General features: G+C 69.6%; 104 protein-coding genes and 3 pseudogenes (2 of these 107 cut by a window edge). 61 read left to right on the plus strand and 46 right to left on the minus strand.

Going from position 1 to position 113370, the window contains the following annotated elements; translation table 11 throughout:
• Positions 1-836, minus strand: the 5' portion of a protein-coding gene (locus ACTWQO_RS03070; protein ID WP_443235614.1) for a hypothetical protein. It extends 283 nt beyond the left edge of the window; only the first 836 of its 1119 coding nucleotides appear in the window; it begins with the start codon at positions 834-836; the stop codon falls past the left edge of the window.
• 107 nt (positions 837-943) lie between these two features.
• Here ACTWQO_RS03070 and ACTWQO_RS03075 point away from each other — a divergent pair, with 107 nt between their 5' ends.
• On the plus strand, positions 944-2101 hold the full coding sequence (locus ACTWQO_RS03075; protein ID WP_443235615.1) for a cystathionine gamma-synthase: 1158 nt from the start codon (positions 944-946) through the stop codon (positions 2099-2101).
• A gap of 6 nt (positions 2102-2107) precedes the next feature.
• Here the strand turns inward: ACTWQO_RS03075 and ACTWQO_RS03080 are convergent, their stop codons facing one another.
• From ACTWQO_RS03080 to ACTWQO_RS03090, 3 genes are all read right to left on the minus strand, one after another.
• Positions 2108-2356, minus strand: a complete 249-nt coding sequence (locus tag ACTWQO_RS03080) for a hypothetical protein (RefSeq protein ID WP_443235616.1) — start codon at positions 2354-2356, stop codon at positions 2108-2110.
• Complete coding sequence (locus tag ACTWQO_RS03085; RefSeq protein WP_443235617.1) at positions 2353-2856, minus strand: sigma factor-like helix-turn-helix DNA-binding protein; 504 nt, start codon at positions 2854-2856, stop codon at positions 2353-2355. Before ACTWQO_RS03085 ends, ACTWQO_RS03080 begins: the two co-directional genes overlap by 4 nt.
• Before the next feature lie 167 nt (positions 2857-3023).
• Positions 3024-3530 carry a MarR family winged helix-turn-helix transcriptional regulator gene (locus ACTWQO_RS03090; protein ID WP_443235618.1) on the minus strand — a complete coding sequence of 169 codons (507 nt, stop codon included), beginning with the start codon at positions 3528-3530 and terminating at the stop codon, positions 3024-3026.
• 163 nt (positions 3531-3693) lie between these two features.
• Here ACTWQO_RS03090 and ilvA point away from each other — a divergent pair, with 163 nt between their 5' ends.
• The 3 genes from ilvA (at position 3694) to ACTWQO_RS03105 (ending at position 6971) form a co-directional block, all read left to right on the plus strand.
• A complete protein-coding gene (ilvA, locus tag ACTWQO_RS03095; protein ID WP_443235619.1) occupies positions 3694-4923 on the plus strand; it encodes a threonine ammonia-lyase in 1230 nt (409 codons plus the stop codon).
• A gap of 195 nt (positions 4924-5118) precedes the next feature.
• A complete protein-coding gene (locus ACTWQO_RS03100; RefSeq protein WP_443235620.1) occupies positions 5119-6129 on the plus strand; it encodes an ATP-binding cassette domain-containing protein in 1011 nt (336 codons plus the stop codon).
• Positions 6126-6971, plus strand: a complete 846-nt coding sequence (locus ACTWQO_RS03105; RefSeq protein WP_443235621.1) for an ABC transporter permease — start codon at positions 6126-6128, stop codon at positions 6969-6971. Before ACTWQO_RS03100 ends, ACTWQO_RS03105 begins: the two co-directional genes overlap by 4 nt.
• A 97-nt stretch (positions 6972-7068) precedes the next feature.
• On the opposite strand, the gene greA is transcribed toward ACTWQO_RS03105, so the two are convergent.
• Positions 7069-7569 carry a transcription elongation factor GreA gene (gene greA / locus ACTWQO_RS03110; protein WP_443235622.1) on the minus strand — a complete coding sequence of 167 codons (501 nt, stop codon included), beginning with the start codon at positions 7567-7569 and terminating at the stop codon, positions 7069-7071.
• Between the two features lie 168 nt (positions 7570-7737).
• Complete coding sequence (locus ACTWQO_RS03115; RefSeq protein ID WP_443235623.1) at positions 7738-8136, minus strand: DUF4307 domain-containing protein; 399 nt, start codon at positions 8134-8136, stop codon at positions 7738-7740.
• A gap of 169 nt (positions 8137-8305) precedes the next feature.
• On the opposite strand from ACTWQO_RS03115, the gene mca reads away from it, so the two are divergent.
• Positions 8306-9166, plus strand: coding sequence for a mycothiol conjugate amidase Mca (gene mca, locus ACTWQO_RS03120; RefSeq protein ID WP_443235752.1), 861 nt, complete (start codon positions 8306-8308; stop codon positions 9164-9166).
• Entirely contained in the window at positions 9159-9407 is a 249-nt protein-coding gene (locus ACTWQO_RS03125) for a hypothetical protein (protein ID WP_443235624.1), read from the plus strand. The genes mca and ACTWQO_RS03125 overlap by 8 nt, the downstream gene beginning before the upstream one ends.
• A 12-nt stretch (positions 9408-9419) precedes the next feature.
• On the opposite strand, the gene ACTWQO_RS03130 is transcribed toward ACTWQO_RS03125, so the two are convergent.
• The gene (locus ACTWQO_RS03130) at positions 9420-12620 is read right to left on the minus strand and encodes a tetratricopeptide repeat protein (RefSeq protein ID WP_443235625.1); all 3201 of its coding nucleotides are present in this window, start codon (positions 12618-12620) and stop codon (positions 9420-9422) included.
• A 137-nt stretch (positions 12621-12757) separates the two neighbouring features.
• On the opposite strand from ACTWQO_RS03130, the gene ACTWQO_RS03135 reads away from it, so the two are divergent.
• From ACTWQO_RS03135 to ACTWQO_RS03155, 5 genes are all read left to right on the plus strand, one after another.
• On the plus strand, positions 12758-14788 hold the full coding sequence (locus ACTWQO_RS03135; protein WP_443235626.1) for a thioredoxin domain-containing protein: 2031 nt from the start codon (positions 12758-12760) through the stop codon (positions 14786-14788).
• A gap of 199 nt (positions 14789-14987) precedes the next feature.
• Positions 14988-16250, plus strand: a complete 1263-nt coding sequence (locus ACTWQO_RS03140) for a glycosyltransferase (RefSeq protein ID WP_443235627.1) — start codon at positions 14988-14990, stop codon at positions 16248-16250.
• Positions 16247-17893, plus strand: a complete 1647-nt coding sequence (locus tag ACTWQO_RS03145; RefSeq protein ID WP_443235628.1) for an ArnT family glycosyltransferase — start codon at positions 16247-16249, stop codon at positions 17891-17893. Before ACTWQO_RS03140 ends, ACTWQO_RS03145 begins: the two co-directional genes overlap by 4 nt.
• On the plus strand, positions 17890-19065 hold the full coding sequence (locus ACTWQO_RS03150) for a glycosyltransferase (RefSeq protein ID WP_443235629.1): 1176 nt from the start codon (positions 17890-17892) through the stop codon (positions 19063-19065). The genes ACTWQO_RS03145 and ACTWQO_RS03150 overlap by 4 nt, the downstream gene beginning before the upstream one ends.
• 11 nt (positions 19066-19076) lie before the next feature.
• Positions 19077-21479, plus strand: a complete 2403-nt coding sequence (locus ACTWQO_RS03155; protein WP_443235753.1) for a galactose oxidase-like domain-containing protein — start codon at positions 19077-19079, stop codon at positions 21477-21479.
• Positions 21480-21548: 69 nt separating this feature from the next.
• Here the strand turns inward: ACTWQO_RS03155 and ACTWQO_RS03160 are convergent, their stop codons facing one another.
• The 4 genes from ACTWQO_RS03160 to trhA form a co-directional block, all read right to left on the minus strand.
• The gene (locus ACTWQO_RS03160) at positions 21549-22280 is read right to left on the minus strand and encodes a Mut7-C RNAse domain-containing protein (protein ID WP_443235630.1); all 732 of its coding nucleotides are present in this window, start codon (positions 22278-22280) and stop codon (positions 21549-21551) included.
• A gap of 33 nt (positions 22281-22313) precedes the next feature.
• Positions 22314-22943 carry a TetR/AcrR family transcriptional regulator gene (locus ACTWQO_RS03165; RefSeq protein WP_443235631.1) on the minus strand — a complete coding sequence of 210 codons (630 nt, stop codon included), beginning with the start codon at positions 22941-22943 and terminating at the stop codon, positions 22314-22316.
• 5 nt (positions 22944-22948) lie between these two features.
• Positions 22949-24496, minus strand: coding sequence for an MFS transporter (locus tag ACTWQO_RS03170; protein ID WP_443235632.1), 1548 nt, complete (start codon positions 24494-24496; stop codon positions 22949-22951).
• Positions 24497-24620: 124 nt separating this feature from the next.
• The gene (gene trhA, locus ACTWQO_RS03175) at positions 24621-25334 is read right to left on the minus strand and encodes a PAQR family membrane homeostasis protein TrhA (protein ID WP_443235633.1); all 714 of its coding nucleotides are present in this window, start codon (positions 25332-25334) and stop codon (positions 24621-24623) included.
• Between the two features lie 337 nt (positions 25335-25671).
• Between trhA and ACTWQO_RS03180 the strand changes: the two genes are divergently transcribed.
• Entirely contained in the window at positions 25672-27495 is a 1824-nt protein-coding gene (locus ACTWQO_RS03180) for a phosphoenolpyruvate carboxykinase (GTP) (RefSeq protein ID WP_443235634.1), read from the plus strand.
• Positions 27496-27592: 97 nt separating this feature from the next.
• Here ACTWQO_RS03180 and ACTWQO_RS03185 read toward each other — a convergent pair whose 3' ends face one another.
• The 7 genes from ACTWQO_RS03185 to ACTWQO_RS03215 all read right to left on the minus strand — a co-directional run bounded on the left by ACTWQO_RS03185 (position 27593) and on the right by ACTWQO_RS03215 (position 34483).
• The gene (locus tag ACTWQO_RS03185) at positions 27593-28195 is read right to left on the minus strand and encodes a hypothetical protein (protein WP_443235635.1); all 603 of its coding nucleotides are present in this window, start codon (positions 28193-28195) and stop codon (positions 27593-27595) included.
• Positions 28182-29738 (minus strand): substrate-binding and vWA domain-containing protein, encoded by a 1557-nt coding sequence (locus ACTWQO_RS03190; protein ID WP_443235636.1) that lies wholly within the window; start codon positions 29736-29738, stop codon positions 28182-28184. Before ACTWQO_RS03190 ends, ACTWQO_RS03185 begins: the two co-directional genes overlap by 14 nt.
• A complete protein-coding gene (locus ACTWQO_RS03195) occupies positions 29735-30910 on the minus strand; it encodes a toxic anion resistance protein (protein WP_443235637.1) in 1176 nt (391 codons plus the stop codon). Before ACTWQO_RS03195 ends, ACTWQO_RS03190 begins: the two co-directional genes overlap by 4 nt.
• 15 nt (positions 30911-30925) lie before the next feature.
• Positions 30926-31990, minus strand: coding sequence for a substrate-binding domain-containing protein (locus ACTWQO_RS03200; RefSeq protein ID WP_443235638.1), 1065 nt, complete (start codon positions 31988-31990; stop codon positions 30926-30928).
• Between the two features lie 96 nt (positions 31991-32086).
• Complete coding sequence (locus ACTWQO_RS03205) at positions 32087-32671, minus strand: Uma2 family endonuclease (RefSeq protein ID WP_443235639.1); 585 nt, start codon at positions 32669-32671, stop codon at positions 32087-32089.
• 78 nt (positions 32672-32749) lie between these two features.
• Complete coding sequence (locus ACTWQO_RS03210; protein WP_443235640.1) at positions 32750-33169, minus strand: SCO4983 family protein; 420 nt, start codon at positions 33167-33169, stop codon at positions 32750-32752.
• A gap of 102 nt (positions 33170-33271) precedes the next feature.
• On the minus strand, positions 33272-34483 hold the full coding sequence (locus ACTWQO_RS03215; protein ID WP_210577058.1) for a pyridoxal phosphate-dependent aminotransferase: 1212 nt from the start codon (positions 34481-34483) through the stop codon (positions 33272-33274).
• Positions 34484-34609: 126 nt separating this feature from the next.
• Here ACTWQO_RS03215 and ACTWQO_RS03220 point away from each other — a divergent pair, with 126 nt between their 5' ends.
• From ACTWQO_RS03220 to ACTWQO_RS03230, 3 genes are all read left to right on the plus strand, one after another.
• A complete protein-coding gene (locus ACTWQO_RS03220) occupies positions 34610-35254 on the plus strand; it encodes a hypothetical protein (RefSeq protein WP_443235641.1) in 645 nt (214 codons plus the stop codon).
• A gap of 102 nt (positions 35255-35356) precedes the next feature.
• A complete protein-coding gene (locus ACTWQO_RS03225) occupies positions 35357-36559 on the plus strand; it encodes a sialidase family protein (protein ID WP_443235642.1) in 1203 nt (400 codons plus the stop codon).
• A gap of 223 nt (positions 36560-36782) precedes the next feature.
• Complete coding sequence (locus ACTWQO_RS03230) at positions 36783-37709, plus strand: S1 family peptidase (RefSeq protein ID WP_443235643.1); 927 nt, start codon at positions 36783-36785, stop codon at positions 37707-37709.
• Positions 37710-37724: 15 nt separating this feature from the next.
• Here ACTWQO_RS03230 and ACTWQO_RS03235 read toward each other — a convergent pair whose 3' ends face one another.
• Both ACTWQO_RS03235 and ACTWQO_RS03240 read right to left on the minus strand, forming a co-directional pair.
• On the minus strand, positions 37725-39344 hold the full coding sequence (locus ACTWQO_RS03235) for an N-acyl-D-amino-acid deacylase family protein (protein ID WP_443235644.1): 1620 nt from the start codon (positions 39342-39344) through the stop codon (positions 37725-37727).
• 11 nt (positions 39345-39355) lie between these two features.
• On the minus strand, positions 39356-40621 hold the full coding sequence (locus ACTWQO_RS03240; protein WP_443235645.1) for an amino acid deaminase: 1266 nt from the start codon (positions 40619-40621) through the stop codon (positions 39356-39358).
• A gap of 132 nt (positions 40622-40753) precedes the next feature.
• Between ACTWQO_RS03240 and ACTWQO_RS03245 the strand changes: the two genes are divergently transcribed.
• The 5 genes from ACTWQO_RS03245 (at position 40754) to ACTWQO_RS03265 (ending at position 45250) form a co-directional block, all read left to right on the plus strand.
• A complete protein-coding gene (locus ACTWQO_RS03245) occupies positions 40754-41893 on the plus strand; it encodes a sugar kinase (RefSeq protein ID WP_443235646.1) in 1140 nt (379 codons plus the stop codon).
• Complete coding sequence (locus tag ACTWQO_RS03250; RefSeq protein WP_443235647.1) at positions 41890-42651, plus strand: IclR family transcriptional regulator; 762 nt, start codon at positions 41890-41892, stop codon at positions 42649-42651. The genes ACTWQO_RS03245 and ACTWQO_RS03250 overlap by 4 nt, the downstream gene beginning before the upstream one ends.
• Positions 42648-43058, plus strand: coding sequence for a RidA family protein (locus ACTWQO_RS03255; protein ID WP_443235648.1), 411 nt, complete (start codon positions 42648-42650; stop codon positions 43056-43058). Before ACTWQO_RS03250 ends, ACTWQO_RS03255 begins: the two co-directional genes overlap by 4 nt.
• Positions 43059-43187: 129 nt before the next feature.
• Positions 43188-44666: a GntP family permease gene (locus ACTWQO_RS03260; protein ID WP_443235649.1), complete on the plus strand. Its 1479-nt coding sequence runs from the start codon at positions 43188-43190 to the stop codon at positions 44664-44666.
• A gap of 65 nt (positions 44667-44731) precedes the next feature.
• Positions 44732-45250 carry a hypothetical protein gene (locus ACTWQO_RS03265; protein WP_443235650.1) on the plus strand — a complete coding sequence of 173 codons (519 nt, stop codon included), beginning with the start codon at positions 44732-44734 and terminating at the stop codon, positions 45248-45250.
• Between the two features lie 20 nt (positions 45251-45270).
• Here the strand turns inward: ACTWQO_RS03265 and ACTWQO_RS03270 are convergent, their stop codons facing one another.
• Positions 45271-46626, minus strand: a complete 1356-nt coding sequence (locus ACTWQO_RS03270; RefSeq protein ID WP_443235651.1) for a M14 family metallopeptidase — start codon at positions 46624-46626, stop codon at positions 45271-45273.
• Between the two features lie 321 nt (positions 46627-46947).
• Between ACTWQO_RS03270 and ACTWQO_RS03275 the strand changes: the two genes are divergently transcribed.
• From ACTWQO_RS03275 to ACTWQO_RS03295, 5 genes are all read left to right on the plus strand, one after another.
• Positions 46948-49266 (plus strand): ATP-binding protein, encoded by a 2319-nt coding sequence (locus tag ACTWQO_RS03275; protein WP_443235652.1) that lies wholly within the window; start codon positions 46948-46950, stop codon positions 49264-49266.
• Between the two features lie 40 nt (positions 49267-49306).
• Positions 49307-50215: an anti-sigma factor RsbA family regulatory protein gene (locus ACTWQO_RS03280; RefSeq protein ID WP_443235653.1), complete on the plus strand. Its 909-nt coding sequence runs from the start codon at positions 49307-49309 to the stop codon at positions 50213-50215.
• A 75-nt stretch (positions 50216-50290) separates the two neighbouring features.
• Positions 50291-50767 (plus strand): ATP-binding protein, encoded by a 477-nt coding sequence (locus ACTWQO_RS03285; RefSeq protein ID WP_443235654.1) that lies wholly within the window; start codon positions 50291-50293, stop codon positions 50765-50767.
• 73 nt (positions 50768-50840) lie between these two features.
• On the plus strand, positions 50841-52151 hold the full coding sequence (locus ACTWQO_RS03290; protein ID WP_443235655.1) for an Nramp family divalent metal transporter: 1311 nt from the start codon (positions 50841-50843) through the stop codon (positions 52149-52151).
• A 27-nt stretch (positions 52152-52178) separates the two neighbouring features.
• Positions 52179-52574, plus strand: a complete 396-nt coding sequence (locus ACTWQO_RS03295) for a hypothetical protein (protein WP_443235656.1) — start codon at positions 52179-52181, stop codon at positions 52572-52574.
• Here the strand turns inward: ACTWQO_RS03295 and ACTWQO_RS03300 are convergent.
• The 3 genes from ACTWQO_RS03300 to ACTWQO_RS03310 form a co-directional block, all read right to left on the minus strand.
• Positions 52556-53797, minus strand: coding sequence for a hypothetical protein (locus tag ACTWQO_RS03300; protein ID WP_443235657.1), 1242 nt, complete (start codon positions 53795-53797; stop codon positions 52556-52558). The genes ACTWQO_RS03295 and ACTWQO_RS03300 overlap by 19 nt on opposite strands.
• 47 nt (positions 53798-53844) lie before the next feature.
• A complete protein-coding gene (locus ACTWQO_RS03305; RefSeq protein ID WP_443235658.1) occupies positions 53845-54363 on the minus strand; it encodes a SigE family RNA polymerase sigma factor in 519 nt (172 codons plus the stop codon).
• A 124-nt stretch (positions 54364-54487) separates the two neighbouring features.
• Positions 54488-56173 (minus strand): chitinase, encoded by a 1686-nt coding sequence (locus ACTWQO_RS03310; protein WP_443235659.1) that lies wholly within the window; start codon positions 56171-56173, stop codon positions 54488-54490.
• Between the two features lie 233 nt (positions 56174-56406).
• Between ACTWQO_RS03310 and ACTWQO_RS03315 the strand changes: the two genes are divergently transcribed.
• The 15 genes from ACTWQO_RS03315 to ACTWQO_RS03385 all read left to right on the plus strand — a co-directional run bounded on the left by ACTWQO_RS03315 (position 56407) and on the right by ACTWQO_RS03385 (position 68164).
• The gene (locus ACTWQO_RS03315; protein WP_443235660.1) at positions 56407-57309 is read left to right on the plus strand and encodes a hypothetical protein; all 903 of its coding nucleotides are present in this window, start codon (positions 56407-56409) and stop codon (positions 57307-57309) included.
• 55 nt (positions 57310-57364) lie between these two features.
• Positions 57365-58072 carry a Flp pilus assembly protein CpaB gene (cpaB, locus tag ACTWQO_RS03320; RefSeq protein WP_443235661.1) on the plus strand — a complete coding sequence of 236 codons (708 nt, stop codon included), beginning with the start codon at positions 57365-57367 and terminating at the stop codon, positions 58070-58072.
• Positions 58073-58081: 9 nt separating this feature from the next.
• A complete protein-coding gene (locus ACTWQO_RS03325; protein WP_443235662.1) occupies positions 58082-59335 on the plus strand; it encodes an AAA family ATPase in 1254 nt (417 codons plus the stop codon).
• 56 nt (positions 59336-59391) lie between these two features.
• Positions 59392-59709 carry a pilus assembly protein gene (locus ACTWQO_RS03330; protein WP_443235754.1) on the plus strand — a complete coding sequence of 106 codons (318 nt, stop codon included), beginning with the start codon at positions 59392-59394 and terminating at the stop codon, positions 59707-59709.
• A 1-nt stretch (position 59710) separates the two neighbouring features.
• Positions 59711-60079, plus strand: a complete 369-nt coding sequence (locus ACTWQO_RS03335) for a TadE/TadG family type IV pilus assembly protein (RefSeq protein ID WP_443235663.1) — start codon at positions 59711-59713, stop codon at positions 60077-60079.
• 12 nt (positions 60080-60091) lie between these two features.
• Positions 60092-61429 (plus strand): CpaF family protein, encoded by a 1338-nt coding sequence (locus ACTWQO_RS03340; RefSeq protein WP_443235664.1) that lies wholly within the window; start codon positions 60092-60094, stop codon positions 61427-61429.
• A 10-nt stretch (positions 61430-61439) separates the two neighbouring features.
• Positions 61440-62381, plus strand: coding sequence for a type II secretion system F family protein (locus tag ACTWQO_RS03345; RefSeq protein WP_443235665.1), 942 nt, complete (start codon positions 61440-61442; stop codon positions 62379-62381).
• Between the two features lie 16 nt (positions 62382-62397).
• On the plus strand, positions 62398-63285 hold the full coding sequence (locus ACTWQO_RS03350; RefSeq protein ID WP_443235666.1) for a DUF5936 domain-containing protein: 888 nt from the start codon (positions 62398-62400) through the stop codon (positions 63283-63285).
• 22 nt (positions 63286-63307) lie between these two features.
• Positions 63308-64663, plus strand: coding sequence for a sensor histidine kinase (locus tag ACTWQO_RS03355; protein ID WP_443235755.1), 1356 nt, complete (start codon positions 63308-63310; stop codon positions 64661-64663).
• Positions 64663-65442 (plus strand): response regulator, encoded by a 780-nt coding sequence (locus ACTWQO_RS03360; protein WP_443235667.1) that lies wholly within the window; start codon positions 64663-64665, stop codon positions 65440-65442. The genes ACTWQO_RS03355 and ACTWQO_RS03360 overlap by 1 nt, the downstream gene beginning before the upstream one ends.
• Positions 65443-65554: 112 nt before the next feature.
• Complete coding sequence (locus tag ACTWQO_RS03365; RefSeq protein ID WP_210577255.1) at positions 65555-65743, plus strand: Flp family type IVb pilin; 189 nt, start codon at positions 65555-65557, stop codon at positions 65741-65743.
• On the plus strand, positions 65740-66363 hold the full coding sequence (locus ACTWQO_RS03370; protein ID WP_443235756.1) for a pilus assembly protein TadG-related protein: 624 nt from the start codon (positions 65740-65742) through the stop codon (positions 66361-66363). Before ACTWQO_RS03365 ends, ACTWQO_RS03370 begins: the two co-directional genes overlap by 4 nt.
• 16 nt (positions 66364-66379) lie before the next feature.
• Positions 66380-66961, plus strand: a complete 582-nt coding sequence (locus ACTWQO_RS03375; protein ID WP_210577086.1) for a hypothetical protein — start codon at positions 66380-66382, stop codon at positions 66959-66961.
• An 8-nt stretch (positions 66962-66969) separates the two neighbouring features.
• On the plus strand, positions 66970-67617 hold the full coding sequence (locus tag ACTWQO_RS03380) for an OmpA family protein (RefSeq protein ID WP_443235668.1): 648 nt from the start codon (positions 66970-66972) through the stop codon (positions 67615-67617).
• 67 nt (positions 67618-67684) lie between these two features.
• Positions 67685-68164, plus strand: a complete 480-nt coding sequence (locus ACTWQO_RS03385; RefSeq protein ID WP_443235669.1) for a hypothetical protein — start codon at positions 67685-67687, stop codon at positions 68162-68164.
• 262 nt (positions 68165-68426) lie between these two features.
• Here the strand turns inward: ACTWQO_RS03385 and ACTWQO_RS03390 are convergent, their stop codons facing one another.
• On the minus strand, positions 68427-68849 hold the full coding sequence (locus tag ACTWQO_RS03390) for a winged helix-turn-helix transcriptional regulator (RefSeq protein ID WP_443235670.1): 423 nt from the start codon (positions 68847-68849) through the stop codon (positions 68427-68429).
• 88 nt (positions 68850-68937) lie between these two features.
• Between ACTWQO_RS03390 and ACTWQO_RS03395 the strand changes: the two genes are divergently transcribed.
• The 3 genes from ACTWQO_RS03395 (at position 68938) to ACTWQO_RS03405 (ending at position 72363) form a co-directional block, all read left to right on the plus strand.
• The gene (locus tag ACTWQO_RS03395) at positions 68938-69759 is read left to right on the plus strand and encodes an NAD(P)H-binding protein (RefSeq protein WP_443235671.1); all 822 of its coding nucleotides are present in this window, start codon (positions 68938-68940) and stop codon (positions 69757-69759) included.
• Between the two features lie 88 nt (positions 69760-69847).
• On the plus strand, positions 69848-70849 hold the full coding sequence (locus ACTWQO_RS03400; protein ID WP_443235672.1) for an alpha/beta hydrolase: 1002 nt from the start codon (positions 69848-69850) through the stop codon (positions 70847-70849).
• Between the two features lie 161 nt (positions 70850-71010).
• Positions 71011-72363, plus strand: a complete 1353-nt coding sequence (locus tag ACTWQO_RS03405) for a cytochrome P450 (protein WP_443235673.1) — start codon at positions 71011-71013, stop codon at positions 72361-72363.
• On the opposite strand, the gene ACTWQO_RS03410 is transcribed toward ACTWQO_RS03405, so the two are convergent.
• Positions 72364-72741, minus strand: coding sequence for a DUF192 domain-containing protein (locus ACTWQO_RS03410; RefSeq protein ID WP_443235674.1), 378 nt, complete (start codon positions 72739-72741; stop codon positions 72364-72366).
• A gap of 79 nt (positions 72742-72820) precedes the next feature.
• Between ACTWQO_RS03410 and ACTWQO_RS03415 the strand changes: the two genes are divergently transcribed.
• On the plus strand, positions 72821-73699 hold the full coding sequence (locus tag ACTWQO_RS03415) for an LLM class flavin-dependent oxidoreductase (protein WP_443235675.1): 879 nt from the start codon (positions 72821-72823) through the stop codon (positions 73697-73699).
• On the plus strand, positions 73696-74493 hold the full coding sequence (locus ACTWQO_RS03420; RefSeq protein WP_443235676.1) for a class I SAM-dependent methyltransferase: 798 nt from the start codon (positions 73696-73698) through the stop codon (positions 74491-74493). Before ACTWQO_RS03415 ends, ACTWQO_RS03420 begins: the two co-directional genes overlap by 4 nt.
• 4 nt (positions 74494-74497) lie before the next feature.
• On the opposite strand, the gene ACTWQO_RS03425 is transcribed toward ACTWQO_RS03420, so the two are convergent.
• Positions 74498-75655 (minus strand): winged helix DNA-binding domain-containing protein, encoded by a 1158-nt coding sequence (locus tag ACTWQO_RS03425; protein ID WP_443235677.1) that lies wholly within the window; start codon positions 75653-75655, stop codon positions 74498-74500.
• A gap of 684 nt (positions 75656-76339) precedes the next feature.
• Here ACTWQO_RS03425 and ACTWQO_RS03430 point away from each other — a divergent pair.
• The 4 genes from ACTWQO_RS03430 (at position 76340) to ACTWQO_RS03445 (ending at position 81370) form a co-directional block, all read left to right on the plus strand.
• A complete protein-coding gene (locus ACTWQO_RS03430) occupies positions 76340-77113 on the plus strand; it encodes an isoprenyl transferase (RefSeq protein WP_443235678.1) in 774 nt (257 codons plus the stop codon).
• 324 nt (positions 77114-77437) lie between these two features.
• Positions 77438-78763 (plus strand): PhoH family protein, encoded by a 1326-nt coding sequence (locus ACTWQO_RS03435; RefSeq protein ID WP_443235679.1) that lies wholly within the window; start codon positions 77438-77440, stop codon positions 78761-78763.
• Between the two features lie 429 nt (positions 78764-79192).
• Positions 79193-79888, plus strand: a complete 696-nt coding sequence (locus tag ACTWQO_RS03440; RefSeq protein ID WP_443235680.1) for a transglycosylase SLT domain-containing protein — start codon at positions 79193-79195, stop codon at positions 79886-79888.
• Between the two features lie 141 nt (positions 79889-80029).
• Entirely contained in the window at positions 80030-81370 is a 1341-nt protein-coding gene (locus ACTWQO_RS03445) for an AI-2E family transporter (RefSeq protein ID WP_443235681.1), read from the plus strand.
• A gap of 54 nt (positions 81371-81424) precedes the next feature.
• Here the strand turns inward: ACTWQO_RS03445 and ACTWQO_RS03450 are convergent, their stop codons facing one another.
• Both ACTWQO_RS03450 and ACTWQO_RS03455 read right to left on the minus strand, forming a co-directional pair.
• Positions 81425-81958, minus strand: coding sequence for an alkyl hydroperoxide reductase (locus ACTWQO_RS03450; RefSeq protein WP_443235682.1), 534 nt, complete (start codon positions 81956-81958; stop codon positions 81425-81427).
• A gap of 5 nt (positions 81959-81963) precedes the next feature.
• Positions 81964-82518 carry a peroxiredoxin gene (locus ACTWQO_RS03455; RefSeq protein ID WP_443235683.1) on the minus strand — a complete coding sequence of 185 codons (555 nt, stop codon included), beginning with the start codon at positions 82516-82518 and terminating at the stop codon, positions 81964-81966.
• Positions 82519-82606: 88 nt separating this feature from the next.
• Between ACTWQO_RS03455 and ACTWQO_RS03460 the strand changes: the two genes are divergently transcribed.
• Complete coding sequence (locus ACTWQO_RS03460) at positions 82607-83599, plus strand: LysR substrate-binding domain-containing protein (protein WP_443235684.1); 993 nt, start codon at positions 82607-82609, stop codon at positions 83597-83599.
• Positions 83600-83744: 145 nt separating this feature from the next.
• Here ACTWQO_RS03460 and ACTWQO_RS03465 read toward each other — a convergent pair whose 3' ends face one another.
• The 5 genes from ACTWQO_RS03465 to ACTWQO_RS03485 form a co-directional block, all read right to left on the minus strand.
• Positions 83745-86099, minus strand: coding sequence for an ABC transporter permease (locus ACTWQO_RS03465; RefSeq protein ID WP_443235685.1), 2355 nt, complete (start codon positions 86097-86099; stop codon positions 83745-83747).
• Positions 86096-86782, minus strand: coding sequence for an ABC transporter ATP-binding protein (locus tag ACTWQO_RS03470; protein ID WP_443235686.1), 687 nt, complete (start codon positions 86780-86782; stop codon positions 86096-86098). The genes ACTWQO_RS03465 and ACTWQO_RS03470 overlap by 4 nt, the downstream gene beginning before the upstream one ends.
• Positions 86779-87303 (minus strand): PadR family transcriptional regulator, encoded by a 525-nt coding sequence (locus ACTWQO_RS03475; RefSeq protein WP_443235687.1) that lies wholly within the window; start codon positions 87301-87303, stop codon positions 86779-86781. Before ACTWQO_RS03475 ends, ACTWQO_RS03470 begins: the two co-directional genes overlap by 4 nt.
• A gap of 105 nt (positions 87304-87408) precedes the next feature.
• A complete protein-coding gene (locus ACTWQO_RS03480; RefSeq protein ID WP_443235688.1) occupies positions 87409-87663 on the minus strand; it encodes a hypothetical protein in 255 nt (84 codons plus the stop codon).
• A complete protein-coding gene (locus ACTWQO_RS03485) occupies positions 87660-88589 on the minus strand; it encodes an SPFH domain-containing protein (protein WP_443235689.1) in 930 nt (309 codons plus the stop codon). Before ACTWQO_RS03485 ends, ACTWQO_RS03480 begins: the two co-directional genes overlap by 4 nt.
• Positions 88590-88841: 252 nt before the next feature.
• Between ACTWQO_RS03485 and ACTWQO_RS03490 the strand changes: the two genes are divergently transcribed.
• A complete protein-coding gene (locus ACTWQO_RS03490) occupies positions 88842-91154 on the plus strand; it encodes a transglycosylase domain-containing protein (protein ID WP_443235690.1) in 2313 nt (770 codons plus the stop codon).
• Between the two features lie 120 nt (positions 91155-91274).
• On the opposite strand, the gene ACTWQO_RS03495 is transcribed toward ACTWQO_RS03490, so the two are convergent.
• From ACTWQO_RS03495 to ACTWQO_RS03510, 4 genes are all read right to left on the minus strand, one after another.
• Complete coding sequence (locus ACTWQO_RS03495) at positions 91275-92738, minus strand: catalase (protein WP_443235691.1); 1464 nt, start codon at positions 92736-92738, stop codon at positions 91275-91277.
• A 100-nt stretch (positions 92739-92838) separates the two neighbouring features.
• Entirely contained in the window at positions 92839-94857 is a 2019-nt protein-coding gene (locus ACTWQO_RS03500; protein WP_443235692.1) for a SpoIIE family protein phosphatase, read from the minus strand.
• Positions 94858-95158: 301 nt separating this feature from the next.
• Entirely contained in the window at positions 95159-95851 is a 693-nt protein-coding gene (fomD, locus tag ACTWQO_RS03505; protein ID WP_443235693.1) for a cytidylyl-2-hydroxypropylphosphonate hydrolase, read from the minus strand.
• A gap of 72 nt (positions 95852-95923) precedes the next feature.
• Positions 95924-97309: a class II fumarate hydratase gene (locus ACTWQO_RS03510; RefSeq protein ID WP_443235694.1), complete on the minus strand. Its 1386-nt coding sequence runs from the start codon at positions 97307-97309 to the stop codon at positions 95924-95926.
• 140 nt (positions 97310-97449) lie between these two features.
• Here ACTWQO_RS03510 and ACTWQO_RS03515 point away from each other — a divergent pair, with 140 nt between their 5' ends.
• Positions 97450-97935, plus strand: coding sequence for an allene oxide cyclase barrel-like domain-containing protein (locus ACTWQO_RS03515; protein ID WP_443235695.1), 486 nt, complete (start codon positions 97450-97452; stop codon positions 97933-97935).
• A 182-nt stretch (positions 97936-98117) separates the two neighbouring features.
• Here the strand turns inward: ACTWQO_RS03515 and ACTWQO_RS03520 are convergent, their stop codons facing one another.
• A complete protein-coding gene (locus ACTWQO_RS03520; protein WP_443235696.1) occupies positions 98118-99785 on the minus strand; it encodes a fumarate hydratase in 1668 nt (555 codons plus the stop codon).
• A 145-nt stretch (positions 99786-99930) separates the two neighbouring features.
• Between ACTWQO_RS03520 and ACTWQO_RS03525 the strand changes: the two genes are divergently transcribed.
• Together ACTWQO_RS03525 and ACTWQO_RS03530 are read left to right on the plus strand one after the other, a co-directional pair.
• On the plus strand, positions 99931-100626 hold the full coding sequence (locus tag ACTWQO_RS03525) for a DUF1707 domain-containing protein (protein WP_443235697.1): 696 nt from the start codon (positions 99931-99933) through the stop codon (positions 100624-100626).
• 174 nt (positions 100627-100800) lie between these two features.
• Positions 100801-101181: a WhiB family transcriptional regulator gene (locus ACTWQO_RS03530; RefSeq protein WP_210577116.1), complete on the plus strand. Its 381-nt coding sequence runs from the start codon at positions 100801-100803 to the stop codon at positions 101179-101181.
• A 127-nt stretch (positions 101182-101308) separates the two neighbouring features.
• On the opposite strand, the gene glpX is transcribed toward ACTWQO_RS03530, so the two are convergent.
• Positions 101309-102346 carry a class II fructose-bisphosphatase gene (gene glpX / locus ACTWQO_RS03535; RefSeq protein WP_443235698.1) on the minus strand — a complete coding sequence of 346 codons (1038 nt, stop codon included), beginning with the start codon at positions 102344-102346 and terminating at the stop codon, positions 101309-101311.
• 128 nt (positions 102347-102474) lie between these two features.
• On the opposite strand from glpX, the gene ACTWQO_RS03540 reads away from it, so the two are divergent.
• A complete protein-coding gene (locus ACTWQO_RS03540; protein WP_443235699.1) occupies positions 102475-102996 on the plus strand; it encodes a DUF4245 domain-containing protein in 522 nt (173 codons plus the stop codon).
• Positions 102997-103099: 103 nt separating this feature from the next.
• On the opposite strand, the gene ACTWQO_RS03545 is transcribed toward ACTWQO_RS03540, so the two are convergent.
• From ACTWQO_RS03545 to ACTWQO_RS03560, 4 genes and pseudogenes are all read right to left on the minus strand, one after another.
• Complete coding sequence (locus ACTWQO_RS03545) at positions 103100-103690, minus strand: malonic semialdehyde reductase (RefSeq protein ID WP_362939315.1); 591 nt, start codon at positions 103688-103690, stop codon at positions 103100-103102.
• A gap of 139 nt (positions 103691-103829) precedes the next feature.
• On the minus strand, positions 103830-104063 hold the full coding sequence (locus tag ACTWQO_RS03550) for an exodeoxyribonuclease VII small subunit (RefSeq protein WP_443235700.1): 234 nt from the start codon (positions 104061-104063) through the stop codon (positions 103830-103832).
• 9 nt (positions 104064-104072) lie between these two features.
• The gene (gene xseA / locus ACTWQO_RS03555) at positions 104073-105293 is read right to left on the minus strand and encodes an exodeoxyribonuclease VII large subunit (protein ID WP_443235701.1); all 1221 of its coding nucleotides are present in this window, start codon (positions 105291-105293) and stop codon (positions 104073-104075) included.
• Positions 105294-105375: 82 nt separating this feature from the next.
• Positions 105376-105516, minus strand: a pseudogene (locus ACTWQO_RS03560) (amino acid permease); the annotation flags it as partial.
• Between the two features lie 94 nt (positions 105517-105610).
• Here ACTWQO_RS03560 and ACTWQO_RS03565 point away from each other — a divergent pair.
• Together ACTWQO_RS03565 and ppgK are read left to right on the plus strand one after the other, a co-directional pair.
• On the plus strand, positions 105611-106657 hold the full coding sequence (locus ACTWQO_RS03565; protein WP_443235702.1) for a 4-hydroxy-3-methylbut-2-enyl diphosphate reductase: 1047 nt from the start codon (positions 105611-105613) through the stop codon (positions 106655-106657).
• Between the two features lie 29 nt (positions 106658-106686).
• Positions 106687-107433: a polyphosphate--glucose phosphotransferase gene (gene ppgK / locus ACTWQO_RS03570; RefSeq protein ID WP_443235703.1), complete on the plus strand. Its 747-nt coding sequence runs from the start codon at positions 106687-106689 to the stop codon at positions 107431-107433.
• Positions 107434-107449: 16 nt separating this feature from the next.
• Here the strand turns inward: ppgK and ACTWQO_RS03575 are convergent, their stop codons facing one another.
• Positions 107450-107869 carry a DUF6542 domain-containing protein gene (locus ACTWQO_RS03575; RefSeq protein WP_443235704.1) on the minus strand — a complete coding sequence of 140 codons (420 nt, stop codon included), beginning with the start codon at positions 107867-107869 and terminating at the stop codon, positions 107450-107452.
• Positions 107870-108186: 317 nt separating this feature from the next.
• Between ACTWQO_RS03575 and ychF the strand changes: the two genes are divergently transcribed.
• The 3 genes and pseudogenes from ychF to ACTWQO_RS03590 all read left to right on the plus strand — a co-directional run.
• A complete protein-coding gene (gene ychF / locus ACTWQO_RS03580) occupies positions 108187-109275 on the plus strand; it encodes a redox-regulated ATPase YchF (protein ID WP_443235705.1) in 1089 nt (362 codons plus the stop codon).
• 165 nt (positions 109276-109440) lie between these two features.
• Positions 109441-109698: pseudogene (locus ACTWQO_RS03585) on the plus strand (hypothetical protein); the annotation flags it as partial.
• Positions 109699-109713: 15 nt separating this feature from the next.
• Positions 109714-109866, plus strand: a pseudogene (locus ACTWQO_RS03590) (DNA-binding protein); the annotation flags it as partial.
• A 191-nt stretch (positions 109867-110057) separates the two neighbouring features.
• On the opposite strand, the gene ACTWQO_RS03595 reads toward ACTWQO_RS03590, so the two are convergent.
• Positions 110058-110468 carry a CU044_2847 family protein gene (locus tag ACTWQO_RS03595; RefSeq protein WP_443235706.1) on the minus strand — a complete coding sequence of 137 codons (411 nt, stop codon included), beginning with the start codon at positions 110466-110468 and terminating at the stop codon, positions 110058-110060.
• A gap of 128 nt (positions 110469-110596) precedes the next feature.
• On the opposite strand from ACTWQO_RS03595, the gene ACTWQO_RS03600 reads away from it, so the two are divergent.
• A protein-coding gene (locus ACTWQO_RS03600) for a trypsin-like peptidase domain-containing protein (protein WP_443235707.1) crosses the window boundary here: on the plus strand, positions 110597-113370 show its 5' portion. Its footprint extends 793 nt past the window's final position; 2774 of the gene's 3567 nt are visible here — the first part of the coding sequence; the start codon lies at positions 110597-110599; its stop codon lies off the right edge, out of view.

Here is a 113370-nt window from a genome sequence, read left to right on the forward strand (position 1 = left end):
CTCTGGTAGAAGCCGCTGACCAGGTTCACCTCGGGCAGGTGCTCGAAGACCGCGAACAGCGGCATCGCGGCGAGGAGAGATCCCTGCGGCGCCCGGGCCGCTGCCGCCTCCGCGAAGGACATCGCCAGCTCGCGCGAGCCGTGCCACTTCTCGCACCAGTAGTGCAGGGCGGCGAGGTGCGCCCCCATGTGGGCCGGCGCGCGGTCCAGGATCTTCAGCCAGAGCTGCTCGAACTCCGCCCGGGGATAGGCCAGTCCACGGGCCACCGACAGCTCGACGATGTACGGGATCGGATCACCGGGAGCCAGCAGCGCGGCCTCGCCGCACGCCGCCTTCGCCTCCTCCATGATGATCCGGAACTCGTCCGTGCCGGGCGTCGACGTCCGCCACGCCTGCTGCACCAGGAACTCCGCGTGCACCGCCGCGCCGCCCGCGTCCTTCGGGGCCTCGGTCCGCCAGACCCGCAGCCACTGCCCGCCCGGCGTCTCGCTGACCCCGCCCGGCCGCTGGCTGAGCTCCAGCGACGCGGCGCCCGCGAAGGCCTGCACGCGCTGCCAGCGCCGCTCACCCTCCGCCTCCGTGCCCGCGAGGAGCTGCGCCGCCGCCCGGTAGTCCTGCGTGTGCTGCACCACGTCCAGGACGTCCAGCAGGTCCTGGTCGGGGCCGGGCATGCGGATGTCCAGCTCCTCCTGCAGGACGAACCCGTAGTTCGCGGGGTCCGCGGCGTCCGGGTGGCCCGGCGCGACCTGCTCGATCATGCCCCGCCTGCGCCGCAGGAAGGGCAGCAGCACGAAGCCGAGCAGGACCAGCGCCATCAGGACCCAGATAATCTCCATGCCTCCAGCGTTCCAGACGCCGCCGACAATTGGCCAACGTGGCCCCCGGCCTGTGGATAACCTCGCCATCCGTCGTCGGGCCCACAAGCGCACTACTCTCGGTGCCCATGAGCGACAGGCACATCAGTCAGCACTTCGAGACCCTCGCGATCCACGCGGGCAACACCGCCGATCCCCTCACCGGCGCGGTCGTCCCGCCGATCTACCAGGTCTCGACCTACAAGCAGGACGGCGTGGGCGGCCTGCGCGGTGGCTACGAGTACAGCCGCAGCGCCAACCCGACCAGGACCGCCCTGGAAGAGAACCTCGCCGCCCTGGAGGGCGGCCGCCGAGGCCTCGCGTTCGCGTCCGGACTGGCGGCCGAGGACTGCCTGTTGCGTACGCTGCTCAGCCCCGGCGATCACGTGGTCATCCCCAACGACGCGTACGGCGGCACATTCCGCCTCTTCGCGAAGGTCGTCTCCCGATGGGGCGTGGAGTGGTCGGTCGCCGACACCGGCGACCCGGCCGCCGTACGGGCCGCGATCACTCCGAAGACGAAGGCAGTGTGGGTGGAGACGCCCTCCAACCCGCTGCTCGGCATCACCGACATCGCCGCCGTCGCCCAGATCGCCCATGACGCGGGCGCCCGGCTCGTCGTGGACAACACCTTCGCCACGCCCTATCTGCAGCAGCCGCTGTCGCTCGGCGCCGACGTCGTCGTGCACTCGCTGACCAAGTACATGGGCGGTCACTCGGACGTCGTCGGGGGTGCGCTGATCGTCGGTGACACCGACCTGGGCGACGAGCTGGCGTTCCACCAGAACGCGATGGGCGCGGTCGCCGGGCCCTTCGACTCGTGGCTGGTGCTGCGCGGCGCGAAGACGCTCCCGGTGCGCATGGACCGGCACAGCGAGAACGCCACCAAGGTCGCCGAGATGCTGACCCGGCACGCGCGCGTGACGCGCGTCCTCTACCCGGGCCTGGAGGACCACCCCGGTCACGAGGTCGCCGCGAAGCAGATGCGGGCGTTCGGCGGCATGGTCTCCTTCCAGGTCGAGGGCGGCGAGGAGGCGGCCGTAGAGGTCTGCAACCGCGCCAAGGTCTTCACGCTCGGCGAGTCGCTGGGCGGCGTCGAGTCGCTGATCGAGCACCCGGGCCGCATGACGCACGCGTCCGCCGCCGGCTCGGCACTGGAGGTCCCCGCCGACCTCGTACGCCTCTCCGTGGGCATCGAGAACGTCGACGACCTCCTGGAGGACCTCCAGCAGGCGCTGGGCCGATAGGCCGGGTCACCAGCCCGTGAGCGGTGGAGTCGTCTCCGACGGCGGCTCCACCCACGGGCGGGCCGTCAGGGCCCAGACCAGGAAGGCCACCGACGCCGCGAACAGCAGCAGCCACAGGATCCGGCGGGCCGCTGTCCTGCGGCGCAGCATGCGGCCGCCGCGGCGCATCGCATCCGCATGGAGGTCGGGCGGCACGGGCGGCGGGGTCTGCTCCAGGAGCTGCCGTACGAGGGCTTCACGATCGGGCCGGTTCATGACGGCGCCACCCCCGCTTCGACCACGGCCGGTGCCGGTCCCCGGGGCGGATGCAGCAGTGTCGTCGTCGCGCGGTTGCAGATCGCGCGGACCCGCTCGACGGACAGGCCGAGCAGTGCCGCCGTCTGCTCCTCGGCGACCCCCTCGTACAGCCGCAGCACCAGGATCAGCCGCTCCTGCGGTGAGAGCCGGGCCAGCGGGCTGCCGGGGTGCGGGCGGGCGCGGCCGAGTCCGCCGTACTGGTGCCAGGCCGCGCGGGCGAAGCGGGTGGCGAGGTACTGGCGGGTGCGGTCGTACGGGTCCTCGCCGCGCAGCCGGTCCCAGGAGGCGTAGGTGTGGGCGAGGGCCAGGGTGAGCAGCCGTCGCGCGCGTGGGTTGTCGCCCGGGGTCTCCGCCGTGAGGAGTGTGGCGGCATGCAGCAGCCGCCCTGCCGCGCCCGCCACGAACGCCTCGAACTCCCGGGCCCGGCGGGCGCCCTGGGACGCCTGCCGACTGCGCACCACGCCTCCCGCCCCTGAGGAATGACGGGGTCCGGGCGGCGTACGGCGGACGAAGCCGGGTACGACGACTGGCCCCGGTCTCATATGAGGCCAGGGGTGGCCCCACGGTCAAGACTCAGGCGGCACGCGCGCGTGGACGTGATGCGGCGGGAGGTGCCGTACGCGGGTCAGGAGGCCGTCGGGGGCTCCGCGCCCGGCAGGCCCTGGGCGGCCATCCGCTCGGAGAGCGCGGTGTTGAAGCGGGTGAGGAGCGTGCAGAACGCCTCCCGCTCCTCCGGCGCCCAGTCTTCTGTCAGCTCGGCCATCAACTGACGCCGTGACGAGCGCACTTCCTCCAGCCGCGACAGCCCGCGCGGGGAGAGCTGGAGCACCACGGCCCGCCCGTCCTCCGGATGCGAGGTGCGCTTGACCAGCCCGGTGTCGACGAGCGGGGCCACCTGCCGGGTGACCGTGGACGAGTCGATCCCCATGCTCGCGGCGAGCGCCTTGACGCCCATCGGGCCTTCCTTGTCGAGGCGGTTGAGCAGCAGGTATGCGGCGCGGTCCATGGAGTTGCGCACCTGCCCGACGCCGCCGAGCCGGGTCTGTTCGGCACGGCGCGCGAACACCGCCACCTCGTGCTGCAGCGCGTCCAGGAGACCGCGGTCACCGACGGTCGTCATGTCCATCGACATTTCAGGTGTTGTGGGCATGGCCGGGGGCTCACTTCATGAAGGGGGTGCTGGGTTGGGGGACAGGGTACGCGGCCGGGAGGCAGGCCGTACCGGCGCTGCGCAAACCGGTCTCGGAGGTTGGTCACAGCGGTGTCCGACGGCTGTGAACTGCGATGCTTGAGTCATGAGCTACAGCACGGCTGACTCCTTGCGGCCCGTCACCCTCGACGACGTACGCGGCGCCCAGAAGATGCTCACGGGTGTGGCGCGGGTGACCGCGATGGAGGGCAGCAGGCATCTGACCCAGCTGGTCGGCGCTCCGGTGCACTTCAAGTGCGAGAACCTCCAGCGCACCGGGTCGTTCAAGCTGCGCGGCGCGTACGTCCGTATCGCCGGACTGCTGCCGGAGGAGCGGGCCGCCGGTGTCGTCGCCGCGAGCGCGGGCAACCACGCACAGGGGGTCGCCCTGGCGTCCGCGCTGCTCGGGGTGAGATCGACGGTGTTCATGCCGCAGGGCGCCCCGCTGCCGAAGATCAGCGCCACCCGGGAGTACGGTGCCGAGGTGCGGCTGCTCGGTCAGGTGGTCGACGAGACGCTGGCCGCCGCGCAGCGGCACGCGGCCGAGACGGGCGCGGTGTTCATCCATCCCTTCGACCACCCGGACATCATCGCGGGCCAGGGCACGGTCGGGCTGGAGATCCTGGAGCAGTGCCCCGAGGTGCGCACGATCGTCGTCGGTATCGGCGGCGGCGGGCTCGCGGCCGGTATCGCGGTCGCGGTGAAGGCGCTGCGTCCCGACGTGCGGATCGTCGGCGTGCAGGCGGCGGGTGCGGCGGCGTATCCGCCCTCGCTGGCGGCCGGGCGGCCGGTGGCGGTGGAGAACCCGGCGACGATGGCCGACGGCATCAAGGTCGGGCGGCCCGGCGACGTGCCGTTCGGGATCATCGGAAATCTGGTGGACGAAGTCCGCACGGTCACCGAGGATGAACTCGCCACCGCGCTGCTGCTCTGCCTGGAGCGGGCCAAGCTGGTCGTCGAGCCGGCCGGGGCCAGCCCGGTCGCGGCGCTGCTGAGCGATCCCGGAGCCTTCGAGGGCCCGGTGGTCGCGGTGCTGTCCGGGGGCAATGTGGACCCGCTGCTGCTGCAGCGCGTGCTGCGGCACGGCATGGCGGCGCAGGGCCGCTACCTGGCCGTACGGCTGCGGTTGACGGACCGGCCGGGGGCGCTGGCAACGCTACTGGGGGTGTTGTCAGTGGTGGACGCTAACGTCCTCGATGTGAGCCACGCACGGACCGACCCACGGCTCGGGCTCACGGAGGCGGAGGTCGAACTGCATCTGGAGACGAAGGGCACGGCGCACTGCGCCGAGGTCGGCCAAGCCCTGCGCGAGGCGGGCTACACGGTCATCGACTGAGGTCGGAGCGTTCGCTCACTCGTCCGAGCCAATCCTCTTGAGAGACGCGATACATCGCGTTATGGTGTGTCTCGGGTCACTCGCCGGGCGCCTGTCAGTCATCCAACAGGCGGAACAACAGGCGCAAACCCCGTCCTCCCGAAGAACGTGAACTGACGATTTCCTGACCTGTCCCCAACGACGTGGAGAACTCACATGCCAGGCGCCATCTATGCCGAAGGCCTGGTGAAGACCTTCGGTGACGTAAGGGCACTGGACGGCGTCGACCTCGATGTCCCCGAGGGCACGGTGCTGGGCCTGCTCGGGCCGAACGGCGCGGGCAAGACGACGACCGTCCGCTGTCTGACGACGCTGCTGCGCCCCGACAGCGGTTCGGCGGTCGTCGCGGGCATCGACGTGCTCAAGCACCCCGACGCCGTGCGCCGCTCGATCGGCCTGTCCGGCCAGTTCGCGGCGGTCGACGAATACCTGACCGGCCGCGAGAACCTGCAGATGGTCGGCCAGCTCTACCAGATGAAGGCCAAGGCCGCGAAGGTCCGGGCCGCCGAGCTGCTCGAGCAGTTCAATCTCGCGGACGCCGCCGACCGGACCGCGAAGACCTACTCCGGAGGCATGCGCCGCCGGCTCGACCTCGCGGCCGCCCTGGTCGTCTCGCCGCCCGTGATGTTCATGGACGAGCCGACGACCGGCCTCGACCCGCGCAACCGCCAGCAGTTGTGGGAGGTCATCAAACAGCTCGTCTCCGGCGGTACGACGCTGCTGCTGACCACCCAGTATCTGGAGGAGGCCGACCACCTCGCGCACGAGATCGCGGTGGTCGACCACGGCCGTGTCATCGCCCGCGGCACCTCCGACCAGCTCAAGGCCCGCACCGGCGGCGAGCGCGTCGAGGTCGTGGTGCACGAGCGCGACGACATCGCGACCGCCGTCGAGGTGCTCACCGGCTTCGGCAAGGGCGAGACCACCGTCGAGGAGCACACCCGCCAGCTCACCGTGCCCGTCACCGGCGGCGCCAAGCTCCTCGCCGAGATCATCCGCGAACTGGACGTCCGCGGTGTCGAGATCGACGACATCGGCCTGCGCCGGCCCACCCTCGACGACGTGTTCCTGTCCCTCACCGGCCATGTGGCAGAGGTCAAGGACGAAGAAGACGGCACGGCGGCCGGCCCCAAGGACCGCCGGCAGAAGAAGGAGACAGCCAAGTGAGCGCCGTCACCGACGCCGCGCCCGTCGCGGCGCCCACCCACCCCATCGGCCAGTCCATCCGGGACTCGCTGGTCGTCGGCAAACGCAATCTGATCCGGATGTCCCGGATCCCCGAGATGGTGATCTTCGGGCTCATTCAGCCGATCATGTTCGTGGTCATGTTCAGCTATGTGTTCGGCGGCTCCATGAACATCGGCGGCACCACGGACTCCGGTGTCTACCGCGAGTTCCTGATGGCCGGCATCTTCGCCCAGACCGTCACGTTCGCCACCGCGGGCGCGGGGGCGGGCATCGCCGACGACATGCACAAGGGGCTCATCGACCGCTTCCGCTCCCTGCCCATGGCGCGGGGCGCGGTGCTGACCGGGCGGACCTTCGCCGACCTGGTGCAGACGGCGCTCACGCTGCTCGTGCTCGCGATCGTCGCCCTGCTGGTCGGCTGGCGCACGCACACCAACATCGGCGAGGTGCTCGGGGCCTTCGGGCTGCTGCTCCTGCTCGGCTACGCGTTCACCTGGATCGGCGCCTTGATCGGCCTCTCCGTGAGCACGCCCGAGGCGGCCACCTCCGGCGGACTGATCTGGCTCTTCCCGGTCACGTTCATCTCGAACGCGTTCGTGGACTCCAGCAGGCTGACGCCCTGGCTGCAGCACGTGGCCGACTGGAACCCCTTCAGCGCCACGGTCCAGGCCTGCCGAGTGCTCTTCGGCAACCCCGGGGTCTCCACCTCGGACGCCTGGCCCATGCAGCACCCGGTGTGGGCGTCGCTGATCTACTCGGTCCTGATCATCGTCCTCTTCCGGACGCTGTCGGTGCGCAAGTACCGCTCGGCCACGGCCTGACGAGGAGGCCCACGGCTTCAAGACGAGGCCCCCGGCGCCGCAGGGCAGCCGGGGGCTCGTCGAAAATCCGGTCCTGAGGGGGGGCGATCCGGCCGGGTCAGCCGCTGTACGGCTCGGCCTTGAGGATCGTCACGGAGGCCTTCTTGCCGTTCGGCAGCTCGTACTCCGCGTCCTCGCCGACCTTGTGGCCGATCACGCCGGAACCCAGCGGGGACTGCGGGGAGTACGTCTCGATGTCGGAGCTGGCGTACTCGCGCGAGGCAAGCAGGAAGGTCATCGTGTCGTCTTGGTCGCCGTCGAAGGCGATCGTGACGACCATGCCGGGCGCCACCGCACCGTCCGCCGAGGTCGGTGCCTCGCCGACCTTGGCGTTCTCCAGGAGCTGGGTCAGCTGGCGCACACGGAGCTCCTGCTTGCCCTGCTCCTCCTTGGCCGCGTGGTACCCGCCGTTCTCACGCAGGTCGCCCTCCTCGCGCGCGGCGGCGATCTTGGCGGCGATCTCCGTGCGCGCAGGACCAGACAGGTACTCCAGCTCTGCCTTGAGCTGGTTGTACGCCTCCTGGGTCAGCCAGGTGACGTTCTCGCTGGTCTGGGTCACAGGTGCTCCTCGTCGGTACTGGGAATACAAAGCATCGCCCTACCCAGAAGAATGTTCCTTCACGGATGGGCGAAACCACGAGCCTAACAATTCAGCGGCGGAAGGGGGAGGACATAAGCCATCAGAATCACGTCAACGCAGGTCAGCCAGTACGTATTCCGGCTGATGTCAGTCGGCGTGGCAGCCCAGCAGCTCCGCCGTGGTGCCCGGCGAGGTGGTACGGAGCGTGACGACCTTGTCGATGCGTGTGGCGTCCCCGTCGAAGTGGAAGTCCGCCCGGCCGACCTCGGCGCCGTTCTCCGCCTGGGAGCGCACCGTGCAGTAGCCGCTGGCACCGGCGTCCTTACGGACCTCCAGATGCACCTGCACCGAGTTCTTCGACTGCTCGAACTCGATCACTTCAGCACTGATCTTGTTCTGGCCGACGTAGTAGTAGGCGAAATACCCGATCAGGGCGACCAGCGCCACCCCGAGCACGATGGCGGCGACCCTGAGCCTGCCGTCGGCACGCTCGTCCGAGGAGCGGCCGTAACGGCCCTCGGGCAGCCGCGTGCTCGCCGTACTCATGATCGTCCTCTCGGCAGGGGACGGGACAAAAGTCCCGCGAGGGGCTCCGGGACCGGAGCGCCGGAATTTTTCGCCCCCAACGTCGGTCACTATAGAAGCCGCCGATCGCGCCCTCCCACACCGGGCGCCGACTGACGAGGATTGAGTCTTGACTGACCAGCTGCGACTGATGGCCGTCCACGCCCACCCCGACGACGAGTCGAGCAAGGGTGCGGCCACGATGGCGAAGTACGTGTCCGAGGGGGTGGACGTGCTGGTGGTGACCTGCACGGGCGGGGAGCGCGGCTCCATCCTCAATCCGAAGCTCCAGGGGGACAAGTACATCGAGGAGCACATCCACGAGGTACGCAAGAAGGAGATGGACGAGGCCCGGGAGATTCTCGGCGTGAAGCAGGAGTGGCTCGGCTTCGTCGACTCCGGCCTGCCCGAGGGCGACCCGCTGCCGCCCCTTCCCGAGGGCTGCTTCGCCCTGGAGGACGTCGACAAGGCGGCCGGTGAGCTGGTGAAGCAGATCCGCTCGTTCCGTCCGCAGGTCATCACGACGTACGACGAGAACGGCGGCTACCCGCACCCCGACCACATCATGACCCACAAGATCTCGATGGTGGCGTTCGAGGGCGCGGGGGACGCCGAGAAGTACCCGGAGCAGGAGTTCGGCCCGGCGTACCAGCCGCAGAAGCTCTACTACAACCAGGGCTTCAACCGTCCCCGCACCGAGGCGCTGCACCAGGCCATGCTCGACCGCGGCATGGAGTCGCCCTACGGCGACTGGCTCAAGCGCTGGGACGAGCATGGCATGAAGCAGCGCACGCTCACCACGCACGTTCCGTGCGGTGACTTCTATGAGATCCGCGACAAGGCCCTGATCGCGCACGCCACGCAGATCGACCCCGACGGCGGCTGGTTCAAGGTGCCGCTGGAGCTCCAGAAGGAGGTCTGGCCGACGGAGGAGTACGAGCTCGCGAAGTCCCTCGTCGATACCTCCCTCCCCGAGGACGACCTCTTCGCGGGCATCCGCGACAATGCCTGACATGAGCGCAAGCGCAAGCCTGGCAATGACACAGCTCGCCACCCTCGCGAAGGAGGTGGACGAGGACAAGGTGACCCCCGGCGTCCTCGGGTTCATCGTCTTCGCGGTGATGGCTCTGGCCGTGTGGGGTCTGATGAAGTCGATGAACCGCCACATGGGCAGGGTCGACTTCAAGGAGGCCGAGGAGACGGAGACGCCGGAGACCTCCTCGGCCGACCCCAAGGCCAAGCAGCGGGGCTGACGTGGCGCGCCCCTATCGGGGCGTTGCCACAGCCACCCCCATCACCTCCCGCGCATGCCTCCCCGGCACCATCCCCAGCCGCCAGGCCTGCCAGCCGGCCTCGAGGTTCACGCCGCGCTCCAGTAGCAGCGCATACGCCTCGACGTAGTCGTCCAGCTTCTCGTCCCGGGCTGTGTGACCCGAGTGGGACAGCTGTGCCAGCTCCTCCTGAGCCACCGCCGTCCCGACCTCCACCCCGCCCGGGGCGGCGTACGGCAGGAGCGTGCAGCGCAGGAAGCGGGCCCAGTCCTCGCCGCGGCGGTCGCCGTACGAGGTGAACAGGCCGACCGCCTCGTCGCACAACGCCAGCGCCTGCTGGGTACGGGTGTTGCCCGCGTCCACCACCGCCAGCTCCAGGCAGGTCCACGCCTCCCCGTGTGCGACCCCGATGCGCTGGAAGTCGGCGCGGGCGTCCACCAGCAGCTGACGGGCGAACCCCGAGTTCCTGAGCGACCCCGTCTGCGCGGCCCGTTGATCCCGGGTGGCCCGCGCCGAGTGGTGCCGGGCGCAGGCGAGCCCGTACACGTCCCGCATCCGGGAGAACATGGTCCGGGAGCGCTCCAGTTCGCGGACCGCGAGGTCCAGGTTGCCGGTCTCCTCCAGGGCCTGGCCGAGGTAGTACACCGACCAGGCCTCGCCCCGGGCGTCCTCGTTGTCGCGGTGCCGGGCGGCCGCCTGGCGGAGGCGGTCCACCGCCTGTGACGGGTCGCCGGCGACGAGGCGGGCGCGGGCCAGCTGGGTCAGGGCCCAGGCCTCGCCGCGGGCGTCGCGGGTGCGGCCGTAGAGATCGAGGGCCGTGGAGAGTTCCGACTCCGCGCGCGGTACGTCGCCCATGCGCAGCGCCAGCTGGCCGAGCTGGAAGTGGGCCCACGCCTCGCCGTGCACCGACTCGCCGGCGCGGTGCAGGACGAGGGACTCGTTCAGCAGCTCCAGGGCCTGGGACAGATGGGCCCGGTCCCGTTCCACCGCCGCCAGCGCGTGCATCGTCCAGGCCCGGTCCGTCGCCAGCTCGGGAGACGCCTGGAGCTCCAGGGCCTCCTGGAGCTTCGCCGAGGCCTCGATCAGGTTGCCCTGGTGGTGAAGGGTGATGCCGAGGGAGCACAGGGCGCGGGCCGCGCCCGCGTCGTGATGCGCCTCCATGTACAGGTCGACCACCGAGGTGAGGGTGGTGCGCGCCTTGTCCAGTTCGCCCAGCTGACGGGCCGCGATGCCCGTACGCCACTGCACCGAGCGGACCAGCAGGCCCTGGTCGACGGCCTGCGCCAGCTCGCTGATCTCGCCCAGGCGGTAGAGGTCGCCGCGCAGCAGGCAGTAGTCGCAGAGCGCGCCCAGCAGATTGAGCACCGCCGCCTGGTTGACGCCTTCCGCGTGCCGAAGCGCCGCCGTGATGAAGCTCGACTCGTCGTCCAGCCAGCGCAGCGCGTCGTCGAGGGAGGTGAAACCGTGCGGGCTGAAGCGGTCCGAGCGGGTCGACATGTTGCCGTCGACCAGGCGCAGTACGGAGTCGGCGAGGTCGGCGTAGTTCACGATCAGCCGTTCCTGCGCCGCCGTACGCTCGGCGGGTTCCTCCTCGTCGAGGAGCCGGGCCTGGGCGAAGGCGCGGACCAGGTCGTGCAGGCGGTAGCGGTTGCCGCGTACATGGTCGATCAGGCCCGCGTCGGAGAGCGTGACCAGGTGCCGGGTCGCCTCCGCCTCGTCCGTGGCCAGCAGCGCCGCGGCCGCCGCCGCGCCCAGCGAGGCCCGGCCCGCCAGCGCGAGCCGGCGCAGCAGTCGGCGCGCCGCCTCGGGCTGGTCGGTGTAGCGCAGCCACAGCACGCGCTCGACCGGTTCCACCGGGCCGTACGCCCCCAGGTCCGCCGCCAGCCGGCGCGGTGAGCGCGGGCCGAGCGAGGAGCCCGCGATCCGCAGCGCGAGCGGCAGCCCGCCGCACAACTCCCGTACCTGGTCGGCGGATTCGGCGTCGTACGGACCCGAGGCGTCCTGCGCCGTCGCGCCCAGCAACTCCTCCGCGCCCGCCGCGCCCAGTGCCTCCACCGGCAGCTGATGCACCCAGGCCGGCAGGTCCGCGGGCAGGTCGAGGGATGTGCGGGCGGTGACCAGGACCAGGCTGTCGGAGCGCTCCGGGACCAGCGTGCGGACCTGCTCCGGGTCCGAGGCGTCATCGAGTACGACGGTGACGGGCAGGCCCGTCAGATGCTGGTGGTACAGCTCGGTCAGCCGCTTGAGGTGCTGGTCGGGGGAGGAGCGCTCGCGGAACAGCAACTGCTCGCGCGGAGCGCCGAGACGATTCAGCAGATGCAGCAGGGCGTCCCGGGTGGACAGCGGCGACTCCTCCGGGCTGTCGCCCCGCAGATCCACCACGCACGCCCCGCGGAACTGGTCCTTCAGGTCGTGCGCCGCGCGGATCGCGAGTGCGCTGCGGCCGCTGCCGGGCGCCCCGTGCAGCACGACCACGGTCGGCCGGGTCTGCGTACTCGCGCGGGCCGCCTGCACCCACTGCCGGATACGCGCCATCTCGGCCCGCCGGCCCGCGAACGGACCGTCCGGCTCCGGCAGTTGCCCGAAGGACTGCTCCAGCACACTCCGCCCACGTGCCGCCGCGCTCTTGTCCGTGCCGCGCAGCTGCGGCCCCTTCTTCTTCGGTCCCGTGGACGCGGTGATCACCCGCTGCTGATCGAGCCACGGACGGATACCGCGCACCTCCAGCGCCGTCAGCCACTGCAGCCGCAGCTGTTCGGGCCCGCCCGGCTGACCGGCCTCACCCGCGCGACGATGCGCGGCAGGCAGATGCGACCCGGCGACCTTCACGACGGTGGCCGCCGCGCCGACGACACCGACGGCCACACCCGCGCCCACCGCCGTCCCCGCGTCCGTGCCGAGCGCCAGGTCGGCCACCGCGGCGGCGACCGCGGCGACCCCGGCCACCATCAGTGGCGTACCGCCGCCCTCCCGCGCATACCGCTTCCCGAACCCGATCTGCCCGGCCTCGGCCTCGTCCAGCGCACGCGTGTAGGCCTCGTACTCCTCGGCGGCCTTCTGCGCCATGGCGTCCAGTTCCCCGCGCGCCCGCGACAACAGCACCTGACCGTCGGTACGGCCGCCCGAACGCCGTACCTCTTCCTCCACGGCCCGGGCCAACAGCCGCTCGGCATCCGCCCGGTGGCTGTCCCGCATGTCATGTCCCCCTCCGGCGGCAATGGTTCTTGGTCAAGTGTGCTGCGGACCGGGCTCCAAGGGGAGGGGGCCCGGGGGATCAAGCTCAGGTTGTGTGCTGTCCGGCGTTCCCCGGGTACTGCGGCAGGATGGACCCCATGCCGAACCGACTGGCCCAAGAGACGTCCCCCTATCTCCTCCAGCACGCCGAGAACCCCGTCGACTGGTGGCCCTGGTCGGCCGGGGCCTTCGACGAGGCCAGGAAGAGCGGCAAACCGGTCCTGTTGAGCGTCGGCTACAGCAGCTGTCACTGGTGCCATGTCATGGCGCACGAGTCCTTCGAGGACCAGGAAACCGCCGACTACCTCAACACCCACTTCGTCAACATCAAGGTCGACCGCGAGGAACGCCCCGACGTGGACGCGGTCTACATGGAGGCCGTCCAGGCGGCCACCGGTCAGGGCGGCTGGCCCATGACCGTGTTTCTCACGCCGGATGCCGAGCCCTTCTACTTCGGGACCTACTTCCCGCCGGCGCCGCGGCACGGGATGCCGTCGTTCCGGCAGGTGCTGGAGGGCGTGCGCAGCGCGTGGACGGACCGGCGGGAGGAAGTGGCCGAGGTCGCGGGGAAGATCGTGCGGGATCTCGCCGGGCGGGAGATCTCCTACGGCGGCCCTGAGGCGCCGGGTGAGGAAGAGCTCGCGCGGGCTCTCCTCGGACTCACCCGTGAGTACGACGCACAGCGCGGCGGGTTCGGCGGCGCTCCGAAGTTTCCGCCGTCCATGGTGATCGAGTTCCTGCTGCGGCATGCGGTCCGCACCGGGTCGGAGGGCGCGCTGCAGATGGCCGCCGACACGTGCGAGCGGATGGCGCGAGGCGGCATCTACGACCAGCTCGGCGGCGGGTTCGCCCGGTACTCCGTCGACCGCGAGTGGGTCGTGCCCCACTTCGAGAAGATGCTGTACGACAACGCCCTGCTCTGCCGCGTCTACGCCCACCTCTGGCGCACCACCGGCTCCGCGCTGGCCCGGCGCGTCGCCCTCGAAACCGCCGACTTCATGGTGCGCGAACTCCGTACCAATGAAGGCGGGTTCGCCTCCGCGCTCGACGCCGACAGCGACGACGGGAGCGGCAAGCATGTCGAGGGGGCCTACTACGTCTGGACGCCGGAGCAGCTGCGTGACGTCCTCGGTGACGACGCCGAACTCGCCGCCGACTACTTCGGTGTGACCGAGGAGGGCACCTTCGAGGAGGGCGCTTCGGTGCTTCAACTCCCGCAGCGCGAGGGCGTGTTCGACGCGGAGAAGGTGGAGTCCATCAAGCGGCGGCTCCTTGCCGCCCGTGCCGCCCGCCCCGCCCCCGGCCGCGACGACAAGGTGGTCGCCGCCTGGAACGGGCTCGCGATCGCCGCGCTCGCCGAGACCGGCGCCTACTTCGACCGCCCCGATCTGGTCGAGGCAGCGGTCGGCGCCGCCGATCTCCTCGTACGGCTGCATCTGGACGACCACGCGCAGATCGCCCGTACCAGCAAGGACGGGCAGGTCGGGGCGAACGCGGGGGTGCTGGAGGACTATGCGGACGTGGCCGAGGGGTTCCTCGCGCTCGCGTCCGTCACGGGGGAGGGGGTGTGGCTGGAGTTCGCCGGATTCCTGCTCGATCATGTCCTCGCCCGGTTCGTCGACGAGGAGTCCGGCGCGCTCTACGACACCGCCTCCGACGCCGAGCAGCTGATCCGCCGTCCGCAGGATCCGACCGACAACGCCGCTCCCTCCGGCTGGACCGCCGCCGCCGGTGCCCTGCTGAGCTATGCCGCGCAGACGGGTGCCGAGCCCCATCGCACGGCCGCCGAGCGGGCGTCGGGGGTCGTCAAGGCGCTGGGGCCGCGGGTGCCGCGGTTCATCGGGTGGGGGCTCGCCGTCGCCGAGGCGCTGCTCGACGGGCCGAAGGAGGTCGCGATCGTGGGGCCGTCCCTCGACGACAAAGCGACAAAAGCCCTGCATCGTACGGCACTTCTGGGCACCGCCCCGGGCGCGGTCGTCGCCGTGGGGACTCCGGAGAGCGATGAGCTTCCGCTGCTCGCCGGCCGGCCGCTCGTTCAAGGTGAACCGGCGGCGTACGTCTGCCGTAACTTCACGTGTGACGCCCCGACGACCGACGCGGAGCGGCTGCGCACCACGCTGAACGGCTGAAACGCAGCGGTGAGGCCGGAATTCGACGTGCCAAAATTGCGCATGTGTTGGGATGTGTCCGGCAAGTAGCGCCCCGTTCTGAAACAAAGTATTTAACGGAACTGCTCCCACGCTTCACACTTTCCCCCTAATCTCCCCACAGTGTCGCGACGGTGATGGGTCACCGTCGCGAGGGGGTTTGGGGATCTGGGGGGATCTGTTGCTGACGTCTGTCTTCATCGCTGCCGTTTCACTGGCCTTGTTCTGGATGGCGGCCTTCACCTTGTGGTGGCAAATGCACGCGTGGCGTACGCCCGAAGTGCTCGCCTCCACCCGATTCAGCAGTCCGGACGGTGGCGAGCACCGCTCGTTCTCGCTGCTGCTGCCGGCACGCCATGAACAGGCCGTGCTGGACCACACCATCCAGCGGCTGCTGGAGTCCACGCACACCGACTTCGAGATCATCGTCATCGTCGGGCACGACGACCCGGAGACCACCGAGGTGGCCCGGACGGCGGAGGCGCGCGATCCGCGGGTCCGCGTGGTCGTCGACACCCATGAGAAGAAGAACAAGCCGAAGGCCATGAACACGGCGCTGCCGCACTGCCGCGGCGACATCGTCGGGGTCTTCGACGCGGAGGACCAGGTCCATCCGGAGTTGCTCGCCCATGTGGACCACGCCTTCCGGACGACCGGGGCGGACGTCGTCCAGGGGGGCGTCCAGCTCATCAACTTCCACTCCAGCTGGTACAGCCTGCGCAACTGCCTGGAGTACTTCTTCTGGTTCCGCTCCCGGCTGCATCTGCATGCGCAGAAAGGTTTCATCCCGCTCGGCGGCAACACCGTCTTCGTACGGACGGAGGTCCTGCGGGAGGCCGACGGCTGGGATCCCGACTGCCTCGCCGAGGACTGCGACCTGGGCGTACGGCTGTCCAGCGTCGGCAAGAAGGTCGTCGTCGCCTACGACTCCGACATGGTGACCAAGGAGGAGACACCCGGCAGTCTCGTGTCGCTGCTGAAGCAGCGCACCCGCTGGAACCAGGGCTTCCTCCAGGTGTACCGGAAGAAGGACTGGAAGCAACTCCCGGGCTTCGGGCAGCGGTTGCTCGCCCGCTACACCCTGATGACGCCGTTCATGCAGGCCTTCACCGGCGTCATCATCCCGCTGAACGTGGCGATCGCGATCTTCCTCGATGTCCCGGTCGCCATCGCGTTCATCACCTTCCTGCCGGCCGTGACGGCGATCGTCACCTTCGTCTTCGAGGTCGTCGGACTGCACGACTTCGGCAAGCAGTACGGGCTACGCGTCCGCTTCGTCCACTACGTCAAGCTCGTCGTGGGCGGCCCCTTCTACCAGGTCCTCCTCGCCGGGGCCGCCGTCCGCGCCGTATGGCGTGAGCAGCGCGGCCGGAACGACTGGGAGCTGACGACTCATGTCGGCGCGCATCTCACCGAAGTGATCCGAGAGGACGTTCCTGCGTGACCTCCACTCTTCCCGCGGTGACCAGCGTTACGGTCCCCGCGCAGCGGCAGCCTGCGCCTGTAGCCGGTTCGACCGGTCGAACGACGCCGCCGAAGAGGCTGCGTTCCTCCCGCCCCGACCTCCTTCTGTGCGGTGTGCTCCTGGTGGCGATCCTCGTCGTCCAGGGCTGGAACATCGCCGCCTACCCGACGCTCAGCGACGACGAGGGCACCTATCTCGCCCAGGCCTGGGCGGTCCAGCAGGGCGAGGGCCTCGCCCACTACACGTACTGGTACGACCACCCGCCGCTCGGCTGGATCCAGATGGCCCTGCTCACCTGGATACCGGCCGCCCTCAGCCCCGAGTCGATGACGGTCGGCTCGATGCGCGTGATGATGCTGGTGATCAGCGGCATCAGCGCGGTCCTCGTGTACGTACTCGGCCGCCGCCTCTCCCTGCCGCGCTGGGCCGCCGGGCTCGGCATGGTCCTCTTCGGGCTCTCGCCGCTGTCCGTCGTCCTCCAGCGGGAGATCTTCCTCGACAACCTCGCGGTGATGTGGACGCTGCTGGCGTTCTGCCTCGCCGCCTCCCCGAGCCGTCACCTCTGGCACCACTTCGGCGCGGGCATCGCCGCCGCCACGGCCGTGCTCACCAAGGAGACGATGCTCGTCATCCTGCCCGCCCTGTTCGTGACGATGTGGCGGCACAGCCACCGCGACACCCGCAAGTTCGCCCTCACCGGAGCCATCACGGCCTGCGCCCTGATCGGCTTCGCGTATCCGCTCTTCGCGCTCCTCAAGGGCGAGCTGCTGCCGGGCAGCGGCCATGTCTCTCTCTGGGACGGCATCAAGTACCAGATGACCAGGCCGGGTTCGGGCTTCATCCTGGACCGGGGCACCGGATCGTACGGCGTCCTGCAGTCCTGGCTCTACTACGACCGCGTCCTGCCCCTCGGCGGCCTCGCGGGCGCCCTGCTCCTGCTGGCCACCTGGCGCTGGTCGGTCACCGCCCGCGCCCTCGCCGGACCGGCGCTCACCGTGGCGATCCTCGCCCTGCTCGCCCTGCGCCCCAACGGCTATCTGCCCGCGATGTACGTCATCCAGGCGCTGCCCTTCCTCGCCCTGGTCCTCGCCGGAGGCACCGCCTCCGTCGCCCACGCCGTCCTCCGCAGATGGCGACTGCCGGACGAACAGCGCTATCTGACCAGGGGCCGGTACACACTCGCCGTCGTCCTCGCGCTCGCCGCCGGCGCGTACGTCGTACCGCGCTGGTACGAGGGTGACCGCACCGCCGTCACCGCCGACGCCAACGCGCCCTACCGGGCCGCCTCGCAGTGGCTCAGCAGTGAGGTGGCGGACCCGGAGGACACCCGGGTACTCGTCGACGACGCGCTCTGGCTGGACCTGGTGCACTCCGGGTACGAGCCCGGGCTCGGCGTCATCTGGTTCTACAAGGCCGACCTCGACCCGGCGGTGACGAAGACGATGCCGCGCGGCTGGCGGGACCTCGACTACGTGGTCGCCTCGCCGACGGTGCGGCGTGACGCGGTCGACCTGCCCAACGTCAAGGCGGCCATCGAGCACTCGACTCCGGTCGCCGTCTTCGGCAAGGGCGAGGACCGCATCGAGATCCGGCAGATCCAGTCGGCGGGGGGCGTCCGATGAGCCAGGAATACACCACACCGGTGCCCGTGCCGGACCTGGAGGCCTCCGAGGTCCCTGAGCCCGGCGCCGTCACCATCGTCGTACCGACCTTCAACGAGTCCCAGAACATACGGGAGTTGCTGCACCTGATCACCGAGTCGGTGCCGTCCCGGCTGCCCTGCGAAGTCCTCTTCGTGGACGACTCCACCGACGACACCCCCCAGGTGATCAGGGAGGCCGCGCGGGACTGCCCGTTCCCGGTGGCCGTACTGCACCGCGACGAGCCAGTCGGCGGGCTCGGGGGCGCGGTCGTCGAGGGGATGAGGGCCGCCACGTCGGACTGGATCGTCGTGATGGACGGCGACTGCCAGCATCCGCCGTCCCTGGTACCGGACTTGGTGGCCACCGGCGAGCGGTCGAACGCCGGTCTCGTCGTCGCCTCCCGGTACATCAAGGGCGGCAGCAGAGCAGGACTGGCGGGCAGCTACCGCGTGGCAGTGTCGCGGGCGGCGACCTGGCTGACCAAGTCCCTCTTCCCGCGCAAGCTGCACGGCATCAGCGACCCGATGAGCGGCTTCTTCGCCATCCGCCGCAGCCACATCACCGACGGCACGCTGAAGCCGCTCGGCTACAAGATCCTGCTGGAGCTGGCGGTCCGGAGCCGTCCGCGCACGGTCACCGAGGTGCCGTTCGTGTTCCAGGAGCGCTTCGCCGGTCAGTCCAAGTCCACGGCAACGGAGGGGCGGCGCTTTCTGCGGCACCTCGCCGGGCTGCGTACGGCCGATCCGCTGGCCCGCATGGTCGTGTTCGGGCTGATCGGACTGACGGGCTTCGTGCCGAACCTGGTCGCGCTGTGGGCGTTGACCGGAGCGGGGATGCACTATCTGCCCGCGGAGATCGTCGCCAACCAGTTCGGCGTGGCCTGGAACTTCCTGCTCATCGAGAAGCTGCTGTTCCGCGACCGGCGCGGGCACCGCCACTGGGCCGACCGCACCGTACGGTTCGGGCTGCTCGCCAACGCCGACCTGGTGCTCCGCATCCCGCTGATCGCCCTGTTCGTGGGGCAGTTCGGACTGTCGGTGCTGCCCGCCACGGCGCTGGCCCTGGTCATCACCTTCGTCCTGCGCTTCGTCGGGACCGAAGCGCTGGTCTATCTGCCTCGCAGGAGCCGCACAGTAAGGAGTACCGCATGAGATACAGCCGCATGAGATCCCGACGGAGACCGGCTCTGTTGGCCGTCATGGGCCTCACCGCAGGCCTGTTGCTCAGCACACCCCAACCCGCCTCCGCCGCCAACCTCATCAAGAACCCCGGCTTCGAGACCGCCGGCACCGACGGCATGCCGTACTGCTGGGCGAAGTCGGGCTGGGGCGACAACGACTTCAGCTTCACCACGACGGCCGACGCCCACTCCGGCACCAAGGCCATGAAGGTCGAGCTGACCCGCCGGGTCTCCGGCGACCGCAAGGCCCTGGTCACCGAGTCGACGGCGTGCGCGCCGGTCGTGACGGTGGGCAAGCAGTACGACCTGGGGCTCTGGTACAAGTCGACCACCCCGGACACGTCCCTCACCCTCTTCCGGCACGACACCACGGCGGGCTGGCAGTACTGGACCGACCTCAAGACGCTGGAGCTGGCGGGCGCCTGGACCCAGGCGTCGGTCCGCACCCCCGCGGTCCCGGCCGGCACCGACCGCATCTCCTGGGGCGTCTCCGTCTACGGCACCGGCTCGGCCACCACCGACGACTACACGATGGACCAGGTCGCCGACCCGGTATCCCAGCCGGTGTGCACGGGCACGCCCGCGGAGTGCGCCAACGGCAGGTGGGACGTGCTGCCCACGAAGAACCCGGTGCGCTCCATGCACTCCGTCGTCCTCAACAACGGCAAGGTGCTGCTGATCGCGGGCTCCGGCAACAGCGAGGAGCAGTTCAAGGCGGGCACCTTCACGTCGGCGGTCTACAACCCGGCCACCGGCACCTACAAGGTCATCCCCACGCCGAAGGACATGTTCTGCGCCGGGCACGTGCAGCTCCAGGACGGGCGCGTGCTGGTGATGAGCGGCAACAAGGGCTATCCGACGGCGGACGGCACGATCGGCTACCAGGGCTACAAGGACTCGTACATCTTCGACCCGGTCAGCGAGACGTACAGCAAGACCAACGACATGAACGACGGCCACTGGTACCCGTCGGCGACCGCCCTCGGCAACGGTGACGTCATCTCCTTCGGCGGACTGAAAGAGGACTCGACCGGCTCGGTGACCGCCGAACTGTGGTCGGACGCCGAGCAGCAGTGGCTGCCGACGTGGAAGGTCAACCAGACCTGGTCGTACTGGGGTCTGTACCCGTCGATGATCCTGATGCAGGACGGCCGCCTCTTCTACTCGGGCAGCCACACCTTCGGCAACAACATCCCGGGCACCGGATCGGCGATCTACGACTACAACGCCAACACGATCACGCAGACGCCGGGCCTGCAGAAGAAGGACGAGCGCGACCAGTCGGCGAGCGTGCTGCTGCCCCCGGCGCAGGACCAGAAGGTCCTCACCCTCGGCGGCGGCAACATCGACTCCAACCCGGACGCCAACCGGCTGACCGACGTCATCGACCTCAAGACCGCCAACCCGGCCTACGTGGCAGGTCCGCCGATCCCGCAGGGCACGGTCGACCTCGGCAACGGCAAGGTGGCGCAGACCGGCAACCAGGGCAAGATGTACGTCTCCGCCGTACTCCTGCCCGACGGCAAGGTGCTGGAGACCGGCGGCGCGCTGCACAACCGGGCCGACCCGGTCTTCGAGTCGTCGATCTACGACCCGGCGTCGAACACCTTCGACCCGGTGGCCGCCGACCCGCAGGCGCGCGGCTACCACTCGTCCTCGTTCCTGCTGCCCGACGGCCGGGTGATGTCGACCGGCGACAACCCGGGCAACGGCACCTGGAACCACAACGTGTCGATCTACACCCCGCCCTATCTCCTCAAGGGCACGCGTCCGTCGATCACGTCGGTGATCGACACCGAGTGGAACTACGGCGACACACAGCGGATCACCGTCGACCGTCCCATCGCCAAGGCCGAGCTGATCCGCCCGGCCGCGGTGACCCACTCCTCCGACCCGAACCAGCGGTTCGTGGACCTGCCGCTGTCGGTGGACGGCAACAACATCGACCTGAACGTGACGAGCAACCCCAACATCGCCCCGCCCGGCTGGTACATGCTCTTCGCGGTCGACGCGGGCGGCGTGCCGTCCGTGGCCAAGTGGGTGCACCTCCAGGGCCCGCAGGCCCTGAGCGCCACCGACGCCTCGGCCCACGTCCACTCCTTCGCCGACTCCCTGGAGGGCACGGTCCAGGAGCCCGGCAAGAAGAAGACCTCACAGAAGGTCAGCCCCACCGTCTCCGGCTGCGACCGGCACTACGGCTCGATCAACGTGTGCGTGCCGACCGCGTTCCCGGACGAGGTGAAGAAGACGACGGCGGCCCGTTGTGCCTGGCTCAAGTCGAACGACTACGGCCGCCTGAAGGTCAACGGCAAGGACGACCCACTCCGGCTGGACCGGAACAAGGACGGGTGGGCCTGCGGCAAGAAGGATCTGACGAGGCGCTGAACGCCCCGTCAGGGGCGCGGGGAACTGCGACCAGCCACAAACGGCCCGCAGTTCCCCACAACCCGTCCATCAACGGCGCTCCGAGCGCAGCGTAAGCGCCCGCTCCACGATGGCCTCCAGCTGTTCGTGGTGCGCGCCCTTCCAGTAGGCGCGCCCGCACTCCTCGCACTGGGCGAACACGTCGTACGACCGATGCGTCCCGTGCTGCAACTGGTCCGCGACCTCGGCCTTGGTGGCCTTCTTCAGCAGGCCGTTGCACGCGGTGCACCGGGTCCAGGGCCGCAGCTCGGGGCGGAACCGGTCGAGGATGTCGGGGAGCTGGTCATCGGGGCGGGTGCTGTAGACATACGCGCCGGCCCACAGCTCCCGGCGCCGCAGCAGACCCCGGTCACGGCTCAGCATGACCCGCTTCTCGGCGGCCGAGCGCGCCGCCAGCGCCCCGTCGCCGATGTCCGTCGACTCGTACGCCGTGTCCACGCCGAGCAGGCGGAGCCGGCGGGCGAGGGTGCCGAGATGGACGTCGAGGAGGAAGCGCAGGGGAGCGCCGGGGACCTGCTGGGGGCGCTCGACGGGCAGGACCCGCACCGCGTCGCCGGCCTTCGGAACGTACGACACCGGCACCGCGCGGCCGTCCACGACGAGTGCGCCGACCTCGGTCAGCGGGACGCCGAGGGACTCGACGACATGGCCGAGGGTGGAGACGCCGTCGGTGGCCAGCGGGGTGGCACCACGGCGTCGGGCCTGCGGGACGAACAGGACCAGTCCGGGGTCGAATTCGACGTGGATCTCGGGACCGTTCACCTGGCCAGGATGGCACGTGGGAGGCGGGTGGCCTCAGGCGTTTTTCGGGGGGAGGCCGTGCGCGAAGACGTCCATCGCGCGGTCGACCAGGTCTTCGAGTTCGTCCTCGAAGTCGTTCTCCGCCCAGTACTGCGAGACCTGCGTCAGCCCGCCGATCAGGGACATCGCGTAGACGCGCACCTCCAGATCGTCGGCGGCGCGGCCGGTGCGCTCCGCGATGACCCGGCGCAGCAGCTCGGCGGTGATGGACATGCTCTCGATCATCCGGGAGCGCACGGCCGGCACCTGGACCAGCAGATGCGACCGCAGCCGGGTCACCTCGGGCTCCTCGGCCATGGCGAGGACGATGCCCGTCTTCAGCGCGTACCGCAGCGAGTCCAGCCAGGGCTCGTCCGCGGGCCGCCGCAGTAGCTCCTCCTCGATCAGCGGGTCGTACTCGTCCGTGAGGACGATGTCCTCCTTGGTCGGGAAGTAGCGGAAGACGGTCGACGGCGAGACCTCGGCGCGGTCGGCGATCTGCTCGATCGTGGTGGCGTCGTACCCCTGCTCCTGGATCAGCTCGTACGTCGCCGTGCGGATCGCCATCCGGGTCTTGATCTTCTTCCGCTCGCGGAGCCCCGGTCGGGGGCGGTCGGCGGAGGTGGAGGTACGTGCGGCCGTCATGGTGGTCATTGTCGGGCATCCTCCTGGGGAGCGGCCACGGGCGGGGCGGGCTCCTTCTCCGACTCGGGGGCGCCGGGCAGGAACGCGGCAGCGAGCAGTGCCGATACGAGCGCGGCGATCCCGCACACCAGCAGGACCAGGCCCATGCCGTGGACGTACGCGCTGTTCGCGGACGCGATGAGGTCGGCCGAGCCCGTCCGTTCGGCGACGACATGCGCCGCGACCACGGACTCCCCGGCGGTGTCGGCGGCCGGGGCGGGCAGGCCGGTGACGTCGAGCCGGTCGCGGAAGACGCCCGAGAGCAGGCTGCCGAGCAGGGCGATGCCGAGCGCGGCGCCGACCTGGCGCAGCGTCATCAGCAGCCCCGAGCCGCTGCCCGCACGGTCACGGGGGAGGGTGCCGAGGGCGCCGGACATGGCCGGGATCACGGAGAAGCCGAAGCCGACGCCGGTGATGGAGAGCCACAGCGCGGTGAAGCCGTAGCCGGAGTCCACCGTCGTACGACTGCCCAGCAGCGCGGCGAAGGCCAGCACCACCAGGCCCGCGCTCACCACCGCCCGCGCCCCGAACCGGGCGATCACCGGCTGGGCGGCCCGGGTGGCGACGAGGAGACCGCCCATCATCGGCAGCAGCCGCACGCCGGTGCCGAGGGCGTCGTGGCCAAGGACGGCCTGGAGATAGGGCGGCAGCACGAACAGCAGGCCGGAGAGGATGAACATCACCAGCGTGGCGGCCAGGGTGTTGAAGAGGAAGCCGCGGTGGCCGAGCAGCGCCATGTCGAGCATCGGGCGCTCCGCCCGCCGCTCGCGCACCACCAGACCCGCGATGAGCAGCAGGGCCGCGCCGGACATGCCGAGGACCAGCGGGTCGCCCCAGCCGCGCACGGGAGCCTCGATGATCGCGTAGATGAGGGCGCCGAGCCCGGCCGCGGTGAGCGCGGTGGAGACCGTGTCGACCTTGGGGGAGGCGGGGTCCCGGGTCTCCGGGAGCAGGAAGACGCAGGCGGCGATGCCGATCGCAGCCATCGGCACGTTGACGAGGAAGACCGAGCCCCACCAGAAGTGGTCGAGCAGCCAGCCGCCGATGATCGGCCCGAGCGGCAGTCCGAGCGCGGACGCCGCGGACATGATGCCGACGGCCTTGGTGCGCTCCTCCGGTGCGAACAGCGCGGGCAGGACGGACAGCGCGAGCGGCGTGACCAGTGCCGCGCCGACGCCCATGACCGCGCGGGCCACGATCACCCAGGTCACATCGCCGGCCAGGGCGCCGATGACCGACCCGGCGAGGAAGATGCCGAGCCCGGTGATCAGCATCAGCCGCCGTCCGAACCGGTCGCCGAGCAGTCCGGCGGGGAGCATCAGCGCCGCGAAGACGACGACGTACGCGTCCGCCATCCACTGCTGCTCGCCGGTGCTGGCGCCGAGGTCGGCCGCCATGGTCGGCAGCGCCACGTTGAGGATCGTCATGTCGAAGCCGAGCGTGAGCATGCTCGCGACCAGGGCGGCGAGGGCCCACCAGCGGCGAGGGTCTGGAGCCGGGGTGACAGTAGCCATGAAATGAGAGTAACTCTCAAAAGATGGCAGCTGTCAATGTGTGGCTGTCCATGCGCCCGGTGTGCGGGCATGAAAAATGGCCGCGGCTTGAAGCCGCGGCCACTGCGATGAACTCCCCGAAGGGCTATGCGTGCTGGTACGCCACCAGTGAGATCCCCACGTAGTGCACCACGAACGCCGCCAGCGTGAAGGAGTGGAAGACCTCGTGGAAGCCGAACCACCGCGGTGACGGGTTGGGGCGCTTGATGCCGTAGATCACGCCACCCGCGCTGTAGAGGAGGCCGCCCACGATCACCAGGACCAGCACGGCGATACCGCCGGCGCGCATGAAGTCCGGGAGGAAGAAGACCGCCGCCCAGCCCATCGCGATATAGCAGGGCGTGTAGAGCCAGCGCGGGGCGCCGACCCAGAACACCCGGAACAGGATGCCCGCGAGCGCGGCCCCCCAGATGCCCCACAGCAGCACCTGCCCCTTGCCGCCGGGCAGCAGGAGCATCGTCAGCGGGGTGTAGGTGCCGGCGATGATCAGGAAGATGTTGGCGTGATCCAGCCGCCGCAGGATGCCGTCCATTCGGGGGCTCCAGTTGCCCCGGTGGTACAGCGCGCTGACTCCGAACAGCAGGCAGGCCGTCAGGACGTAGATGCCGCAGGCGATGCGGCCTCTCGGTGAGTCGGCGAGGGCGGTCAGCACCAGACCCGAGATGAGCACGGCCGGAAACATGCCGAGATGCAGCCAGCCCCGAAGCTTGGGCTTAATTGGATGCGGCAGTGTGAGCGCGTGAGGACGGTGGCCGTCGGCCGGCGTGTCCAGGGGCGCGTCGGAGGCGGACGCAGTCATGCAGGGCATCGTACCTACGTAACCGTAAGTTACGTAGGCGTCTGCCTGAATGGCCCGCACGGAGTGGCCATCGTCTCAGGGGAGTTGGCGCCCCCCGTGTGCATGGTCACGCAAAGAGACGGTCTGCTGAACCCAACGTGCACGTAAAGCGACCGGTTCAAGCGTGGCGATGCTCACTCCGCTCACCTGTGACGCCCTCTGGACAGATGGGCACTCCCGTCGGATGATCAAATGAGTGCGGTCGGCACCGGATGAGCGCCAGCCAGTCCGCTGGGATGCATCCGGGTCGCAGCCCCCACGGGGCCTCCAACCACAAATCCCTCATCTAGGAGCAATCGTGGCGCGCGACATCGCGGCTCCCCCCGTCGTTCCCACCCACCACAAGGAACTGGTCTCGTGGGTGAACGAGATCGCTGAACTGACGCAGCCGGACAGCGTGGTCTGGTGTGACGGATCCGAAGCCGAGTACGAGCGACTGTGCGAGGAGCTCGTGGCCAAGGGCACCTTCAAGAGGCTCGACCCGATCAAGCGCCCCAACTCGTACTACGCGGCCTCCGACCCGACCGATGTCGCCCGGGTCGAGGACCGCACCTTCATCTGCTCCGAGAAGGAAGAGGACGCGGGCCCGACCAACCACTGGAAGGCCCCCGCCGAGATGCGGGACGTCTTCGCCGGCGAGAAGGGCCTGTTCCGCGGCTCCATGCGCGGCCGGACCATGTACGTCGTGCCCTTCTGCATGGGCCCGCTGGGCTCGCCGCTGTCCGCGATCGGCGTCGAGATCACCGATTCGGCGTACGTCGCCGTCTCCATGCGCACGATGACCCGGATGGGGCAGCCGGTCCTCGACGAGCTGGGCTCCGAGGGCTTCTTCGTGAAGGCCGTCCACTCGCTGGGCGCCCCGCTGGCCGAGGGGGAGGCGGACGTGGCCTGGCCGTGCAACCAGACCAAGTACATCTCCCACTTCCCGGAGTCCCGCGAGATCTGGTCCTACGGCTCCGGCTACGGCGGCAACGCCCTGCTCGGCAAGAAGTGCTACGCCCTGCGCATCGCCTCCGTCATGGCCCGCGACGAGGGCTGGCTCGCCGAGCACATGCTGATCCTCAAGCTCACGCCGCCGCAGGGTGCGTCCAAGTACGTCGCGGCGGCCTTCCCGAGCGCCTGTGGCAAGACCAACCTCGCCATGCTGGAGCCGACGATCTCCGGCTGGACGGTCGAGACGATCGGCGACGACATCGCCTGGATGCGGTTCGGCGAGGACGGCCGGCTGTACGCCATCAACCCCGAGGCCGGCTTCTTCGGCGTCGCGCCCGGCACCGGTGAGCACACCAACGCCAACGCGATGAAGACGCTGTGGGGCAACTCCGTCTTCACCAACGTCGCCCTCACCGACGACAACGACATCTGGTGGGAGGGCATGACGGAGGAGACCCCGGCCCACCTCACCGACTGGAAGGGCCGGGACTGGACGCCGGAGTCCGCGGAGCCCGCCGCCCACCCCAACGCCCGCTTCACCGTCCCCGCCTCGCAGTGCCCGATCATCGCGCCCGAGTGGGAGGACCCCAAGGGCGTGCCGATCTCCGCGATCCTCTTCGGCGGGCGGCGCGCCACGGCCGTACCGCTGGTGACGGAGTCCTTCGACTGGAACCACGGTGTCTTCCTCGGTGCGAACGTCGCCAGCGAGAAGACCGCCGCCGCCGAGGGCAAGGTCGGTGAGCTGCGGCGGGATCCCTTCGCCATGCTGCCGTTCTGCGGGTACAACATGGGCGACTACATGGGGCACTGGGTCGAGGTCGCCAAGGACAAGGACCCGGCCAAGCTGCCGAAGATCTACTACGTCAACTGGTTCCGCAAGAACGACCAGGGCAAGTTCGTCTGGCCCGGCTTCGGTGAGAACAGCCGTGTCCTGAAGTGGATCGTGGAGCGGCTGGAGGGCAAGGCCGAGGGTGTGGAGACGCCGATCGGCATTCTTCCGGCGAAGGGTGCGCTGGACACGGACGGGCTTGAACTGGGCGAGGAGGAGCTGGACTTCCTGCTCACCGTGGACAAGGAGGTCTGGCGCGAGGAGGCGGCGCTGGTTCCCGAGCACCTGAATACCTTCGGTGAGCACACGCCGAAGGAGCTGTGGGACGAGTACCGGGGGTTGGTGGAGCGGCTGGGCTGAGGGTCCCGTTCGCCGTTGGCGGGTGCGGGTGCGGGTGCGGGTGCGGGTGCGGGTGCGTGGGGGCTGGTCGCGCAGTTCCCCGCGCCCCTAAAGGGCGCTACTGCTGGCGGTCTTCCAAGTAGCGGGTGTGGGTTTCCTGTCTGCGGGCCTCCGCCTCCCTGAGGGTTGCCGCCAAGTTCTGGGCTTCCTTCTTCAGGAAGCCCAGTTGGCGTTCGAGGTGGAGTTCGGGGGAGTCGGTGCCGGGGGACATCCGGGTCCACCAGCGGGTTCGGGCGAAGGTGTCCACGGCCTCGGGGAGGTCGCGGCGGACTATGCGGGAGAGGGCGTGGACGGCCTCCGGGTCGTGGGCGAGCAGCTCCTTGCTCCAGCCGTGGTCCAGCAGGGCGGTGAGCAGCTCGGTCAGTTCGCGGAGGCGGGCCGCGGCTGTGACCGACAGGTCGATGTCCGTCAGGTAGCCGCGGAGTTTGTCGAAGTCCTGCCGCAGTTCGTCCAGTTGGGCGGACGGGTCCGGGAAGTCCGGCAGGGGCGGTCGCTCCGGTGGGGCGATCAGCGCGCCCGCGCCGTACAGGCCGGCGACGACCACCGGCCAGTACGGGCCCGCGACCCCGGTGAAGGTGAGGACGACGCCCGCCAGCCCGCACGCGCTGCCCGCGATGTTCTTGCGGGACTCCAGGTATCCGAAGAATCTACTGGTAGCCACGGATCTCCTCGAAGGCGCCGTCCAGTGAGCCCTTCTGGGCGTCGAAGAGGCGGCCGCCGGTCAGTTCGGCGATGTGTTCCAGTTCTGAGCGGTCGGAGTCGCCGAAGAGGATGGGGAAGACGGGGATCTCCTTGCTGTCCCGGTCGAGCCCGGCGTAGAAGGCGTCGAACTCGGAGGCCTTCGCGCCGGTCGTGTTCTCGCCGTCCGTCATCAGCACGATCGACGTGAACGTGTCGCGGTCGGTGCCGAGATGGTCGTACGCCTTCTCCAGTGAGGTGAAGATCGCGGTGTCGCCCTCGGCGGTGAGTGCCCCGGTGTCCTGGCGGATCGCGTCGAGTCCGATCTGCGGGTCGGCCGGGTCGACGACGTGGGTGCGCACGCTCTTCACGTCGGAGCCGAAGGGCATGAGGGTGACTTCCTCGCGGTCCCGGAAGTCGCCGGTGAGAGACGTGAGGGCCTGCTTCAGGTCGGCGAGCCGGTCGCCCTCCATGGAGCCGGAGGTGTCGAGGACGTAGACGGTCCGGGACGGGCGGCGCAGCTCGTTCTCGTACGAGTCGAGGAGGCCGTCGGCGACGGACTGGCTGCCGGGGAAGGGCAGTTCGCGGCGTCGGTCGGTGTCGAGTCCGGCGGCGGGTTGTACGTCGGCGACGACGGGCCGGCGGTGGGTGCGCTCGGTGATCGCGCGCTGGGTCTCCGGCGTGCGCAGGGCCTCGGTGAGGCGGCGGACGTCGTCGCGGGTCTCGGCGTTCGTGGCCGCGAGGGAGGAGAGGGGGTAGTCGGCGGTGACGACGCCGTCGCGCGGGCGGATCACGGTCAGGCCCGGGATGCCCTTGAGGACGGACTCGTAGTTGAGGAGCGCGTCGACGTCCCCGCGCCGGTCGTAGGCCGCCGCCAGCCAGCCCGACGAACCCGACGTCAGCTTCTGCCCCTTGAAGAACTCCTTCAGCCGCGGGGTCGCCTTGCTGACATCCGCGTCGGTGAGGGCGGACTGGGCGCCGGAGAGCGCGGAGGCGACGGAGACGAGCGTCGAGAAGCCGGAGTTGGAGCGGGCCGGGTCGGTCATGCCGTACGTCAGTTTCCCGTCCTGCACGGCCTGCTCGACCTGGGACCAGGTGACGTCCGCGGGCTTCCAGCCGAGTTCCTCGACGGTCGCCGGCTTGACGCCGATGGCGACCGGGCTGGACATGACGGGCGTCTCCGACACGACCTTCTTCGCCGCGTCGGGCCGTAGCCGCAGATAGTCGTTGGAGGACAGCCACAGCGCGTCGAACTGGCCGTCCGCCTTCCCCTTCGCCAGCAGATCCACGGCGTCCAGGGTGCCCATGTATGTCGGCCGGACCTTGATGCCGGTGTCCTTCTCGACCTGTTCGAGGACCGGAGTCATGTCGCTCAGCTCACTGGAGGCGAGGACGCGGAGGGTGCCCGGCTCGGCGGGTCCGGGAACGCCGGGCGTCGGGAAGTCTGTCTGGTCTCCCTGCGTGGTGCAGGCGGTCAGCAGGGCGGCAGCCGCGGCGAGGACGGCTATACCCGTACGGCGTCTCATGAGAGCCCTCCTTCGAGCGCGCCCTGTGAGCGGCTGCGCTCCAAGTAGGCGCTGGCGTGCTGCAGTTCGGAGGTGAGGGACTCCACGGTCGACGCCATCGCCTCGGTGGCCTGCACCTTGTAGCTGTCGATGGCGTCGAGGGTGCGGTAGATCTGCTGGAAGGCGGTGCGCAGGGTCTCCGCGCCGACGGCCGGGTCGGCGGCGATGCGCTGGATCTCGCCGCTCTGCGTGGCCAGCATCTCCGCGTTGCCCCGGATGAGGTCCTCGGTGGTGCCGCGCAAGGCGTTGACCTGGTCGACGACCTTCTTCTGGTTGTCGAGCGCGGAGGCGAGCATCACCGAGATGCGCAGCGCCGAGACGGTGGTCGTGGCGGCCCGGTCGACGCCCTTGATCAGCTCCTCGTTGTTGCGTCGTACGACGTCCATGGCGAGGTAGCCCTGCGCGCACACCGCGAGCTGGGTGAGCAGGTCCTGGTGCTTCTGCCGGACGGGGAAGAGCACATCGGCACGGAGACTGTCGGCCTGCTGCGGATCGGTCGCTTCCACCCCGCCGATGTGCTGCTCGACGGCCGCGTCCAGGGCCTCGGTGAGGACGACGTACTCCTGGAGCTTGCCCATCGTCTCCCACAGGCGGACGCGCTCGGTCTGCAACGCGGCGTTGTCGCGGCGCAGTTCGTCCTGGCCGCCGCGCAGCGAGCCCACGATCTTGTTGAGCGTGTTCTGCGAGGAGGCGTACTTGGCGACGTGGTCGCGAAGCTTGTTGCCGCCGGGCAGCTTGGACAGGAACTTGCGGCCCTTGCTCGCGGGCAGGTCACGCGGGTCCAGGTCCTCCACCACCCGCCGCAGCTCGACGAGCGAGCCCGCCACCTTCGACTGGGCGTCGCCGCCCTTGTCGGGGAGGCTGCGCACCGTGCGCTCCAGCATCCGGTTGGACTGGGCGGCGGCGCTGCGCATCTCGCCCGCGCCGAGGTTGGTGATCTCCCCGACCTTGCCGGCGAACTCGGGCGAGCGCGCGTCGAGGGAGGCGAGTCCCTCGATGTAGGCGGAAGCCTTGTTCGCCATGTCGTTGCGGACGCTGTCGTCGACGGGCACGAGCCCGCCGGCCTTCTCCCGCGGCACGGCGGCGACGGGCTCGGGCGGAGTGAGGACGAACGTGTCGTCGTTGCTGGTCATGTACTGCTTCCCCCCTTATCCGCGCGCCCGTCGCGCCAGCTCGTGCAGCACCTTGGAGGTGGGCACGGGCGCCTGGCGGACGCCGGTCAGTTCGTGCTTGAGGTAGGTGGTGTCCGCGGCGAACTCGGTGGCCTCGCCCTGCGGGCGGAACCCGTGCCGGACCTCCAGCTTGCGCAACTGCGGGTCCGTGGAGAGGAGTTCGGCGAGGGCCTTGCCGTTGTCGGTGAGCGGTACGACCGTGTGGTCGCTGTTGACCGTGGTGTCCGGGTAGAGGACGACCAGGTCGTCCGGCTGCTGCCCCTCCGTCAGCAGGGAGGCGACCTGGGACTCGTAGACCACGACTAGCGGGTTGCCGGCGCCGCTGACGAAGTCCCGGAAGACGGCGTCACTGCTGGACTGCTGGGCGCCCTGCACGCTGACCAGCTTGTGCAGCAGCGGGGCGGTGCGGTCGATCTCGGTGCCGGAGGCGACGACCTTTCCGCCGTTCTCGACGTAGGAGGCGGCGGCGAGGTAGAGGGCGCCGGAGTTGGAGGTCTCGGGGTCGGTGCTGGACAGATACAGGGTGCCCGTCAGCTCTCCGTACTTGGCGGCGCCCTTGAGCTGCTGCCAGGTGCGGTCGTCACGGGCGGCGTCCAGATACGCGCTCATCTTCAGCGTGCCCCGGTGCGACTCGTCCAGCGTGGCGAGCCCGTTCGCCTTGAGCACCTCGGCGGCGTTCTTGTGCGCCACGACGACGAGGGGGGAGTAGAAGGGGCGCGGAAGGGTTCCCGACACCTTGTACTTCGCGGCCAGTTCGACGGCCGGTGCCTGGCTCGACGGCAGCGCGAGGTCGTACCCCTTGAGGTCAAGCCCTTCCATGGCCCAGGACCCGGAGGTCTCGGCCTGCACGGTGTAGCCCTTGGCGGCAAGGGCGTCCACCACCTCGGGATCGGCGAAGAACTCTGCCTTCTCCGACCCGATCACCGCGCGCACGGTCTTCGTTGCCGTGCCCTTGTCCTCGCCTTGTCGGCCTGCCAGGACGGCTGCCACCACTCCGCCGATCAGCAGAACCGCGAGGAAGATTCCTGCGATACGTCTCACGCCCGGAGCGTGCTCGCGGAATCCAACGTTCCCCGGCTGTGAGGGTGAACGGGGGGTGTAGTGCCGGTCCCGGTACGGAACGGGAGGGGCTTGCCGTCAGCCCGTACCGTTCCCGGCCTTGCCGTAGCGGCGGAAGGCCGAAGTCTCCACCGTCCAGGGACCGAACGGCACCGAGTCTCCGTAGATGTACGGCTCCTTGCTGCCGTAGCGGTTCTTGCACGGGTCCGAATGCACCTCGATGGTGCCGGTGCGCGGATCGACGATCATGTAGTGGGCGATGCCCATGGCGGGGTACTCGGTGAGCTTCTCGCCGTAGTCGTTGTCCGGGTTGGACGGCGAGACGATCTCGATGACCGCCAGTACGTGAGTGGCGTCGACCGCGAGGCCCTCCTCGTCGAGGACGTCCTCGGGGATGACGACGGCGTCGGGGCGGCGCATGCGAGCGAGCGCGGGGTGCTCGATCTCGGGGCCGGGCACGCAGCCGTAACCAGGGTGCGTGCTGAGAAGCTGTGCGTCCAGCTGCTTGCAGATGCGGCGAATGGTGCCCTCGTGGCGTTTCGACGGGCACATCATCGCCAGTATCGGGCCGGACGGGCCGATCTCGACGGACCAAGCTCCTTCGAGCTGCTCGGCGTAGGCCCCGAGTTCCTCGGCGATCGCGCGCATCTTCGCGTACTCCATGCCTTCAGAGTACGGAAAACGTGGCGCCCGGTCCGCGCGTCGCTGCGGGTGCACGCGGACCGGGGCCGTTCGGGGGGATCAGCCGACGCCGGTCAGTTTCTGGGGCTCGGCCAGCGCGGCGGCATGCGCGTCCATGCGCTCGGCGGCCAGAATCGCCGCCGCCGTATCGGCGCGGGCCGCGGCGACGACGAGCGCGCGTCCCGCGAGGCGGTGCGCGCGCCGGTGCAGGGACGTGGCCTGCGGTCGGCCGGCAGCAGGCAGTGCCCGCACTGTCGCCCCACCTCGCAGTCGGCTCACCTGCTCCACGAGCCGCTCCGCAGCCGTGTCCAGATCGCCGGACGGCGCCTGCGCGCGCAGTTCGTCGGTGATCGCGAGGAGCGCGGCGAGATGGCCCGCGAGCTGGATGTCCAGCTCCTCCTCACGGGACCGGTGGGGGTAGTCCGAGGACGTGCCGGCCATCGAGCTGTGGACCGACTGGGTGCGGATCGGTTCGTACATGGGGATGGCCTCCTGTGCTCTGACAGAAGTCATCCTAGCTTAGATTTCGTCTAAAGTTGAGCGATTCACAGAACCGGATCACGCATCCACACAGCGTGAGCGTCAGGTCTGGCTGTAGCCGTCCAGGAAGTTTCCGATCCGCCCCACCGCATCCCGCAGATCCCCGACCGTCGGCAGCGTCACCACCCGGAAGTGGTCCTGCTCGGGCCAGTTGAAGCCGGTGCCCTGGACGACCATGATCTTCTCGCGCCGGAGCAGGTCCAGGACCATCCGCCGGTCGTCCCTGATCTTGAAGACCTTGGGGTCGAGCCGCGGGAACAGATACAGCGCCCCCTTCGGCTTCACGCACGTCACACCCGGGATCTGCGTCAGCAGCTCATACGCCACGTCCCGCTGCTCGCGCAGCCGCCCGCCCGGCAGCACCAGGTCGTTGATGGTCTGCCGTCCGCTCAGCGCGGCGACCACCCCGTGCTGCCCCGGCATGTTCGCGCACAGCCGCATGTTCGCCAGGATCGTCAGACCCTCGATGTAGGAGTCGGCGTGCGCGCGCGGACCCGAGATCGACATCCAGCCGACCCGGTAGCCGGCCACCCGGTACGCCTTCGACATGCCGTTGAAGGTGAGCGTCAGCAGGTCCGGGGCCACGGCCGCGGTCGGCGTGTGCGTGGCGCCGTCGTAGAGGATCTTGTCGTAGATCTCGTCGGAGCAGACCAGCAGATTGTGCCGGCGGGCGATGTCGGTCAGGCCCTTGAGCACGGCCTCGTCGTAGACCGCGCCGGTCGGGTTGTTCGGGTTGATGATCACGATCGCCTTGGTGCGGTCGGTGACCTTCCGTTCGATGTCCGCGAGGTCGGGCATCCAGTCGGACTGCTCGTCGCAGCGGTAGTGGACGGCCGTACCGCCGGAGAGTGAGACGGCTGCCGTCCACAGCGGGTAGTCAGGAGCCGGGACCAGCACCTCGTCCCCGTCGTCCAGCAGCCCCTGCATCGCCATCACGATCAGCTCGGAGACGCCGTTGCCGATGAAGACGTGCTCGACGTCGGTCTCGATGCCGAGGGTCTGGTTGTGCATCACGACGGCCCGGCGCGCGGCGAGCAGGCCTTTCGCGTCGCCGTAGCCATGGGCCGACGACACATTGCGGAGGATGTCCTCCAGGATCTCGGGCGGGCACTCGAAGCCGAACGCCGCCGGGTTGCCCGTGTTCAGCTTGAGGATCCGATGCCCGGCCGCCTCAAGCCGCATCGCCTCCTCGAGCACCGGGCCCCGGATCTCGTAACAGACGTTGGCGAGCTTGGTCGACTGGATCACCTGCATGTCAGGGAGCTTACGGCCCGGTAACGCGGTCGCGGCCGTGTTTTCCGCCACGTGAGACGGGCGGGTTTGAGCTGTTATCGCCGGTAGCTGTCTCAAGGGCCCCATGGGTCCCTAGAATCCACGGTCATGTCCAGGCCATCGGAACAGGGAAGCGCGCACCCGGAGGGCGGCGACCCTCGAAGACCGCCGAACGTGTACCTCCCGCAGGCTCCGCCGTCCCCGGTCTACGACGCCTACGCCGACCCGGCGGCCGCGCACGGCTGGCATGACACCGCCTTCGACGACACGGCCCAGTTGCCTCCGGTGGCGGCCGACGTACCCGCGGAGCGGTCGGGTCACCGCGGCCGGCACCGGCCGCTCGGCTTCCGCTCGCGCCGCGTGATGGTCGCCGCCGGTGCGGCGGGTGCCGTCTCGGTGGCCGTCGTGATCGCCGCGTTCTCCTTCTCCGGGTCGCCGTCGGGCGGGACGCGGGGCGGGCCGGAGCGGAGCGGCGCCACGGCCGGTGACTCCGAGCCGTCCACGGGCACGGAGTCGTCCCCGGGGACGCTCGCCGACCGGCCGGGGTCCTCCGGTGCGGCCTCCCCGCGTACGAGCGCTTCGCCGAGCGCCACCGCGACCGCAGACGTCTCCGGCAGCGCGCGGGAGCCCTCGACCGCCACCACGAGTACGACCCCACCGAGTTCCACTGCCACGAGCACCTCGGCTGCCGCCCCCAGTTACTCCCGGGACCACCCCGGAAAGGGACAGGGGAACACCAAGAAGCCGGATTGAGGGGACGGTGCACCAAGACACGGAGGGCGCTGTGGCCTGGTTCTCCGAAAACCCGACCTGAGGAGAACAGTGAGCCGTCCTGTCCTGAGCCGCCGTTTATCCGTGCTCGGCGCTGCCGCGATCGTCATCGCCGCGCTGGTCGTCGTCGCCCGGCCCAAGGCGGATCGAGCCGACAGTGCAGATGCCGAGCCGGAGCGAAGATGTGCGTCCTCGGTGCCGTACGCCTCGGGCGCGGGAGGCTACGCCAGTTACCGCATACCCGCCGTCGTCCGGACCTCCGCCGGGACCTTGCTCGCCTTCGCTGAAGGGCGGTCAGGTGGCAAGGAGGACCACGGCGACATCGACATCGTGCTCAGGCGGTCGAGCGACGGTGGGTGCACGTGGGGGCAACTGCAGGTCGTAGCGGCGGGCGAGGGGGACACCCGGGGCAATCCGGCGCCCGTCGTCGATCCCCGGACCGGGAACGTCGTGCTCGTCACCTCTTACCACAGTGGTGACGTCACCGAAGCGCAGATCCTGCGCGGTGAGGCCACGGACGAGCAGGGGCGCCGGGTCTTCGTGCAGACGAGCAAGGACGACGGGCAGTCCTTCTCCGCAGCGCGGGAGATCACGTCGGCAGTGAAGCGGCCCGGCTGGCGCTGGTACGCCACGGGGCCGGGCCATGCCGTCGCGCTGACACGGGGGGACCACGCGGGGCGACTGGTCGTGCCCGCCAACCACTCCTCCGCGCCGCCCTCGGGGTCGCCGGACACCGGCCAGGAGCCCAAGTACTACGGGGCGCACGCGATCTACAGCGACGACGGAGGGCGGTCCTGGCGCCTCGGTTTCGTCGAGGACGCGTATGAGGGCGTGCACAACGCCAACGAGTCGACGGCGGCTCAGCTGCCGGACGGGCGGCTGTACTTCAATGCCAGGAACCAGAAGGGGACGAGCCCGGGGAACCGCCTGGACGCCTATTCCAGTGATGGGGGCGCGGGCCTTGACCGAGGGTATGCGGAGCAGAGTTCGCTGAACGACGTGCCCTTGGTCGAGGGCAGTGTGCTGCAACTGGCGGGGGAGGGTGGGAACTTGCTGTTCTCGGGGCCCTCTGTGCCGACCGACCGTGCGGCGATGGCGCTGTGGAGCAGTGCGGACGGGGGACGGTCCTTCGGCAAGATGCTGACCCTGTCCTCGCGGAAGGCCGCGTACTCGGACCTTGTGCAGGCCGATGCCGAGACCGTGGGGATCCTGTACGAAACGGGCGTCGAGACGGCGTACGAAATGATCGAGTTCCGGCGCGTCCCGTTGCGGGAGTTGGGCGCGTGAGCCCTGGGTGTGCCGGATGTGGTGACCTGACCGCCCTCCCGTGAACGTCCTGCGCCGCCGGCCCAACACCCCCGCCCCGCCGTGATAGGGAAACCCCTACGGACTGAACTGGCCAGTAAGCAAGTCCTTGTCCGCACCCCCCTCGTGAGTGAGGATGTGCATGACAACAATGCGGGTGGCCGGAGATTCTTCGGTCACCTTCTCCGTATGAGGGGACCCCCACATGAGAAAACCTCTGGTCGTCGGGCTCTGCGCCCTGGCCCTCGCCGGGCTGGGCGCGACTCCCGCGGTCGCGGTCGAGCCCACCCCCACGGGCTCGGTCACGGGCGGGGAACCGGACACGCTCTCGGGCGCGGTCCACGACGTGGTCACGTCCGCCACGTCGAGCGTCTCCCGGCTCACGGCGCCGAAGGCGCAGGCGGTCACCTTCGCCGGCACCGTCGCGCTGAGCAACTGCTCCGGCTCGGTCGTCCGGTTCCCGGACTCGGAGGACAACGACCCGGCGCTGGTGATGTCCAACGGCCACTGCCTGGAGTCCGGCTTCCCCGAGCCCGGCGAGGTCATCGTCGACCAGGCCTCCAGCCGCACCTTCGGCCTGCTGAACTCCGCCGGTTCCCGCGTCGCGACGCTGCGGGCCAGCAAGATCGCGTACGCGACGATGACCGACACGGACGTCTCGATGTACCAGCTGACCACCACCTACGGTGCGATCAAGAGCTCGTACGGCATAGACCCGCTGACGATCAGCGAAGCGCGCCCCACCGCCGGCACCGCCATCACCGTCGTCTCCGGCTACTGGAAGCAGACGTACGCCTGCGACATCGACGGCTTCGCCCACCAGCTCAAGGAGGGCGACTGGACCTGGAAGGACTCGGTCCGTTACACCGACTCCTGCGACACCATCGGGGGCACCTCGGGCTCGCCGGTGGTCGACAACGCGACCGGTCAGGTCGTCGCCGTCAACAACACCCTCAACGAGGACGGCGCGCGCTGCACCGTGAACAACCCCTGCGAGGTCGCCGAGAACGGCACGGTCACCGTCCACACGGGCATCGGCTACGGCCAGCAGACCTACCAGATGGCGCCCTGCTTCGGCGTCGACAACAAGCTCGACCTGAGCGCGAGCGGCTGCACCCTGCCCAAGCCGTAGAGCAAGGGGCCCAACTCAAGCGAGGGCGGGCGGAGTTCCACGGACCGCCCGCCCCGCGAGTACGTCCGTCCGCCGCCCGTCCTCGATCACGAACCGGCCGTCGATCAGGACGTACGGAATCCCCGTCGGGAGGGCCCGCGGCCGGTCGAAGGTCGAGCCCGCCGCCACCGTCGCCGGGTCGAACAGCACCAGGTCCGCCCGGTAGCCCTCGCGGACCAGGCCCCGGTCCGGCAGTCGCAGCCGCGCGGCCGGGCGCGAGGTCAGGTGGGCGACACACTCCTCCAGGGACAGCACGCCCAACTCCCGTACGTACCGGCCGAGATACTGCGGGAACGTCCCGTACGCGCGCGGATGCGGCTTCGTCCCCTGGAGGATGCCGTCCGAGCCGCCCGTGTGGACGGGGTGCCGCATGATCGCGCGGACGTTCTCCTCGTGACCCACGTGCTGAAGGATCGTCGAACCGAGCCGGTCCTCCAGCAGCAGACGCCGGGCGGTCACCCAAGGTGCCTCGCCGCGCAGGTCCGCCGACTCCTGGACCGTACGGCCCACATAGTCGTCGAGGCCGGGCCCGCTCACGCCCGAGATCTCGATCGTGTCCCACTCGATCGGCACGCCATGGCACCCGTCCGCGCCCACGACCTCCATGTGATGGCGGATCCGCTCGGCCGTCTCGTCGTCCGCGAGCCGCTTGAGGATCGCCTCCGGGCCGCCCTCGCTCGCCCAGCTCGGCAGCATGGCGACCAGGGTGGTGCAGCCGGGTGTGTAGGGGTACGTGTCGAGGCTGATGTCGGCTCCGGCGGCCAGCGCGTCGTCCAGCAGCGTCAGCAGCTCGGGCGCCCGGCCCTTGTTCACGCCGAAGTTCATGGTGGCGTGGGCGAGATGGAGGGAGCAGCCCGCATCCCGGGTGAGGGCGACCATCTCCTCGTACGCCTGAAGGGCGCCCGCGCCGTAGGAGCGGTGGTGCGGGCAGTAGTAGCCGCCGTACTCCGCCACCACCCGGCACAGCTCGGTCAGTTCGGCGTCCTTGGCGTACATGCCGGGGGTGTAGGTGAGCCCCGACGACATGCCGACCGCGCCCTGCCGCATGCCCTCCGCGACCAACTGCCGCATACGGTCCAGCTCTTCGGGCGTGGCCTCCCGGTCCTCCCAGCCGACGGCGAGCATCCGGACCGTGCCCTGGGGGATGAGATACGCGGCGTTCACCGCGATCCCGCGATCCAGCCGGTCCAGATACTCGCCCACCGACCGCCAGTCGAAGTCGATGTCGTCGCCGTTGCCGTTCCAGCCGGTGATCGCACGGCGCACCTCCGCGAGCGTGCGGTCGTCGACCGGCGCGTACGACAGCCCGTCCTGGCCGATGACTTCGAGCGTGACTCCCTGTGCGGCCTTGGCGCTGTGGTCGGGGTCGCGGAGCAGGGCGAGATCGCTGTGGGCGTGCATGTCGATGAAGCCGGGGGAGAGGACGAGCCCCTCGGCATCCAACTCCCGGGTCGCCTTGGGTCGTTGACAGCCCGCCGCCGCGGCCTCCTTGACGATGGACACGATCCTGCCGTCGTCGACGACCACATCGGCGCGGTACGCGGGCGCGCCCGAGCCGTCGACCACGTCCGCGTCACGGATGACGAGATCTGCCATGACCGGGCCTCCTAGAAGAACGTACGGATGTAGTCGACGACCGTCCCGTCCGCCTCCGCGACCGGGATCAGCTGCCACTTGTCGAAGGACGTGCACGGGTGCGACAGGCCCATGCCCAGCCAGTCGCCCACGTCGAGATCGGCCTCCGGGGCCGTGCGGAGCCACGCGTGCTGGTCGGAGAGACCCGTGACCTCGATGCCGGTCGCCGGGCGCTCGGTGCCGTCCCGCCGCACGACCTGCGCGAAGGGCAGATCCAGGTCGTACGCCGCGTCCCGCTTGCCCGCGTTGGCGAAGGCCTGCTCGGGCGAGGGGCGGGAGACGATCTGCGTCCACAGGCGGAACGCGGGCTCCAGCGCGCCCTCCTCGGGGACACGGGTGAAGGGCGTCAGCTTGCGGTAGTGGCCGTCGTCGTGCGAGACGTAGGCGCCCGAGCGCAGCAACTTCAGTACGGGACCGCCGAGTTCCGGGATCGCGGAGAAGACGTCGGCCACCGCGTCGAACCAGGCGCTGCCGCCGGCGCTGACGACGATCTCGTCCGTGCCCTTGAACCGCCCCGCCTCGTCGAAGTCGACGGCCAGCGCGACGAGCCGCCGCAGCCAGGCGCGCACCCGCTCCGGATCGGCCTGCGGGACCTCGCCCTCGTACCCCGCGACACCGACCAGACGCAGGGTGCGGGTGGCGGCCACGGCGTCCGCGACCGCCGCGCACTCCGCCTCCGTACGCACGCCGGTACGGGCGCCCTCACCGGCGGCGAGCTCGACGACGACGTCCAGCGGGCGTTCCGCACCCCGCAGCGCGGTGTCCATCTGCTCGACGCCGCGCACGGAGTCGACGTAGCAGATGAACCGGAAGTCCGGGTCCGAGGCCAGCTCGGCGGCGATCCACCGCAGAGCCGCCGGGTCCACCACCTCATTGGCCAGGAAGATCCGCTCAATGCCGAACGCCCGCGCCACGCGCACCTGGTGCGGCACGGCGAGGGTGATGCCCCAGGCGCCGTGCTCGATCTGGCGCTGGAAGAGCTGCGGGGCCATGGACGTCTTGCCGTGCGGGGCGAAGGCGAGACCGTGGCGGATCGTGTACGACTCCATGAGCGCGAGATTGTGTTCCAGCCGCTCGGCGGAGAGGGCGAGCACGGGCGTGGCGAAACCGCCGGTGAAGAGGTTGCGGCGCTGGGCCGTCAGCTCGGCGACGGTCAGGCCGCCGGCGTCCGGCGGGAGGCCCTTGAAGCGGTGGTCGACACGTTCCTCGGCCAGGCGGGCGAGCGCTTCAACGGCCATCGGGCCTCCCTGATCGGCAGCGTTGCATGCTTTGCAACGTTCATTGCGTATGTCGCTAACCGCTGTCTAACATCTCGGCCAACGCGGGGTCAACGGAGCCGACACCGCACCACCCGAGGAGCTACGACCATCGTGACCGTCACCGGACCCTGCAATGCCCCCGACGTCGTCGACGTCGTCGCGCTCGGCGAGTCCATGGTCACGTTCCTGCCCACCCGCCCGGGCCGCCTCGCCGACGTCACGTCCTTCGACCGCGGCATCGGCGGCGCGGAATCCAACGTGGCGTGCGTGCTGGCCGCCGCCGGGCACTCGGCTCGCTGGGTGAGCCGCGTCGGCACGGACGGCTTCGGCGACCACCTGACGGAGGCGATCGGGGGGTACGGCGTCGACGTGTCGGCGGTACGGAGGGACCCGGAGCGTCCGACGGGCGTGTACTTCCGTACGGCGGGGGACCGGGCGACCGATGCGCACGAGGTGGCGTACTACCGGGCCGGGTCGGCTGCGTCGGCGATGGCCGTGGAGAACGTGGACATGGAGGCGGTGCGGGCGGGGAGGGTGCTGCACTTGTCCGGGATCACGGCGGCGCTGTCCGACGAGTGCTTCGGCCTGCTCTGGCAACTGACGGCCCCCCGCCCGGACCGACCGCTCATCTCCTTCGACGTCAACTTCCGCCCCGGCCTCTGGCGCGACGCCGACGGCCCCCGCGTCCTCCTCGACCTCGCCCGCCGCGCCGACATCGTCTTCGTCGGCACGGACGAGGCCCGCACTGCCTGGGGCATCACCGGCGGCCCGGAAAACATCCGCGAACTGCTGCCGGAGCCGGAGGTGCTGGTGGTGAAGGAGGGGGCGAGAGGGGCGACTGCGTTCTCACAGGCGCAGCCTGCGGGCAGTCGTGCCGCTGGGGCGGCACGGGTGGGCGCAGGCGGCACCCCGTCAGCGCCGGGCAGCGCGACCCACCCCCGGCCCACCGCAACCCCGGTCACCTTCGTCCCCGCCCTCAATGTCACCCCCGTAGCCGCGGTCGGCGCCGGCGACGCCTTCGCCGCCGGCTTCCTCTCCGGCACCCTCCGCGAACTCCCCGTCCGGGACCGCATAAGGCACGGCCACCTCATGGCCGCAGCCACCCTCACCGCCCCCGGCGACCTGGCCGCACCCCCCACCCGCGACACCGCCGACCGCCTCGCCGCCCTCGACGACGAAGCGTGGGGGACACTTCGACTCGGCCCAGGCTGGACGACCCAGCAGGCCGACGAGGAGGTACGCACCCCATGAGCCAGACCGTCGACCGCGCACTGAGCATCCTGCCGCTGCTCGCCGAGGGCCCCGCCGACCTCGGCCAGGTCGCCGACCGCCTGGGCGTCCACAAGTCCACGGCGCTGCGCCTCCTCCGCACGCTCCACGAACACGGCATGGTCTACCGCCAGTCCGACCAGCGCTACCGCCTCGGCGCCCGCCTCATCGCCCTCGCCCAGGAGGCGATGGAGAACCTCGACATCCGCGAGATCGCCCACCCCCACCTCGTACGCCTCAACGAGCAGTGCGGACACACCGTCCACCTCGCCGTGTACGAGGAGAACGAGGTCCTCTACATCGACAAGGTGGAGAGCCGCTACCCGGTGCGGATGTACTCCCGGATCGGGAAACCGGTGGCCATCACCGTCGCCGCCGTCGCCAAGCTGCTGCTCGCCGACCTCCCCGAGCACGAGCGCCGCGCCCTCGCGGAGAAGCTCGACTACCCCATGTACACGGCCCGTTCGACGCCCCACCCGGACGCCTTCCTCAGGGAACTGGCCAAGGTGCGCGAACAGGGCTGGGCCACCGACCTCGGCGGCCACGAGGAGTCCATCAACTGCGTCGCCGCGCCGATCCGCGGCGCCGACGGCCGGGTCGCCGCCGCGATGTCGGTGTCCGCGCCCAACGTCGTCGTCACCGCCGACGAACTCCTCACCCTGCTCCCGCTGGTCCGCCGTACCGCGGACGCGATCAGCGGCGAGTACTCCGGCCGGACCTCGACGAAGGATGTCGTATGACCGACAAGATCGCCCTCACCCCCAAGACCCACACCACGCCGCCCGCGAAGTTCTCGCACGGAGTGAAGAAGGGCAACATCCTCCAGGTCGCCGGCCAGGTCGGCTTCCTGCCCGCGGTCGAGGGACAGCCCCCGACGCCGGCCGGCCCGACCCTGCGGGAGCAGACCCTCCAGACCCTCGCCAACGTCAAGGCGATCCTGGAGGAGGGCGGGGCCTCCTGGGACGACGTGATGATGATCCGCGTCTACCTGACGGACGTCGCCCACTTCGCCGAGATGAACGAGATCTACAACGCGTACTTCGAGGAGCAGGACCTGACCCACCCGCCCGCCGCGCGCACGACCGTGTACGTCGGCCTGCCCGCGGGGCTCCTCATCGAGATCGACGCGCTGGCCGTACTCGGCTGACCTGACCGGCAGACACCCCCTCAACTCCCGCACGCCGTAAACGGCTCGGCACCCCTCGGGGCGCCGAGCCGCGATCCCCCCTGCCCGAAAGCCTCATGCACTTACCGCATTTACGAAGAGGACCCCCGAATGTCCTATCCGCTCGCCGCCACCGCCCCCGCCGAAACCCCACCCCACACAGGAGGCCTGCTCCTCCTCATCGACGGCACCGCCGGACTCCTCACCGTCGCCGCCATCGGCATCGCACTGCTCCTCTTCCTGATCATCAAGGCACGGCTGCAGCCGTTCGTCGCGCTGCTCGCGGTCTCCATAGCCGTCGGCCTGCTCGCGGGCCTCTCGGTCACCGAACTCTTCGGCACGGTCCAGCGCTCGGACGCCGTGTCCACCATCGAGTCCGGCATGGGCGGCATCCTCGGCCATGTCGCGATCATCATCGGCCTGGGCACCATGCTCGGCGCGATCCTCGAAGTCAGCGGCGGCGCCGAGGTGCTGGCCTCGCGGCTGCTGAACCTCTTCGGCGAGAAGCGGGCGCCGCTCGCGATGGGCGTCACCGGCGTGATCTTCGGTATCCCGGTCTTCTTCGACGTGGGCATCTTCGTCCTGGCGCCGATCGTGTACGCGGCGGCGAAGCGGAGCGGCAAGTCGATCCTGCTCTACTGCCTGCCCCTGCTGGCGGGCCTGTCGATGACCCACGCGTTCCTGCCCCCGCACCCCGGCCCGGTGGCGGCGGCGGGTCTGCTCCATGTCGACCTCGGCTGGGTCATCCTCATGGGCGTCGTCTGCGGCGTCCCCGCGGTGCTGGCCGCCTGGGTGTTCTCCGACTGGATCGGCAAGCGGATCTTCGTCGCCGTACCGCAGGACATGGTGGAGGCGGCGGCCGAGGCGAAGCTGGCGGTCGTCAACGAGCAGCGTGAGGCGGGCGTCGCGCCCCAGGAGAAGCCGGTCCCGCTCGGCACGGTCCTCGCCATCATCGGTACGCCCCTGGTGCTGATCCTCGCCGCGACCTTCTCCTCCATCGCCCTGGACCCCTCCACCGCCCGCTCGGTGATCGAGTTCTTCGGCAGCCCCTTCGTCGCCCTCACCATCGCCCTGCTGCTCGCGTACTACCTGCTCGGCATCCGGCGCGGCTGGTCCCGCAAGTCCCTGGAGACGGTGTCCACGTCGTCCCTCAAGCCCGTCGGCAACATCCTGCTCGTCGTCGGCGCGGGCGGGATCTTCGGCGCCATCCTCAAGGCCAGCGGCGTCGCCCAGGCCCTCTCCGACACCTTCAACGACGTCGGCCTCCCCGTGATCGTCCTCTCCTACCTGATCTCGGTCGTCCTGCGCGTCGCCCAGGGCTCGGCGACGGTGGCGATCGTCACGACGGCCGGCATCGTCGCGCCCCTCCTCTCCGAGGGCGACCACTCCCAGGCCTTCATCGCCCTCGTCATCATGGCGATCTCCGCGGGCTCCATCTTCGCCTCGCACGTCAACGACGGCGGCTTCTGGATGGTCGCCAAGTACTTCGGCATCAGCGAACGCGACACCCTCAAGACCTGGACCGTGCTGGAGACGGTGCTGTCGGTCGTGGGCTTCGTCGTGGCGGCCGTACTCAGCCTGTTCATGTAGGCGTCTGATAACGAAGTCGGGGCTGGCTGTGTACGACACAGGATCGTCGACCATACTGCTGCGCTGTGGAGCAGCGCATAGGTTCGAGCAGCCAGCCCCTGGACGGCGCCGGGGTCGACCCGGCCTTCATTCCCGGGATCACCCCACCCGTGTCCGAAGAGCCGGAGGACGTGAAGCCGGAGGACACGGAGGTGGAGGAGCCGGTCGAGGAGGAGACGCCTGAGGAGCCTGCCGCCTCCGAAGAGGAGGAGCAGGAGCCCGAAGCGGAGACCGATGAGCAGACCGAGGAGGCCCCCGACGGGCCCGTCTTCGAGGCCTCCGACCGCCGCGCCAAGATAGTCGCCGACCACCGCGGTGTACGACTGTCCCTGGACGACCAGGAATGCGAGTTCCGCTGGGACGAGATCGGCGCGGTCGAGACGGAGTCCCCCCGCTTCGGCAAGCGTTTCACCATCACGGTGCACACCCCTGACCGCCGCTGGTACCCGATCGAGATCGAGGCGACGGCCAGGAGCAGCTTCAAGGAGTGGGAAGAACAGCTAGACGCTGTCCTGGACACCTACTTCGACGAGAACGCCGCCTAGGGGCGCGAGGAACCGCGCACCTAGCTGCAGTACTGGGCCTCTTTCCCAATGGACCTGTACATGCAGTCCGCGTTCTCCAGCAACTGCAAAACGGCATCCCGGTTCCGGGACGTCTCCCGCTCGATCACCTCGTCGGGCGGGTAGAACCCACCCCCGGAACTCGACGACGGATACATCTCGAAGGTGTACCCGAAGATCTTCTGGTTCCCCCACAGCCAGTCGTCGATCGACCCGTCGGTGATGTACAGGTCACTGGACTGCTCGGGCGTATAGCCGTTACTCGCGGCCATCTTCCCGCCCACCGTGGCGAAGGCGTTCCGGTCGTCGGCCGTCATACCCGTCGTCGTGTCAGCCGTCGTGTACCCGAACGGCCACAACACCAGCTCGCTGTACGTGTGGAAGTCGACCCCCGCCTTGATCTGCTGCACACCACCGACGACCCGGCTGCGCACGAAGTTGGCGACCACCTTCACCTCGGGCGCGGACTCGGCGGCGGTGCCCCGGTACGTCTCCGAGGACGTCGAACCCGACGACCCACCACAGCAGCCCCACCGGTAGTTCCAGTTCCGGTTGAGGTCGGTGCCGACGTACGAGGAACCGGAGTTGGGCTGCCGGTTCTTCCGCCAGGAGCGGTAGGAGCCGCTCGCGATGTCGTACTCGCCGCCGTCGGGGTTGAGGTCGGGGACGATCCAGATCTCGCGGTTGTTCACCATGCTGGTGACACGGGAGTCGGTGCCGTAGTCGGACGTCAACTCCCGCAGCAGATACAGCGCCATCTCGACGGTGAGGTGCTCACGCGCGTGCTGGTGGTGCGTGAACAGCACCTCCGGCTCGGACTCGTCGGTGCCGACGTTGTCGCTGATCTTGATGGCGACGATGTTCCGGCCCTGGTACGACGTGCCGATGGTCCGCTGGCTGGCGATGCTCGGGTTGGCCGAGACGAGGGAGTTGATCTCGCTCGTCATCTCCGCGTAGTTGTGGTACTTGGAGTCGGCCGACGGGAAGTCGAGCAGCCGTACGTCGTCCTCGCCCGCCGAGCGGTCCGGGACCGCGCCCAACGGTGTGACCTCGTAGCCGAGTTGGCGCAGCTTCTTGATCTGGTCGGCGCGGCCCGAGACGACCAGCCCGTGGTCGTCGGCCTCGTCGACCGTCACGCCGGCCTGCTGGATCGCCGTACGGTCCTTGACCGTCGAGTGCATATGGACCTCGTACTGGCGGATGTCGTCCGCCGAGGCCGTGGGGCGGGCGCCGCCGTCCGCGGTGGCGTTCGTGGCCGTCGCGGCGAGGGGGGCCGCGAGCGCGAAGGCGGCGAGGGCGGCCAGCGCGGCGGTTCGTCTGCCGCCTCGCGCGCCTGAGCCGCGTATGCGAAGTCGCATGAAATCTCCTTGTTTCTCCAGTAATTCCGGGGTCTCCGGAGTGGGGAGTGGAGCTGGGGGGTGTCTCTCTGCGACGTACTGGGTGCGGGTGTGGCGCTCATGGTGGAGGTATGGCATGGCCCGGTCAAGAGTTGGCCGGGAGTCAGTGGCCGAAATGGGCCGGGCAGTGTACGCGCGCCCGTCCTGGCAGACCCGGACCCGGGCGAAGTGCACCCGACGGTGTGACCGCAGCGTGCAAATATGCAATCCGCCGGGGGAGAGTGGGGGATCTCACCCCCCGCGCTTTCCTCGGACCCCCACACCCCCAAGGACTGGCTGATCATGGGCGGATCAGCGCCACGACGGGACCGTCACCTGCCGGCCGAGACGACCAGCTTCGTCGACCGCCGGGACGAACTGGCCGAAGGCCGGGAGCTGTTGGCCCGCGCCCGGCTGGTCACGCTCACCGGTCCCGGCGGCGTCGGCAAGACCCGGCTCGCCGCGCGCCTCGCGGCCCGGGTCGCCCGCGCCTTCCCGGACGGCGTCCGCTTCGTGCACCTCGCGGGCCTGCACGACCCGGCGCTCGTCCCGCTCGCCGTCGCCGACGCGCTCGGCCTGCACGACCACTCCACGCAGCCCCCGCTGGACGCCCTCGTGGAGCAGGTGCGGGACCGGCGGCTGCTGCTCGTCGTCGACAACTGCGAGCATCTGCTGCCCGCCTGCGCCGAACTCGCCGCCGCCCTGCTGCACGGCACCACCGGCGTCCGTGTCCTCGCCACCAGCCGCCACCGTCTGGGCCTCACCGAGGAACACCTCCTGGACGTACGGCCGTTGCCGGTCCCCGACCCGGACGGTGACCTCTCCGCCGCCGACGGCTACCCCGCCCTCGCCCTCTTCGCCGACCGCGCCGCCGCCGTCGTTCCCGGCTTCCGCCTCACCGCCGCCAACCGGGCCGCCGTCGCCCGGCTGTGCCGCCGCCTCGACGGCCTCCCGCTCGCCATCGAACTCGCCGCCGTGCGGATGCGCGTCCTCGGCGTCGAGCAGCTCCTCGACCGCCTCGACGACCGCTACCGCCTGCTCAACGCCGGCAGCCCGGCCGCCCTGCCCCGGCACCAGACCCTGTGCGCCGCCATCGACTGGAGCCACGAACTGTGCACCGAGCGCGAGCAGTTGGTGTGGGCGCGCGCCTCCGTGCTGGCCGGCAGCTTCGACCTGGAGACGGCGGAGGCCGTGTGCGCGGACGGAGAGAAGGTCGGCGCGCACGACGTCCTCGAAGCCGTCGCCGGACTTGTCGACAAGTCGGTGCTGTGCCGGGAGGCGGGCCCCGACGGGGTGCGCTACCGGCTCCTGTTCACCCTGCGCCACTACGGCCTGGAGCAGCTGCGCCGGCTGCCCGGCGAGGAGACCGCGGCCCGGCGCCGCCAGCGCGACTGGATGCAGCAGTGCGCCGCCGCCCGCGAACGCGCCTGGTTCGGTCCAGGACAGCGCGAGACCGTCGCCCGGCTCCGGGCCGACCAGGACAACCTGCGCGCCGCCCTCGACTTCTGTCTCACCGCCCCCGGCGAACGCCTCGCCGGACTGCGGCTCGCGGGCACCCTCTGGTTCTACTGGCACGCCTGCGGCGCACCCCGCGAGGGCCGCTACTGGCTCGACCGTGCCCTCGACGCCAACCCCGAGCCGACCTCCGAACGCGCACGTGGTCTATGGGTCGCCGGCCTCCTCGCCGCCGCCACCCAGGACCTCGCCCGAGGCCTGGGCCTCGCCAAGGACGCCCGCCGCCTCGCCCGTCACCTCGGTGACCCGGCCGAGACCGCCCACGCCGAGTACGTCATCGGCGTCCTCCAGCTCTTCGGCAACGACCTGCAGATCGCGCTCGCCCACTTCGAGACCGCCGTCGCCCGTGGCCGCGTCCCCGGCCAGCACCTCAGCATGCACGGCCTCGACAAGGTCGAACTCGCCTGCGCGCTCGCCCTGTTGGGCCAGGCGGACCGTGCCGTCGCCGTCTGCGAGGCCGCGCTGTCCGAATGCGCCGAGCACGACGAGGACTGGGTGCGCTCCTACCTGCTGCGGATCCTCGCCCTCGCCCACACCGTCCGCCAGGACTGGTCACGCGCCGAACGGCATGCCCTCGACGCGCTGCGCCGCAAGCTCGACCTCAACGACGTCATCGGCATCGGCCTCACCCTCGACCTGCTCGCCGTGATCTCCGCCGAACGCGGCAACCCGGAACGCGCCACCGTCCTGCTCGGCGCCGCCGACCGCGTCTGGGCCGACATCGACAAAGGCCGCTGGGGCTCGGACGCCCTCAACTCCGCACGAAGCCAGTGCGAGGAGCGGGCGCGCGACAAGCTGGACGGGCCCGCCTTCCAGCGGTCGTACGAACGCGGCAGCGCGTACGTACTCACGGAGGCCGTCGCCTACGCCCTCAGCGACGAACAGCCACCGGACGACACCGGCGAGCGGCCCTCCAACGGCGTCCGCCTCACCCGCCGTGAGACGGAGGTCGCCGCGCTCGTCGCCGAAGGGCTCGCCAACCAGCAGATCGCCGACCGACTGGTGATCGCCCGCCGAACCGCCGAAGGCCATGTGGAACGCATCCTCAGCAAGCTCGGCTTCAGCAACCGCAGCCAGATCGCCGCCTGGGTGGCGGCCCAGCGCTGAACCCGTCAGGCACCTCCCTCCCAGACCTCGAAGGGAACCCGTGACCATCCAACCCGCCCCAGCCCACGGGGCGTTCGACCACCGTATGGCCGTCTTCGGCACGGACGACGCATTCGTCGCCGCCGCCCTGCCGTTCCTCACCGAAGGCCTCGGCGCCCCCGACGAACCCCCACCCGTCGCCATCGCGGCCCCCGCCAAGCTGGACCTCCTGCGGGACGCCCTCGGCGGCGACGCCAAGAGCGTCGGCATGATCCCGCAGACCGACTGGTACACCGGCAATGCCGCCAACGCCGTCGCCCAGGGCGCCGGTTACCTCGCCGCGCACGCCGGACCAGGCGGCCGTATCCACCTCCTCATGGAACCCGTCTGGGACGGCCGCGCCGGACGCTCGCCCCGCGAGACCGCCGAGTGGATCCGCTACGAAGCCCTCGCCAACCTCCTCTTCGCGCCGCTCGCGACCACCGCGCTGTGCGCCTACGACACCCGCACCGCCGGAGCCGCCATCGTCGCCGCCGCCCGCCGCGCCCACCCCGGCAGGGGGACTCACGTGGACCCGGTCACGCTCGCCGCCGAGCTGGACGCCGTACCTCTGCCGGAGCCTCCGGCGGACGCGCAGCACCTCCACCACCCGGACCCGGACGCGCTGTGCGCCGGGGCGGTCGCCCGTGGACTGTCCGCCGCGGACGCCGAGTTGTTCGCCGGCTCCGTCCTCGCGGCGGCGGCCTCCCTCGGGCCGGTCACCGGTGCGCTGCTGTGGGGCGCCGGCCCGGCCTGCGTCTGCGAGCTGCGCACCACGCGCCGCGTCGCCGACCCGCTCGCCGGGTTCGTCCCGCCGCCCGACGCCGCACTCGAACCGGAGCAGGGGCTGTGGTTCGCCCGTCAGGTGTGCGCGTACGTGGATGTGCGCGACGACGCGGAGGGGGCGACCGTACGTCTGCAGTACGGGTAGGCGTACGTCGACGCAGGTACGGAAACAGGTAGTCCTCCCCGTGTGCGGTACACGCGGGGAGGACACCGTAAGAACATGCTGCAACTCTCCGGGGGACGCCTCCCGGAACCCGGTCCCAGGTACGGCGCCTACCCCCAACCGCCCTTGGGGGCAGGCCACTTGAGCGTCGAGTACGAGCCTCGCCCCACCTCGGTCCGCGAGGCCCGCGGGGAGGTCCGCCGGCAGCTGGAGATATGGGGACTGGGCGAGCGGGAGGACGTGACCGACACTGCCGAGCTGCTCGTCAGCGAGCTGGCGACCAACGCGCTGCTGCACTCCGAGAGCAGGTTCACGCTCACGATGACCGCCGCGCATGGTGTGCTGCGGTGTGAGGTCACTGACGCGGGTGATGGACAGCCGCGAGTGCTGGACGCGGGGACGTCGGAGAGCGGCCGGGGGATGTTCCTGGTCGAGGCGCTGGCCCGCCGCTGGGGCTGCCACCAGGACGGGCCGGGCACGACAGTCTGGTTCGAGCTCGATACGTGTGGCTGCCACGGCTGTGGCCGGCGGTAGCCGTGTGCGCATCGGGTGCTGATCGGCGCACGCCCCCTTGTGTCGTCGTACGCTTTGCGCTTTCTTGATCGGCATGGCGGAGACGACGGGAAACCAGACGACGGGTCAGGCCACTACCGCACCTCGCAAGTCCAGTTGGAAGTACATCGGGCCCGGCATCGTCGTCGCGGCGACCGGTGTCGGCGCCGGTGACCTGGTGGCGACGCTCATCGCGGGCAGTAACTTCGGATACACGCTGCTGTGGGCCGCCGTCATCGGCTGCCTCGTCAAGATCTCGTTGGCCGAGGCGGCGGGGCGCTGGCATCTGTCCACGGGGCGGACTCTGTTCGACGGGTGGGCGAGTCTGGGGCGTTGGACGACGTGGTTCTTTGTCGTCTACGTCGTGATCTGGGGCTTTGTCTATGGCGCGGCGGCGATGTCGTCCAGCGCGCTGCCGCTCCAGGCGCTGTTCCCGGACGTGATGGACCTCAAGTGGTGGGGCATCGCGTGCGGGCTGGTCGGGCTGGTGTTCGTCTGGTTCAACAAGTACGCGGTGTTCGAGAAGGTCATGACGGTGCTGGTCGGCGTCATGTTCGTGGTGACGGTGTATCTGGCGATCCGGGTGACGCCGAACCTCGGTGACGCCTTCGCCGGTCTGCTGCCGGTCCTCCCCGACGAGAAGGACTCGATCCTCAACACGCTGGGTCTGATCGGTGGCGTGGGCGGCACCATCACGCTGGCCGCGTACGGGTACTGGGTCAACGCCAAGGGGTGGACGAACACCGGGTGGATGAAGGTGATGCGCCTGGACAACCGGGTCGCCTACGCCACGACCGGCATCTTCGTCGTCGCCATGCTCTTCGTCGGCGCGGAGATGCTGCACTCCGCGAACATCGCCATCGCCAGCGGCGACAAGGGCCTCATCCAGCTGAGCGACATCCTGGAGGACGAGTACGGCTCGGCGACGGCCAAGTTCTTCCTGATCGGCTTCTTCGCCACCTCCTTCACCTCCCTCATCGGCGTCTGGCACGGCGTGAGCCTGATGTTCGCGGACTTCGTGGCCCGGCAGCAGAAGCGCGAGAAGGCGACGGGCGAGGAGGTGGCGTCCGGCGAGCGCGAACGGTCCTGGCCGTTCCGCGCCTACCTGCTGTGGCTCACCTTCCCGCCCATGGTCCTGCTCTTCGAGGGCCAGCCCTTCCGTCTCATCATCATCTACGGCGTCCTGGGCGCGGCCTTCCTCCCCTTCCTCGCCGGCACCCTGATCTGGCTCCTCAACACCTCACGCACCCCACGGGAATGGCGCAACGGTCCGGTGAGCAACGCGATGCTCGCGATCGCCGGGCTGCTGTTCCTGGTGCTGTGCGTGAAGCAGATCTGGGACCAGCCGTGGTCCGAGTTCTTCTAGCTCCTCGGGCCGCGTTACCGTGCGCTCATGCAGCAGCCCGATCCCGGCCCACCGCCGTCGTCACCACCGCCCGGCTTCGGCCCGCCCCCGCAGCCGTACGTCCCCGCGCCGCCCGGCCCGCCGCCGTACGCCCCGCCCCAGGCTCCCGCGGGCCCGGAGTTCCTGGCGGTGGACCGGCGCAACGCCGTCGTCGTGGACGGCGCCGGGGTCTCCTTCGAGAACCACGGCATGAACCTTGAGCTGACCTGGCCCGAGATCCGCAGCGTCCACTACAAGGCGAACGGCAACGTCCTCGTCGTCGGGGTCGTCCATGTCGACGGGCGGTTCTTCGAGTGCGCGGTCGACGCCAAGCGCGGCGATCGGCTGCGGGAGTGGTTCGGGCAGCTGGCGGGCGTGCTGGGGTACTACCGGCCCATGGGCTGAACCCACTTCGGGCTGAGGGCGATCTCCCGCAGTTCCTGCTTCGTCAGGGCGGGGGTCTCGCGGCCGGGGGCGCTGTGCTGGTCGGCGGCGTTGAAGGCGCTGACGACGACACGCAGGCCGTCGGTCCGGATGGTGTCGGCGGTCCACATGACGGTCCCGGAGACGCCCTTGTCGCCCGAGCTCTCACGGGTGACGACCTTCGTGCCGTCGTCCAGGGTCTCGGCGTCCGGGCCGAACAGCTCGTCTTCGACGTCCTTCATGCCGGGCTGCACATCGACCTGGACGTAGCTCTTGCCCTTGCCGTCGTCGACGACGAGGTACGTGTAGTCCGTACCCCTGGTCACCACCTCGACGTCCTTCGGAAGAAGCCCGATGAGTGTCGTCAGGGTCGGGGTGGTGGTGTCGGGACCGTCGGGCGGCGTGCTGTTCAGTTCCTGAGGGATGACGGCGATGACCGGGCTCCACTGCGATGCGGTGACGAACGCCTTCAGCTCTGCCGTCGACAACGGCGGTTCCGGCCGGCTGACCGGCTCGCCCTTCTGGGCGGGGGCGTTCCACTCGGTCAGGCCGATGTGCTGCCCGTGGGAGGTGACGAGCTCCGCGCGCCACTGCTTCGTCTCCTCGCGGCGGTCCGGATACTCGTACCCCTGGATGAGCATCAGCGTCGAGCCGCCGACCAGCTTGGTCGTGGTGCAACTGTCGTACGGTGCCAGCGCCTTGTCCGGACAGGTGGTGATGGAGCGGGCCTCCGCGCTGCCCGGTTCGACCCGGTTCAGGGTGAGTCCCATCGCCGCCGGGCCCTGGCCGTCGTCGTAGACGAGGCTGGAGTACGACGGGTAGCTGTCGGTGCCGCCCGCCACCTCCTGGGAGAACTTCCCCTCGGGGAGCAGCGACTTGAAGATCTTGAGCACCTCCTCGGCCGGGAGGGCGTTGGGCTCGGACGTGGCCGAAGAGGCGGGCGCGGTCGTCGTACGCCCGGAGCCGACGGACTGCTGTCCGCCGCCGTCGCTCCAGGGCACGACCAGCGCGCCGCCCATGCCCACGGGGGCGATGGCCGCCGCGCTGCCGACGACCGTGGCGCGGCGGCGCAGCCGCAGCCGGCGGCCGCGGGCCTGACCGGCGGCGGCGAGGGCCGACCGGTCGGTGTCGAAGGTGTCGCCGGCGTCGCGCAGGGCGTTGCCGAGTTGGCGCTCGAAGAGGTCTTCCTGGTGTTCGGAGGGCATGACAAACCACCGTTTCTGCAGAGGTGTCGGTCTGGGCTCGATGGCGATCAGGGGGCGGCGTACTCGTCCATGTCCTCGCCGAGGAGTTCGCGCAGCCTGGCCAGCGCGCGGGTGCACCGGGTGCGGACCGCGGCCGAGCTGGTGTTCATCGCGTCGGCGGTCTGCTCGATGGAGCGGTCCTCCCAGTAGCGCAGGACGACCACCGCCCGGTCCTTGGCGGGCAGCCGGGCGAGCGCCTCCAGCAGCGTCAGCCGCAGAGAGGTGTCGCCGTCGGCTGCGTACGGCAGCTCCGGCAGGACGTCCGTGGCGCGCTCGGTGCTGCTGCGGCGGCGCTGATGGGCGAGGAAGGTGCGGGTGAGGACGGTCTGCGCGTACCCCGCCGGGTTGCCGACCCGGGAGACGCGTCCCCATCTGACGTACAGCCGCCCGAGGGTCTCCTGCACCAGATCCTCGGCCAGATGCGTGTCCCCCGCGGTCAGCAGGCACGCGGACCGGTAGAGATGCCCCGCTCGTGCCGTCGCGAACGCCGCGTACTCTTCGTACCCGCCCGCGCGGACCTGTCTCATCTACGCCCCCATCGTCGGCCTTCACCTCATTGATGCGGTGGGCCCGGGGAAATGTTTCACAGCGACGACGGAGGGGGCACCCGGCCGACCAGCCGGGTGCCCCCTCCGAACCCTCCGTCACTGCCTACGGCAACCCATGTACATGCGGCCCCACCGCGTTGGACCACGCGTTCCCGGCCGCCGCGTCCCAGTTGGTGGACCAGGTCATCGCGCCCCGCAGGTCGGGATACGTCCTGGACGGCTTGAAGGAGCCGCAGTTCGTGCCCCTCGCCAGGCAGTCCAGCGCGTTGTTCACCACGGAGGGCGAGACATACCCGCTGCCCGCGCCGCGCGTCGAGGCCGGAAGGCCCAGTCCCACCTGCGACGGTGCCAGACCGCCCTCCAGCTGGATGCAGGCCAGCGCCGTCAGGAAGTCCACCGAACCCTGGCTGTAGACCTTGCCGTCGCAGCCCAGCATCGAACCGCTGTTGTAGTACTGCATGTTGACGACCGTGAGGATGTCCTTGATGTTCAGGGCCGTCTGGAAGTAGGAGTTCGACGTCGACTGCATGTCGATCGTCTGCGGGGCCATCGTGATGACCAGCGACGAGCCCGCCTTCGACGACAGGGACCGCAGCGCCTGCGTCATGTAGGTGGCGTTGAGGCCGTTCTCCAGGTCGATGTCGACGCCGTCGAAGCCGTACGTCTGCATCAGCGAGTACACCGAGTTCGCGAAGTTGGTTGCCGATGCCGAGTCGTTCACGGCCACGGTGCCGCGCTCACCGCCGACCGAGACGATGACCTTCTTCCCGGCCGCCTGCTTCGCCTTCACGTCGGCCTTGAACTGGTCGACCGTGTAGCCGCCGAGCCCCGCCGAGTCCAGGTTGAAGGTCACCGCGCCCGGCGTCGACGTCGCGTCCGCGAACGCCACGGCGATGATGTCGTACTGGGCCTGGACGTCCGCGAGCTTCTGCACCGTGGCGCCGTTGTTGAAGTTCTGCCAGTAACCGGTCACCGCGTGCTTCGGCAGGGCGGGGCCCACCGGGGTCGCCGTCGTCCTCCCCGTCACCGCTGCCGACTTCACCGACTCACCGGCCGAGTTGGTGGCCGTGACCTGGAAGGAGTACGAGGTGGAGGCGGCGAGGCCGGTGACGGTGGCCGACGTTCCGGTCACCGCCGTCACCTTCGTACCGTCCAGGTAGACGTGGTATCCCGTTGCTCCCGCGACCGTGTTCCACGCGAGGGACACGGACGAGGACGTGGTGCCCGACACCGACAGACCGGCCGGCGCACCCGGAATCGTCGGCGCCGGATCGGTCCCGCCGCCCCCGTCAGGGCCGTACACCGAGAGGTCGTCGGCGTAGTACGCGGGCTGGCCGTACCAGCCGTGCGTGTACACCGTGACGGATGTCGTCGAGGCGCCCGTGGTGAAGGACGTCGTCAGCTGCTTCCAGCTCGCCGAGTCGGGGGTCCAGGTGGACACGTCCGTGGTGCCGGTGCCGGTCACGCCCAGATAGGAGTACCCGCCCTGCACCCAGGCGCTCAGCGCGTACGTCGAGTTGGGCTTGACCGCGACCGTCTGGGTGCAGCGGGCGTTGTCCTGTCCGGCCGGGGTCGCCTTCAGCGCGGTCGTGCCGGTGCGCACGGGGGAGGTGACCGTCGTGCCGCTGTTCGCGGAACAGGTCCAGTTGCTCAGGCCGGACTCGAAACCGGCGTTCTTGGCGTTGTTGACGTCGGCGGCGGACGCCTGGCCCGCACCGGTGAGGGAGAGGGCGAGTGCGGCGGTGACGGCGCCCGCCCAGAGCCGTATCGATCTTTTCTGTGGGGACATGACAACACGTTGGTCCAGACCAATTCTGTTGTCAAGAGATGCTGCCGAGATGCTCAACCTGCCCCGTTTTGGCAGCTCTTGTGCAACACCGGATGCTTCGCAGCTACAGAAACGCTGTTCTCCGGTCATAGAGGCGTGGTTACAGTGCTTTGGTAGTCACGCTGTGAAGTCGACTCGGTGCGTCGGGGTATCACCGGCGGGCCGACAGGGGCGGGTGAACCGGGGAGCTGCACGTGCCAACTGCCATTGCCGTGACCAGTGCCGACCTGGCGCTGCCGCCGCACGACGAGCGCACCGTGCCCGCGGTGGTGCTCCAGGACCTGGACCGGCAGCCACTCGACCAGTCGCTCGCTGCCGTGCAGGCACTGATCGACCAGCACGGTCATGTCATCGTCGTGTGCTCACAGGCGGTGCCCGCGGCCGTGACGCAGCGGCTGCACACCGTACGGTCCCTGCTGGAGAGCGACCGGATCGCCCTGTTCCGTCCGGCGCTCCCTCCGCTCGGACTCGCCGTCCTGGCCCGCCAGTTGAGACAGCTCGCCTCCTGCGACCTCAGCCCCGGCGTGCTCGCCTCCGCCGGCCGGCTGCTCACGCACTACATCCACGCCGGTGCGCTGCTCGGCTCGGTCGCCCGCCTCGACCGCGTCCCCGTCGGCCTGAAGTCGCACGCCAAGTCCTGGGTGCCCGGCACTCACTTCGGGGTCGTCGCACATCCCGAGCCGCAGCTGGTGAAGCTCCAGCCCGGAGCCGCGCTGGCTGGCCCGGAGTTCGCGACCTGGATGCTGTTCGCCAAGGGCCAGCTGCAGTCGGACTGGGTCACGGAGAGCCTGGCCAACTCCTGGCGGGTGCAGGGGCTGCGGGAGGCCGTACTGCCCGCCGAGTCCCCGCACTGGTGGGGGACCGGCAAGCTGATCGAGTTCTGTTCCTACCTGCCCGACCTCTCGGTCCTCTACCAACTGGTCACCTCGGTGCGGCAGAACGTCTGCCACTGGTGCGGCATCGACGTCATCGGCGACCGCTGTGTCTTCTGCTCCGCCACCCCGCCCGTCCTCGAGGAACAGCACAAGAGCCTGCAAAAGCCTCGGCAGCACAGGCAGATTCAGCACCAGAACCGGAAACAGATAACAGCCGGATGAGCCCGCACCACCCGACACCGCTCGACCCCCACCCCCCAATGAGGTTCTACGGTTCATGAACTCCCGTCAGCGCCGCGGCGTGATACTCCTGCTCCTGTCGGTCCTGTGCGCCCTCGGCGCGTTCGCCGGCGTCCTCTCCGTCGTCAACGACGTGGAGTCCAAGGTCGGCCCCGAGGTCACCGCCTACCGGGTCAAGTCGAACGTGGAGCCCTACGAAAGCCTCGGCGCGGGCCAGTTCGAGAAGGTCGAGATGCCGGAGCGCTGGCTGTCCGACACCGCGGTCACCGATCTGCGGCAGATCGAGGGCAAGATCGCCGTGACGACCCTGAAGAAGGGCTCCCTGCTGCAGAGCGACATGATCGTCGACCAGCCCGCCCTGCAGCCCGGGCAGCAGGAGGTCGCCATCATGATCGATGCGGCGACCGGCGTCGCCGGCAAGATCACACCGGGTTCGAAGGTCAACGTGTACGCCACCTTCGAAGGACAGCGGGAGGGTGATCCCGATCAGTCCAAGATCATCGTAACGAACGCCGTCGTTCTCGACATCGGCGACCTCACCCCGCTCGAGCCCGATGCCGACGACCGCAGCCGGGAGGCCACCAAGGCGGTCCCCATCACCTTCGCGCTTTCCGCGGTCGACGCCCAGCGCATCACGTACGCCGAGTCCTTCGCCCAGCGGGTCCGGCTCGCGCTGGTCGCGCCGGGGGAGACCGGCACCATTCCCGAGCAGGACCGGACGTACGAACTCGCCAAGGACAAGTGAGAGGCCCGCATGCCCACGAGGATCCTCCCGGCGGTCGGCGATCCGGACGCGGTCCGGTCCCTCACCACCCTGCTCAGCCAGCTCCCGGACGCCGAGCCGGTCGCCCCGGTGGTCGACTCCACCCAGCTCGTCGACACCCTCGCCCGGCTGGCCGCCGAGTCGGTCGACGAACTGCCCGAGGTCGTCGTCGTCCACGAACGCATCGGCCCGGTCCCCGCCCTGGAGCTGATCCGCGACGTCGCCCTGCGCTTCCCGGCCGTCGGCGTCATCCTCGTCACCTCCGACGCCAGCCCCGGCCTCTTCCAGGCAGCCATGGACTACGGCGCCCGGGGCCTGGTGGCGCTGCCGCTGAACTACGAGGAACTGGCCAGCCGCGTCCAGGCGGTCGCCCAGTGGTCGACGGGCGTACGGCGGCATCTCGGCGGCGCGGTCGACGTGTTCACCGGCGTGGGCGGCACGGTGGTCACGGTGAGCGGCGCGAAGGGCGGAGTGGGCGCGACGCTGACGGCGATCCAACTCGCCCTCGCCGCGCAGGCGTCGGGACGGTCGGCCGCCCTGGTGGACATGGACCTCCAGGCCGGCGACATCGCCTCCTACCTGGACATCCAGTTCCGCCGCTCGGTCGTCGACCTCGCCACCATCACCGACATATCCCCGCGCGTCCTGGCCGACGCGGTCTTCCGCCACGACACCGGCGTCGCGCTGCTGCTCGCCCCCGGCGAGGGCGAACGCGGCGAGGAGGTCACCGACCGTGCCGCCCGGCAGATCATCGGCGCCCTGCGCTCCCGCTACGAGGTCGTCGTCGTCGACTGCGGCGCCCAGGTGAGCGGCGCGAGCGCGACGGCGGTCGAGATGGCGGACACGGCCCTGCTGGTCACCACCCCGGACGTGGTCTCCGTCCGCGGCGCCAAGCGCACCGTCCGCATGTGGGACCGGCTCCAGATCCGCAAGGCCGAGGAGACCACGGTCGTCGTCAACCGCCACACCCGCGGTACGGAGATCCAGCCCCCGCTGATCCAGAAGATCACCGGCACGGCGGTGGCCGCCACGGCCGTCCCCGCCAACTTCAAGGAACTCCACGCCGCGGTCGACGCGGGCCGCGTCCACGAACTCGACGGCAGGAGCACGGTCAAGCAGGCCCTGTGGGCGCTCGCGGCCGAACTCGGGCTGGTGAACGCCCCCGAAGGCGACCGCCGGGGCGGGCGGTCGAGGGGAGACCGGGGTGCGGTGAGCTTCCGGAGGCGCAGGGACGGAGGGGGGTGAGGGTGACGAGGGGCAGGGCGCGGGACGAAGGTCAGGTCACCATCGAGTTCCTCGGGATGACCCCGCTGATCATCCTCACGCTGGTGCTGGTGTGGCAGTTCGTGCTGCTGGGGTACACGTTCACGCTCGCGGGGAATGCTGCGGACGAGGCGGTGCGGGCGGGGACGGCTTCGGAGGGGCAGGCGGCCTGCGAGGAGGCGGGGCGCCGGAATCTCCCGAGCGCGTGGCAGGGAGGTGCGACCGTGGCATGCAGCGCGAGCGGCGGCTATGTCACGGCCGATGTGCACCTTGAGGTGCCTGTCCTCTTCCCGGGCTCGATCGGCTTCCCGTTCACGGTGGATGGCCACGCGGGTGCCGTGCAGGAGGAGGACTGAGATGTCGTACCGACTCTTCTACGGCCGTAAAGACCGCGACGGCGACGGCGGCCAAGTCGCCATCGAATACCTCGGGTTCATTCCCATCCTGCTCCTCGTCGCGCTGGCCGGCGTACAGGTCGGGCTGATCGCCTACGCCGCCCAGCAGGCCGGTACGGCGGCGCGGGCGGGGGCGCGGGCGGCCTCGCTCGACAACAGCGCCCAGAGCGGTTGCGTGAACGCGATCAGCGACTGGTTGTCCGTCTCCTGTTCCGAAGCGGGTGGTGGCGACGAGGTCACCGTCACCGCCACGGTCCAGATCCCGTCGATCGTCCCCGGCTGGGACTTCGACCCGGCCACCAAGACCGCCACCATGCCGGTCGACCACTGAACGAGGTATCCCATGAGCCTGCGGTCCCGCATCAACACCCCGGAGGAGAACGGCAGCCGGGGCGAGGACGGGCACCTCGTCGCCTCGTACCGGTCCAAGCTCCTGGAGGAGATCGACCTCGCGGAGATGAGTTCGCTGGCGGCGGCCGAGCGCAGGGCCCGCCTGGAGCGCGTCCTCGGGCACATCATCAGCCGTGAGGGCCCGGTACTGTCGACGGTCGAGCGTTCGCAGCTGATCCGGCGGGTGGTCGACGAGGCGCTGGGGCTCGGCATCCTGGAGCCGCTGTTGGAGGACGCGTCGATCACCGAGATCATGGTGAACGGCCCGGACGCGATCTTCGTGGAACGCGGCGGCCGGGTCGAGCAGTTGCCGCTGCGCTTCCCCTCCCACGACCAGCTGATGCAGACGATCGAGCGGATCGTGTCCACGGTCAACCGGCGTGTCGACGAGTCGAATCCGATGGTCGACGCACGCCTGCCGTCCGGCGAGCGGGTGAACGTGATCATCCCGCCGCTGTCGCTGACCGGCGCCACGCTCACCATCCGCCGCTTCCCGCGCTCCTTCACGCTCCAGGAACTGATCGGCTTCGGCTCGCTGGACGAGCACATGGTGTATCTGCTGGCGGGGCTGGTGCAGGCACGGTGCAACATCATCGTGTCGGGAGCGACGGGCACCGGAAAGACGACGCTGCTGAACGCCCTGTCGGGGCTCATCCCCGAGAGCGAGCGCATCATCACCATCGAGGACTCGGCGGAGCTCCAGCTCCAGCAGTCGCATGTGATCCGTCTGGAGTCCCGCCCGCCGAACGTGGAGGGCCAGGGCCAGGTCACCATCCGCGACCTGGTGCGCAACTCGCTCCGGATGCGCCCGGACCGCATCGTCGTCGGTGAGGTCCGTGGCGGCGAGTCCCTGGACATGCTCCAGGCGATGTCGACGGGCCACGACGGCTCGCTCGCGACGGTCCACGCCAACAGCGCGGAGGACGCGCTGATGCGGCTGCAGACCCTCGCCTCCATGTCGGACGTGGAAGTCCCGTTCGTTGCGCTGCACGACCAGATCAACAGCGCCGTCGACGTCATCATCCAGCTCACCCGCTTCGCGGACGGCGCCCGCCGCGTCACCGAGATCGCGATCCTCGACAGCCATGGCGGCGAGCCGTACCGCATCGTGACCGTGGCCCGCTTCGACGCCCAGCCGATGACCCACGACGGCCGGGTGCACGGCAGCTACGTCCACTTCCCGCTCCCGCGCCGCACCGCCGACCGCCTCTACATGGCGAGCCAGCCCATCCCGCAGGCCTACGGCGTCGCCCACACCCCAGCCCAGCTGTCCACCCGAGAAGCCAGGTAGGACCACCGCGATGGAACTCGACACCCTAGTCACGCTCACCACCGGCATCACCCTGCTGACCTGCGTCCTCTTCGTGGTGGGCCTGCACTCCTACGCGGCGGGCAGGGCGCAGCGGGCGGCCCTCGTGGAGCGTCTGTCGGCCGCCGGCCAGGTCCCCGTCGGCCGCCGGCGCCGCTTCCGCAACCTGGACCGCCGGGTGCGCCGTACGAAGGTGGGCAAGGATCTGGAACTCCGGCTGGCGGCGACGGGCCTGGACATCACGCCGGGCGAGTTCTTCGCCTACATGCTCGCGACGGTCGCGGGCCTGTGGCTGATCGGCCAGGCGACCCTGGCGCCCTTCTTCGGCCCGCTCGCCGGTGCACTGGGCATCTGGGTGGCGATCCAGTTCCTCAACTGGCAGCGGCAGAAGCGGATCGAGAAGTTCATCAACCAACTGCCCGAACTGGCCCGCATCCTGGCGAACGCGACGCATGCGGGACTCGCACTGCGTACGGCGATCGGCATGGCGGCGGAGGAGCTGGAGGCACCGGCCGGGGAGGAACTGGCCAAGGTGGCGAATCAGCTGGCGGTGGGCGCGTCGATGGACGACGCGCTGGGCGAGCTGGCGGACCGGTTGCCGTCGCGGGAGCTGGTGGTGCTGGTGACGACCCTGGTGCTGTCGAACCGGGCGGGCGGGCAGGTGGTGACCGCGTTGCGGAATCTGACGGAGACGCTGGAGGAGCGGAAGGAGACCCGCCGCGAGATCCGCACCCAGCTCTCCCAGGTCACCATGACGTCGTACGCCGTCCCCGTGCTGGGCGTCGGCTCGCTGCTCCTGATGAACGGGGTGCAAGAAGGCGCCCTGGACCGTATGACGGGTTCACCGGTGGGGCAGGGGGCGGTGATCCTCGCGTTCGCGCTGTACGCGATCGGCTTCATCATGATCCGCCGGTTGTCCCGGATCGACGTCTGAGGCGGGGGAGACGGACATGGCACTCCTACTGGCCCTGGTGATGGGCCTCAGCGTCTGGGGCATCTTCGCCGGCATCCGCATGTACCGCGCGGACGCCAAACTCCCCAGCGACCTCGTGCTGGCCCTGGAGGTCGGCGCGACCCGGACCGGCGCGGTCGACTCCCTGATCGACCGCATGGGCATGCGGTACGCGCCCGCGGTCCTCCGCCTGATGGGCCCGAAGCAGGTCGCCAAGTACCGCCGCAAGATAGACCTGGCGGGCAATCCCGGCGGCCTGACGATCGACCGCTACGCCGCACGCCGGGCCGTGTACGGCGCGCTGGGCGGCGTGGGCTGCCTGGTGTTCGTACTGCGCGGCCAGTACCTGGTGGCGCTGCTGCTGCTCGCCTTCGGGGCGTTCTGGACGGAGGTGGGCATCTGGTCGGCGATCCGCATCCGCAAGGACGTGATCGAGCGGACCCTGCCCGACTTCCTGGACGTACTCGCGGTGGTGGTCAGCGCGGGACTGGGCTTCCGGCAGGCCCTGGACAGGGTCGCCTCGAAGTACGAGGGCCCCTGGGCGGACGAACTGCGCATCACCCTGCGCCAGATGGACCTCGGCATGAGCCGCCGCCAGGCCTTCGCGGAACTGCGGCGGCGCAACGACTCCGAGCAGGTCGCGATGTTCGTGACGGCCTTGCAGCAGGGGGAGGAACTGGGCGCGCCGATCGTGGACACGCTGGTGGCGCTGGCGAAGGACATGCGTCGCACGGACGCGCAGAACGCCCGCCGCAAGGCGGCCAGGGCCGTCCCCAAGGCCACGCTGACGATCACCACCTTCATGGTGCCGGCCACGATGATCCTGCTCGTGGCCGGGTTGCTGCTGGGGTCGGGGACGGACTTCGGGACTCTCACGGGGGAGTAGAGGGGAGGGATCACCGATGGCGATGACCAGAGCGGGCAGGCCGGGCCTGAGGGGCGAGGCCCTCGGTCTGCGACGCCGTCGGCCGGTTTCCGCCGCCGAGCCACCCCCGCAGGCACCACCCGAACCCGCACTCCCGCTCCAGGTGAACGCCCTTCAGGCGATGTGCCGCCAGGTCTTCGGCTTCCGCCTCGCCATGATCGCCCTGGCGGCCCCCTCAGCACTCCTCAACGCCAACCCGGGCTGGGGCACCCGCCTCGTCGGCATCGCCGTGGTCGTCACCTTCATGGTCTCGTACGTCCTCTTCAGGGACTGGGAACGCTTCGGCCCTCTCCTCCTGCGCCACCCCACCCTCCTGGCCCTGGACACCCTCTTCGGCTCGCTCCTCCTGATCTCCGCGGGCCCGGACACCACCCTCGCCTACGTCAGCGTCTGCACGCCCCTCCTCGCGGGCATCGTCTACGGCTGGCGCGGCGCCGCCGTCTTCGCCTCGCTCCAGTCCCTGATCCTCCTGCTGGCCCACGCGACGCTGCAGAAGGGCCACGCGGACCTCGCGGAGTCCCTGCTCCTGCCGGGCTTCTGCGTCATCAACGGTGCGCTCGGCTCCGCCCTGCGCAACCTGATGCTCCGCTTCGGCACCGCCACCCAGGCCCTGACCACGGTGAAGGCCCGCCTCGCCGTCACGGAGGCGGTCGACGCGGAACGCGCCCGGCTGGCCCGGGAGATGCATGACTCGGTGGCCAAGACCCTGCACGGCGTGGCCCTGGCGGCGGACGGTCTGGCGAACTCGGCGAGCGCGCAGGACACGGACCCCGCCCTGATCAAACAGCAGGCGGAACTGATCGCCCGAGCGGCGCGGAGGGCGGCGGCCGAGTCGCGCGAACTCCTGGAAGACCTGCGCCAGGAATCCGACCCACGCGCCACGACCGAGATCCTCACGGAACTGGCCTCTTACACCAGCGACTTCACAAGGCGTACGAATCTCCCGGCGACGTTCCAACCGACGGCCGACGTCGGTGATGACCCACTCCCCCTTCCGCGCGCAGTGGCCCGCCAGCTCCTCACGATCGTCGGCGAGGCCATGGAGAACGCCCACCGCCACGCGTCCGCGACCCAAGTGAACGTGCTGGCAGGCGTCCACGACGGCGTGCTGCGCATCAGCGTGGACGACGACGGACGCGGCCTGCCTCCCGGCTGCACCGTCGAACAGCTGCGCAGCTCCGGCCACTTCGGCCTGCTCGGCATGGTGGAACGTGCGCAGTCGACGGGGGCGCGCCTCCACATCGGCCGAGGCGACAACGCGCGAGGCACGGAAGTCCGCCTCGAACTCCCCCTGGCGGCCCTGACGCCACACAGCAGCACACGAAAGGAGGCCGCCTGATGCCCCAAGACCTCCCGCAGGTACGGGTATTGGTCGCGGACGACAACCCAGTGGTCCGAGCAGGTCTCACCGCACTGCTGTCCGGCCGCGAGGACATCACCGTGGTGGCACAGGCCGCCGACGGCCGCGAGGCCTGCGAGGCGGCGGACCGGCACCGCCCCGACGTGGTCCTCCTGGACGTCCGCATGCCCGAACTGGACGGCATCTCGGCACTGCCGCACCTGGCCTCCATCGCCCCGGTCATGATGCTGACGTACAGCACGGAACCGGCGACCGTCCGGGAGGCCCTGCGCCAAGGGGCGGCCGGCTATCTGGTCCACGGCGAGTTCACGGCGGACGAGCTGGTCACCGCGGTGCGGGACGTCCGGGAGGGCCGACCGCACTTCACGCGCACGGCGGCGAATGCGACTGCATACGGTGAGAGTTCACCTGTCCGTCGCCCGAAGCTACCGGAACAACTCGCTCCACCAGGCGAGTTACCTCCCCCGAGTAAGTCGCGGCTGCCTACTTTCGGGAAAGGGCTTTCGCAACTGCAATCGTATATGGGACAGTCGTTGGACCGGTCGCGGTTCCGACTGAGCATGAGGGAGGCGGAGATCATGGACCTCATCGCAACTGGCCTGAACAACCAGCAGATCGCCGCCGCCTGCTTCATCAGCGAGAAGACGGTCAAGAACCACGTCAACCGCATTTTCGCCAAACTCCACAGCACCAGCCGCGCCGAAGCCGCCGCGAAGTGGCTGGGCACGGCGCCGAGTTCCGCGACAGGACTGGGGTGACCTGCGGTGACGTCTTGGGGGAACAACGAGGTGAGCACCCGGATCCGCAGCCGGGTCCGGATTTGGGCCCTGGGGCCCTCGGCAACACGGGGTGTTCCTGCATACACTCCGCGTGCCGAAGGCGACGACACCGGAGGGGTGCGGCATGCGGATGCGCGACAACGACAAGGGGCAGACTGCGGTCGAGTACCTGGGGATCATCGCGGTGGTTGTGGCGATTGTGTTGGCGATCACCGGGACGGACATCGGGCAGACGATCTACGACGCCATCACCACGCAAATCGCGAAGCTCACCGGCTGAGGTCAGCCCGTAGATTCGGCGACGCGGGGCAGGCTTTCCCCATCTACATCACGGTGGTCGGGGGCCTGCTCTTCCTTGCGTTCGTTTACCTGGCGGTAGGCCAGGCGGCCGCGAACCGGAACGGCGCTCAGACGGCAGCGGACGCGGCAGCGCTCGCGGCGGCACTCGACACCCGCGACAAGCTCACGGACGAGTGGGTGGACAACGTTCTCGACCCGACGAAGTGGCGGGACATCTTCGACGGCGTGGGCGTGGACTTCGACGGGTGCGAGCGGGCTTATCAGTTGGCAGCGCAGAATGACGCAACGGCGCACTACTGCGGGCGGGCGCCCGGGCTGCGCCCCGGCTACACGGTTGACGTCGAGACGACGAAGGCCGTCGGCGACTCCATCGTGCCCGGTACGGAGAACACATACTCGGAAGCCTCCGCCATCGCCGTGATCGAGCCCCTGTGCGAGTTCGGGCTTCCGGGTGAGGATGCCGGGGACGACGTACTGCCGGAGCTCAACTGCGAGGACGACGTGAACTGGGAGCTGAACCCGGACGATCTCGACGATCTCCCGGGCCCCGAGGATCTCTTCGACGTCCACCTGGCCGACGCGCAAGCGAATGACGAGTGACGAAGGAAGCAGAGCGATGAGCATTCGGTTCACTGCGAAGGCCCGCAGGGGGATGGTCGCGTTGACGCTGGCGGCCGGTCTGGCCGTCGGTGTGTCCGGCTGCGGCGGTGGTGGTGGCGACGACGAGAAGCCGGAGGCGTCCGCATCGGCTTCCAAGGACGGCGGATCCGACCCGAGTACTCAGGAAGGCCAGTCGGACACGCCCATGGCTGAGTTGAAGGGCTCGAACGGACTGCTCCTCCAGATCGCCTCTGCTCAGCGTGATGCCGGCGGCTTCGTCACGGTGAACGCCGAATTGAAGAACGACGGTGCCGAGAGCGTCACGGTGCCCGCAGGGCTGAGCGGAAACGAGACCGAGATCGTCCGAAACGGCAGGTCGCTCGGGGGCGCCACGCTTGTCGACTCAAAGGGCAAGAAGCGGTACTACGTACTGCGCGACACCGACGGCCGCCCGCTGACGACCACAGGCTTCTCGATCCTCAAGGCCGGCGACAGCCTCGCTGTCTTCATGCAGTTCCCGGCACCTCCCGCCGACACGACCGAAGTGGCGTTCCAGCTCCCGACGTTCGCCTCCGCCACCATCCAGATCTCCGGGTGAGGCCGACGATGACCGCCACCTCGATCTGGAGCGTGCCTCCCCGTCTCGCCCTGACCCTGGGCGCCACGTCCGTCATGGTCGCGGCCACCCTCCTGGCCCCGACCCCCGCCCGCGCCGCCGACGGCCCCAGCGTCCCTCCAGGCACCGAACCCTCCGCTTCCGCCCCCGTCGACGTCGACCCCAACGACCCCGACCTCAAGCTCCCCGAAGGGGCGACGCTCGCCGAGCCCAAGGTGCTGGACATCAAGCAGGTCGTCGAGGACCAGAGCGGCGACGAACGCCGGGAGGACACCAACGCGGACGTGAAGTTCGCGCTCCAGGCGGAGGTCCTGTTCCCGAAGGACAGCGCGAGACTGACGGGCGAGGCGAGGTCGCGCCTCTCGGCCATCGCGGACGAGATCAAGACCCAGAACGCGACACGGATCCGCGTCTTCGGCTTCACGGACAACCTCGGTTCCTCGGCCCATGGCGACGTTCTCTCCAAACAGCGCGCCAACGCCGTACAGGACGTCCTGGACGAGGAACTGAACGACCCGAACATCACCTTCGAGGTCCGTGGCTACGGCGAGCAGTACCCGATCGCCTCGAACGCGACGGAAGAGAGCCGCAGGAAGAACCGAAGGGTGGAGGTGACCTTCCCGCGCTCCGAGAACTGACTGCAGGGGCCGCCCTCCCTCTTTTGAGTGATGGCGTCAGGGCTAGTTTCGAAGTAGTTTCAAAGTTATGGGTATCGAGAATGCGGCCGTGAACTTCTCCGAGCTGGTGAACAAGAACAAGCAGACGCTTGCCCGGCTCCAGGAATCGCCGAGACTGCTCCTGCACCGCAGAGACGGCGAGGACCTGGTCCTCACCACCGCGGCGCGGGCCGAACAGGACCAGACCGTGGTGTCGGCAGCCACCCGAATGCTCGCCGCGATGGCGCGCCGGGAGCCAGGCAGCATGGAACTGCTCCTCGACATACTGCCGGACGCTTTCCCGTGGGTCCGTTTCCTGCCCGAGCCCGATCTTCACGCCTTCGCCGTCGAACTGGTCGACACCATGCGCGCCGCCGACTCGCTCGGCAACAGCGCGTCCGTCGCCCAACTGCTCATCGCGTGGCAGCACACCGCCGAGGTCCACTCCGACCCCGAACTGCTGGCCGCGCTGACCAGGGACCACGGCGAAGACTACGGCCCGGTACCGGACCCGCGGGGTGCCGCATGACCGCGGGTCGCGGCGACCGTGCCGCACCACCGGCGCCAGAGGGCCACTGGGAAGTCCGCTTCGCGGACGCGGCCTCGGCCAAGGGCTGGGAGAGCCTCGCCCAACAGGCCCGGGAGAACACCTATCGCGCCTGGGTCACCATGCGCACGAACCCGAGGCCGGCCACCGAGACGCCCCGGCACCACCGCCTCAAGGGCGGTCTGGCGCACGGCACTCACCGCGGGCAGACCTGCGCGCAGTGGCAGATCATCAGCAGCATCCGTTACCGGATGTCGTGGTCGGGGTGGGTCCGGTCGTACTGGTGCCGGGCCTCGGCAATGACGGCGCGATGGCTGAGGGACCAGTCGGCCAGTGCCTTGACCAGGTGGGTCAGGCCGGTTCCGGTCTCGGTCAGGCGGTAGTCCACGTGGGCCGGGACGGTGGGGTAGACGGTGCGCAGGACGAGTCCGTCGCGTTCCAGCCTGCGCACGGTGAGGGTGAGCATGCGCTGGGAGATGCCGTCGATGGCCCGTTGCAGTTCCCGGAAGCGGCGTGGCCCGCCGGCGAGTTCGACGATCACGAGTACCGACCACTTGTCCCCGATCCGGTCCAGGACATCACGGATCCCGCAGTCGGGGTGATCTTCGCGCCCGCAGGGATCGAGTTCGGCAGGTGCGGCGGTTACCTCAGTGTGCGTGGGTGACATCAAACTGCCTTCTTGTGGCCGGTATGCGGGCGGTTCAGGATCAAGCGTAGTTACCGAAGAGAACCACCGACGGAAGACTACGACTGACATGATTCTGGTGACCGGAGCGAACGGGAGCCTCGGCTCCGCCACTCTCGCGGCGTTGCATGCCCGCGATGCGACAGCGACAGGCGGCAGCCGTACCCCGGGTGACGGGATGCGACGGCTCGATTTCGACGACCCCTCCGGCATCGACCTCGCCGGTGTGTCCACCTTGGTGTTGATCTCCGCCGGGTATGCCGAAGACGACCAGGTCATCGGGCGGCACGCGGCCGTCCTGGACGCTGCCGTCCGCGACGGCGTCCGGCATGTCGTCTACACGAGCCTGACCGGTGCCGGTGAGCACCTCGGTTTCGCACTGGCGCACCGCGCGACCGAACGGCTCGTGCGCGCTTGCGGCCTGCCGTGGACGATCCTGCGCAACGGCCTCTACGCCGAACTCTTCGGCGGACTCCTGATGTGGGCCGACGGCGGGGTGGAGTCCGCGTTCGGCGACGGCGCCCTGGCCGCGGTCGCCCGTGCCGACCTGGCCGAGGCCGCGGCGGTCGTCGCGGCGGATCCGGCACCGCACAGCGGACGCACTTACGATCTCGTAGGCACGCCCATCACGGCAGCGCACATAGCCGACCGCCTCGGCGTCCCGCACCGCACCATCGGTCTGGCCGAGTACCGGCGCAGGCTCCTCAGCCAGGTGCCGGAACTCCTGCCGTTCCAGCCACCCATGCTCGCCTCGATCGCGACCGGCGTCCGGCACGGCTTTCTGGACAGCACCGGTCCCGACCTCCCGGACATCCTCGGCCGCCCCGTTTCCGACCCACTGGCCACGGCTGTCGCAGCCGCGGCGGCCACGAGACCGTCGGCAGGTGGATGACGGTGGTGGGTGGGTGTCGGTAGGTGCACCGTCCGCCGGGTGGGCAGAGCCATGGTGGGGTGTGCAGGGCGTTCATAGCCTCGTAGCCATGGCTGACAAAGAGAGCAAAGAGAGCACTGAGAATGTCGGGACCTCGCGGCGACAAGCACTGCGACGTCTCGCCGCAGGCGCGGGCGGGGCCGCCCTCGCCGTTGGTGTCGGTGCAGGGACCGCGCGGGCGGCCGTTACCGACAGGACCCCGCGCGGCGTCCGCACGTACGTCCTGGTCCACGGCACCCACAGCGCGGGCTCCTTCTGGACCGCGATCGGCAGGGAGTTGGCGCTGCGCGGTCACCGCGTCGTCACGGTGGACCAACCGCTGCACGGCACCGAGAAGTTCATCCCGAAGGCGTATCAGACGCAGGACTTGAGCGCCCTCGCGACGGAGCCCTCGCCGGTCGCCGCGCTCACCCTGGACGACTTCGAGCGGCGGGTCACCGGTGTCGTACGACGCGCCGCGCGGCTCGGCGGTCCCGTGGTGCTGGTCGGGCACAGCATGGGCGGGCTCTCGGTGAGCAGGGTGGCGAACGCCGTGCCTGAACTCCTGGCCCATATCTGCTACATGGCCGCGTTCTGCCCGAGCCGCAGCATGCCGTCCCTGAACGACTGCGCGGGCTCGCCTGAAGGGCAGCTCGCCATCAGCCCGCTGGAGCAGCTCGTCGGCGACCCGGAGAAGCTGGGTGTGCTGCGCCTCAACTGGCGTACCTCCAACAGCCGTGACCTCGCCGTCTTCAAGGAGATGATCTGCGCTGAGTACACGGACGCCGAGTTCCTGCGCGTGCTGGAGGGACTGCAGGCGGACGAGTCGATGACGGCGTACGCCGGCCGGGCCGTCGGGCGCGCGGAGACATGGGGGCGGATTCCGCGTACGTATCTGCGGTTCGGCAAGGACAGGACCGTCGCCACGGAACTCCAGGACCGCATGATCGCCGAAGCCGACGAACTCACCCCGCACAACCGCTTCACGGTCCACAACTTCCCCGGCTCCGGCCACATGGGCCCCACGGACCCAGCCCGCGTGACGGACCTCCTGCACGGGCTGCGGCTGTAACAGCTCACGCCTGCCGAACGGACCGCCTGGGTACGGTGACGTTCGCTGATCCGGTTTGTGAAGGGCCACGTGGCCTGCACCACACCGGGATTGCCCTGCCCACGGATCCGGGAAGAGATCACGGCGCTGTCTCCGTGAGACTCTGCGAAGGGATCCGACCCGTGACCACCGCGTCTCCCCCCATGCCCAAGGCGCCGGGCTCATGGCCGCTGCTGGGCCACGCGATACCCCTCCTGCGCGACAACCTCGCCTTCATCGCCTCGCTCCGCGCCTACGGTCCGCTCGTAGAGATCCGCCTCCAGCCGCAGCAGCCCACCGTCGTCGTCAACGACCCGGCCCTGATCCGCACGATGCTGGTCGACGCCGCCCCCACCCTCGACAAGGGCCGCTTCTTCGAGAAGATGGGCCAGCTCCTCGGCGACAGCGTCGTCACGGCCGCGGGCGCGGAACACGTCCGCAAACGCCGCCAACTCCAGCCCGCCTTCCGCCAGACCGAGATCACCCGCTACGTCGACCTGATGCGCGAGCAGGTCACCTCGGCCCTGGCCGGCTGGCGCCCCGGGCAGGTCCTGGACGTCCGCGAGGCGATGGTCAAACTCTCCCTCGACATGCTCGCCTCGACCGTCTTCTCCGGCAGCATCGACGAACACGCATTCCAGCAGTTGCGCCGCGACCTCAGCGTCGTCATGAACGGCGTGGGCACCCGCATCATGCTCCCCGACTGGGCGGAGAAACTCCCGCTGCCCGCCAACCGCCGCTTCACCGCGGCCCGGGACGCCGTACGCGCCACGATCGACGCCGCGGTGGCCGAGTTGCGCGCCTCCGAACGCGACACGGGAGACATGCTCTCCCTGCTGCTCCGGGCCACGGACGAGGACACCGGACGCCCCCTGACGTCGTACCAGATCTGCTCGGAGATCCTCACCCTGGCGGTGGCCGGTACGGAGACCACGGCCTCCGTCCTCTCCTGGATCCTGTACGAACTCGCCCGCGCCCCGGAAACCGACGCACGCCTCCAGGCGGAACTCGCCGACGTCCTCGGCGAACGCCCCGTCACCTTCGACGACTTGCCCCGCCTGCCCTACCTGAACCGCGTCATCCAGGAGGCCACGAGGCTGCACCACACCGGCTGGCTGGTCACTCGCCGCACCCTCGAACCGCTCCGCCTCGGCGACTGGGACATCCCGGCCGGCACCGAACTGGCCTACTGCCAGCACGCCCTGCACCGCGACCCGTCCCTCTTCCCCGACCCGCTCACCTTCGACCCCGACCGCTGGCTGGACACCGCCCAGCCCCCGCCGACCGGCGCGTTCCTCCCCTTCGGCGCAGGCAAGCACAAATGCATCGGCGACCGCTTCGCCCTCACCGAACTGGCCACCGCGATCGCGACGATCACCCGAGAGGTCCGCCTCGAACTCCCCCCGGGCCGGACGGTGCAGCCGGTGGCCCGAGCGACGGTACGGCCGCGGACCCTGCTGATGACGGTCCGGCGGCGTGAGCGCCCACAGGCGTGACTACTCCACCCCTTCGACCTCCACCCGAACCCCGACCCGCAGCCCCCACCCCGTCATGACCCCCGCCTCCGCCTCCACCACATGCCGGGCACGAAGCCGGGGCATTCCGAGTCGCCCCGGCTTCATGGTCGTCACGGCGATGACCTCGAGGTGGCGGTCGAGGTAGGCGACGTCGATGGGCATCCGCATCCGGAAGGTGTGCACGCTGTTGGCGTGGGAGAGCAACATCGCCCCATCGAAACGGTCCCGCCCCAACAGCCCTTTGGTGCGGGAGCGGTACGAGGTGGCGATCTCCAGAGGGACGGCGGACACGACATCCCCGCGACCACCCCCGCGTACGACCAACGTCCCCTGTCCGTCCCGCCAACGACGCCGCATTCCAGCAGGGTGACACAACGCCGCGGACTCGCGGGAAAAGATGTTGTCCATCGCGTCGCGGCCCGGGTAGGAAGGCCGTATGACGACTGGACTCGGTGCCGTGTTCCGCCCTCAGCTGCCGCCCGAGCGACTGCGGGCGGTCGCCCGGCTCGCGGACGAGACGGGACTTGAAGAGCTCTGGCTGTGGGAGGACTGCTTCCGGGAGGGTGGGTTGTCGACCGCGGCCGCCGCTCTCGCCTGGACCGAGCGGGTGCGCATCGGAGTCGGGCTGCTGCCCGTGCCGCTGCGGAACGTGGCCATCACCGCGATGGAAGTCGCCTCGCTGCACCGGATGTTCCCCGGGCGCCCCATCGTCGGCGTCGGGCACGGCGTGCAGGACTGGATGGGGCAGGTGGGCGCCCGGGTCGAGTCACCCGTGACCCTGCTGCGCGAGCACCTCCTCACCCTGCGTGCCCTGCTGCGCGGCGAGCGGATCACGACCGACGGGCGGTACGTCAAGCTCGACGACGTCGCACTCGACTGGCCCCCCGCCGATCCCGCGCCGCCCGTCCTCGCCGGTGCCACCGGGCCCCGCTCGCTGCGGCTGGCCGGTGAAGCGGCCGACGGGACCATCCTCACCGCGAGCACACCCCCCGAAGGTGTCCGGCGCGCCCGGCAACTCATCGACGAGGGACGGGAGTCGGCCGGTCGCAGCGAACCCCACAAGGTCGTCGTCTATCTCCTCACCGCCACAGGTCCCGGCGCCGCCGCACGGCTCCGCGCCGAATTCGACGCCGAAGGCGTGGCATCCGTCCCGGACCTCGGCGTCGCGGGAGACGCCGGAGCCGTCGCCAAGGCCGTCCAGCGCCTTGCCGACGCCGGCGCCGACACGGTCGTCCTGCAGCCGACCGGCGACGAACCCGACCCGGAGGGGTTCGTACGGTTCGCGGCGGAAGAGGTAAGGCCCCTGGTCCCGTGAGCCGACCGGCGCCCGGTGCCTCCCGCACCTACGAAGACCTCGTCGAAGAGGCCGTGGCCCACCCCACCGACGGCTGGGACTTCTCCTGGTTCGAGGGCAGGGCCACGGAGGCGCGGCCCTCGTGGCGTTACGCGGAGTCCCTGGCCGCCCGCCTCCGCGGCACCACCGCCGTGCTCGACATCCAGACCGGCGGGGGAGAGGTCCTCGACTTCGCCCTGGAGCGCGCCCAGCCGGATCCACCCCTCCTCACCGTCGCCACCGAGGGCTGGCCCCCCAACGTCGCCAAGGCCACCGCCCTCCTCCGCCCCCGCGGCGTCGCCGTCGTCGCCTCGCCCGAGGACGCCGCGCTCCCCTTCGCGGACGCGACGTTCGACCTCGTCGTCAGCCGGCACCCCGTACGCCCCCACTGGCCCGAGATCGCCCGCGTCCTCCGCCCCGGCGGCACCTACTTCGCCCAGCACGTCGGCCCCAGCAGCGTCTTCGAACTCGTCGAGTACTTCCTCGGGCCGCAACCCGAGGAGCAGCGCAACGGCCGCCACCCCGACCGCGAGCGCGCGGACGCCCAGGCCGCCGGGCTCGAAGTCGTCGACGTACGTGCGGAACGGCTCCGTATGGAGTTCTACGACATCGGAGCCGTCGTCCATTTACTGCGCAAGGTGATCTGGATGGTCCCCGACTTCACCGCCGAGGCCTACGAACCCCGACTCCGGGCCCTGCACGCCGAGATCGAGGCACACGGCCCCTTCGTCGCCCACAGCACCCGCCACCTCTTCGAGGTGCGCAGGCCGGGGTGACTCCCTACGCGTGCGGGCCCGCCGTCACCGTCCCGATCACCAACTCCGGCCGCGCCTCCAGCACTTCCCCCACCCGCTCCACCTGCCGTCCCAACTCCCGTTCCTGCCGCGCCGTCAGCCGCCCCAGCGGCTCCACCGTGACCGTCGTACGACGTCCCTGGCGCCGTTGGTGCCACACCCCCGCCGCCACGCCGTCGACCAGCAGCACGGGGTAGTTGCCGGCCTGACCACCCGCGAGCGCCCTCTCGTACGCCGGACCCCGGAACAGCCGCTCACGCGGCTGGGCGGCGATGCCGTACGCGTCGAAGTACGGCAGCAGCCGGACACCGCCGGCCCGGCGGCCACCCTCCGGAAACTCGGTGTCCCCCGCCGCCACCCACGCGGGCACGCCCTCGAAGTCGACCTCCTCGATCTCCCCGGCCTCCGCGAGCGTGCCGAACAGCCCGCCCGCCCAACCGCCCGGAGCCGCAAGCCATTTCGCGAAGTGCCGCGGGGTCGCGGGCCCGTACGCGCGCAGATAACGGCGTACGAGCATCCCCAGCGCCTGCTCCGGCGGCAGCGCATCGAAGGCCGGCGGGCGGGTGTACGTCACCTTGCGACCGCGGTTCGGGCCGAAGCACAGGGCGCCCGACTGCCCTGCCCGGTGCATCACCTGACGCCAGCGCGGCCACATGTCCTGAAACGCGGGCATCACCCGGTCCCCGGCCCAGGGCCCGGTGCGCGCCACGACCTCCTCGCTCAGCTCGTCCACCGTCAGGCATACGCCGTCCAGCGCCTCGCGGATCGCGGCCACGACCTGCGCCACCTGTTCGTCCGTCATACGGGCACCGGGCGCGAAAGGGCTCGGGCCGGTCGGGATCGCCGTCAACGCGGCGCTCCAGAAGGCAAGTTCGTCCGCCGGGAGCAGATGCACCGTTCCGCGCGGGCCGTGCGTCTTCACGAGCGAGCGGTCCTCCCAGAGCGCTGCCCGCACGTCCGTCCGGGTCACACCGACCGTCCGCACCCCCACCGACAGCTCCGCCGCGGACAGCACCTGGGCATGCGCGCCCAGCATGGCGGAGACCACGGCGGCCACGTCCCCACCCGCCTCCGCAGGGTTGGCCAGGAATTGCCGTTCCAGCCGACGAGCGCTCGCCTCGGCCCAACTGATCCTCAGGGTCATGGGACGACGGTAGGGCCGAAGTAGGCCGGAAGCTGTCCGCTATACCGGGCAGGCAGCGCCCCCAAGTATGTGCAAATCAGGCAATTTGCGCTTTGCTCGAGATTCACCCTTCGTATCCATGGATCATGCACAGTTTCCACATTGTTATCGCAGGTGGCTCGCACCCGGCCAACCCTTGACGTAAGTTCAGACCAAGGTAATTCGCGCCAGCAAAGCTGCGCGTGCGGTACCGCGCAGAGGAGGGGGCTGCGCGGTACCGACCGCCGTCAAGCGGACGTTCGCTGACGGGGTCACCCTCCCGGGGGACGCCCGGCAACACGCAGGCTCACCCATCCGCCGTGATTCGGCCATGAGCCCGCCCAGAACGAGGCCATTTGCGGCCATCGTGCCGTCGCCACCCGACTCCGGAGAGTAGTTGTGGCACGCCGATGCATCCAGCATCACTTACAAAGGGTTATGGTGGAAACCCCCCCTCGGGCCGGTCCGTCTCCCCCCCACGGACCGGCCCGTTTTTTGTACGTGAGTGAGGGCGCCCCCCAACGCGGGCCCGCCGCACGCACCTAAGGGGCGCGGGGAACTGCGCGAGCAACCACACACAACCCGCACCCGGAATACGTCCCCCACCCCCACGGCGGTACCCTCGCTCCGCGGGGACCGCATCCGCACGGAGGGGCTGACAATCACGTGAACCTGCGCGACAAGCTGCGCAGCCTGCTCGTCAGGCTGTACGCACGCCGGGTGGAAGGCCACCTGGACCACGCTCAGGTGCCCAAGCACATCGGCGTCATCATGGACGGCAACCGACGCTGGGCGAAGGCAGCGGGCTCCACCACCGTGCACGGTCACCGGGCCGGCGCGGAGAAGATCGAGGAATTCCTCGGCTGGTGCTCCGAGACGGACGTCGAGGTCGTCACCCTCTGGCTGCTGTCGACGGACAACTTCGACCGCCCGCAGGAGGAACTCGTCCCGCTCCTCGGCATCATCGAGGACGTCGTACGGACCCTCGCCACCGACGGCCGCTGGCGCGTCCACCACGTCGGCACGCTCGACCTGCTGCCGGCCGGGATGCAGCGGACCCTCAAGGAAGCCGAGGAGAGCACGGCGGGCATCGACGGCATAGTCGTCAACGTCGCCATCGGCTACGGCGGTCGCCAGGAGATCGCCGACGCCGTGCGCTCGATGCTGCTGGAGGCCTCCGACAAGGGCACCTCGCTGGAGAAGCTGGCCGACACCGTCGACGTCGAGACCATCGGCCGGCATCTCTACACCGGCGCCCAGCCCGACCCCGACCTCGTCATCCGCACCAGCGGCGAGCAGCGGCTGTCCGGATTCATGCTCTGGCAGACGGCCCACTCCGAGTACTACTTCTGTGAGGTCTTCTGGCCGGCCTTCCGCAAGGTCGACTTCCTGCGCGCCCTGCGCGACTACGCGGCGCGCCACCGCCGTTACGGAGGCTGAACCGCCGTACCCCCTGAGGCAAAAGTCACCCTCTCTGGGGCGGAAGTAACAAAGAGTTCACCAGCGCGCCGTCATATGCCGTGGCATGGCATCGCACGTTCGAGGGCATAAGCCAGTCAGGTCGACACCCGAACCACGGGTGTCGGATCTCAGCGGACGGCACGGGGCCGTCCGCCCGGGAGGCCCTTTGCACCAGCCCGATCGTGCGTTCACCGCGCGGACGAAGCAGCGGAGGGCCGGTTCTCGGCCCGTGCAATGCGGCCGTCGACCGGTCCAGCTCCTCTCCGTCGCTCCCCGACCTCTTCCGAGGGGGTACGTCCTTCCGTGGTGACCAGCACAAAGCGCCGCAAGCCCGACCGGCGCACTTATGTTCTCGACACCAGCGTCCTGCTGGCCGACCCGAACGCCCTGAACCGCTTCGACGAGCACGAAGTCGTGCTGCCGATCGTCGTGGTGACGGAGTTGGAGGCCAAACGGCACCATCCCGAACTCGGGTACTTCGCCCGGCAGGCGCTGCGCCTGCTGGACGACTTCCGGGTGCGGTACGGCCGTCTTGATGCCCCCATCCCGATCGGGGACCTCGGCGGCACCGTCCGTGTCGAGCTCAACCACTCGGACCCCAGCGTTCTGCCGACCGGCTACCGCCTGGGGGACAACGACTCCCGCATCCTCGCGGTCGCCCGCAATCTGCAGGCCGAGGGGTTCGACGTCACCGTCGTGTCCAAGGATCTCCCGCTCAGGATCAAGGCGTCCTCGGTCGGTCTCCTCGCCGAGGAGTACCGCGCCGAGCTCGCCATCACGGACGCCTCCGGCTGGACCGGAATGTCCGAACTGACCCTGCCCGGCGAGCAGGTGGACATCCTCTTCGAGGAGGGGACGGTCTATGTCCCCGAGGCGTCCGACCTGCCCGTGCACACCGGTCTGACCATCCAGTCCGAGCGCGGCAATGCGCTGGGGCGGATGTCGCCCGAGGGCAACATCCGGCTGGTGCGCGGGGATCGCGAGGCGTTCGGCATCAAGGGCAGGAGCGCGGAGCAGCGGATCGCGCTGGATCTGCTCCTCGACCCGGACGTCGGGATCGTCTCGATGGGCGGCCGGGCCGGCACCGGAAAGTCGGCGCTGGCGCTGTGCGCGGGTCTGGAAGCGGTTCTGGAGCGCCGGCAGCACGAGAAGATCATGGTCTTCCGTCCGTTGTACGCGGTGGGCGGGCAGGAACTCGGCTATCTGCCGGGCTCCGAGGCCGAGAAGATGAGTCCCTGGGCTCAGGCGGTCTTCGACACGCTGTCCGCGGTCACCAGCCGCGAGGTCATAGAGGAGGTCACCGCGCGCGGGATGCTGGAGGTCCTGCCGCTCACCCACATCCGCGGACGCTCGCTGCACGACGCGTTCGTGATCGTGGACGAGGCGCAGTCCCTCGAGCGGAACGTACTGCTGACCGTTCTGTCCCGCATCGGCGCCAATTCGCGGGTGATTCTCACCCATGACGTCGCCCAGCGGGACAATCTGCGCGTCGGCCGGTACGACGGTGTCGTCGCCGTCGTCGAGAAGCTGAAGGGGCATCCGCTCTTCGCGCATGTCACGCTCACGCGGTCCGAGAGGTCCCAGATCGCTGCGCTTGTGACCGAAATGCTCGAAGACGGGGCGATCTGAGAGGTCTGCCGACCGATGCCCAATTAGGGCCGGTTACTTGGCAGTTGGCGCCGTCCAACAAAGGCTCAGAGCCTAGTTGGGCGGCGCCTTCGCGTGTTGCGGTTTCTCAGAATCCCCTGGGTCAAACGGGATGTGAGCTTTCACACGCAACTCAGAATTGCCACCCGGCGTCCGGTTACGGCAGAGTCTCAGTCCTGTCAGGCCCCGCATACGACACATCTGTACCCCCAGCGGTACGGCACCACAGCAACACCAGACCAACTCCATAGTCGACGTCGTATGCCGCCCGCGCACCACGCGGCGCTCTCCTCGCGGGAGTTGCCCACCGGGCCCGTGCCTCCCGTGACCCCGCAGTTGGGAGGCCAGCGTTCAGGGGCACGATTGCGTCCGCCAGGGTCACCGAAGCGGGCGATGCTGGAAGGAAACCGTGTGAGCCGGATTTCGGTCCGGGGATTCGCAGTGGCCTCGGCCACCGCGGTCACCGCTGTCGGAAGTGTCGTCGGCGTTGCCTCGGGCAGCACCGCACAGAACAACGACGCCGAAGCGGCGGCAGCCGACCTGACGCTGCTCGCGGACATACCCGCGGGCCAGCAGGCCCAGGTCCAGACCGCATCCCTCACTCAGCAGGCCGAGACCCAGGCCATCGCCGCGGACGCGACCGCCAAGAAGGACGCCGAGGAGGCTGCCCGCAAGGCCGCCGCCCAGTCCGCGGTCGAGAAGAAGGAAGCCGCCGAGAAGGCGGCGCAGGAGGCCAAGGAGCGCGAAGAGGCGGAAAAGGCCGCGAGCCGCAGCGCTTCGCGTGACGCCTCCGACTTCGCCCCCCAGAGCTCGTACTCCATCGCGGAGATCCAGTCGATGGCACAGTCGATGGTGGCGAGCGACCAGTTCCAGTGCTTCAGCAACATCGTGGACCACGAGTCCGACTGGAACTACCAGGCCGTCAACCCCTCCTCCGGTGCCTACGGCCTCTTCCAGGCGCTGCCCGGCACCAAGATGTCGTCCGCCGGCTCCGACTGGCAGACCAACCCGGCCACGCAGATCAAGTGGGGCCTCAGCTACATGAACGACCGCTACGGCAGCCCGTGCGGCGCCTGGGACTTCTGGCAGGCCAACAACTGGTACTGAGCCCTTCGGTTCGCTCAACCTTTCCGAGCCCCTCACCGTCCTTCGGTGAGGGGCTTTCGGCTCTCGGCAGCAGGCCATGTACGGTCGGACCGGACGACTCCGGGGGGAGCGGTGGGGACAGACGGGGGCAAGGGACGGATCATGTCGCGAGTGCCAGGGTGGCTCAGTCGGCTGGGTGCCGGACTGAGCGAAATGGGAGAGCGGTTGGACGAGCGCCGCGCCGAGGTGGAGCGGGCCGACGTCGGGCCGATCGCTGCCGACGCCCCGCCCAAGAAGACCCCGGAGAAGGTCCCGCCACCGCCCGACTACGCCCCTGAGGTCGCCACCCGCCCCGACCGTCCCGATCCCGCGCTCGCCGTGCCCTGGGGGGTACGGGTCGCCGCCGAGGCCGGCTGGCGGCTGCTGGTCCTCGCGGGCACGCTCTGGGTGCTGATGAGGGTCATCAGCGCCGTCCAGCTCGTCGTGCTGTCCTTCGTGGCCGCGCTGCTGATCACCGCGCTGCTGGAGCCCGCGGTGACCCGGCTGCGGCGGTACGGCGTGCCGCGCGGCATCGCCACCGCGCTCACCGCGATCCTCGGCTTCGTGGTGATGGGGCTCATCGGCTGGTTCGTGACCTGGCAGGTCATGGAGAACATCGACAACCTCTCCGACCAGATCCAGGACGGCATCGACGAGCTGCGCAACTGGCTGCTCAACAGCCCGTTCCACGTCACCGACAAGCAGATCAACGACATCGCCGAGAACTTGCGCGAGGCCGTCGGCGCCAACTCCGACGAGATCACCTCCGCGGGCCTGGAGGGCGTGACCGTCATCGTCGAGGCGCTCACCGGCATACTGCTGGCGGCCTTCTCGACGCTGTTCCTCCTCTACGACGGCAAGCGCATCTGGGAGTGGACGCTGAAGCTCGTGCCGGCGGCCGCCCGTCCCGGTGTCGCCGGGGCCGGCCCGCGCGCCTGGCGGACGCTCACGGCGTACGTTCGCGGCACGGTGCTGGTGGCCCTGATCGACGCCGTCTTCATCGGCATCGGCATATATTTCCTGGACGTGCCGATGGCCGTCCCCCTGGCCGTCTTCATCTTCCTGTTCTCCTTCATCCCGCTGGTCGGCGCGGTGGCCTCGGGCGCCCTGGCGGTCGTGGTGGCGCTGGTGACGCAGGGCGTCTTCACTGCGGTGATGACCCTGGTGGTCGTGCTCGCGGTCCAGCAGATCGAGGGGCACATCCTGCAGCCGTTCATCCTCGGGCGGGCGGTCCGCGTCCATCCGCTGGCCGTGGTGCTGTCGGTGGCGGCGGGTGGCCTGGTCGCGGGCATCGGCGGTGCGATCGTCGCGGTGCCGCTGGTGGCGGTGACGAACACGGTCGGCAGCTATCTGAAGGCGTACTCCCAGGAGGCCGCTCTACGGCACTCTCCGCGTCCTCGGGGAGCCACCGCCGTGGATGTGGCGCCGGTGCAGCCCACGGACACGCCGCCGCAGCAGTCGTAGAACCGGAAGGGCCCCGCTCACCACTCAGGTGAACGGGGCCCCGACAGCCGGGTGTTACTCGGAGAGCACCGCTTCCGCGTCCAGCGTCACGCCGACTGCCTGGATCACCGAGGCGATCTTGAAGGCCTCCTGGATCACCTCGCGGTCCACGCCCGCCTTGCGCAGGACCTGCTCGTGGGAGTCGAGGCACATGCCGCAGCCGTTGATGGCGGAGACGGCGAAGGACCACAGCTCGAAGTCGACCTTGTCGACACCGGGGTTGCCGATGACGTTCATCCGGAGGCCGGCGCGCAGGGTGCCGTACTCGTGGTCGGAGAGCAGATGGCGGGTGCGGTAGAAGACGTTGTTCATCGCCATGACCGCGGCGGCGGACTTGGCCGCCGTGTATGCCTCCGGCGAGAGGTTCGCCTTCGCCTCGGGCGCCAGCTCGCGCAGGACGATGGGGGAGCGCGAGGCGATGGCGGTCGCCAGGACGGTGCCCCAGAGCTGCTGAGCGGGGAGGTCGGAGTTGCCGATGACCGAACTCAGGTTGAGCTTCAGGTCCTTGGCGTAGTCCGGGAGCGCGGACTTCAGAGTGTCATGTGACATATTACTCACTCACCGGCCAGCAGCTTGACCGGGTCCAGCGTCTCGTCGCCCTTGCTCCAGTTGCACGGGCACAGCTCGTCGGTCTGCAGGGCGTCCAGGACCCGCAGGACCTCCTTGGGGTTACGGCCGACGGAGCCGGCGGTCACCATGGAGAACTGGATCTCGTTGTTCTGGTCGACGATGAAGACCGCGCGCTTGGCGAAGCCGTCCTCGCCCTCGATGCCGAGGTCGCGCATCAGCTCGTGCTTGGAGTCGGCCATCATCGGGAACGGCAGGTCACGCAGGTCGTCGTGGTCCTTGCGCCAGGCGTGGTGGACGAACTCCGAGTCACCGGAGAAGCCGAGGACCTGCGCGTCGCGGTCGGCGAACTCCTCGTTCAGCTTGCCGAAGGCCGCGATCTCGGTCGGGCAGACGAAGGTGAAGTCCTTCGGCCAGGCGAACACGATCTTCCACTTGCCCTCGTAGGTCTTGTGGTTGATCGTCTCGAACTCCTCGCCCTTCTCCAGCGAGACACAGGCGGTCAGTTCGAACTCGGGGAACTTGTCACCGACAGTGAGCACTAGCTCTCCTTGCAGCGAGGAAACGCCCATTGTGTAGGCGTTTCCCATGGGTTGGACGTGCTCGATGCTTACACATGCTGCATTGATTATGGAAATAGCTACACTGGGTCGAGTTGATCGGAGGCGGCTATCAGTGACCGTGAGTAAGAGGAGGCAGCCCAGCCTCGCCCAGTTGCGTGCCTTCGCCGCCGTCGCCGACCACCTCCACTTCCGGGACGCCGCCGCGGCGATCGGCATGAGCCAGCCCGCCCTGTCCGGCGCCGTCTCCGCGCTGGAGGAGACCCTTGGCGTGACGCTGCTGGAGCGGACGACCCGCAAGGTGCTGCTGTCGCCCGCCGGTGAGCGTCTCGCCGTACGCGCGCGGGCGGTGCTGGAGGAGGTGTCGGCGCTGCTGGAGGAGGCGGAGGCGGTCCGGGCCCCGTTCACCGGGGTGCTGCGCCTCGGTGTCATCCCGACCGTCGCGCCGTACGTCCTGCCGACCGTGCTGCGGCTCATCCACGACCGGTATCCGGACCTCGACCTCCAGGTGCACGAGGAGCAGACCGCGAACCTGATCGAGGGCCTCACCAGCGGACGGCTCGATCTGCTGCTGCTCGCCGTGCCCCTCGGGGTGCCGGGGGTGGCCGAACTCCCGCTGTTCGACGAGGACTTCGTGCTCGTCACACCGCTCGATCACGCGCTCGGCGGCCGGGAGGGCATCTCGCGCGAGGCGCTGCGCGAACTCAACCTTCTACTCCTCGACGAGGGGCACTGTCTGCGCGACCAGGCGCTCGACATCTGCCGGGAGGCCGGGCGGGCGGACGCGCCGGTGACGACCACGGCCGCCGGACTGTCCACCCTCGTGCAGCTCGTCGCGGGCGGGCTCGGCGTGACGCTGCTGCCGCGTACCGCCGTCAAGGTCGAGACGACCCGCAGCAACCAGCTCCTCACCGGTTACTTCGCCGAACCCGCGCCGACCCGCCGGATCGCCCTCGCCATGCGCGCGGGCGCGGCACGCGGCGCCGAATACGAGGAGCTGGCCGCAGCGCTCCGTGAGGCGCTGCGGCCGCTTCCCGTGCGGGTGCTGGAGGGCGGCGACTGAGGTCACTCGGTGCAGCCCCGTCCGGCCGCATCAGCCATGGCAATGGCGGGACGGGTACGGCGCGACGGCGTATGAGGAACGGCCGCAGCGCTGCGTGAGGCGCTGCGGCCGCTTCCCGTGCGGGTGGTGAACCGGGAGGACTGAGCTACTCCGTGCGCAGTCCGTCCGGTCGCATCAGCCGCAGCAGTGGCGGCAGGCTGAGCACGGTGACGGCGACGACGACCGCCGCCCCGGCGCCGATCATCACCAGCACGCTGGACCAGTCCACGGTGATCGCGGTGTCCGTCATCTTGAGCAGCACCGCGCCCAGCGTGAGACCGACCACCGAGGCCAGCACCAGTCCGAGGGCGATCGGGATCGCCGTCTGCCACAGCACCGACAGGCTCAGCGTGCGCCGCCGGGTGCCGAAGGCGACCAGCGCCGACAGCAGCTTCTTGCGCTCCCGCAGCTGCTCCAGCTGGGAGACCAACAGGCTCGCGCCGATCAGCGCCAGGACACAGGCGGCGCCGACGAACAGGCCGGTGCGGATGGAGTCGTAGCGGTCGGAGCGCTCGCTGGCGAACCACATCATCGGTTCGTTGATCGGGTCGATCGTGGCCGCCGTGTTCCGGACCAGGTCATGGACGTCCGGCACGGACTCGTCGAGGTTGAGGTAGATCTGGCCGCTCAGGCTGGGCACGGCGCCCGCGGGCAGCGCCTTGGGGGTGACCATGAGGCCGTCCCGCTGCGATCCGGTCATGTCGACGCGCGCCTGAGCCTTCTTCATCGTCGACGGCAGGGTCCAGGGGACCGGTGTGGTCTTGGGCCCGTCCGTGTACCCCGCGTCGAAGTACACCGTGCGGCCGGGCTTCGCCAGCTCCTCCGTGCTCACGCCGTTGTCGACCTCGTTCTCGCCGTTCTCGGCGCCCTGCACGGCGAAGATGTCACCGTCACGGCACGACGGCAGGCTCGCCACCTCGCGCAGCGCGGCGCAGTCGCCCACGGTGACCGACGAGTTGAGCTCGCCGTCCATGGGCTTCTCGCTGACGAATCCCTCGTCGTACGCGTAGACCTTCCGCACCCCGTCGGTGTCCCGGAACTTCGCCGCGGACTGCGCGAGGGGCACCCCCTCCGGCAGGTTCACCTGCATCTGCGCCCGGGTGACGTCCTTGCCCGTCGACTTGGTGTAGTCGCCCTCGACCCCGGCGAACAGCATCTGCAGCGCGATCGCCCCGGCCACCGCCACCGCGATGCCGTTGACCATGCGGGCCGCCGTGCCGCTGCTCAACTGGAGCCTGCGCACGGCCAGTTGCCAGGCGATGCCGCCCGAGCCGAGCTTGCCGACGACCGTCTCGACGATCCACGGCAGCAGCGCGGTCACACCGACGAGCAGCAGCATCACACCGCCGATGACGAGGTACTGGTTGAAGTCCCCGTCCTCGCGGCCCTGGCCGATCATCGGGTAGAGCATCGCCAGCCCGGCCAGCGGCAGCAGCAGCCGCCACCACAGCCGGCGCCGCGGGGGCTTCGCCGTACGGACGACACCCAGCGGCTCGATGACGACTCCCCGCAGCGCGAGCAGCGTGACCAGCACCGCGGCCGCCGGCACGAGGAGCGCGACCAGCAGGGCCAGGGCGGGCGACGGGTTGAGGTCGCTCGGGAAGATGCTGACGTCGAACACCTCCATGGCGCCCGCGATCTCACGGCCGATCAGGAAGAAGCCCGTGCCGAGGACCAGCCCGAGGGCGGCCCCCGCGAGCGCCTCGCCCGCCGCCACCCGCTTGGTCATCCGGCTGTCGGAGCCGACCAGCCGCAGTGCCGCGAGCCGCCGGTCCCGCCGCTCGCCGCCGAACCGCACGGCCGCGGCGATGAACACCCCGACCGGCATCAGCAGCGCCACGAAGACGACGAGGACCAGCAGGAGCAGGACGGGATCCAGCGGCTCCGATTCCCCGCCCGGCCGCCCGTACTCATCGATCCGCACCACACCGCCGTCGGTCAGCTTCGCCGCGAGGTTCTCGCCGCCCCGGTAGAAGGCGAGGTCGGTCGGGCCGATCAGCCCGCGCTCCCCGATGGTCCCGACGATCTTCTGCGGCAGCCGCTCCCGCAGCAGCTTCCCTTCGTCGGAGACGAGGAGCTTCTTCAGCGCGGGGGAGACCACGATCTCGCCGACCGCCGGGAACTTCTCGACACCCGGCGGCAGCGGCGCCTTCGGGCCCTCGGGCTGCACGTCCCGCCCGCGGATGCTCTTGTCGCGGAAGGTCGTACCGCTGGCGGCGGCCAGCAGAGTGTCGTCCGCCTTCGGAAGTTCATCCCTGCCGTAGTTGATGTCCGAGCGGGCGGCCTCCCGGCCGCTGCGGGCGTCCAGTGCGCTCGGCAGCGCCGTCGTCAGCAGCAACAGCGCCACCCCGAGCCCGACGCCGACCCCCGTCAGCAGGACCCGGACCCAGCCCTCGCGCCCCCCGGCGAACGCGAACCGGACCCCCATGCCCAGGTCCCTCGTCCACTGCCGCCCGTTCATACGACGCGCTCCATGTCCCGGGACTTGCCGTCCCGTACGACGATCTCGCGGTCCGAGTACGCGGCCACCCGGGCCTCGTGCGTGACCAGCACGACGGCGGCGTTGGTGGACCGGGCGGCGTCCGTGAGCAGATCCATCACCCGCTCGCCGTTGAGCGAGTCCAGCGCACCGGTCGGCTCGTCGGCGAACAGCACGCGCGGGTTGGTCACCAGCGCGCGGGCGACGGCGACCCGCTGCCCCTGACCGCCGGACACCTCGCCGGGCCGCTTCTTGCGCAGGTCGTCGACCTCCAGCCGCTCCATCCAGGACAGGGCGGCCTTCTCGGCCTCCTTGCGGCTCGTCCCGTTGAGCCGCAGGGGCAGGGCGACGTTCTCGACGCAGGTGAGTTCGGGCACCAACTGGCCGAACTGGAACACGAACCCGAACTCGCTCCGCCGCAGCGCACTGCGCTCGGCGTCGCCCATGGTGGCCATCTCACGGCCGTTGTAGACGATCGACCCGGAGTCCGGCGGCACGATGCCCGCGAGGCAGTGCAGCAGGGTCGACTTGCCGGAGCCCGAGGGGCCCATGACGGCGACGACCTCGCCGGGGTGGATGGAGAACTCGGCGCCGTCCAGCGCCGTGGTCGGACCGTACGCCTTGCGTAGATCGGTCGCGACGAGCAGGGAGCCTGCGGGGGTCATCGGGTCACCGCCTCAGCGAGTTTGTCCAGACGCGCGGCGGTCAGCTCCAGCCAGCGCAGATCGGCTTCGAGATGGAACAGGGCGTGGTCGCAGATCAGCTGGTCCGCGAGATCGCCCTTGCGCTTGCGGTCGGTGAGGATCCGCATCATCCGCAGGTGTTCGGAACGCTGGGTGTCGAGGATGTCGGCGGCGTTCCGGTGCGTCAGCAGCGCGAGAACGACCTTGGTGTACAGGGTCGACTGCAGATACGGCTCGGGCTTCTCCGGCGTCGCCAGCCACTGCTGGACGTCGGTGATGCCGGCCTCGGTGATCGCGTACCGCTTGCGTTCCGGACCGCCGCCGGGCTCGATCCCGTCGACTTCGACGAGCCCGTTCTTCAGCAGCCGGGACATCGTCGAGTAGACCTGGCCGTAGTGCAGCGGCCGGTCGTGACCGAACTTCTCGTCGAAGGCCCGCTTCAGGTCGTAACCGTGACGCGGGCCGGACTCCAGGAGCCCCAGGAGGGTGTGACCGATGGACATGAGGAGGACTGTACACAGTGCGTATACCCGGTGTGTATACGTCGAGTGTGTAGAGCGGTACGGGGCGTACGACGGTGCAGGTGAGGCGCGATTGTCACGGTTCTGCTACTGCTGCGAGGGCGGGCGTCCACGACGCGGAATCGGACGTGCCTCGCCCGGCAGCCGGCCCGCCTCCGCCAGCGCCTTCCGCAGCAGGAACTCGATCTGTGCGTTGGTCGACCGCAGTTCGTCCCCGGCCCACCGCGCCAGCGCCTCGTACACCGACGGGTCCAGCCGCAGCAGCACCTGCTTGCGCTGCTGCGGCCGCCGCTTCTCCGAGGAGGCCTCATTCTCCGAGGAGGCTTCAGAGGAATCCGTCACTGGTAGAGGGTCCCCGTGTTGAGCACCGGCTGCACCGAGCGGTCCCCGCACAGCACCACCATCAGGTTGGACACCATCGCCGCCTTCCGCTCCGAGTCCAGCTCCACGATGTCCTGCTCGGTGATCCGGGCGAGCGCCGCCTCCACCATCCCGACCGCCCCGTCCACGATCTGCCGCCGCGCGGCGACGACCGCGCCCGCCTGCTGCCGCTGGAGCATCGCCGAGGCGATCTCGGGCGCGTAGGCGAGGTGCGTGAAGCGGGACTCGATGATCTGGACGCCGGCCGCCTCCACGCGCGCGTGCAGTTCGATCGCGAGCTTCTCGGTGATCTCCTCGGCGTTGCCGCGCAGCGACAGCCCTTCCTCGTCATGGGCGTCGTACGGGTACTCGATGGCGATGTGCCGGACGGCCGCCTCGGTCTGGGTGGAGACGAACTCGAAGTAGTCGTCGACCTCGAAGGTGGCCTGGGCGGTGTCCTGCACCTTCCATACGACGACCGCGGCGAGCTCGATCGGGTTGCCGTAGGCGTCGTTGACCTTCAGGACCGCGGTCTCGTGATTGCGTACCCGGGTCGAGATCTTGGTGCGTGAGGTCAGCGGGTTCACCCAGCGCAGCCCGTCCTGCCGGATCGTCCCCCGGTACCGCCCGAAGAGCTGGACCACCCGGGCCTCGCCGGGCGCCACCATGTTCAGCCCGCACATCGCGAGGAACGCGGCGATGGCGACGACGATGCCACCGACGATCAGCGCGGCCTTGCCGCCGGCCCCGGATGCCGCCGTCGCGGCCACGATCATCCCGATCCCGCCCAGCAGCCCGACCAGACCGAGCAGCAGCGCAAGCCCGCCGCCGATGCTGTGCGCGGCGAATTCACGAACGCGCGGTTCGGGCATCTCGGGGAGGTCGGGTGCAGTGTCGTGCGTGGTCATGGGTGTTCCCCCGGTTCTCGATGGAGCTGTTGCTCGCCTATCTTTGTTCTATCTAAGTGATATCAGATTACCCCGCCGCAGCAACCCTAACCGCCTCTCAGTCGTCGGTTCTGTTGGGCAGGTGCTGATTGTCACGTCCGTAAAAGACCGGATCGCACGCCCTTTGTCACATACGGCGGTGTTAGCTTTCTGAGCTGACCTGAGCGTGCAACCTGTGTGACAGCCGACGACGGAAGCGGAGCAGACGGAGCCATGGGACGAGCGGAAGAGAGACGAGCGCGGCAGCGCGGTGGCCACCGCGCCGCGCCCAGGCGCCGCTCGCGACGAGCGCCAGGGAAGAACGACGGCAAGAGCTTCATACGCCGGTTGTTCACGTGGAAGAAGATCCTCGGCACGTTCCTCGGCGTCTGCCTGCTCGGCATCGGCGGCTTCATCGTGCTGTACCTGGTCGTCGACGTCCCCGACGGCAACGCGGCGGCGCAGGCCGCGAAGATGCAGAGCAACGTCTACAAGTACAGCAACGGCGATGTCCTGGCCCGCGACGGCAAGGTCAACCGCGAGATCGTGGACCTGTCCAAGGTGCCCAAGGACGTCCGGAACACCTTCGTCGCCGCCGAGAACAAGACCTTCTACAAGGACGCCGGCATCGACCTCAAGGGCACGGCCCGCGGCGTGTTCAACACGCTGTCCGGCAAGGGCGCCCAGGGTGGTTCGACGATCACCCAGCAGTACGTCAAGAACTACTACCTCAGCCAGGAACAGACGGTCTCCCGCAAGCTGAAGGAGATCGTCATCTCCTTGAAGGTGGACCGCCAGTTGTCCAAGGACGACATCCTCGCGGGCTACCTCAACACCAGCTACTTCGGCCGCAACGCCTACGGCATCCAGGCCGCCGCGCAGGCCTACTACCGCGTCGACGCCGAGGACCTCTCGGTCCAGCAGGGCGCCTACCTCGCCTCCCTCCTCCAGGCGCCCAGCTCGTATGACTGGGCGGTCGCTTCGGAAACCGGCAAGGAGCTGGTGCAGGAGCGCTGGAACTACGTCCTGGACAACATGGTCGAGATGGGCTGGCTGGACTCCGGCAAGCGTCAGACCATGAAGTTCGAGGTGCCCAAGGAGCCGAAGGCCGCCGCCGGCCTGGAAGGCCAGAAGGGCTATCTGGTCGAACTCGCCAACACCCAGCTGGAGAACCAGCTGATGAAGCAGGAGGGCCTCACCCGCTCCGAGGCGGAGGCCCAGGTCAAGGGTCAGGGCTGGACCATCACCCTGAACATCGACAAGAAGAAGCAGGCCCAGCTGGAGAAGGCGGCCAAGACTCAGCTGACCAGCAAGCTGGACCCCAAAAAGCGGCCCGTCGACGGGGACATCCAGGCGGGCGCCGTCTCCGTCGACCCCAAGACGGGCAAGATCGTCGCCCTTTACGGCGGTGCGGACTACTTCAAGCACTACCGTTCCAACGCGACCAGGACGGACTACCAGCCCGCGTCGACGTTCAAGCCGGTGATCCTCGCCGCCGCCCTGGAGAACAAGGCCAAGACACAGGACGGCACGACGATCGGCGCGCGCACCGTCTACGACGGCACGAGCAAGCGGCCCGTCGTGGACGACGGCAAGAAGATCGGCTTCGCCCCGCCGAACGAGGACGACGTCGACTACGGCGACGTCAGCGTCCAGACGGCGACGAACAAGTCCATCAACTCGGTGTTCGCGCAGATGGGCATCGACGTCGGCTTGGACAAGATGATGGAGACGGCCACCAAGCTCGGCATGGACACCGGGGATACGACGCCGCGGGCCGCACACACCCTCGGCACCATGGGCGCCAGCCCGCTGCAGATGGCCGGGGTCTACGCCACCCTCGACAACCACGGCAAGAAGGTCACCCCGACCCTCGTCGCGTCGGCCGAGCAGAACGACCGGACGATCAAGATGCCGGACCCGATCGGCGAGCAGGTGATCAGCCGCGAGGCGGCGGACACGGTGACCTCCGTGCTCACCGGCGTGGTCGACGACGGTACGGCCCGCACATCGGTGCGCGACAACCCGGCCCGCGACGGCCAGGAGGTCGCCGGCAAGACCGGTACCTCCGACTTCGGCAGGTCGGCCTGGTTCACCGGGTACACGCCGGACATGGTGACCTCGGTCGGCATGTTCGGCGAAGACCTCAAGACCGGCAAGCAGGTCGACATGAAGGGCGCGACGGGCACCCTGCCGGGCAAGGGCAGGGTCAACGGTGGCGGGCTCCCGGCCCAGATCTGGGCGGCGTACATGTTCGGCGTGACGAAGACGGACGCCGAGTTCGACCTGGACACCAAGCAGGGCGCGGGCGTCGAGCCGACCTGGACACCGACGCCCACCCGGCAGCCCACCGAGACGCCGAGCAACGAGCCGACGTCCGAGGAGCCGACCAGCGAGGCGCCGCCGACATCGCAGTCGCCGAGCCAGACGCCCTCCCAGACCCCGTCCCAGACCCCGTCCCAAACCCCGAGCCAGACGCCGACGACATCACCACCACCGGAGGACGGCAACCCGGAGGACCCGGCAGACCCGGGTCTGGGCCAGTAGGAAAGAGGGGCGCCCGGCAAACCCCGGGCGCCCTAACCCACTCAGGGGCGCGGGGAACTGCGCGACCAGCCCCCACCGCCCCGCAGCCGCGCAACAACACTGCGCCCCCGAACGGAGCGCCTACCGCCCATTCACCTCGTGGGCGATCCGGTCCCCGATCTCCTTGTCGATGTTGCGCCAGTACTGCAACGCACGGTCCACCACCGGACGGGTCACCCCCTGCTTGAGATGCCCACTGACGTTGGAGACCAGCCGCCCGCGAGCGGCGTCATCGAGGACCTGCCGAACCATCGTCCCCGGCTGGCCAAAATCGTCGTCCTCGCGATGCAGCTTGTACGCCTCCCGCACCATCTCCCCCGCCGCCTGCCAGCCGGCGACATCACCGAACTGCTGGACGGCGGCGGCCGGACCACCGTACGAGTTGGGCGCGTACGGAGCACCGGTGTTGGCGGCCTCGTAGCGCATCGGGCCGTCCTTCGCGTACGAGTTGACCGCCGAGCGGGGCCGGTTCGGCGGCAGCTGCGCATAGTTGGGACCGATGCGATAACGGTGCGTGTCCGGGTACGAGAAGAGCCGGCCGAGCAGCATCTTGTCCGGCGACGGGCCGATGCCCGGCACCAGGTTGGACGGCTCGAACGCGGCCTGCTCGATGTGGATGAAGTAGTCCTCGGGGTTCTGGTTGAGGGTCATCCGGCCGACCTCGATCAGCGGGTAGTCGCCGTGCGGCCACACCTTGGTCAGGTCGAACGGGTTGAACCGGTAGTCGGGGGCGTCCTCGAACGGCATCACCTGCACATGGACCGTCCAGGACGGGTGCTCGCCCCGCTCGATCGCCTGGAACAGATCGCGGCGGTGGCAGTCGGCGTCCTCGCCCGCGAGCCGGTCGGCGTCCTCCTGGGTGAGGAAGTCGATGCCCTGGTCGGTCTTGATGTGGTACTTGACCCAGAACTTCTCGCCGCCGCCGTTGACCCACATATAGGTGTGGGAGGAGTACCCGTTCATGTTGCGGTACGTCTTCGGGATGCCCCGGTCGCCCATCAGCCACGTCACCATGTGCGCGCTTTCGGGGGAGAGGGTCCAGAAGTCCCACTGCATGTTGTTGTCGCGCAGCCCGTTGTCCGGGCGGCGCTTCTGGGAACGGATGAAGTCCTGGAACTTCTGTGGATCACGGACGAAGAAGACCGGCGTGTTGTTGCCGACCAGGTCGTAGTTGCCGTGCTCCGTGTAGAACTTCAGCGCGAAGCCGCGGGGGTCGCGCCAGGTGTCGGGGGAGCCGAGCTCACCCGCGACGGTCGAGAAGCGCGCCAGCATGTCGGTGCGCTTGCCGGGCTGGAACAGGTCGGCCTTGGTGAACTGGCTGACGTCGTTGGTTACTTCGAAGGTGCCGTATGCGCCACTGCCCTTTGCGTGCACCACACGCTCCGGGACCCGCTCCCGGTTGAACTGGGCCATCTTCTCGATGAGGTAGTGGTCCTGGAGCAGGATGGGGCCGTTGGACCCGATGGTCAGCGAGTGCTCGTCGCTCTCCACCGGGATCCCGTGGTTGTTCGTGGTGTACGGAACCTGCTGAGGTGTCTGCGTCACGAGCGTCCTCCCGTCTTGCATGGGGGATCCGGTCAGGTCGCTTCGCTCACGCCAGCCAGTCAACTCCGTCGTCGGGACATCGGCAACATTTGGATTCGGTCTAAGTCCGGTTCAGCTCGAACCAGACCACCTTCCCCGTGCTCAGCCGCGTCGCTCCCCAGCGCCGGGCCAGCCGGTTCACCAGATACAGCCCGCGTCCGCCCTCGTCCGTGTGCCGCGCCTGCCGCAGCCGCGGCAGCTGCGGCACATCGTCCCCGACCTCGCAGCGCAGTACGTCGGTGCGCAGCAGCCGGAGTGTGATCGGCCGGGTCGCATAGCGCACGGCATTGGTCACGACCTCGCTGACCAGCAGCTCCACCGAGTCGGTGAGCTCCTCCATGTCCCAGCGGGCGAGCGCGCGCCGGGCCAGCCGCCGGGCCTTGCCGGGCGCCATCTCCTCCGGCTCCAGGAACCAGTACGCCACATCGCTGGGCGCGATCCCGTCGAAACGGGCGGCGAGCAGCGCGATGTCGTCGTCCCGGTCGCCGGGGCCGAGCATGTCGAGCACCTCGTCGCAGAGCGCCTCCAGCGGCGGCGGATGGTCGGGCCCGGTCAGCTGCGCGGTCGCGGCGAGCTTCTCGCGCAGCTGCTCTATGCCGGTCCACACGTCCCGCAGCCGGGACTCGACCAGCCCGTCCGTATAGAGGAGCAGGGTCCCTCCGGCGGGCGCGTCCAGCTCTACGGCTTCGAAGTCGACGCCGCCGACACCGATGGGCGCGCCGGGCGGTACCCGCAGCACCTCCGCCCGCCCGCCGAGATGCAGTAGCACGGGCGGCGGATGGCCGGCGTTGGCGATGGTGATGCGGTGCGACACCGGGTCGTAGACGGCGTACAGGCAGGTCGCCATGCGGTCGGTGCCCAGGCGCTGGGCCTGTTCGTCGAGGTGGTGCAGGACCTCCTGCGGCGGCAGGTCGAGTCCGGCGAGGGTCTGCGCGGTGGTGCGCAGCTGGCCCATGATCGCGGCGGAGGTCATGGAGTGCCCCATGACGTCGCCGACCACCAGCGCCACGCGGCTGCCCGGCAGCGGGATGGCGTCGTACCAGTCGCCGCCGACGCGAGCGGTCTCGGCGGCCGGGAGGTAGCGGGACGCCAGCCGTACGCCGGTGGCCCGGGGCAGGTTCTCGGGCAGCATGGTGCGCTGCAGCTCGTCGGCGATGTACGCCTCACGGCCGTACAGCACCGCCTTGTCGATGCCGAGCGCGCTGTGCGTGGCCAGCTGGGCGGCGACGAGAAGGTCGTCGGGCTCGAAGGCCATGCGCTCCGGCCGGCGCAGGAAGAGCGCGGCGCCGATGACCCGGCGCCGGCCGCGCAGCGGGGCGAGGATGGCGCGCTGGCCGCCGGGTACGGCCACGTCGTCGCCGAGGAGTTCGGGCAGCGCGGCGCGGGCCGCGGGGGCGTCGGCGAAGACCGGGCGCACTCCGCGCAGCACCTCGTTCAGCGCGCCGCCGGGCCGTACCTCGCACAGCTCCGCGCTGGCCGGTGTCAGATCCGTCGGCTCGGCCTGCGGCACGGACGTGAAACCGCCCTCGGTGTCCCGCTCCTCCGGGATCCGGTCGGTACGGCGCAGCCGCAGCACCACCGGTCCGGTGGGCCGCTCGTCGCCGACCGGCAGCGGGTCGCGCAGATAGACCAGGATCGCGTCCGAGAACGTCGGTACGGTCGCCCGGCACAGCCCCATCACGATCTCGTCGAGGTCGATGCCACGGGCGATCCGGCGGGTGGCGGCGCCGACGAAGCGCAGCCGGTCCCCGTCCCGCCGCATCGGCGTGGGCCGGCCGGGCGCCACGCCCTGGCCGGTACGGCGGTCCTCGCGGGACTTGTCGTCTTCGGTGCCGTGCTGAACAGCGACCCCCTCGGGAACGGGCCGCGGACGGTGGTGGTCCGGCTCGACGGCGGCGGGCTGGGAGTGCTCCGTGTCACCGACAGGCGTGCCCGCGGGCGGCGTCTCGCCGGTGCGGGCCTGTGCCGGTAAGGCGGAGGCGCGCGCCCCCGCGCCGGGGGTACGCAGGAGCGCCCCGCGGGGGTCCGTGGGGCCGGCGCCGGTCTCAGGGCGCTCGAAGGAGGTCGGCTGCTCCGTCACGCGTGTCGAATCCGTCCGTCCGGGGCCATGACTGCGCGCCAGGCGCGCAATTCGTCCCGCCGAAATGCCGATACCCGGAATACGTGCCCCAGGAACGGAATTCCCGCGTGGTGAAAGGCTGTTCCTGTGCCACCGGCGAACGGACCGTGGTCCGTACCGGTGTTGCCCTCGTACCCCTCGCTCACGTCCTGCCGCCCCTCGGTGACGTATGGTCAGGCCCGGCTCGGGTGCCGGGAGTTACTGCTGTAATCACTTGTGGAGGACGATCCTACGGTTGTGGCCCGGGGGCGCATCAAGGGTCTCATGTGGACACGTGCGCGGGTGTGCAGTGCCAGTCCTCCGGCAGTGACGGTACAGCCCAGGACGGATCCGGGCGCCAGTGCTGCCAGCCGTCCGAGAACGGCGGCCCCCAGGCGCGGATCACCTCCACCGCGGACCGGCCCGCCGCCCGTACCCGCTCGGCGACTTCGGCGTCCATCAGTCCGTCCCGCTGGGCCTGCGCGAACTCGTCCTCGTCCCGCCAGTGCCAACTGCGGTCCGGGTGGACGGAGATGTCCAGAAAGTGGTCCTCGGAGTCCACGCCGCCGTCCCAACGCACCAGCGGCTCTTCGAGGTTGACGTACCAGTTCTTGAACTGCCAGCCCGGCTCCCAGAACAGCCACACCGACCAGGGCTCGCCCGGCCGCGCCAGCTTCAGCACACCGGTGCCGAACCAGCGGTCGCGCTGTACGGTCCGCGGCTTGGTGTAGCGCGACCGCAGCGGCTCCTCGTGGACGGGAGTCCCGTCGGCGAGCACCGGCCTGACGCACTCGGTGCCGGGCGCCAGCCAGACGGCGAGGATCTCCGCGTCGTCCCGGACGACGGTCACGGGGCGGGCGATGTGGAAGCGGTCGCCGGCATTCTCCCGGTAGCGCCACAGGATCCGGCTCCCGGGCGCCCAGAAGGCCGTCGTACCGTCCGCTTCCACTCGTCTCACCGCTCCGTCGTCTGGCATGCACAGATATTAGGTGTCACAGGCATACGACGCTGCGGCGCGCGTCACGGTTCACGCGAGCGGAACCTTTGGTTACGGGTGCGTCATGCGCAGCACGTCCAGCGCTTCGTCCAGTTGCTCCACGGTCAGGTCGCCCCGTTCCACGTACCCGCTCTCCAGTACGACTTGACGGATCGTCTTCCGCTCCGCGAGCGCCTTCTTGGCGACCTTGGCGGCCTCCTCGTATCCGATGTACTTGTTCAGCGGGGTGACCACGGAGGGTGACGACTCGGCGTACTCGCGCGCCCGCTCCCGGTGCGCGACGATGCCGTCCACGGTCCGGTCGGCGAGTAGCCGGGAGACGTTGGTGAGCAGCCGGATCGACTCCAGCACGTTCTTGGCGATGACCGGCAGCATGACGTTCAGCTCGAAGTTCCCGGCGGCCCCGGCGGTGGCGACGGTGGCGTCATTGCCGATGACCTGGGCGCTGACCATGAGGACGGCTTCCGGAATGACCGGGTTGACCTTGCCCGGCATGATCGATGACCCGGGCTGAAGGTCGGGCAGGCTGATCTCCGCGAGCCCGGTCCGGGGCCCGGAGGCCATCCACCGCAGATCGTTGGCGATCTTCGTCAGCCCCACGGCGATCGTCCGCAGTTGCCCGCTCGTCTCCACGATCCCGTCCCGCGCGCCCTGCGCCTCGAAGTGGTCGCGGGCCTCGGTGAGCGGAAGCCCGGTCGCCCGCGCCACTTCCTCGATGACGGCGGCGGAGAAACCGGGCGGGGTGTTGATGCCGGTGCCGACGGCGGTGCCGCCGAGGGGCAGTTCGGCGAGGCGGGGCAGGGAGGCGTACAGCCGCTCGACGCCGTACCGGATCTGGGCGGCGTACCCGCCGAACTCCTGCCCCAGGGTCACGGGCGTGGCATCCATGAGATGCGTACGCCCCGACTTCACGACATCGGCGAACTCCTCTGACTTGCGGGTGAGGGAGGCCGCGAGGTGTTCGAGGGCGGGGATGAGGTCGCGGGTGACGGCGGCGGTGGCGGCGATGTGGATGGAGGACGGGAAGACGTCGTTGGACGACTGCGAGGCGTTGACGTGGTCGTTGGGATGCACGGCCTTGCCCAGCCGCTCACTCGCCAACGTGGCGATGACCTCGTTCGTGTTCATGTTGGACGAGGTCCCCGAACCCGTCTGGAACACATCGACCGGGAAGTGCTCGTCCCACCGTCCCTCGGCGACTTCACGTGCCGCCTCCTGGACTGCCTCGGCGACGTCCTTGTCGAGCACCCCCAGCCGCGCGTTGACCTTCGCCGCGGCCCCCTTGATCTGCGCGAGCGCCTCGATGTGCGCGCGCTCGATGCGCTGCCCGGAGATGGGGAAGTTCTCGACGGCGCGCTGGGTCTGGGCCCGCCACTTGGCGTCCGCCGGGACGCGGACCTCTCCCATGGAGTCGTGCTCGATGCGGTAGTCGCTCATACCGGCTATAGCGATCGGGGGCGCCGCGATGTTCCGGGACTTGGGCCGAACGGAGACCCGGCTCACCGGGCGGGCACGGGGTGGTGGTCGGACAATGAAAGGTCGAGGGGGGAGATCCACCACCCCGCAGGAGGCAGGACATGCTCCCCAACTTCAGGCGGCTCACCACGCTCGGGGCCTGCATGGTCGCAGCCGTCGCTCTCGGCGCCTCACATCCCGTGTCCGCCACCGACGGAGACGAGGACTTCACGCTCTACGCCCGGGAGGTCCCGGCCCAGGAGGACGGCGAGGGCGGACCACCCAGCCTCGGAGACGCCTTCTCCTTCGCCGACGACCTCTATCGCGCCAAGGGCGGCGAGAAGGTCGGCCGCGACGGCGTGACCTGCACCGTCGTGCGCGTCGGGAATCCGGGCGACCTGCAGTGCATCGGCACTTTCGCGGTGCCCGGCGGGCACATCACCGGCCAGGCACTGATGCAGTTCGACCCGACGCAGGAGTCGGAGGAACTCCCCACGTTCGACATCGGCATCACCGGCGGAACCGGCGACTACGAAGAGGCCCGCGGTTCCATCCACGCAACCGGCGAAGGGGACTACCAGAAGCTGGAATTCCACGTCAGGGCCTGAAAATCCAGCCCCTCCGGCGTAAATCCAGCCCTCCGGCGTTTGAGGAGCGGGGTGCAGGGGCGGAGCCCCGCGGGGGTCCAGGGGGCGGAGCCCCCCTGGCGGGGTCGAAGGGGCGGAGCCCCTTCAGGATGGGACGGGTAGGGGCGGCGGGGGCGAGATCCTTCCCCGCCGCACCGGAGCCGCTACGCCAGCCCAGGCCCCCGCACCGGAATCGACGTGAACGTAGGCGCCGGCGCCGGGTCCTGGAAGAAGTCGTTGCCCTTGTCGTCGACGACGATGAACGCCGGGAAGTCCTCGACCTCGATCTTCCAGACGGCCTCCATGCCGAGCTCCTCGTACTCGACGACCTCGACCTTCTTGATGCAGTCCTGGGCGAGCCGCGCGGCGGGCCCGCCGATCGACCCCAGATAGAACCCGCCGTGCATGCCGCACGCATCCGTGACCTGCTTGCTCCGGTTGCCCTTCGCCAGCATCACCTTGGAGCCACCAGCCGCCTGGAACTGCTCGACGTAGGAGTCCATGCGCCCGGCGGTCGTAGGCCCGAAGGACCCGGACGCGTACCCCTCGGGCGTCTTCGCCGGGCCCGCGTAGTACACCGGGTGGTCCTTCAGGTACTGCGGCATCTCCTCGCCCGCGTCAAGCCGCTCCTTGATCTTGGCGTGCGCGATGTCACGGGCCACGACCAGCGGACCGGTGAGCGAAAGCCGGGTCTTCACCGGGTACTTGGTCAGCTCGGCGAGGATGTCGTCCATCGGCTGGTTGAGGTCGATGCGCACCACGTCGGAGGACTCGTCGAGGTGCTCGTCCGTCGTCTCCGGCAGGAACCGCGCCGGATCCGTCTCCAACTGCTCCAGGAAGACCCCCTCCGCGGTGATCTTCGCGACGGCCTGCCGGTCGGCCGAGCAGGACACGGCGATGGCCACCGGACACGACGCCCCGTGTCGCGGCAGCCGCACCACGCGCACGTCATGGCAGAAGTACTTGCCCCCGAACTGCGCCCCGATCCCGATCTTCTGCGTCAGCTCGAAGACCTTCTCCTCCAGCTCCTTGTCCCGGAACCCGTGCCCGAGCGGCGAGCCCTCGGCCGGGATCTCGTCCAGGTAGTGAGCGGAGGCGTACTTCGCTGTCTTGAGGGCGTACTCCGCGCTCGTACCACCCACCACGATCGCCAGGTGATACGGCGGACAGGCGGCCGTACCCAGCGAACGGATCTTCTCCTCCAGGAACTTCATCATGGAGGCCTCGTTCAGGACGGCCTTGGTCTCCTGGTAGAGGAACGACTTGTTGGCGGAGCCGCCGCCCTTCGCCATGAACAGGAACTTGTAGGCGCCGCCGTCGGTGGCGTACAGCTCGATCTGGGCGGGGAGATTGGAGCCGGTGTTCTTCTCGTCCCACATGGTGAGCGGGGCCATCTGCGAGTACCGCAGGTTGAGGTTCAGGTACGCGTCATAGATGCCGCGGCTGAGGGCCTCCTCGTCCCCGCCTTCGGTCAGCACGTTCTGCCCGCGCTTGCCCATGACGATCGCCGTACCGGTGTCCTGGCACATCGGCAGCACACCCGCCGCCGCGATGTTCGCGTTCTTCAGCAGGTCCAGCGCCACGAACTTGTCGTTGCCCGACGCCTCGGGGTCGTCGATGATCCGCCGCAGCTGAGCGAGGTGCGCGGGCCGCAGATAGTGCTGGATGTCGTGGATGGCCTCCTCGGCGAGCTTGCGCAGCGCCTCCGGCTCGACCTTGAGGAAGGTGCGCCCGTCGGCCTCGAAGGTGGAGACACCCTCGGAGGTCACCAGCCGGTACGGGGTGGTGTCCTCTCCCATGGGGAGCAGATCGGTGTACGCGAACTCAGGCATGTCGCCCATTCCTCACTCGACAGACGCGACGGCTGACCTCCATCGGCAGCGTCCACCAGCGTAGAACCTGCGTCGGAGGCGGAGCTTGTGAGGTAATCCTCAGTTGGGGTAGTCGCGATCTATCGCGTTTGGGTACGCTGCTGTCGTGGACCTTCAGAAGCACACCGCGCCCGCGCAGAACGCGCCCGCCGCCACCGAGCTCCGTGCCTCCGACGCCGACCGCGACCGGGTCGCGGACATCCTGCGCGAGGCGCTCGCCGAGGGCCGCCTCACCGCCGACGAGCACGCCGAGCGGGTCGAGGGCGTGCTGGCCGCCAAGACCGTGGGCGAGCTGGACGTCTTCATCCAGGACCTGCCCGCCGCCCACCAGCGCCGGGCGACTCCGGCCGCCGCCCCCAACCGCCCCACCGCCGGCGCCATCCCGGTCGACCCCGATGACAACGTGGTCGCGGTGTTCAGCAGCGCCGTCCGCAAGGGCCGCTGGCGCGCGGGCCGCCGTATCCACGCGTACGCGATCTTCGGCAGCGTGGAGATAGACCTCAGCGAGGCGCTCTTCGAGTACCAGCAGGTCGTGATCAAGGCCATCTCGGTCTTCGGCAACGTCGAGGTCCGCGTCCCGGAGAACGTGTCGCTGCGCGGCACCGGCGGCGGTGTCCTCGGCAACTTCGAGGTGGACACGCTGGATTCGACGGAACCGCAGGCGCCGGTCGTCTACGTCGACGGCTGGGCCGTCCTCGGCAACATCGAGGCAAGGCCCAAGCGGGGCAAGCTGGTTGCCGACATCCTCGATCGGGTCCAGCGCAAGGTCGACAAGAGTTTGCGCAAACATCTGGATCATTGACGGTTGTGAACCGGGGCCTGATCCAAGGAAGTTCGATCGGTCTCCGGCGCTGCACGGCATCGCGCATGAAGCGCCGTATTCCAGCGGTTCGGAACACAGTGCATAGGCGTGCGCACAGCGGGTATCCCTTGCTGCATCGTCTCTCGCTCGCGAAGCCGTCGTCAGGAGTAGACCGTGCTGCAACCGCCGCATTCGTCCCTGCAGGTAGCTGCCGCTCCGGCCCCGCGGGTGCCAGTGCGGGACAGGGACCAAGACGCCCCTTGGCACACCGAGGCGGTGTGCCGGCGCGACGAGGCCGGCCTGTTCTTCGCACCCTCCAAAGAGCCCACCGCCGCCCGCCTCTCCCGCGAGGAGGCCGCCAAGCGCGTCTGCGCCCGCTGCCCCGTCATGGTCGAGTGCCGCGAGCACGCACTGCTGCAACCCGAGCCCTACGGCGTCTGGGGCGGCCTCACCGCCGCCGAACGCCGCGTGGTCCTGGCCAGGCGCCGCCGCCGCGACATGGAACTCAAGAAGGCGGCAAGGACGACGACGGACCGCATAGCCCAGGCAGGCTGAGCAACAAAAGAAGGGCGCCCCCACCGCACCGGGGGCGCCCAACGTCCTTAGGGGCGCGGGGAACTGCGCGACAGGCCACAGGCGACCCGCAGCCGCCAACGCTCCACAGCCCCCGTGCTACTAGGCGCTACTTAGCCCGATCAAAGTCAATCGCGCTATAAGCCCGCAGCTTGCTCAACCGATGCTCAGAATCAATCCTCCGCACCGTCCCCGACTTCGACCGCATCACGATCGAGTCGGTCGTCGCGTTCTCCGACCGATACCGCACCCCCCGCAGCAGCTCCCCATCGGTGATCCCCGTCGCCACAAAGAACACGTTCTCCCCGGACACCAGGTCGTCGGTCATCAGCACCCGGTCCAGGTCATGCCCCGCATCCACCGCCCGCTGCCGCTCCTCGTCATCCTTGGGCCACAACTTGCCCTGAATGGTCCCCCCGAGGCACTTCACCGCACAGGCCGAGATGATCCCCTCCGGCGTACCGCCGATACCGAGCAGCATGTCGACCCCGGTGCCCTCACGCAGCGCGTAGATCGACCCCGCGACATCCCCGTCCGAGATCAGCTTGATCCGCGCACCGGCGTCCCGGATCTCCTTGATGATCCCCTCGTGCCGCGGCCGGTCCAGGATGACCACGGTCACATCCTCCGGCGTGGACCGCTTCGCCTTGGCGACCCGGCGGATGTTCACCGAGACGGGCGCGTCGATGTCCACGAAATCGGCCGCCTCGGGCCCGGTGACCAGCTTGTCCATGTAGAAGACGGCGGACGGGTCGAACATCGACCCGCGATCCGCGGCGGCGAGCACGGCGATCGCGTTCGGCATGCCCTTGGCCGTCAGCGTGGTCCCGTCGATCGGGTCGACGGCGATGTCGCACTCCGGTCCGGTCCCGTCGCCGACGCGCTCCCCGTTGAAGAGCATCGGGGCCTCGTCCTTCTCACCCTCGCCGATGACGACGACGCCGTTCATCGACACGGTGGAGACGAGGGTCCGCATGGCGCGCACGGCCGCACCGTCGGCGCCGTTCTTGTCGCCGCGCCCGACCCAGCGGCCGGCGGCCATCGCCGCGGCTTCGGTGACCCTGACCAGCTCCAGGGCGAGGTTGCGGTCGGGGGCTTCGGAGGGGACTTCGAGTTCGGACGGCAGATGATGATGATTCTCGGTCATCGAGACGCACCTTTCTGATACGACGACGGCCGGATGAGGGTGATGGCGACGACTCTATCGCCAGACCGACAGAATGAGCAGGGGACCCCACGGATGAGCAGGCCAGGGCACCTGCGACGATAGGGGGCGTGGCAGGTTCGAACGGCAGGCAGAAGACGGTCCGGGACATGGTTCTCTCAATGGGCCTGATCGGGATCATGGCAGGGGTCATCTACCTCTTCATCCCGCACGACGACTCGGAGCCCGACCTCCAGCGGGTGGACTACCGCGTCGAGTTGCTCACGGCCCGCCGTGCGGCGGCGTACCCGGTGGTCGCGCCGGAGGGCCTGCCGAAGACCTGGAAGCCGACCTCCGTCCGCTTCCAGGGGGACGAGTTCGACACCTGGCATCTCGGCTTCCACACTCCCGACGGTGAGTACGTGCAGATCGAGCAGTCGACTCAGAAGCCGTCGACGTTCATCGACGAGGCCACGCAGGGCTCGGAGGCCGCGAACAAGAAGCAGGAGACCGGCGGCCGGACCTGGACGCGGTACACCGGCGGCCGGTACGACGCGCTCGTGCACGAGGCCGACGGGGCGACGACCGTGGTGGCGGGCACGGGCTCGTTCGAGCTGCTGACGGAGATGGCGCAGGCGCTCAAGACGAAGTGAACGTACGTAGGCCCTCGGCCTGAACGCGCGAAGGCCCCCGGCGGTGCTGCCGGGGGCCTTCGTCATGTCTGGGATGTCTGCGGGATGGCTGCCGCGCCGTCCGTCAGACGGTGGTGACGACCTGCTCGTACGGCAGTCGCGGGGAGCGCGGGAACCAGGCGTCGTCGCCCGGCCTGCCGATGTTGATGACCATCAGCGGGGTGTGGTCGTCGTCCAGGAACTCCTTGCGGACGCCCTCGAAGTCCAGGCCGGTCATCGGGCCGGCGGCCAGACCGGCGGCGCGGACGCCGATGATGAAGTACGCGGCCTGGAGGGCGGCGTTCAGGCCGGCGGCACCCTCACGGGCGGCGCGCTCGGCGAAGAAGACGTCCTTGGCCTGCGGGAAGTGCGGGAAGAGCTCGGGCAGCTCCTCGTGGAACTCGTTGTCCGCGGCCAGGATCGCGACCAGCGGGGCCGTGGCAGTCTTCGGCTGGTTGCCCTCGGCCATGTGCTGCACCAGGCGCTCGCGGGCCTCGGCGGAGCGGACCAGGGTGACGCGCAGCGGGCTCTGGTTGAAGGCGGTCGGGCCGTACTTGACCAGGTCGTAGATCGCCTGGACCTGCTCGTCGGTCACCGGCTCGTCGGTGAAGGTGTTCGCGGTGCGGGCCTCGCGGAACAGCAGGTCCTGGGCGGCGGGGTCAAGAACGAGAGTCATACGTGAACCTTCTCGGTATGTACGTCGACCCCGGAAGCGGACCGGGGTCCGGTAGACAGGCTCGACCGTACGCGAGTGAAGTTCAACCTTCAACAAAAACCGGGGCGTGGTGATCCGCTTCACAGATCACCCAGCCTGCTTACTCGGAGTCGGCCTCGGTCTCGGCCGCTTCCTCCTCGGCCAGCGCCGCGTCCAGCCGGGCCCGCGCACCGTCCAGCCAGCGCCGGCAGACCTTCGCCAGCTCCTCGCCCCGCTCCCAGAGCGCGAGGGACTCCTCCAGCGTCGTACCGCCCGCCTCCAGCCGCCGTACGACCTCGATCAGCTCGTCCCGAGCCTGCTCGTACCCGAGGGCCTCTTCCACCTTGCTGGTCATGCGCCCACCCTATGCATCGCTTCGTGCGTCGACTCGTACGGAGAACTCACCCTCGGCGACCCGCGCGCGCAGTGCCTCGTCCGCCGTCACCTCACCGGGATCCCGGACCACATGCCCGTCGGCCTTCTGCAGCACCGCGTAGCCCCGCTTCAGGGTCGCCGCGGGGGAGAGGCCCACCACGCGCGCGTGGGTGTGCGTCAGCTCCGAGTCGGCGCGGTCGAGGAGGTGGCCGAGGGTGCGCCGGCCACGGTCGACCAGGGACGCCACATGGTCGGCCCGCTCGTCGATCATGCGGTGCGGATCCTCTATCGACGGCCGGGCCAGCGCATGCGCGAGCCCGCGCTCCTCCCGCTCGATGAACGCCTCGACACACCGCCGAGCACGATCACGCAGCAGCCGCACCCGCTCGTATTCCTCGCCCACATCCGGTACGACCTTCTTGGCGGCGTCGGTGGGAGTGGAGGCGCGCACATCGGCGACGTGGTCGAGCAGCGGGTTGTCGGGCTCGTGTCCGATGGCGGACACCACGGGCGTACGACAGGCCGCGACCGCCCGTACGAGCTGCTCGTCGGAGAACGGCAGCAGATCCTCCACACTGCCGCCGCCCCGCGCGACGATGATCACGTCCACGTCGTCGATCGCGTCCAGGTCCTTCATCGCCTGCACGACCTGCGGCACGGCGTGCACGCCCTGCACGGCGACGTTGCGCACCTCGAAGCGGACGGCCGGCCAGCGGTGCCGGGCGTTCTCCAGCACATCCCGCTCGGCGGCGGAGGCCCGCCCGCACACCAGCCCGATGAGCTGCGGCAGAAAAGGCAACGGCTTCTTCCGCTCAACAGCGAACAGCCCTTCCGCTGCGAGCGCCTTCTTCAACTGCTCAAGCCGCGCGAGCAGTTCGCCCACCCCCACGGGCCTTATCTCAGCGGCCCGCAGCGACAACTGCCCCCGCGGCGCGTACCACTCCGGTTTCGCCAGTACGACGACCCGGGCGCCCTCACTCACCACATCGGCAACGGCATCGAACACCTGCCGATAACAAGTGACGCTCACGGAGATGTCGTACGACGGATCCCGCAACGTCAAAAACACGACCCCCGCCCCCGGTCGCCGCGACAACTGCGTGATCTGCCCCTCGACCCACACCGCCCCGAGCCGATCGATCCAACCCCCGATGAGCCGCGACACCTCACCGACAGGCAGCGGCGTTTCCGCGGACGTGTTCAAGGCCATGCCGCGAGCGTAACGGCCACCACCGACATCACAGCCGACGGCACCATTCCCTCCGGACCGGGCGCATTGCAGCCCGTCCGGTGTCCAGCGTGCCGAACACGCCGACCGGCGCCATAGGGGCGATGAAAAGCAGCCCGTAGACGACGAGATCCCGGAAACCGAGGTTGCGCCGCAGCTCATGCTCATGATCGGCGATTCGGGCTGCCGTGCCGGTCTCGGACATCACACCTCGCCAGTTGTGTGCTTCCCCACCCCTCCCAGTCCACGATCAGTCTCCCCAAGGAGGCGATCTTTGACGCGCCGAGCGCGGCCTTACGATGGGACGCATGACTGCTTCGCCTGGCCGCCGTGTCCTGCTCGCCGCCCCCCGGGGCTACTGCGCGGGTGTGGACCGCGCCGTGATCGCCGTCGAGAAAGCCCTGGAGCAGTACGGGGCTCCCGTCTATGTCCGGCACGAGATCGTCCACAACAAGTACGTCGTGCAGACCCTGGAGAAGAAGGGCGCCATCTTCGTCGAACGGACGGAAGAGGTCCCCCCGGGGAACATCGTGATGTTCTCCGCGCACGGCGTCGCCCCCGTCGTCCACGAAGAGGCGGAGCGCGGCCGGCTCGCCACCATCGACGCCACCTGCCCGCTCGTCACCAAGGTCCACAAGGAAGCCGTCCGCTTCGCCAATGAGGACTACGACATCCTCCTGATCGGGCACGAGGGCCACGAAGAGGTCATCGGCACGTCCGGCGAGGCCCCCGAGCACATCCAGCTGGTCGACGGCCCCGAGGACGTCGCCAAGGTCGAGGTCCGCGACGAGTCGAAGGTCGTCTGGCTCTCCCAGACCACGCTCTCCGTCGACGAGACGATGGAGACCGTCGACGCCCTCAAGGAGAAGTTCCCGCAGCTCATCTCCCCGCCCAGCGACGACATCTGCTACGCCACGCAGAACCGTCAGCTCGCCGTGAAGGAGATGGGCGCGCAGGCCGAGCTGGTCATCGTGGTCGGCTCCCGGAACTCCTCCAACTCCAAGCGGCTCGTCGAGGTCGCCAAGCTCGCCGGCTCCCGCGAGGCCTACCTCGTGGACTTCGCCGACGAGATCGACGAGGCATGGCTCGAGGGCGTGTCCACGGTGGGTGTCACCTCCGGCGCCTCGGTGCCCGAGCTCCTCGTCGAGCAGGTGCTGGAATGGCTGTCCCAGCGCGGCTTCGAGGACGTCGAGCTGGTGAAGGCGGCCGAGGAGTCCATCACCTTCTCGCTGCCGAAGGAACTCCGCCGTGACCTGCGCGAGGAGGCGGCGACGCTGGTCGCGGAGCGCGGCGGGGCGGGCACGGAATCGGGCACCGGGACCGGTTCCGGCACCTCCGGGGAGTGACTGTCAGTCCACCGTCGTAACGTAGGGCCATGCAGATCTTCGGCGTGGACATCGGTGGATCCGGGATCAAGGGCGCCCCTGTGGACCTGGACAGGGGCGACCTGGCTCAGGAGCGCCTCAAAGTGCTCACTCCCCACCCGGCGACGCCCGACACGGTGGCCGACGGTGTGAAGGAGGTCGTCGACCACTTCGGCTGGACGGGCCCGGTCGGCATCACCTTCCCGGGCGTGGTCACCGGCGGGGCGACGATCCGCACCGCGGCCAACGTGGACAAGAGCTGGATCGACACCGACGCGCGCGCATTGCTGGGCGAGCGGCTCGGCGGCCTCCCGGTGACCGTGATCAACGACGCGGACGCGGCGGGCGTCGCCGAGATGCAGTTCGGCGCCGGCCGCGACCGCCGGGGCACGGTGATCATGCTCACCTTCGGCACCGGCATCGGCAGCGCCCTCTTCATCGACGGCGTCCTCGTCCCGAACACCGAGCTCGGCCATCTGGAACTGCACGGGCACGACGCGGAGAAGCGCGCCTCCAGCAAGGCCAAGGAAGACCACGACCTGTCCTGGGAGCACTGGGCCCACCGCGTCCAGGCCTATCTCGCCCATGTGGAGATGCTGTTCTCCCCGGAGCTGTTCATCATCGGCGGCGGCGTCAGCCGTAAAGCGAGCAAGTTCCTGCACTTCATCGAGGACATCAAGGCCGAGATGGTCCCGGCGCAGCTGCAGAACAACGCGGGCATCGTGGGAGCGGCGATGCGGGCGGCGAAGGAGGGCTAGGGCCGGCGGGAGGGGGCTACATTCGTCGGCGGCGGCGCACCAGGCGGACCCTCCGTACCGTCACGATCACACCGGCGATCAGCGTCCCGCCGTACAGCCACCCCGCCTCCGTGGCGAGCGCCGTGACGAACCCCATCAGCCGCCCGTCGGCTCCGTTGCTCCCGTCGGCGACGGGCAGCAGCCCCAGGGCGAAGGCGATCGGCACGACGACCGGTGCCGTCACCAGTTCGGCCTTGCGGATCCACACCGCTGTCAGTACACACACCGGCAGGAACAGCACGCCGTACACCGTCGTCGACGACCCGAAAAGCAACGAGTCGAGACAGCCCGACGCGAACATCAGCACCCCGCAGAACAGCCCGCCGCCGAGCCCGGTGAGCCGGGGGTTCGGCATCCGGCGCACGGCCCGGGCGATCCGCCGCACGGCCAGCACCACCGGCGGAGCGGGCCGCCGTACGCCCGCCCCCGGCGGCCGCCCCTGTGGCCGGCCACCCGGGCCCCGGCCTTGCGGGGGCAGCCGGGGGGTGCCGCGTGGCGTTCCGTACCGGGGGGACCGCGTCCTGTGTTGCTCCACCGGACCAACCTAGGTCGGTTTATGTGCCGAATAGCCCGTCAGACACGCCGTTGGACAGACGTTGGCCAAGCGTTCGATACGACGCCGATACGGGGTTCGACAGCCCGTAGACTTGTGGATCGGCCCCAGGTCTCCACTCCTCAGCCCCTCAGGTCCTCTCACGTACGGGAAGTCGCAACGTGTCGCTCACGATCGGAATCGTCGGTCTGCCGAATGTCGGCAAGTCGACCCTGTTCAACGCCCTGACCAAGAACGACGTGCTGGCGGCCAACTACCCGTTCGCCACGATCGAGCCGAACGTGGGCGTGGTCGGCGTCCCCGACGAGCGGCTCACCAAGTTGGCCGAGATCTTCTCCTCCCAGCGGATCCTCCCGGCGACCGTCGACTTCGTCGACATCGCGGGCATCGTGCGCGGTGCGAGCGAGGGCGAGGGCCTGGGCAACAAGTTCCTCGCGAACATCCGTGAGTCGGACGCGATCTGCCAGGTCATCCGCGCCTTCAAGGACGAGAACGTCGTCCACGTCGACGGCAAGGTCTCGCCCAAGGACGACATCGAGACGATCAACACCGAGCTGATCCTGGCGGACCTCCAGACCATCGAGAAGGTCCTTCCCCGGCTCCAGAAGGAGTCGCGGATCAAGAAGGACGTAGCGCCGAAGGTCGCCGCGATCGAGGCCGCCAAGGAGATCCTGGACAAGGGCGACACCCTCTTCTCCCAGGGCATCGTCCAGGGCAGCGAGCGCGCGGAGCTCCTGCACGACCTGCACCTCCTGACCACCAAGCCCTTCCTCTACGTCTTCAACGTCGACGAGGACGAGCTGACGGACGAGGACTTCAAGAACGAGCAGCGCGCCCTGGTCGCCCCCGCCGAGGCGATCTTCCTCAACGCCAAGCTGGAGGCGGACCTCGCCGAGCTGGACGACGAGGACGCGATGGAGCTGCTGGAGTCGGTCGGCGCCGAGGAGCCCGGCCTCGCCACCCTCGCCCGCGTCGGCTTCAACACCCTCGGCCTGCAGACCTACCTCACCGCCGGCCCCAAGGAATCCCGCGCCTGGACCATCAAGAAGGGCGCCACCGCCCCCGAGGCCGCCGGCGTCATCCACACCGACTTCCAGAAGGGCTTCATCAAGGCCGAGGTCATCTCCTTCGCCGAGCTGGTGGAGACGGGTTCGGTCGCGGAGGCCCGCGCGAAGGGGAAGGCGCGGATGGAGGGCAAGGACTACGTCATGCAGGACGGGGACGTGGTGGAGTTCCGCTTCAATGTGTAGTGGCTGACGTGTCACCACGTCGCTGATCTGGCAAATATGCAGGTCAGGATGGGTCCGACTCTTCGGAGTCGGGCCCTTTGTCTTTCCGTGCTGGGACGTGTGCTGTTCGGCGCTTGCGGACGGCACCGACCGTGGCTTTTCCTACTCGTTTGACCCACTCGAGGTATGGGTGAGACGACGTACAGCATCGGGAAAGGGCCGGCGACGCGGGTGAGCCTGTCGCTGCCGGAGGGGACCGCAGAGGCGATCCGGGCGCGGGTGGGCAAGCGGGAGTTCTCCGCGTTCATTGCCGAGGCGGTCGAGCGTGAGTTGCGCGGCCAGGTCCTTGACGAGTACTTGTCGGACTACGAGAACCGCAAGGGGCCGGTCTCTGAGCAGGCTCGTCAGCGGGCGCGGCAGGTCTTCGACGAGGTGTTCGCTGAGGCGCGCTCGCGCGGCATGGAGGTCGTGATCAGTGCGCTCGCCATCATTGAGGCTGCCCACGCGCGTACGAACAAGTCTCGCCTGAACCGGATGCTCTCCGGGCTGCGCGTAGTTCCGGTGGGCGACGAGGAGGCGAGGGCGGCCTCGGAGCTGCTGATGAATGTCGGCTCGTGTCGGTGTGATCTCCCATTGTCCGCGGCATGAAGGGGCAGTGCCCGCGTTGCTCCACTCACCGGCGTGACGAGTGCATTTCCACTCTGTGCTGGGCGGGCAGTTCGGCCGCGAGGGCGTCGGCGAATGCCCATGGTGCTCGTGACGGAGGCGGCCTGGCGAGTGCCCTCGGCGCTGGAGGCCAAGTCCTATCTGGTGGCGGCGCCCGGTGGTTCTGATGGCGTTACGGACAGGGGTGACTCCTGTGCCATTCGGTCCCATTCCATGGTGACGCTGAACGCCGACTTGCCGGAGCCTTTGCCGATGAGTGCGACCAGTCCTCCGGCCTCGAAGCCGACTTCGCAGTCGAAGGTGAGGGTGAAGCGGGTGGGCGCGGTTTTCTTCAAAGCTTCGCTGATCTGGCCGGTGAAGCCGCCTACCGCGTGGGCGATCTGGTCGAGGGAGGGCAGGCGGCCGGCGATCTCGTGTTCGTCGTCGCTGGGTAGGGCTACCGCTGTGCCGATGGGTTCTGCCCGGAGATAGAGCCTGCTTCCGTCCGGCATGGCGACTGGGACGGGCGTGGTGGTCGAAGTCTGCGCGGGAACGTTCGTCGCGTCCATGAGTCTCTGTCTCCCCCTCAATTCCCCTGTTTACGGCCGATGGTAGGACGTGACGGGCTGCCGCAGGACAGAATCGGGTTGTGAGCGGATCACGGACGGAGTTGGTGGCCGCGCTACCTCGAGCCGTAGTGGCGTTGACCGCCCCGGACGGTGCGGTCGGTACGGGTTTCTTCGTTGCGCCTAGGTTGGTTCTGACGTGTGCGCATGTCGTCCGCGCCGGTGACCGAGTGAGGGCGCGGTATGGCGGGACCGATCTGGAGCTGTTCGCCGATCCGCGCTGGTACCACCCGAAGGGGCCGGACGGCGAGGGGCCAGATCTGGCGCTGCTGCAGGCGCCGGAGGGTTTGGATCATCCAGTGGTCTGTCTGGCCGCCGAGGTGGTCCCGGGTGATGAGCTGTGGAGTTTCGGGCATCCGCAAGGCTCCTACCGGGCGGGTGAGTCGGTGTCGTTCCGGGCTGAGGGCCCGTCGCTGCGTTCGGCGGGCGGCGGGGCAGTGACGTTGCACCATGTGACCCAGGGTCGGGCGGGTCCCGGCTTCAGCGGCGGCCCGGTCTTGAACTGGCGTACGGGTGGAGTCCTTGGGGTGCTTCGGCTGGCGTACGGGTTGCAAGGTGGGGCTGCGGGCGCGCGGTTGGTGACCGTGGAGGACATCTGTGCCGCCTACCCTTTCCTGGAACCGCCAGAGGCCGTCACCCGTTACCGTCGCCCATGGTTGGCCTTGCTGGACGACGCCCAGATACGGCAGGGCGGTTGGCGGTACGCGGGCCCGGTGCTGCGGGACTATCTGCGTGCTGCGCGCGCCGCCGCCGACGATCATCCGTATGCAATCCGGCTGCCGGGGACGAGCCCGCCGCCGTTGACCGACGTGTATGTGAGCCAGCAGATCAGTGCTCATGGCGATGTGCAGGACAGGGTGGTGTCCGCGGACGCGGTCCTGGACGCCGGGGGCGGTGCTGTGGTCATGGGAGGGCCTGGGGCGGGTAAGTCGAGTCTGGGCCGTCACCTGACCACACGGCTTGCGGGCCAGTGGCTGGGAGGTGGCGATGCGCCGGACGTCGTGCCAGTGCGTGTGTCCGCGTCTGCGCTGACCGGCCAAGGCAGTGTCGCCGACCGGCTCGCAGCCGCTGTCCAGCGCGATGCGCGATTCCTGACCCAGGACTCGTTGCCCGAGGGGTTCTTCGCCACGCGTCCGCTGGCGGGCACGCCGTGGCTGGTGATGGTCGACGGTGTGGACGAGGTGCTCGATCCGGGCCAACGGAAGGCGCTGTTGGCGATGGTGGCCGACCTGTCGTGTCAGCCGAGCGGTGGTCACCGTGTGCTCGTTCTGACACGGCCGCTACCCCAGGACGAGCTGAAGCCGCTACGGGACGTGGCGTTCTGCCGGATCGAGCCCTTTGATCCGCACGCCCTCTCGCAGTTCGTGGCCGGATGGTTCGCACAGTTGGGGCGGCCCGATCCCGCCGGCCGCGCCGAACGGTTTCTTGCCGCGCTCGCCGAGCGGAAGATCGCCGAGTTGTCCCGCATCCCCCTGTTGGCCACCATGTTGGTCCTCCTCTTCGACGAGGACCCGGAACGAGGGCTGCCACACAGCCGCAGCGAGTTGTACGAGAGGTTCGTGCAGCATCTCCTGAATGTGATGTACCGCCGCCCGGAGCCGTCCCTGGCGCAGTTGCAGCGGCGGGTGGAGGGCTGGGGCTCCGATGCCCGCACCGCCGTGGATCAGCTGATGGCGGATGCACGAGGCTTGCTGGAGATGATCGCGCTCGAACGGCACATGGGATCGAAGAGTGCCGCCATTGACTTGGCTGAAACGCAGACCGCCGGCCTTCGGCCACAGCATTTGGACGGTGGGGAGTGGCGCGGTGTTTTGCGCGAGGTCCTGGCCACCAGCGGCCTGATGACGGAGTCCGACGACGATCTGGTGTTCCTGCACCACACCGTGCAGGAGTTCCTGGCTGCGTGCGGCCTGGCGCGGACCGCAGCGCCGGATTCGCAGCGCGCCCGCGATGTGGTTGCGGTTGCGCTGGCCGAGATCGACGAGAACGGGACGTGGCTGCCAGGCGCGCCGGTGGATCACAGTTTCCTGCGATTCGTCTTTGCCGCATGGGCAAGGCAGGGTACTGACACGGGGGATCTGGTGCGGGCGTTGTTCAACCCACCGTGGAAGGCCCCTCATGAGGAGGGGACTGATCTCTTCGAGCAGAGATGGGATCGAGGGGTTCGCCTGGTCTTCCGGGTTCTGCGGAGGCTACGGCTGGTCGGTCCGGGTGGGGGTGCCGGCTTGGTTGCCCTCATGATGGCTGAGGGCGGCGTGCTGCCGGAGGGCGTGCAGCCATATGTGGTGGCCACGCTGCGGCGTGCCGCGCTACGCAGCGGGCGCGGTTGGGCCGCGGAGGCCATCGCTGCCCAGGACCGTGCCCTGGGAGTACGGCTTCTGACCGAGATGGTGTCGTCCCGACGTCTTCCGCCGCATCGCCGATGGGAGGCAGCTCGGGCTCTGGCCCGGTGGGACAAGGAGGCGGCTGTCTCCCTGCTGACCGAGGCGGTGCTGCAGGGGCCCGCCTTGCCGCGTGGCGCCGTCCGCTGGCGGGAGACAAACGGCAACGAAGCACGGATTTACCCGGTCAAGGCCGATGCCCTGACCGGCGTCGGCATACGCGTCGCGGCCGCGAAGGTACTGGCAACCCTGGAGCCTGCAAAGGCGCTGCGTGCGCTGGAGACGGTGGCCGAAGACGCGGCCCAGCCGGATTGGCACCGGCTGCGCATCGCGCGGGCGCTTGCCGGCCTGGATTCGGCCGCCGGCGTGCTGCGCGCCCCGGAGCCTGCCGTGGGGCTGACCGCCGAGCAGGCGCTGTGCCCTGAACTCGTGTTGGCGTTGGCGGGACCGCGGCACCCAGCCGC

Source organism: Streptomyces sp. 4N124 (assembly GCF_052245395.1).
Taxonomy (GTDB): Bacteria; Actinomycetota; Actinomycetes; order Streptomycetales; family Streptomycetaceae; genus Streptomyces.

Coding starts and splice junctions, on each gene's coding strand:
- ACTWQO_RS03490 (WP_443235690.1), top strand. CDS start 88,842: ATGGGACGAGCGGAAGAGAGACGAGCGCGGCAGCGCGGTGGCCACCGC.
- ACTWQO_RS03310 (WP_443235659.1), bottom strand. CDS start 56,173: ATGTCCCCACAGAAAAGATCGATACGGCTCTGGGCGGGCGCCGTCACC.
- ACTWQO_RS03215 (WP_210577058.1), bottom strand. CDS start 34,483: ATGCAGGTGATCCAGTCGACCAAGCTCGCCAACGTCTGTTACGAGATC.
- cpaB (WP_443235661.1), top strand. CDS start 57,365: ATGAACTCCCGTCAGCGCCGCGGCGTGATACTCCTGCTCCTGTCGGTC.
- ACTWQO_RS03115 (WP_443235623.1), bottom strand. CDS start 8,136: ATGAGTACGGCGAGCACGCGGCTGCCCGAGGGCCGTTACGGCCGCTCC.
- ACTWQO_RS03350 (WP_443235666.1), top strand. CDS start 62,398: ATGGCACTCCTACTGGCCCTGGTGATGGGCCTCAGCGTCTGGGGCATC.
- ACTWQO_RS03485 (WP_443235689.1), bottom strand. CDS start 88,589: ATGACCACGCACGACACTGCACCCGACCTCCCCGAGATGCCCGAACCG.
- ACTWQO_RS03230 (WP_443235643.1), top strand. CDS start 36,783: ATGAGAAAACCTCTGGTCGTCGGGCTCTGCGCCCTGGCCCTCGCCGGG.
- ACTWQO_RS03300 (WP_443235657.1), bottom strand. CDS start 53,797: ATGCCCTCCGAACACCAGGAAGACCTCTTCGAGCGCCAACTCGGCAAC.
- ACTWQO_RS03295 (WP_443235656.1), top strand. CDS start 52,179: ATGCAGCAGCCCGATCCCGGCCCACCGCCGTCGTCACCACCGCCCGGC.
- ACTWQO_RS03470 (WP_443235686.1), bottom strand. CDS start 86,782: ATGACCCCCGCAGGCTCCCTGCTCGTCGCGACCGATCTACGCAAGGCG.
- mca (WP_443235752.1), top strand. CDS start 8,306: ATGGCCGTCCACGCCCACCCCGACGACGAGTCGAGCAAGGGTGCGGCC.
- ACTWQO_RS03330 (WP_443235754.1), top strand. CDS start 59,392: ATGACCCCGCTGATCATCCTCACGCTGGTGCTGGTGTGGCAGTTCGTG.
- ACTWQO_RS03150 (WP_443235629.1), top strand. CDS start 17,890: ATGAGCCAGGAATACACCACACCGGTGCCCGTGCCGGACCTGGAGGCC.
- ACTWQO_RS03520 (WP_443235696.1), bottom strand. CDS start 99,785: ATGCCTGAGTTCGCGTACACCGATCTGCTCCCCATGGGAGAGGACACC.
- ACTWQO_RS03595 (WP_443235706.1), bottom strand. CDS start 110,468: ATGGACGCGACGAACGTTCCCGCGCAGACTTCGACCACCACGCCCGTC.
- ACTWQO_RS03275 (WP_443235652.1), top strand. CDS start 46,948: ATGGGCGGATCAGCGCCACGACGGGACCGTCACCTGCCGGCCGAGACG.
- ilvA (WP_443235619.1), top strand. CDS start 3,694: ATGAGCTACAGCACGGCTGACTCCTTGCGGCCCGTCACCCTCGACGAC.
- ACTWQO_RS03285 (WP_443235654.1), top strand. CDS start 50,291: ATGCTGCAACTCTCCGGGGGACGCCTCCCGGAACCCGGTCCCAGGTAC.
- ACTWQO_RS03100 (WP_443235620.1), top strand. CDS start 5,119: ATGCCAGGCGCCATCTATGCCGAAGGCCTGGTGAAGACCTTCGGTGAC.
- ACTWQO_RS03135 (WP_443235626.1), top strand. CDS start 12,758: ATGCCGAACCGACTGGCCCAAGAGACGTCCCCCTATCTCCTCCAGCAC.
- ppgK (WP_443235703.1), top strand. CDS start 106,687: ATGCAGATCTTCGGCGTGGACATCGGTGGATCCGGGATCAAGGGCGCC.
- ACTWQO_RS03450 (WP_443235682.1), bottom strand. CDS start 81,958: ATGTCACATGACACTCTGAAGTCCGCGCTCCCGGACTACGCCAAGGAC.
- ACTWQO_RS03250 (WP_443235647.1), top strand. CDS start 41,890: ATGAGCCAGACCGTCGACCGCGCACTGAGCATCCTGCCGCTGCTCGCC.
- ACTWQO_RS03090 (WP_443235618.1), bottom strand. CDS start 3,530: ATGTCGATGGACATGACGACCGTCGGTGACCGCGGTCTCCTGGACGCG.
- ACTWQO_RS03255 (WP_443235648.1), top strand. CDS start 42,648: ATGACCGACAAGATCGCCCTCACCCCCAAGACCCACACCACGCCGCCC.
- ACTWQO_RS03125 (WP_443235624.1), top strand. CDS start 9,159: ATGCCTGACATGAGCGCAAGCGCAAGCCTGGCAATGACACAGCTCGCC.
- ACTWQO_RS03130 (WP_443235625.1), bottom strand. CDS start 12,620: ATGCGGGACAGCCACCGGGCGGATGCCGAGCGGCTGTTGGCCCGGGCC.
- ACTWQO_RS03375 (WP_210577086.1), top strand. CDS start 66,380: ATGAGCATTCGGTTCACTGCGAAGGCCCGCAGGGGGATGGTCGCGTTG.
- fomD (WP_443235693.1), bottom strand. CDS start 95,851: ATGCCAGACGACGGAGCGGTGAGACGAGTGGAAGCGGACGGTACGACG.
- ACTWQO_RS03210 (WP_443235640.1), bottom strand. CDS start 33,169: ATGTACGAACCGATCCGCACCCAGTCGGTCCACAGCTCGATGGCCGGC.
- ACTWQO_RS03380 (WP_443235668.1), top strand. CDS start 66,970: ATGACCGCCACCTCGATCTGGAGCGTGCCTCCCCGTCTCGCCCTGACC.
- ACTWQO_RS03170 (WP_443235632.1), bottom strand. CDS start 24,496: ATGGCTACTGTCACCCCGGCTCCAGACCCTCGCCGCTGGTGGGCCCTC.
- ACTWQO_RS03290 (WP_443235655.1), top strand. CDS start 50,841: ATGGCGGAGACGACGGGAAACCAGACGACGGGTCAGGCCACTACCGCA.
- ACTWQO_RS03080 (WP_443235616.1), bottom strand. CDS start 2,356: ATGAACCGGCCCGATCGTGAAGCCCTCGTACGGCAGCTCCTGGAGCAG.
- xseA (WP_443235701.1), bottom strand. CDS start 105,293: ATGGCCTTGAACACGTCCGCGGAAACGCCGCTGCCTGTCGGTGAGGTG.
- ACTWQO_RS03475 (WP_443235687.1), bottom strand. CDS start 87,303: ATGTCCATCGGTCACACCCTCCTGGGGCTCCTGGAGTCCGGCCCGCGT.
- ACTWQO_RS03260 (WP_443235649.1), top strand. CDS start 43,188: ATGTCCTATCCGCTCGCCGCCACCGCCCCCGCCGAAACCCCACCCCAC.
- ACTWQO_RS03385 (WP_443235669.1), top strand. CDS start 67,685: ATGGGTATCGAGAATGCGGCCGTGAACTTCTCCGAGCTGGTGAACAAG.
- ACTWQO_RS03390 (WP_443235670.1), bottom strand. CDS start 68,849: ATGTCACCCACGCACACTGAGGTAACCGCCGCACCTGCCGAACTCGAT.
- ACTWQO_RS03270 (WP_443235651.1), bottom strand. CDS start 46,626: ATGCGACTTCGCATACGCGGCTCAGGCGCGCGAGGCGGCAGACGAACC.
- ACTWQO_RS03360 (WP_443235667.1), top strand. CDS start 64,663: ATGCCCCAAGACCTCCCGCAGGTACGGGTATTGGTCGCGGACGACAAC.
- ACTWQO_RS03205 (WP_443235639.1), bottom strand. CDS start 32,671: ATGGAGTACGCGAAGATGCGCGCGATCGCCGAGGAACTCGGGGCCTAC.
- ACTWQO_RS03445 (WP_443235681.1), top strand. CDS start 80,030: ATGTCGCGAGTGCCAGGGTGGCTCAGTCGGCTGGGTGCCGGACTGAGC.
- ACTWQO_RS03325 (WP_443235662.1), top strand. CDS start 58,082: ATGCCCACGAGGATCCTCCCGGCGGTCGGCGATCCGGACGCGGTCCGG.
- ACTWQO_RS03415 (WP_443235675.1), top strand. CDS start 72,821: ATGACGACTGGACTCGGTGCCGTGTTCCGCCCTCAGCTGCCGCCCGAG.
- ACTWQO_RS03155 (WP_443235753.1), top strand. CDS start 19,077: ATGAGATCCCGACGGAGACCGGCTCTGTTGGCCGTCATGGGCCTCACC.
- ACTWQO_RS03460 (WP_443235684.1), top strand. CDS start 82,607: ATGGAAATAGCTACACTGGGTCGAGTTGATCGGAGGCGGCTATCAGTG.
- ACTWQO_RS03355 (WP_443235755.1), top strand. CDS start 63,308: ATGACCAGAGCGGGCAGGCCGGGCCTGAGGGGCGAGGCCCTCGGTCTG.
- ACTWQO_RS03195 (WP_443235637.1), bottom strand. CDS start 30,910: ATGACCAGCAACGACGACACGTTCGTCCTCACTCCGCCCGAGCCCGTC.
- ACTWQO_RS03075 (WP_443235615.1), top strand. CDS start 944: ATGAGCGACAGGCACATCAGTCAGCACTTCGAGACCCTCGCGATCCAC.
- ACTWQO_RS03340 (WP_443235664.1), top strand. CDS start 60,092: ATGAGCCTGCGGTCCCGCATCAACACCCCGGAGGAGAACGGCAGCCGG.
- ACTWQO_RS03400 (WP_443235672.1), top strand. CDS start 69,848: ATGGCTGACAAAGAGAGCAAAGAGAGCACTGAGAATGTCGGGACCTCG.
- ACTWQO_RS03235 (WP_443235644.1), bottom strand. CDS start 39,344: ATGGCAGATCTCGTCATCCGTGACGCGGACGTGGTCGACGGCTCGGGC.
- ACTWQO_RS03395 (WP_443235671.1), top strand. CDS start 68,938: ATGATTCTGGTGACCGGAGCGAACGGGAGCCTCGGCTCCGCCACTCTC.
- ACTWQO_RS03165 (WP_443235631.1), bottom strand. CDS start 22,943: ATGACGGCCGCACGTACCTCCACCTCCGCCGACCGCCCCCGACCGGGG.
- ACTWQO_RS03550 (WP_443235700.1), bottom strand. CDS start 104,063: ATGACCAGCAAGGTGGAAGAGGCCCTCGGGTACGAGCAGGCTCGGGAC.
- ACTWQO_RS03515 (WP_443235695.1), top strand. CDS start 97,450: ATGCTCCCCAACTTCAGGCGGCTCACCACGCTCGGGGCCTGCATGGTC.
- ACTWQO_RS03345 (WP_443235665.1), top strand. CDS start 61,440: ATGGAACTCGACACCCTAGTCACGCTCACCACCGGCATCACCCTGCTG.
- ACTWQO_RS03465 (WP_443235685.1), bottom strand. CDS start 86,099: ATGAACGGGCGGCAGTGGACGAGGGACCTGGGCATGGGGGTCCGGTTC.
- ACTWQO_RS03335 (WP_443235663.1), top strand. CDS start 59,711: ATGTCGTACCGACTCTTCTACGGCCGTAAAGACCGCGACGGCGACGGC.
- ACTWQO_RS03565 (WP_443235702.1), top strand. CDS start 105,611: ATGGGACGCATGACTGCTTCGCCTGGCCGCCGTGTCCTGCTCGCCGCC.
- ACTWQO_RS03220 (WP_443235641.1), top strand. CDS start 34,610: ATGTCCAGGCCATCGGAACAGGGAAGCGCGCACCCGGAGGGCGGCGAC.
- ACTWQO_RS03545 (WP_362939315.1), bottom strand. CDS start 103,690: ATGACTCTCGTTCTTGACCCCGCCGCCCAGGACCTGCTGTTCCGCGAG.
- ACTWQO_RS03510 (WP_443235694.1), bottom strand. CDS start 97,309: ATGAGCGACTACCGCATCGAGCACGACTCCATGGGAGAGGTCCGCGTC.
- ACTWQO_RS03240 (WP_443235645.1), bottom strand. CDS start 40,621: ATGGCCGTTGAAGCGCTCGCCCGCCTGGCCGAGGAACGTGTCGACCAC.
- ACTWQO_RS03190 (WP_443235636.1), bottom strand. CDS start 29,738: ATGAGACGCCGTACGGGTATAGCCGTCCTCGCCGCGGCTGCCGCCCTG.
- trhA (WP_443235633.1), bottom strand. CDS start 25,334: ATGACTGCGTCCGCCTCCGACGCGCCCCTGGACACGCCGGCCGACGGC.
- ACTWQO_RS03305 (WP_443235658.1), bottom strand. CDS start 54,363: ATGAGACAGGTCCGCGCGGGCGGGTACGAAGAGTACGCGGCGTTCGCG.
- ACTWQO_RS03425 (WP_443235677.1), bottom strand. CDS start 75,655: ATGACCCTGAGGATCAGTTGGGCCGAGGCGAGCGCTCGTCGGCTGGAA.
- glpX (WP_443235698.1), bottom strand. CDS start 102,346: ATGACCGAGAATCATCATCATCTGCCGTCCGAACTCGAAGTCCCCTCC.
- ACTWQO_RS03410 (WP_443235674.1), bottom strand. CDS start 72,741: ATGCGGCGTCGTTGGCGGGACGGACAGGGGACGTTGGTCGTACGCGGG.